The organism is Lysobacter sp. ESA13C (genome assembly GCF_019970005.1).
Taxonomy (GTDB): domain Bacteria; phylum Pseudomonadota; class Gammaproteobacteria; order Xanthomonadales; family Xanthomonadaceae; genus Lysobacter; species Lysobacter antibioticus_B.
Genome location: NZ_JAHXYK010000005.1, coordinates 286,162 through 400,426, shown reverse-complemented (window position 1 = coordinate 400,426; position 114,265 = coordinate 286,162). Strand labels below are relative to the sequence as shown.

Annotated in this window: 94 protein-coding genes (1 of these 94 cut by a window edge); 44 read left to right on the top strand and 50 right to left on the bottom strand. The window is 67.4% G+C overall.

Features of this window, described 5'->3' with window-relative positions:
• Window positions 1–341 precede the first annotated feature (341 nt).
• The 3 genes from LC490_RS13030 to LC490_RS13020 all read right to left on the bottom strand — a co-directional run bounded on the left by LC490_RS13030 (window position 342) and on the right by LC490_RS13020 (window position 5,176).
• Window positions 342–791 (bottom strand): TfoX/Sxy family protein, encoded by a 450-nt coding sequence (locus LC490_RS13030; protein WP_223620410.1) that lies wholly within the window; start codon window positions 789–791, stop codon window positions 342–344.
• A 31-nt stretch (window positions 792–822) separates the two neighbouring features.
• Complete coding sequence (locus LC490_RS13025) at window positions 823–3,267, bottom strand: TonB-dependent receptor (RefSeq protein WP_223620409.1); 2,445 nt, start codon at window positions 3,265–3,267, stop codon at window positions 823–825.
• Between the two features lie 490 nt (window positions 3,268–3,757).
• Complete coding sequence (locus LC490_RS13020) at window positions 3,758–5,176, bottom strand: M1 family metallopeptidase (protein ID WP_223620408.1); 1,419 nt, start codon at window positions 5,174–5,176, stop codon at window positions 3,758–3,760.
• Window positions 5,177–5,525: 349 nt separating this feature from the next.
• On the opposite strand from LC490_RS13020, the gene LC490_RS13015 reads away from it, so the two are divergent.
• Both LC490_RS13015 and LC490_RS13010 read left to right on the top strand, forming a co-directional pair.
• Window positions 5,526–6,725, top strand: a complete 1,200-nt coding sequence (locus LC490_RS13015) for a glycoside hydrolase family 64 protein (protein ID WP_223620407.1) — start codon at window positions 5,526–5,528, stop codon at window positions 6,723–6,725.
• A 147-nt stretch (window positions 6,726–6,872) separates the two neighbouring features.
• A complete protein-coding gene (locus LC490_RS13010) occupies window positions 6,873–7,268 on the top strand; it encodes a DoxX family protein (protein ID WP_031373435.1) in 396 nt (131 codons plus the stop codon).
• Window positions 7,269–7,434: 166 nt separating this feature from the next.
• Here LC490_RS13010 and dbpA read toward each other — a convergent pair whose 3' ends face one another.
• A complete protein-coding gene (dbpA, locus tag LC490_RS13005; RefSeq protein WP_223620406.1) occupies window positions 7,435–8,853 on the bottom strand; it encodes an ATP-dependent RNA helicase DbpA in 1,419 nt (472 codons plus the stop codon).
• A 159-nt stretch (window positions 8,854–9,012) separates the two neighbouring features.
• Here dbpA and LC490_RS13000 point away from each other — a divergent pair, with 159 nt between their 5' ends.
• The 4 genes from LC490_RS13000 to LC490_RS12985 all read left to right on the top strand — a co-directional run bounded on the left by LC490_RS13000 (window position 9,013) and on the right by LC490_RS12985 (window position 12,527).
• On the top strand, window positions 9,013–9,582 hold the full coding sequence (locus LC490_RS13000) for a hypothetical protein (protein WP_223620405.1): 570 nt from the start codon (window positions 9,013–9,015) through the stop codon (window positions 9,580–9,582).
• A gap of 102 nt (window positions 9,583–9,684) precedes the next feature.
• Entirely contained in the window at window positions 9,685–10,179 is a 495-nt protein-coding gene (locus LC490_RS12995; protein ID WP_031373432.1) for a GreA/GreB family elongation factor, read from the top strand.
• Window positions 10,180–10,470: 291 nt separating this feature from the next.
• A complete protein-coding gene (locus LC490_RS12990) occupies window positions 10,471–11,457 on the top strand; it encodes an acyl-CoA desaturase (RefSeq protein ID WP_223620404.1) in 987 nt (328 codons plus the stop codon).
• The gene (locus LC490_RS12985; protein ID WP_223620403.1) at window positions 11,454–12,527 is read left to right on the top strand and encodes an SRPBCC family protein; all 1,074 of its coding nucleotides are present in this window, start codon (window positions 11,454–11,456) and stop codon (window positions 12,525–12,527) included. Before LC490_RS12990 ends, LC490_RS12985 begins: the two co-directional genes overlap by 4 nt.
• A gap of 28 nt (window positions 12,528–12,555) precedes the next feature.
• Here the strand turns inward: LC490_RS12985 and LC490_RS12980 are convergent, their stop codons facing one another.
• Window positions 12,556–12,867 carry a metalloregulator ArsR/SmtB family transcription factor gene (locus LC490_RS12980; protein WP_031373429.1) on the bottom strand — a complete coding sequence of 104 codons (312 nt, stop codon included), beginning with the start codon at window positions 12,865–12,867 and terminating at the stop codon, window positions 12,556–12,558.
• Window positions 12,868–13,193: 326 nt separating this feature from the next.
• A complete protein-coding gene (locus tag LC490_RS12975) occupies window positions 13,194–14,228 on the bottom strand; it encodes a fatty acid desaturase (RefSeq protein WP_223620402.1) in 1,035 nt (344 codons plus the stop codon).
• A 152-nt stretch (window positions 14,229–14,380) separates the two neighbouring features.
• Between LC490_RS12975 and LC490_RS12970 the strand changes: the two genes are divergently transcribed.
• Window positions 14,381–14,650 (top strand): GIY-YIG nuclease family protein, encoded by a 270-nt coding sequence (locus LC490_RS12970; RefSeq protein ID WP_031373427.1) that lies wholly within the window; start codon window positions 14,381–14,383, stop codon window positions 14,648–14,650.
• A 2-nt stretch (window positions 14,651–14,652) separates the two neighbouring features.
• Here the strand turns inward: LC490_RS12970 and LC490_RS12965 are convergent, their stop codons facing one another.
• Both LC490_RS12965 and LC490_RS12960 read right to left on the bottom strand, forming a co-directional pair.
• Complete coding sequence (locus tag LC490_RS12965; protein WP_031373426.1) at window positions 14,653–15,042, bottom strand: MAPEG family protein; 390 nt, start codon at window positions 15,040–15,042, stop codon at window positions 14,653–14,655.
• A 13-nt stretch (window positions 15,043–15,055) separates the two neighbouring features.
• Window positions 15,056–16,048 carry a zinc-dependent alcohol dehydrogenase family protein gene (locus LC490_RS12960; protein WP_223620401.1) on the bottom strand — a complete coding sequence of 331 codons (993 nt, stop codon included), beginning with the start codon at window positions 16,046–16,048 and terminating at the stop codon, window positions 15,056–15,058.
• A gap of 172 nt (window positions 16,049–16,220) precedes the next feature.
• Here LC490_RS12960 and LC490_RS12955 point away from each other — a divergent pair, with 172 nt between their 5' ends.
• Window positions 16,221–16,448: an RNA-binding S4 domain-containing protein gene (locus LC490_RS12955; protein ID WP_031373424.1), complete on the top strand. Its 228-nt coding sequence runs from the start codon at window positions 16,221–16,223 to the stop codon at window positions 16,446–16,448.
• Window positions 16,449–16,529: 81 nt separating this feature from the next.
• On the opposite strand, the gene LC490_RS12950 is transcribed toward LC490_RS12955, so the two are convergent.
• Entirely contained in the window at window positions 16,530–17,522 is a 993-nt protein-coding gene (locus LC490_RS12950) for a hypothetical protein (protein WP_223620400.1), read from the bottom strand.
• A gap of 139 nt (window positions 17,523–17,661) precedes the next feature.
• Here LC490_RS12950 and LC490_RS12945 point away from each other — a divergent pair, with 139 nt between their 5' ends.
• The 4 genes from LC490_RS12945 (at window position 17,662) to LC490_RS12930 (ending at window position 22,508) form a co-directional block, all read left to right on the top strand.
• Window positions 17,662–18,717 carry a bifunctional nicotinamide-nucleotide adenylyltransferase/Nudix hydroxylase gene (locus LC490_RS12945; RefSeq protein ID WP_223620399.1) on the top strand — a complete coding sequence of 352 codons (1,056 nt, stop codon included), beginning with the start codon at window positions 17,662–17,664 and terminating at the stop codon, window positions 18,715–18,717.
• Between the two features lie 75 nt (window positions 18,718–18,792).
• Window positions 18,793–20,217 (top strand): nicotinate phosphoribosyltransferase, encoded by a 1,425-nt coding sequence (locus tag LC490_RS12940; protein ID WP_031373421.1) that lies wholly within the window; start codon window positions 18,793–18,795, stop codon window positions 20,215–20,217.
• 112 nt (window positions 20,218–20,329) lie between these two features.
• Window positions 20,330–21,463, top strand: a complete 1,134-nt coding sequence (locus LC490_RS12935) for a hypothetical protein (RefSeq protein WP_223620398.1) — start codon at window positions 20,330–20,332, stop codon at window positions 21,461–21,463.
• Window positions 21,450–22,508: a DNA methyltransferase gene (locus tag LC490_RS12930; protein WP_223620397.1), complete on the top strand. Its 1,059-nt coding sequence runs from the start codon at window positions 21,450–21,452 to the stop codon at window positions 22,506–22,508. The genes LC490_RS12935 and LC490_RS12930 overlap by 14 nt, the downstream gene beginning before the upstream one ends.
• Before the next feature lie 50 nt (window positions 22,509–22,558).
• Here LC490_RS12930 and LC490_RS12925 read toward each other — a convergent pair whose 3' ends face one another.
• The 3 genes from LC490_RS12925 to LC490_RS12915 form a co-directional block, all read right to left on the bottom strand.
• On the bottom strand, window positions 22,559–23,104 hold the full coding sequence (locus LC490_RS12925; protein WP_223620396.1) for a GNAT family N-acetyltransferase: 546 nt from the start codon (window positions 23,102–23,104) through the stop codon (window positions 22,559–22,561).
• Window positions 23,101–23,667, bottom strand: a complete 567-nt coding sequence (locus LC490_RS12920; RefSeq protein WP_223620395.1) for a GNAT family N-acetyltransferase — start codon at window positions 23,665–23,667, stop codon at window positions 23,101–23,103. The genes LC490_RS12925 and LC490_RS12920 overlap by 4 nt, the downstream gene beginning before the upstream one ends.
• A 162-nt stretch (window positions 23,668–23,829) precedes the next feature.
• The gene (locus tag LC490_RS12915) at window positions 23,830–24,846 is read right to left on the bottom strand and encodes an NAD(P)-dependent alcohol dehydrogenase (RefSeq protein ID WP_223620394.1); all 1,017 of its coding nucleotides are present in this window, start codon (window positions 24,844–24,846) and stop codon (window positions 23,830–23,832) included.
• Window positions 24,847–24,990: 144 nt separating this feature from the next.
• On the opposite strand from LC490_RS12915, the gene LC490_RS12910 reads away from it, so the two are divergent.
• Window positions 24,991–25,932, top strand: coding sequence for a LysR substrate-binding domain-containing protein (locus LC490_RS12910; RefSeq protein ID WP_223620393.1), 942 nt, complete (start codon window positions 24,991–24,993; stop codon window positions 25,930–25,932).
• Window positions 25,933–26,233: 301 nt separating this feature from the next.
• Here the strand turns inward: LC490_RS12910 and LC490_RS12905 are convergent, their stop codons facing one another.
• Complete coding sequence (locus LC490_RS12905) at window positions 26,234–27,394, bottom strand: AAA family ATPase (protein WP_223620392.1); 1,161 nt, start codon at window positions 27,392–27,394, stop codon at window positions 26,234–26,236.
• 305 nt (window positions 27,395–27,699) lie between these two features.
• On the opposite strand from LC490_RS12905, the gene LC490_RS12900 reads away from it, so the two are divergent.
• The 4 genes from LC490_RS12900 to LC490_RS12885 all read left to right on the top strand — a co-directional run bounded on the left by LC490_RS12900 (window position 27,700) and on the right by LC490_RS12885 (window position 30,521).
• Window positions 27,700–28,665 carry a CsgG/HfaB family protein gene (locus LC490_RS12900; RefSeq protein WP_031373413.1) on the top strand — a complete coding sequence of 322 codons (966 nt, stop codon included), beginning with the start codon at window positions 27,700–27,702 and terminating at the stop codon, window positions 28,663–28,665.
• Between the two features lie 251 nt (window positions 28,666–28,916).
• Window positions 28,917–29,795, top strand: a complete 879-nt coding sequence (locus LC490_RS12895) for an alpha/beta hydrolase (protein WP_051885274.1) — start codon at window positions 28,917–28,919, stop codon at window positions 29,793–29,795.
• A gap of 30 nt (window positions 29,796–29,825) precedes the next feature.
• On the top strand, window positions 29,826–30,176 hold the full coding sequence (locus LC490_RS12890) for a VOC family protein (protein ID WP_223620391.1): 351 nt from the start codon (window positions 29,826–29,828) through the stop codon (window positions 30,174–30,176).
• A gap of 108 nt (window positions 30,177–30,284) precedes the next feature.
• Window positions 30,285–30,521 carry a hypothetical protein gene (locus LC490_RS12885; RefSeq protein ID WP_031373410.1) on the top strand — a complete coding sequence of 79 codons (237 nt, stop codon included), beginning with the start codon at window positions 30,285–30,287 and terminating at the stop codon, window positions 30,519–30,521.
• Between the two features lie 50 nt (window positions 30,522–30,571).
• Here LC490_RS12885 and LC490_RS12880 read toward each other — a convergent pair whose 3' ends face one another.
• On the bottom strand, window positions 30,572–31,996 hold the full coding sequence (locus LC490_RS12880; protein WP_223620390.1) for an MATE family efflux transporter: 1,425 nt from the start codon (window positions 31,994–31,996) through the stop codon (window positions 30,572–30,574).
• Window positions 31,997–32,252: 256 nt separating this feature from the next.
• On the opposite strand from LC490_RS12880, the gene LC490_RS12875 reads away from it, so the two are divergent.
• Together LC490_RS12875 and LC490_RS12870 are read left to right on the top strand one after the other, a co-directional pair.
• Entirely contained in the window at window positions 32,253–32,696 is a 444-nt protein-coding gene (locus LC490_RS12875) for an SRPBCC family protein (protein WP_031373408.1), read from the top strand.
• Between the two features lie 241 nt (window positions 32,697–32,937).
• Complete coding sequence (locus LC490_RS12870; RefSeq protein WP_223620389.1) at window positions 32,938–33,366, top strand: hypothetical protein; 429 nt, start codon at window positions 32,938–32,940, stop codon at window positions 33,364–33,366.
• Window positions 33,367–33,447: 81 nt separating this feature from the next.
• Here LC490_RS12870 and hutU read toward each other — a convergent pair whose 3' ends face one another.
• Window positions 33,448–35,118: a urocanate hydratase gene (hutU, locus tag LC490_RS12865; RefSeq protein ID WP_223620388.1), complete on the bottom strand. Its 1,671-nt coding sequence runs from the start codon at window positions 35,116–35,118 to the stop codon at window positions 33,448–33,450.
• Window positions 35,119–35,261: 143 nt separating this feature from the next.
• Between hutU and LC490_RS12860 the strand changes: the two genes are divergently transcribed.
• A complete protein-coding gene (locus LC490_RS12860) occupies window positions 35,262–35,843 on the top strand; it encodes a TetR/AcrR family transcriptional regulator (protein WP_031373405.1) in 582 nt (193 codons plus the stop codon).
• Between the two features lie 137 nt (window positions 35,844–35,980).
• Here LC490_RS12860 and LC490_RS12855 read toward each other — a convergent pair whose 3' ends face one another.
• Window positions 35,981–36,319 (bottom strand): hypothetical protein, encoded by a 339-nt coding sequence (locus tag LC490_RS12855; protein ID WP_223620387.1) that lies wholly within the window; start codon window positions 36,317–36,319, stop codon window positions 35,981–35,983.
• Between the two features lie 118 nt (window positions 36,320–36,437).
• The gene (locus LC490_RS12850; protein ID WP_223620386.1) at window positions 36,438–36,998 is read right to left on the bottom strand and encodes a DUF4440 domain-containing protein; all 561 of its coding nucleotides are present in this window, start codon (window positions 36,996–36,998) and stop codon (window positions 36,438–36,440) included.
• Window positions 36,999–37,199: 201 nt separating this feature from the next.
• Between LC490_RS12850 and LC490_RS12845 the strand changes: the two genes are divergently transcribed.
• From LC490_RS12845 to LC490_RS12835, 3 genes are all read left to right on the top strand, one after another.
• Window positions 37,200–38,441, top strand: a complete 1,242-nt coding sequence (locus LC490_RS12845) for an ectonucleotide pyrophosphatase/phosphodiesterase (protein ID WP_223620385.1) — start codon at window positions 37,200–37,202, stop codon at window positions 38,439–38,441.
• Between the two features lie 1,146 nt (window positions 38,442–39,587).
• Window positions 39,588–41,162: a DNA-3-methyladenine glycosylase 2 gene (locus LC490_RS12840; RefSeq protein ID WP_223620384.1), complete on the top strand. Its 1,575-nt coding sequence runs from the start codon at window positions 39,588–39,590 to the stop codon at window positions 41,160–41,162.
• A complete protein-coding gene (locus tag LC490_RS12835; RefSeq protein WP_081931094.1) occupies window positions 41,159–41,674 on the top strand; it encodes a methylated-DNA--[protein]-cysteine S-methyltransferase in 516 nt (171 codons plus the stop codon). Before LC490_RS12840 ends, LC490_RS12835 begins: the two co-directional genes overlap by 4 nt.
• 70 nt (window positions 41,675–41,744) lie before the next feature.
• Here the strand turns inward: LC490_RS12835 and LC490_RS12830 are convergent, their stop codons facing one another.
• A complete protein-coding gene (locus LC490_RS12830; protein WP_223620383.1) occupies window positions 41,745–43,025 on the bottom strand; it encodes a formimidoylglutamate deiminase in 1,281 nt (426 codons plus the stop codon).
• Between the two features lie 159 nt (window positions 43,026–43,184).
• Between LC490_RS12830 and hutI the strand changes: the two genes are divergently transcribed.
• A complete protein-coding gene (gene hutI / locus LC490_RS12825; protein WP_223620382.1) occupies window positions 43,185–44,438 on the top strand; it encodes an imidazolonepropionase in 1,254 nt (417 codons plus the stop codon).
• Between the two features lie 229 nt (window positions 44,439–44,667).
• Window positions 44,668–45,870, top strand: coding sequence for a dipeptidase (locus LC490_RS12820; protein ID WP_031373012.1), 1,203 nt, complete (start codon window positions 44,668–44,670; stop codon window positions 45,868–45,870).
• A 186-nt stretch (window positions 45,871–46,056) separates the two neighbouring features.
• Here the strand turns inward: LC490_RS12820 and LC490_RS12815 are convergent, their stop codons facing one another.
• The 3 genes from LC490_RS12815 to LC490_RS12805 form a co-directional block, all read right to left on the bottom strand.
• The gene (locus tag LC490_RS12815; RefSeq protein WP_343223015.1) at window positions 46,057–46,791 is read right to left on the bottom strand and encodes a porin; all 735 of its coding nucleotides are present in this window, start codon (window positions 46,789–46,791) and stop codon (window positions 46,057–46,059) included.
• Window positions 46,792–46,921: 130 nt separating this feature from the next.
• Complete coding sequence (locus LC490_RS12810; protein ID WP_031373010.1) at window positions 46,922–47,110, bottom strand: 30S ribosomal protein THX; 189 nt, start codon at window positions 47,108–47,110, stop codon at window positions 46,922–46,924.
• 175 nt (window positions 47,111–47,285) lie between these two features.
• The gene (locus LC490_RS12805; protein ID WP_031373009.1) at window positions 47,286–47,693 is read right to left on the bottom strand and encodes a MerC domain-containing protein; all 408 of its coding nucleotides are present in this window, start codon (window positions 47,691–47,693) and stop codon (window positions 47,286–47,288) included.
• Window positions 47,694–47,785: 92 nt separating this feature from the next.
• Here LC490_RS12805 and LC490_RS12800 point away from each other — a divergent pair, with 92 nt between their 5' ends.
• From LC490_RS12800 to LC490_RS12790, 3 genes are all read left to right on the top strand, one after another.
• Entirely contained in the window at window positions 47,786–49,816 is a 2,031-nt protein-coding gene (locus LC490_RS12800) for a TonB-dependent receptor (protein WP_223620380.1), read from the top strand.
• Window positions 49,817–49,961: 145 nt separating this feature from the next.
• Complete coding sequence (locus LC490_RS12795) at window positions 49,962–50,417, top strand: MarR family winged helix-turn-helix transcriptional regulator (RefSeq protein ID WP_223620379.1); 456 nt, start codon at window positions 49,962–49,964, stop codon at window positions 50,415–50,417.
• A gap of 396 nt (window positions 50,418–50,813) precedes the next feature.
• A complete protein-coding gene (locus LC490_RS12790; RefSeq protein ID WP_223620378.1) occupies window positions 50,814–52,070 on the top strand; it encodes an MFS transporter in 1,257 nt (418 codons plus the stop codon).
• Window positions 52,071–52,476: 406 nt separating this feature from the next.
• Here the strand turns inward: LC490_RS12790 and LC490_RS12785 are convergent, their stop codons facing one another.
• Together LC490_RS12785 and gltX are read right to left on the bottom strand one after the other, a co-directional pair.
• A complete protein-coding gene (locus tag LC490_RS12785) occupies window positions 52,477–52,965 on the bottom strand; it encodes a transcriptional repressor (RefSeq protein WP_036149149.1) in 489 nt (162 codons plus the stop codon).
• A 31-nt stretch (window positions 52,966–52,996) separates the two neighbouring features.
• A complete protein-coding gene (gene gltX, locus LC490_RS12780) occupies window positions 52,997–54,397 on the bottom strand; it encodes a glutamate--tRNA ligase (protein ID WP_223620377.1) in 1,401 nt (466 codons plus the stop codon).
• A 281-nt stretch (window positions 54,398–54,678) separates the two neighbouring features.
• Here gltX and lpxH point away from each other — a divergent pair, with 281 nt between their 5' ends.
• The gene (gene lpxH / locus LC490_RS12775; RefSeq protein WP_223620376.1) at window positions 54,679–55,413 is read left to right on the top strand and encodes a UDP-2,3-diacylglucosamine diphosphatase; all 735 of its coding nucleotides are present in this window, start codon (window positions 54,679–54,681) and stop codon (window positions 55,411–55,413) included.
• A gap of 146 nt (window positions 55,414–55,559) precedes the next feature.
• Here the strand turns inward: lpxH and LC490_RS12770 are convergent, their stop codons facing one another.
• The 8 genes from LC490_RS12770 to LC490_RS12735 form a co-directional block, all read right to left on the bottom strand.
• Window positions 55,560–57,827 carry a TonB-dependent receptor gene (locus LC490_RS12770; protein ID WP_223620375.1) on the bottom strand — a complete coding sequence of 756 codons (2,268 nt, stop codon included), beginning with the start codon at window positions 57,825–57,827 and terminating at the stop codon, window positions 55,560–55,562.
• Between the two features lie 277 nt (window positions 57,828–58,104).
• Window positions 58,105–60,576 (bottom strand): DPP IV N-terminal domain-containing protein, encoded by a 2,472-nt coding sequence (locus LC490_RS12765; RefSeq protein ID WP_223620374.1) that lies wholly within the window; start codon window positions 60,574–60,576, stop codon window positions 58,105–58,107.
• 249 nt (window positions 60,577–60,825) lie between these two features.
• Window positions 60,826–61,632: a ferritin-like domain-containing protein gene (locus LC490_RS12760; RefSeq protein ID WP_223620373.1), complete on the bottom strand. Its 807-nt coding sequence runs from the start codon at window positions 61,630–61,632 to the stop codon at window positions 60,826–60,828.
• 16 nt (window positions 61,633–61,648) lie between these two features.
• Complete coding sequence (purF, locus tag LC490_RS12755) at window positions 61,649–63,118, bottom strand: amidophosphoribosyltransferase (protein ID WP_031372999.1); 1,470 nt, start codon at window positions 63,116–63,118, stop codon at window positions 61,649–61,651.
• Between the two features lie 33 nt (window positions 63,119–63,151).
• Window positions 63,152–63,991, bottom strand: a complete 840-nt coding sequence (locus LC490_RS12750; RefSeq protein ID WP_223620372.1) for a CvpA family protein — start codon at window positions 63,989–63,991, stop codon at window positions 63,152–63,154.
• Window positions 63,992–64,093: 102 nt separating this feature from the next.
• Window positions 64,094–65,188, bottom strand: coding sequence for an SPOR domain-containing protein (locus LC490_RS12745; RefSeq protein ID WP_223620371.1), 1,095 nt, complete (start codon window positions 65,186–65,188; stop codon window positions 64,094–64,096).
• A gap of 174 nt (window positions 65,189–65,362) precedes the next feature.
• Window positions 65,363–66,652, bottom strand: coding sequence for a bifunctional tetrahydrofolate synthase/dihydrofolate synthase (gene folC, locus LC490_RS12740; protein ID WP_031372996.1), 1,290 nt, complete (start codon window positions 66,650–66,652; stop codon window positions 65,363–65,365).
• Window positions 66,653–66,713: 61 nt separating this feature from the next.
• Window positions 66,714–67,643 carry an energy transducer TonB gene (locus tag LC490_RS12735; protein ID WP_223620370.1) on the bottom strand — a complete coding sequence of 310 codons (930 nt, stop codon included), beginning with the start codon at window positions 67,641–67,643 and terminating at the stop codon, window positions 66,714–66,716.
• Window positions 67,644–67,794: 151 nt separating this feature from the next.
• On the opposite strand from LC490_RS12735, the gene LC490_RS12730 reads away from it, so the two are divergent.
• The gene (locus LC490_RS12730; RefSeq protein ID WP_223620369.1) at window positions 67,795–68,151 is read left to right on the top strand and encodes a hypothetical protein; all 357 of its coding nucleotides are present in this window, start codon (window positions 67,795–67,797) and stop codon (window positions 68,149–68,151) included.
• A gap of 546 nt (window positions 68,152–68,697) precedes the next feature.
• Here the strand turns inward: LC490_RS12730 and LC490_RS12725 are convergent.
• The gene (locus LC490_RS12725; RefSeq protein ID WP_031374242.1) at window positions 68,698–69,342 is read right to left on the bottom strand and encodes a histidine phosphatase family protein; all 645 of its coding nucleotides are present in this window, start codon (window positions 69,340–69,342) and stop codon (window positions 68,698–68,700) included.
• 2 nt (window positions 69,343–69,344) lie between these two features.
• Window positions 69,345–70,907: a phosphoglycerate dehydrogenase gene (serA, locus tag LC490_RS12720; protein WP_223620368.1), complete on the bottom strand. Its 1,563-nt coding sequence runs from the start codon at window positions 70,905–70,907 to the stop codon at window positions 69,345–69,347.
• A gap of 415 nt (window positions 70,908–71,322) precedes the next feature.
• On the opposite strand from serA, the gene LC490_RS12715 reads away from it, so the two are divergent.
• A complete protein-coding gene (locus tag LC490_RS12715) occupies window positions 71,323–71,550 on the top strand; it encodes a DUF6289 family protein (RefSeq protein ID WP_031374244.1) in 228 nt (75 codons plus the stop codon).
• A 249-nt stretch (window positions 71,551–71,799) separates the two neighbouring features.
• A complete protein-coding gene (locus LC490_RS12710; protein WP_223620367.1) occupies window positions 71,800–72,027 on the top strand; it encodes a DUF6289 family protein in 228 nt (75 codons plus the stop codon).
• A 1,070-nt stretch (window positions 72,028–73,097) separates the two neighbouring features.
• Here the strand turns inward: LC490_RS12710 and LC490_RS12705 are convergent.
• The 3 genes from LC490_RS12705 to LC490_RS12695 all read right to left on the bottom strand — a co-directional run bounded on the left by LC490_RS12705 (window position 73,098) and on the right by LC490_RS12695 (window position 80,137).
• Window positions 73,098–75,275, bottom strand: coding sequence for a S46 family peptidase (locus tag LC490_RS12705; protein WP_223620366.1), 2,178 nt, complete (start codon window positions 75,273–75,275; stop codon window positions 73,098–73,100).
• A 375-nt stretch (window positions 75,276–75,650) separates the two neighbouring features.
• On the bottom strand, window positions 75,651–77,741 hold the full coding sequence (locus LC490_RS12700) for a S46 family peptidase (protein ID WP_223620498.1): 2,091 nt from the start codon (window positions 77,739–77,741) through the stop codon (window positions 75,651–75,653).
• Between the two features lie 242 nt (window positions 77,742–77,983).
• Entirely contained in the window at window positions 77,984–80,137 is a 2,154-nt protein-coding gene (locus tag LC490_RS12695) for a S46 family peptidase (protein ID WP_223620365.1), read from the bottom strand.
• A gap of 147 nt (window positions 80,138–80,284) precedes the next feature.
• Between LC490_RS12695 and tdh the strand changes: the two genes are divergently transcribed.
• The 4 genes from tdh to LC490_RS12675 all read left to right on the top strand — a co-directional run bounded on the left by tdh (window position 80,285) and on the right by LC490_RS12675 (window position 84,093).
• A complete protein-coding gene (gene tdh / locus LC490_RS12690) occupies window positions 80,285–81,319 on the top strand; it encodes an L-threonine 3-dehydrogenase (protein WP_031374186.1) in 1,035 nt (344 codons plus the stop codon).
• 779 nt (window positions 81,320–82,098) lie between these two features.
• The gene (locus LC490_RS12685) at window positions 82,099–82,407 is read left to right on the top strand and encodes a hypothetical protein (protein ID WP_223620364.1); all 309 of its coding nucleotides are present in this window, start codon (window positions 82,099–82,101) and stop codon (window positions 82,405–82,407) included.
• Window positions 82,408–82,454: 47 nt separating this feature from the next.
• Window positions 82,455–83,675 carry a glycine C-acetyltransferase gene (gene kbl / locus LC490_RS12680; protein ID WP_223620363.1) on the top strand — a complete coding sequence of 407 codons (1,221 nt, stop codon included), beginning with the start codon at window positions 82,455–82,457 and terminating at the stop codon, window positions 83,673–83,675.
• Between the two features lie 28 nt (window positions 83,676–83,703).
• Window positions 83,704–84,093: a hypothetical protein gene (locus LC490_RS12675; RefSeq protein ID WP_031374240.1), complete on the top strand. Its 390-nt coding sequence runs from the start codon at window positions 83,704–83,706 to the stop codon at window positions 84,091–84,093.
• On the opposite strand, the gene LC490_RS12670 is transcribed toward LC490_RS12675, so the two are convergent.
• From LC490_RS12670 to LC490_RS12650, 5 genes are all read right to left on the bottom strand, one after another.
• On the bottom strand, window positions 84,090–84,821 hold the full coding sequence (locus LC490_RS12670; protein ID WP_051885448.1) for a pseudouridine synthase: 732 nt from the start codon (window positions 84,819–84,821) through the stop codon (window positions 84,090–84,092). The two genes, LC490_RS12675 and LC490_RS12670, sit on opposite strands and share 4 nt — an antisense overlap.
• A 172-nt stretch (window positions 84,822–84,993) precedes the next feature.
• Window positions 84,994–85,521: a hypothetical protein gene (locus LC490_RS12665; protein WP_223620362.1), complete on the bottom strand. Its 528-nt coding sequence runs from the start codon at window positions 85,519–85,521 to the stop codon at window positions 84,994–84,996.
• A gap of 344 nt (window positions 85,522–85,865) precedes the next feature.
• Window positions 85,866–86,954 carry an OmpA family protein gene (locus LC490_RS12660; RefSeq protein WP_223620361.1) on the bottom strand — a complete coding sequence of 363 codons (1,089 nt, stop codon included), beginning with the start codon at window positions 86,952–86,954 and terminating at the stop codon, window positions 85,866–85,868.
• A 391-nt stretch (window positions 86,955–87,345) separates the two neighbouring features.
• Window positions 87,346–88,434 (bottom strand): OmpA family protein, encoded by a 1,089-nt coding sequence (locus LC490_RS12655; RefSeq protein WP_223620360.1) that lies wholly within the window; start codon window positions 88,432–88,434, stop codon window positions 87,346–87,348.
• A 230-nt stretch (window positions 88,435–88,664) separates the two neighbouring features.
• A complete protein-coding gene (locus tag LC490_RS12650; protein WP_031374247.1) occupies window positions 88,665–90,122 on the bottom strand; it encodes a bifunctional 2-methylcitrate dehydratase/aconitate hydratase in 1,458 nt (485 codons plus the stop codon).
• Between the two features lie 226 nt (window positions 90,123–90,348).
• On the opposite strand from LC490_RS12650, the gene LC490_RS12645 reads away from it, so the two are divergent.
• Complete coding sequence (locus LC490_RS12645) at window positions 90,349–91,140, top strand: class III extradiol ring-cleavage dioxygenase (protein WP_223620359.1); 792 nt, start codon at window positions 90,349–90,351, stop codon at window positions 91,138–91,140.
• Window positions 91,141–91,960: 820 nt separating this feature from the next.
• Here the strand turns inward: LC490_RS12645 and LC490_RS12640 are convergent.
• Window positions 91,961–92,875: a LysR family transcriptional regulator gene (locus LC490_RS12640; RefSeq protein ID WP_223620358.1), complete on the bottom strand. Its 915-nt coding sequence runs from the start codon at window positions 92,873–92,875 to the stop codon at window positions 91,961–91,963.
• 101 nt (window positions 92,876–92,976) lie between these two features.
• On the opposite strand from LC490_RS12640, the gene LC490_RS12635 reads away from it, so the two are divergent.
• Window positions 92,977–94,230, top strand: coding sequence for an MFS transporter (locus tag LC490_RS12635; RefSeq protein WP_152566318.1), 1,254 nt, complete (start codon window positions 92,977–92,979; stop codon window positions 94,228–94,230).
• A gap of 216 nt (window positions 94,231–94,446) precedes the next feature.
• Here the strand turns inward: LC490_RS12635 and LC490_RS12630 are convergent, their stop codons facing one another.
• On the bottom strand, window positions 94,447–95,352 hold the full coding sequence (locus LC490_RS12630) for a LysR family transcriptional regulator (protein WP_223620357.1): 906 nt from the start codon (window positions 95,350–95,352) through the stop codon (window positions 94,447–94,449).
• A gap of 134 nt (window positions 95,353–95,486) precedes the next feature.
• On the opposite strand from LC490_RS12630, the gene LC490_RS12625 reads away from it, so the two are divergent.
• From LC490_RS12625 to LC490_RS12615, 3 genes are read left to right on the top strand one after another with little or no spacing between them, the layout of a single operon-like run.
• Complete coding sequence (locus LC490_RS12625; RefSeq protein ID WP_223620356.1) at window positions 95,487–96,731, top strand: SGNH/GDSL hydrolase family protein; 1,245 nt, start codon at window positions 95,487–95,489, stop codon at window positions 96,729–96,731.
• Between the two features lie 26 nt (window positions 96,732–96,757).
• Window positions 96,758–97,789, top strand: coding sequence for an aldo/keto reductase (locus LC490_RS12620; protein WP_031373141.1), 1,032 nt, complete (start codon window positions 96,758–96,760; stop codon window positions 97,787–97,789).
• A gap of 55 nt (window positions 97,790–97,844) precedes the next feature.
• Window positions 97,845–98,861, top strand: coding sequence for a zinc-binding alcohol dehydrogenase family protein (locus tag LC490_RS12615; RefSeq protein WP_223620355.1), 1,017 nt, complete (start codon window positions 97,845–97,847; stop codon window positions 98,859–98,861).
• Window positions 98,862–98,952: 91 nt separating this feature from the next.
• On the opposite strand, the gene fusA is transcribed toward LC490_RS12615, so the two are convergent.
• From fusA to LC490_RS12595, 4 genes are all read right to left on the bottom strand, one after another.
• Window positions 98,953–101,016, bottom strand: coding sequence for an elongation factor G (fusA, locus tag LC490_RS12610; protein ID WP_223620354.1), 2,064 nt, complete (start codon window positions 101,014–101,016; stop codon window positions 98,953–98,955).
• 855 nt (window positions 101,017–101,871) lie between these two features.
• Window positions 101,872–104,673, bottom strand: a complete 2,802-nt coding sequence (locus LC490_RS12605; RefSeq protein WP_223620353.1) for an AAA family ATPase — start codon at window positions 104,671–104,673, stop codon at window positions 101,872–101,874.
• The gene (locus LC490_RS12600) at window positions 104,666–105,664 is read right to left on the bottom strand and encodes a hypothetical protein (protein WP_223620352.1); all 999 of its coding nucleotides are present in this window, start codon (window positions 105,662–105,664) and stop codon (window positions 104,666–104,668) included. The genes LC490_RS12605 and LC490_RS12600 overlap by 8 nt, the downstream gene beginning before the upstream one ends.
• Window positions 105,661–107,118 (bottom strand): hypothetical protein, encoded by a 1,458-nt coding sequence (locus LC490_RS12595; RefSeq protein ID WP_152566320.1) that lies wholly within the window; start codon window positions 107,116–107,118, stop codon window positions 105,661–105,663. The genes LC490_RS12600 and LC490_RS12595 overlap by 4 nt, the downstream gene beginning before the upstream one ends.
• 171 nt (window positions 107,119–107,289) lie before the next feature.
• On the opposite strand from LC490_RS12595, the gene LC490_RS12590 reads away from it, so the two are divergent.
• The 3 genes from LC490_RS12590 (at window position 107,290) to LC490_RS12580 (ending at window position 111,351) form a co-directional block, all read left to right on the top strand.
• Window positions 107,290–109,338, top strand: coding sequence for an NADPH-dependent 2,4-dienoyl-CoA reductase (locus tag LC490_RS12590; protein WP_223620351.1), 2,049 nt, complete (start codon window positions 107,290–107,292; stop codon window positions 109,336–109,338).
• Between the two features lie 703 nt (window positions 109,339–110,041).
• Complete coding sequence (locus LC490_RS12585) at window positions 110,042–110,539, top strand: cell wall hydrolase (protein WP_051885222.1); 498 nt, start codon at window positions 110,042–110,044, stop codon at window positions 110,537–110,539.
• A gap of 200 nt (window positions 110,540–110,739) precedes the next feature.
• Window positions 110,740–111,351 (top strand): glutathione S-transferase N-terminal domain-containing protein, encoded by a 612-nt coding sequence (locus LC490_RS12580; RefSeq protein WP_031373149.1) that lies wholly within the window; start codon window positions 110,740–110,742, stop codon window positions 111,349–111,351.
• A 394-nt stretch (window positions 111,352–111,745) separates the two neighbouring features.
• Here LC490_RS12580 and LC490_RS12575 read toward each other — a convergent pair whose 3' ends face one another.
• The 3 genes from LC490_RS12575 to prpB all read right to left on the bottom strand — a co-directional run.
• Complete coding sequence (locus LC490_RS12575; RefSeq protein ID WP_051885223.1) at window positions 111,746–112,261, bottom strand: hypothetical protein; 516 nt, start codon at window positions 112,259–112,261, stop codon at window positions 111,746–111,748.
• Window positions 112,262–112,553: 292 nt separating this feature from the next.
• Window positions 112,554–113,705, bottom strand: coding sequence for a 2-methylcitrate synthase (gene prpC / locus LC490_RS12570; protein WP_031373151.1), 1,152 nt, complete (start codon window positions 113,703–113,705; stop codon window positions 112,554–112,556).
• A gap of 331 nt (window positions 113,706–114,036) precedes the next feature.
• Window positions 114,037–114,265: the end of a methylisocitrate lyase gene (gene prpB, locus LC490_RS12565; protein ID WP_031373152.1), read on the bottom strand. Its footprint extends 659 nt past the window's final position; 229 of the gene's 888 nt are visible here — the last part of the coding sequence; the start codon falls outside the window, past its right edge; the stop codon is at window positions 114,037–114,039.

Sequence of the window (114,265 nt, the reverse complement as noted above, 5' to 3'; positions counted from 1 at the left end):
CCGTCCCCTGTCGCGACTCGCGTCGCTCCTACCCCTGGCTGCGCGGCTCCTGGGTAGGAGCGGCGCAAGCCGCGACCGCGAAGGCGCTGCGCAGCGAAAGCACGAAGCACTGGCGCGTTTGCCGCTTAGAGTAGTCGCACCGGATTCGAGGTTCGACCCGTCCCCTGTCGCGACTCGCGTCGCTCCTACCCCTTGCTGCGCGGCTCCTGGGTAGGAGCGGCGCGAGCCGCGACCGCGCAGGCGGGTGCTGCGAAAGTACGCGGGGCCGATTGGCTAATCGCTTCGATCAGCGGCATCAGGCTCGGTTTCTACCTGTCCCGCGGTCGCGAAAAGGATTGCGCTCAATCGTGCGCGGCGGGTTTGCGTCGTGATGCTTTCTTCACCGTGATTTTCTTCGCCGCGACTTTCTTCACCGCAGCCTTCTTCGCTACGACCCTCTTCGCCTTCGCCTTCTTCGGCGGCGCGGCATTGGCCTTGCGCAAGGCGGCCTGGTAGGCCAGGGTCAGCCACGGTTTCATGTCCTGCGGCGAATCCATCGCCGACTCGGGTACCGACCAGAAACTCAGCTCGATCGGTTTGCGCTGGCGCGTGTAGACGAAGGGCTCGCAGCCGGCCGCGCGGAAACGCGGCGCGGTCTGCGTGTCGACCTTGAGGTAGACCGCCTCGTCGGCGATCAAGGCGATCATCAGGCCATCGTGGTAGATGCCATGGCCGCCGAACATGCTGCGCGCCGACAAGGCGCCGAAGCCGGACGCCAGATCGCGCAGATGGGCGATGAAGGCCTCGCTCACGCGAGCGCCTTCATCGCCGTCTGCGCATCGATCAGAAGCGGTGCCACAGACGCACGTAATACGCCGCGCCGTTGAGACCGAACTGGACGCTGTCGAAGATATGGCCGTTGTCGGTTTCGTCGGCGTTCTGGCGGGTCGGCTTGACGTTGAAGATGTTGGCGCCGCCCACCGTCAGCTTCGTATTCTCGGAGAACGAATAGGTCGCGCTGAGGTCGGCCGAGGTCTTGGCCTTGTAACGCGCATTCGGCACGCCGCCCGCGGTGCCCGAGAACGTGCCCAGGGTCTGCGGGCCGAAGTGGATCACCTTGACGTTGCCGGCCCAGGGGCCGCGCGACAGGTCGAAGCCGAGCACGGCCTTCGACTTCGGCGCGCCCTGCTCGATGAACAAGCGCTCGCGCTCCGACAACAGCACGTCCTCGCGGCCGATCAGCGCCGGCGGCGCGTGGATGGCGTTGACCTTGGTGCGATTGAGGTTGAGCGCGAAGAAGGTGCCGAGCTTGACGTCTTCGCCGAGCTGGCGCTCGTTGTTGAAGGTGAAGTCCAGGCCTTCGGTGCGGGTGTCGACCGAGTTGACGAAGAACTGCGCCTGACCGACACCGAGGTCGTCGAGAATGCTGCCGATGGTCGGGTCGGTGGTGTCGAAGCGGCCGCTCAGCACGATGCGGTCGTCGATGTCGATGCGGTAGGCGTCGAGGGTCAGCGAGGTGTCGGCGGTCGGCGACCAGGTCAGGCCGAGGGTGTAGTTGCGCGACTCTTCCTTGGTCAACAGCGGCAGGCCGGCGGCATTGGCGATGGTGCCGCCGTTGGGCGCGATGACGACATCGACCGGTTCGCCGTTGACGAAGTCGGTGATGGTCGAGGAGAAGAACTTCTGCTGCAGCGACGGCGCGCGGAAACCGGTGCTGGCCGAGGCGCGCAGCATCAAGGTGTCGGTGGCGCGGAAGCCGGCGGCGAGCTTGCCGGTGGTGGTCTTGCCGAAGTCGCTGTAGTCCTCGTAACGCACCGCCACGCCGGCGGTGAAGCGGTCGGTGAAGTCGGCTTCGAGGTCGACGTAGGCGGCCCAGTTGTCGCGGCTGTGCGAGCCGGCGTCGGCCGGCTGGAAGCCCGGGAAGCCCTGGCTGCCGGCGTTGCCGCCCTCGCCCACTCCGTCGGCGTCGATGTAGGAACCCGGCTCGCCGGCGAAGATCTTGTAGCGCTCGTCGCGACGCTCCAGGCCGAAGGCGACGTTGAGGCCGTTGAAGACCTGGTCGTAGAAACGGCTGACGTCGAAATTGATGGTCTTCTGCTGGAACGAGAAGCCGCCGGCATCGAAGCTGTCGGCGCTGACGCCGCGGCCGCCGTTGAGCAGGTCGAGGTTGGCGATCGAGGCGTTGAGGGTGTTGTTGATGTCGTAGCGCAGCTCGTTGAAGCCGTAGGTGTAGGACAGGTCGGCATTCCACTCGCCCATGCTCCAGCGCAGGCCGAGAATGCCGTAGCGGTCCTTGAGTTCGCCGTCGATAAAGGGCACGAAACCGTCCGGATACATCGCCGCGGAGTTGCGCGAGGGGATATCTTCCGAGCCCAGGCCGTCGCGCGCGAACGCCGCCGAGGACGCATCGCGGTTCTGCACGCCGCCGGTGAAGTACAGGGTCAGGTTTTCGCCGAGGGGCTTTTCGCCGTTGACGAAGATGGTCTGGTTGCGGATCTTCGAGTCGCCGATGATGCGCGGGCTGCCGGCCGGCTCGGAGCGGTCGGAGCGGCCGCGATCCTGGTACTCGCCGGTGATGCCGATGGTGCCGTCGCTGCCGAGGCCGAAACCGCAGTAGGCGGTCGCCAGCCAGTTCTCGCCGTCGCCCTTGGAATACTGGCCGTAGCCGGCGACCGCTTCGCAACCCTTGCGCTTCTTCAGCGAGATGTTCATGACGCCGGCGATGGCGTCGGAACCGTACTGGGCCGCGGCGCCGTCGCGCAGGATCTCGACGCTGTCGATCGCCATCAGGGGGATGGTGTTGAGGTCGGTACCGGTGTTGCCGCGGTTGCGCGCGCCGAAAAGGTTGAGCAAGGCGGTGGTGTGGTGGCGCTTGCCGTTGACCAGGACCAGGGTCTGGTCCGAACCCAGGCCGCGCAGCGCCGCCGAGTCGACCAGGTCGGCGCCGTCGGCGCCGCTCTGGCGGGTCGAGTTGAACGAGGGCGCGGCGTATTGCAGCGACTGGGCGAGGTCGAACTGGGCGCCTTCCTCGGTGTTCTTGGCCATCGGCAGCACGTCGACCGGCGAGATCGAGGTGGTATCGGAGGAGCGCTGGCTGCGGCGCGAACCGAGCACCGACACCGTCTCCAGGGTCCGGGCCTCGCTTTCCTGAGCCGGTGCGGCCTCGGTCTCCTGGGCGGCGGCGCTGCCGGCGAAGAGGCCGCCGGCGACCCACAGCGCGCAATGAACGGCGCTGAACAGGCGGGCACGGCAGAGGGGACGGAGAGGACGGCGGCTGGCTTGCGTCATAGCGAGGATCCTTGGCGAGGCGGGCTGGGCATCCCCTTAGCCTAAAGCCAAGACGCCAGTTCGTGCACAGTCCGCGACTCGGAAATGCAAACAAACAGTGCCGGGGGCCGCGCAATGGATAGCGCGGCACAGGGGTTCGGGGACAGGCCGCGAGCCCTGGGACGCCGGTCCATCCCGCCCGAATGACGGCCCGGTTGGGCCGGCACGGCGCCGCGATCGGGCGGGTACGAGGTCGCGGCTTGTGACCGAAGGAAATCCAGTCGGACGCCGCTCCTACCCCTTGGTTACGCGGTTCCTGAGTAGGAGCGGCGCAAGCCGCGACCACGGAACTTCGATCCGCGACGAGGGCCCCATGGGCCCGAGAACAGATGGATGGGGCGGTTCGCACGAGAACAACGCCGGTTTTCTTTTATCCAACACCGGCTTCTGAGGCGGCGCGGTCGCGGCTTACGCCGCTCCTACATTGGGCTGCGTCGGTGCCATACCGCGCTCACTTCGCAGGCGCCGCCGGCTTCGCCGCGACTTCCGCCGATTCGACCCAGCGCGCGAAAAACTCGCGCAGGTCGCGGCCGCTCGCGCGTTCCATCGCCCGGCGGAAATCCGCGGTCACCACCGAATGGCCGTAGTGCGCGCGGGTATAGGCGCGGATGCCGCCCCAGAACGCGCGCTCGCCTAGTTCTTCGCGCAGCAGGTGCAGAACATAGGCGCCCTTCTGGTACACCACGGCGCGATCGTCGGCGCTCGGCTTGGTCCAGTGTTCGTAGATCAAGGCGTGGTCCTTGCCGCTCTCGCGCAGCTTGTCCAGGCGCCGCTTCCAGCCGTCGACCTGCTTGCGATAGGCCTCGTCGCCGAAACGGTGCTGCAGATAGGCCGCGGCCATGAAATTGGCGAAGCCCTCGTTGAGCCAGAAATGCCCCCAATCGCGGCAGGTGACGTAATTGCCCCACCACTGGTGCGCGGCTTCGTGGGCGATCAAGGCCTGCGCGCTCGGGTCGTCGAGCACTTCGCGGCCGTAGGCCTCCGACATCAGCGACAAGCCGGCGAGTTCCTGGCCGATGGTCTTGGCGACCAGCACCTGGCTGTAGGTACCGTTGTAACGGATGCCGGCGCGGCGGCCGAAGAAACGCATCATGTCGGGCGTGTCGGCGAATACACGCCGCAGTTGCGGCGCCTGCAGGTCGCTCGACAGATAACGCAGCGCGGCGTTTTCGCTGGTGCCGCCGGCTTCGTTGTAGCGGCCGGCGGCGAAACCGTAGACATAGCTCGGCATGGCCGCATCCTGGCGCCAGCGATAGGCCTCGCGGCGGCCGCCGAGCGCCGACTTCGACATCAAGCGGCCGTTGCCGACCGCTTTCAAGCCTTCCGGCAGGGTCACGGTGAGATCGAGGGTGGCCCGTTCCTGCGGCGCATCGATGCAGACCAGCCATTGGCTGGTCGAGAACACCGTATACAGCTCGCTGCGCTCGGGATGGAATTCCAGGCCGAAACGCGGCGCGCCGCGGTAAGCGATTTCGATCTCATGGCGCGAACCGGCCGCGGCCGGCGCCGCCAGGCGCACGCTCACGCGCTTGTCGAGCTTCTCGAAACTCAGCTGCTTCTTGTCTTCGCTGACCGCGACGATGTCGAGGTCGCCGGCGTCGAAATCGAAACGCTGCGCGCCCTGGGTGCGGACGATGAAACGGATCGCGACATGGCCGCGCAAGCTCTTGGCTGCCAGGTCCGGCTCGATGCGCGCGGTGTAATGCAATACGTCGATGTCGGCACCGGCGCGCGCGACTTCGCTCGAGGCCTTGGTCGCTGCGGCGAGGCTGGCGAAGGCCGCACAGGCGAGGACGCCGGCCGCGATCGTGCGCCGCAGCAAGCGGCTGCGCGCACGGGATTGGCCGACCTGGTTTACTGCATCGCGCATCGCTTGCTCCATCCCTTCCCCTGCCGATCGCGGTCCTGCGATTCGTGTCCGCTCGGGCCGACCCACCGGATCGGGCGTCGATCATCGCCGATGCGGACGCTGCGCTGAACCCATCGGCCGTTCATGGTTTGTCTGCGGTTAGGGATTGCGCCGGATCTGCGCCCCCGATCACTGACAGCGCTGTCATTTGCGGCCAAGGTGCGGATCGTGAGCGCAGGCGCGCGGGCGATCGCGTCGCGGGCGGTCACGCCCACCCACGCCAAGCACGCGCTTTCCCGCGGCACTGCGCCGCCTGGGCCCGCCTGGGCACGGGAAGCCGAAGGCTTGCCCCTGCTCAGGAGCCACCCAGATGGTCACTCGCCGTAGTTTCCTCAGCGCCTCCGCCGCCGCGATGGCGGCCGGCGTCGTCGCGCCCTTCGCCTCCCGCGAGGCCGTCGCGGCCGCACCGCAGCGCTTCACCCTCAACCTGGTCAATGCCTCGGGCCAGAACACCGCCTATACCTATGTGGTGGGCCTGTCGGGCGGACGCCCCTTGTTCGTGCGCGCCGACGGCGGCAGCTATTACCCGCCCTCGCCGTCGTCGCCGGTGACGCCGCTGGGCCAAGACTGCGCGATCCCGCTCGGCGGCCATGGCTCGTCGACGCGGGTCTCGATCCCGCGCATGTACGGCGCGCGTATCTACGTCGTCACCGGCAGCAAGCTCGATTTCTTCGTCAATCCGGGCCCGGCCATCGTCCACCCCAGCTTCCTCAATACCGGCGATCCGAACTTCCACAAGAACTGGACCTTCGCCGAATTCACCTTCAACGAATACGAGCTGTTCTCCAACATCAGCTACGTCGATTTCGTCGCCGCGCCCCTGGGTTTGTCGCTGCGCTCGCTGTCGGGCCGGGTCGAAACCATTCCCGGCCTGCCCGCCGGCGCGCTCGATCCGATCTGCTACGCGCTGCAACAACAGGCCAGCCGCGAGGGTTCGGCCTGGGATTCGCTGATCCAGCGCGGCAGCAACGGCCTCAACCTGCGCGCGATGAGCGCCCACTACCAGGCCGGCCGCTTCCAGAATTATCTGAGCGGCTACATCAATGCGGTCTGGAGCAAATACGCCTCTACCACCCTCACCGTCGACACCCAGTCCGGCTTCGGCCGCCTGACCGCGCGCGTCGGCGGCGACGGCCTGTTGCGTTTCAACAACGGCGAGAGCTTCGCCCGCCCGAGCACCGCCGACGTGCTGAGCTGCGACAGCGGCCCCTTCAGCCTCGCCGGCGCCAGCGAGGTGCGCAAGGCGATCATTCCGCGCCTGGCCGCGGCCTTGAACCGCACCACCCTGCTCGACAACGCCGACCAGCCCAACGGCGAAGTCGCCAGCCGCTTCTATCGCAACGCCCAGACCAACCACTACGCGCGCCTGGTGCACGAACGCCTGCCCGACAACCGCGGTTACGCCTTCCCGTACGACGACGTCTCGCCGAGCGGCGGCCAGGACTTCAGCGGCGCGGCGCGTTCGGGCGACCCGGACACGCTGACGGTGACCTTGCGCGCCCTGCGCTGACCGACCCGCTGCGACGCTCAGCGCGCCAGAGGCCGGCCGTGCCCCCAGCACGGCCAGCCTGGCCATACCGCAGCGCAGCAAGCGCCGCCCAGGCCTGGCCTATGATGCGGACGACCCGCCCTCGCGGCGGCCCGCATCGGAGACGCCATGAACGCCGACAAGCACCAGGATCTGGGCAAGCTGATTCTTCGTCTCGCGCTGGGCGTGCTGATCCTTTTGCACGGCATCGCCAAGCTGCGCGGCGGTACCGCCGGCATCGTCGGTCTGGTCGAATCGCAGGGCCTGCCGGGTTTCCTCGGCTACGGCGTATTGATCGGCGAGGTGCTTGCGCCGGTGTTGGTGATCGTCGGCTATCACGCCCGCATCGGTGCGGCCTTGATCGCGGCCAATATGCTGGTCGCGCTGGGCCTGGTGCACCTGGGCCAGATCGGCCAGCTCAACGAGCAAGGCGGTTGGGCGCTGGAACTGCAGGCGATGTTCCTGGCCGCGGCGGTCGCGCTGGCCTTGTTCGGCCCTGGCAAGTTCAGCCTCAACGGCAAGTAGCGAGTGCGGCGCTGCGGCCGGTCGGCTCGACCGGCTCGCTTGCGTTCGCCCATGCCGATCGGATCGCATCGCATCGCATCGATCCGATCGCGCAGCTCGGATCAACCCGATCGAATCAACCCGATCAGACCATCCTGATCAGGTCCCCCTGATCAGATCATCCTGACTAGATCCGGTTGACCCGGAATTTGCGGCCTTTGATCTTGCCCTCGCGCAGGCGCGCGAGCGCTGCGCCGGCCTGCGCGCGCGCCACCGCCACGTACGAGCGCGTCGCGTAGACGTTGATCTTGCCGATCGCATCGGCCTTGAGCCCGGCATCGCCGGTCAGGGCGCCGAGGATGTCGCCGGGCCGCAGCTTGTCGGTCTTGCCGGCATCGATGCGCAGGGTTTCCATCGGCGCGACCGGCGCGTTCTTGGCCTTGCCGGCCAGCGGCACGGCGCGGCGCCAGGCCAGCGGCGCGCCCTGGCGTTCCTGGATCTGATCGGCACGGCCGCTCTCGCGCGGCCCGCACAGGCTGAGGGCGATGCCGCCGCGCCCGGCGCGGCCGGTGCGGCCGATGCGGTGCACGTATACGTCCGGGTCGGTCGGCAGGTCGTAGTTCACCACCGCCGCGAGTTCCTCGACGTCGAGCCCGCGCGCGGCCACGTCGCTGGCGACCAGCACGTTGCAGCTGCGGTTGGCGAAGCGCACCAGCACCTCGTCGCGGTCGCGCTGTTCCATCTCGCCGTGCAGGGCCAGCGCGGTGAAGCCGTAATGGCTCAGCGAGCCCACGACTTCCTCGGTGTCCTTGCGCATATTGCAGAACACCACGCAGGAGTCCGGGCGGTACTCCAGCAGCAGCGCCGCCAGCAACGGGGTCTTCTTGGCCGCTTCGACTTCGTAGAAATACTGTTCGATCTGCAGCGCCGAGGCTTCGCCCTCGACCGTGACTTCGGCCGGCTCGCGCATCGCGCCGCGGGCGAGGTCGCGGATCGCGTCCGGGAAGGTCGCCGAGAACAGCAGGCTCTGGCGGGTCTTCGGGGTCTTGGCGACGATCTCGCGCATCGGCTCTTCGAAGCCCATGTCGAGCATGCGGTCGGCCTCGTCGAACACCAGGGTGCGCACGCCGTCGAGCTTCAATGCCTTCTTGCGCAGCAGCTCCTGCAAGCGACCGGGCGTGCCGACCACCACGTGCGGCGCGTGTTCCAGCGAGGCCAGTTGCGGCCCCAAGGCCATGCCGCCGCACAGCACCGACACTTTCAGGTTCGGGATCGCGAAGGCGAGTTTGCGCAGCTGCTGGCCGACCTGATCGGCGAGTTCGCGGGTCGGGCACAGCACCAGCGCCTGGGTCTTGATCGCGGCGGGGTCGAGCCGCTGCAGCAGGCCCAGGCCGAAGGCGGCGGTCTTGCCGCTGCCGGTCGGCGCCTGCGCGATCAGGTCGCGGCCGTCGAGGATTGCCGGCAGCGCGCGCGCCTGGATCGGCGTCATCGTGGTGTAGCCGAGCGCGGCCACGCCCTGCAGCAGGGCCGGCGAGAGGGAAAGGGAGTCGAAGGCCAAGGAGTCGGCAGTCGCCAAGGCCGCGGTGGGCGAGATCGGATCGTTCATGCGCCATGATCGCAGCTTCGGGCCGAGCTTGGGCTCGGCAGCACGGTTTTCCGCCGTCGCCGCACCGGATCGGGGCGGTCCGGCCTATGCTGCTGCGGTCGCCGGCGCCGCCAGACCGCCGTCGCGAGCCCCTTGCCCGAACCGGCCCGGAGACCCGCCATGGATCAGTTCCTGCATATCCGCGTCCTGCTCGGCATCGTCCTGGGCCTGGCCATCACCACCCTGCTCAAGGGCCTGGCCCGCTTCGTCCAGCACCCCGGCCGCGACCGCGTCTACGGCGTGCATATCGCCTGGGCGATCTCGATGTTCACCCTGCTCGCGCATTTCTGGTGGTGGGAGTTCCGCCTGGTCCACCACGTGCACTGGAGCTTCGTCGCCTACGCTTTCCTGATCCTGTACGTGGTGGTGCTGTATCTGTTGTGCACCTTGCTGTTTCCCGACGACATCGGCGACTACGGCAGTTGGCAGGAGTACTTCCAGTCGCGGCGCAAATGGTTCTTCGGGATCATGGCGGTGTCCTACCTGATCGATTTCGGCGACACCCTGATCAAGGGCCGCGCCTATTTCGACAGCTTCGGCATCGAGTACCCGCTGCGCAACCTGAGCTACGTGCTGCTGTGCCTGGTCGCCATCCGCACCCGCTCGGAAACCTTCCATCGCGCCTTCGTCGCCGCCAGCCTGATCTACCAGGTGTCCTGGATCTATCGCCTGTTCGACTTCGTCCAATAGGCGCGAGTGCCGCGCCATGCAGCGCACCCGCTGTCGCGCGCTCACCCGGCGGCAACGTAGCGCCGCCTATGCTGGCTGCATGATTCCGTCTTGCGTACACCCATGAGCCGAGCTTTCGTGAAAGAAGGCGACGGCGACGAAAACGCCGGCGATCTGCCCGAACTGCCGATCAGCGAGCATCCCAACTACGTCACGCCGCGCGGCATGGCCTTGCTGCGCACGCGCCTGGACGATGCCGGGCGGCGCCTGGGCGAGATCGACGCGAACGCGGTCGGGGCCCGGCTCGAAGCCGCCCACATCGAACGCGAACTGCGCTGGCTGCAGGCGCGCATCCTCGGCGCGATCACCATCGCGCCCGAGCGCCAGCCGTCCGAACTGATCGCCTTCGGCGCGCGGGTCGAGGCGGTCGACGACGACGGCCGCGAATACCGCTACCGCATCGTCGGCGAAGACGAAGCCGACCCGGAGCTCGGCCTGATCAGTTGGGTGTCGCCGCTCGCGCGCGCCCTGCACGGCGCGCGCGTCGGCGACAGCGTGGTCTGGAAGCGGCCGGCCGGCGATCTCGCGATCGAAGTGCTGGCGATCGATTACGGCTGAGCCGCGCCGCGGTATCCGCATCAGCAAGACAGCTCCGACGCAGGCCGTCGGCGACGCCTCGCCGGCATCGCGCGGCGACAAGAGCACGCGTCGCACGCCCGCTTACCCCTGCCGCCCTTCCCCGACCGCTCGTCGGCAAGCGCTTGACGCTGCCCGATGGCGGAAGAATCATTTAGCAAATTAGTTAATTGCTGAATACCTGCAGCGGTACGGGGCTCGGGCCGCAGCGGCTCACGCCTCGGCAGGCCTCGACTCGACACCACCGCACGACACGTTCACCAGGGAGAGGTCATGAACGCATTGCCCGACAGCCTGAGATCGCATCGCGTCCAGTCGCAGGCCGACCGACTCGCCTCGATCCGCAGCGTCAGCGACGGCCGCGTGGTCTGGGAGCCGGTGCGCTCGTTGTGGTTCACCACGATGGCGCTGGGCGCGGTGGTCGGCGGCATCGCCACCTTCAGCTGGCCGGCGTTCGCCTTGTTCGTGGTGTCGACCGCGGCCGTGCTCCTGCTGGGCCATTCGCTCGGCATGCACCGCAAGCTGATCCACGACAGTTTCGGCTGCCCGAAGTGGCTGGAATATCTGCTGGTGTACTGCGGCGTGCAGGTCGGCCTGGCCGGCCCGATCGGTCTGGTGCGCACCCACGACCTGCGCGACTACGCCCAGCGCCTGCCCGACTGTCACGACTACCTCGCCCATCGCCAGCCCTTCGCCATCGATGCCTGGTGGCAACTGCATTGCGAACTGCGCCTGAGCGCGCCGCCGCGCATCGAGATCGAGGCGCGCATCGCCGACGATCGCTACTACCGTTTTCTGCAACGCACCTGGATGTGGCAGCACCTGCCATGGGCGCTGGCCTTCTTCGCCATCGGCGGCTGGGGCTGGGTGTTCTGGGGCGTATGCGCCCGGGTCACCGCCGGCGTGTTCGGCCATTGGCTGGTCGGCTACTTCGCCCACAACCACGGCGGCATGCACCACGAGGTCCGCGGCGCTGCGGTGCAGGGCCGCAACGTGCGCTTCATGTCGCTGCTGACCATGGGCGAGTGCTGGCACAACAATCACCACGCCTTTCCGGGTTCGGCGCGGCTCGGCCTGTATGCCGGCGAATGGGACCCGGGCTGGTGGTTCCTGCGCGCCTGCGCACGCATCGGCCTGGTCTGGCGCCTGCGCCTGCCCGAAGACCTGCCGTCGCGCGAGGAACTGCATCGCCTGGAACCGACCTCCGCGGCGGCATTCGCCGATACCGCGCCCACTCGACTCACCCGGACCGTCCCATGAGCACCGAACCGCCCGAACTGCCGCCGTTGCCTGCCCCGCCACCGCTGTCCACAGCTGCGCCGTTGCCGCAACCTGCGACTGCACCGCCGGCGCGGCGCCTGAGTCCCGGCCTTGCCGTCTTGGCCGGCATCGCACCGGTATTGGGCGGCGCCCTGATCGGGCTGCTGCTGCGCTTGGCCTTCGATGGTGAACCCGGCAGCACCTTCGCGACCATGCTGTGGGTGTTCATCGTGCTTGCGCCGTTCGCGATCGGCGCGGTCACCGTGTATCTGGCCGAGCGGATCAAACCGCGCGGCATCGGGTATCACTTCTTCATGCCGGTGCTCAGCGTGTCGCTTTGCGTGCTCGGCAGCATGTTCATGATGCTGGAGGGGCTGATTTGCGTGCTGATGGCCCTGCCCCTGTTCGCGGTCATGGGCGGGCTGGGGGGCGTGGTGATGGGAGCGATCTGCCGCCTCAACAAACGCTCCACCACCCCGACGGTCTACAGCTTCGTCGCCCTGCCGGTGGTGCTGGCGGCGTTCGGCGTCGGCCACGAGACGCCGCAACGCTTCGAACACGTCGAACGCAGCGCGGTGATCCAGGCGACACCGGCCGAGGTCTGGAAGCACTTGCTCGATGCCGACCATATCCAGTCGGCCGAAGTCGATCGCGCCTGGATGTACCGCATCGGCGTGCCGACCCCGCTCGCCGGCGTCACCCATCGCACGCAGACCGGTCTGGTGCGTGACGTGCGCATGGGCAAGGGCATCCACTTCCGTCAGATGTCGAGCGACTGGCAGCCGCAACGCTACGTGCGCTGGCAGTACCTGTTCGAGGAAGACTCGGTGCCGGCCGGCGCGCTCGACGACCACGTGCGCATCGGCGGCGATTACTTCGACCTGCGCGACACCACCTACACCCTAACCCCGCGCGGCGACGCGACCGTGCTGACGATCCGCATGGACTATCGGGTCAGCACCGGCTTCAACTGGTATGCGGTGCCGCTGGCCGATTGGCTGATCGGCGATTTCAGCGAGGTCATCCTCGACTTCTACCGGCAGCGCGCGCAGGCACGGCCGGGGGCCTGAGCCACGAGTCAGGAACCAGCAACGAAACTCAGCCGGCCGCTTTCTTGGCGCGCCGGCTTTCGCGTTTGAGCGGCCCGCCGACCGGGCAGATCTCGAACGCGAACTGGGTCAGGGTGTTGACCAGATTGTCCGGCACCAGCTTGTAGACCACGAACTGGCCGCGGCGCTCGCTGCTGATCAGCCCGGCGTTGACCAGCACCGACAGATGCCGCGAGATCGCCGGCGCGCTCATCTCGAAGCGCGCGGCGATGTCGCCGGCGCTGAGTTCGCGCTCGGATAGAAAGGCCAGGATCTGCCGTCGCGGCGACGAGGCCAGGGCTTCGAAGATCTTGTCCTGCATGAGGCGGGAACCGCGGCCCCGGATATTTGTTTAATTAACTAAAATACTAATTCCGAGCCACTCGAAGTCAAGCGCCGCCGGTCGGGCCGGTGCCTGGCACGGCTATCGGGTCCGGAAGGCAAGCAGCACGCAGGCGGCCGCACAACGCGGCTCGCGAAGGCGAGCATCGCTGGCGACGCAGTGTCGCCAGGCTTCATAGGGGTGGTATCGGATCAGGCCGCTCGCGCCGCGGCATCGAGCCGGCGCTCACGCCCTGGCGACGCCTCGCGTCGCCGCGCAGCGGCCCAGACCGTGCAGCCTTGCGCTGCACGGCACCGCGGCCAGCCTCAGGCGCCGGCGGCCTGGACGCGTGCTCGCTTCGGGAAACCGACCATGCGCTTGAGCTCTTCGTCCCACAGCTTCAGTTGCGCGCACTTCAGGCTCGACCAGATGGTCAGGCGCGGTGCGGCCTGCAGCAGCGGGCTCGATTCGTACGCCTCGCGCAGGCGGTAGTTCGGGATGCGGCTGGAAAGGTGATGGATGTGGTGGTAACCGATGTTGCCGGTGAACCAATGCACGATATGCGGCAGGTCGTAGAACGAGCTGCCGGCGATGGCGGCTTCGTGCGAGTTCCAATCGTCCTTGCGGGTCCAGTAGGCGTCTTCGAAGGTGTGCTGGACGTAGAACAGCCACACGCCGACCGCGCCGGCGATCAACACCACCGGCAGATGCACCATCAGCACGGTGTGCCAGCCGATCGCAAAGCCCATCGACAGCAGGATCAGGCCCAACGCCAGGTTGTTGAACAGCACACTCGCCCACTCGCGCTTCCAGGTGAAGGGCAGGTCGAACGGGAAACGGTGCTTGATGACGAACTGGTACAGCGGGCCGACGCCCAGCAGCACCGGGGTGCTGCGATACAGGCGGTAGCACAGGCGCCCGAACCAGGAACGCGAGCGGTACTCGGCCACGGTCAGGGTTTCGATGTCGCCCATCTCGCGGCGGTCGAGGTTGCCCGAGGTGCCGTGGTGGATGGCGTGGGTCTTCTTCCAGTAGCCGTAAGGGAACAGGGTGACCACGCCGAGGCAGCGCCCGACCAGATCGTTGGCACGGCTGCTGGCGAAGAACGAACCGTGGCCGCAGTCGTGCTGGATGATGAAGGTGCGCACGTACAGGCCGGCCGCCGGGATCGCCATCAGCAAGGTCCAGCCGTAGCCCCACTTACCGACCACGCTCCAGGCCATCAGCGTCCACAGTGCGGCGAACGGCACCAGGGTGTTGATCAGTTGCCAGACGGCCCGTCCGAGGTGGGGCTTGGCGAAACGCGCGCAAAGCTGACGCAGGTTGGTGACGGTGGATTGCGGTTCGGCGTCGGCGTTCAAGCGGCAACTCCATGAAGGACGTTCCATTGTGGTGAGCGCTTCCTGACCTGGCAATGACGTTCGCAGGCGTATGGACGTGATCGCTATCGGGCTTCGGACTTTTGCCCTCCGGTTTCGGCCAGGTCACCCCGGCCCCGGCTAGGCTATGCGGCATGTCCGCCTGGTACGTCTATCTGATCGAATGCCGCGACGGCAGCCTGTACACGGGTATTGCCGTCGATGTGGAGCGCCGCTATGCCGAACACGTCGCCGGCAAGGGCGCGCGCTACACCCGTTCGCACCCGCCGTTGCGACTGCTCGCGCAGTTTCCGCACCCGGACCGTTCGTCGGCGCTGCGTGCGGAGTACGCGATCAAGCAGCTGTCGCCGACCGCGAAACGCGCACTTTGCGCGAACGCGGCGGCCGCAACCGTCCCGGCCTGAGCTCAGAACAGCGCCCAGACCAGCTTGATCAGGCCCCACAGCGACACCGCCCACACCGCCGAACGCAGGTAGGGAATGCCGGCCGCATACACCGGCACGTAGACCAGCCGCGCCCAGAAGTAGAGCTGCGCACCGAGCGCGGTGTCGTCGTTGCCGCGGCCAGCCAGCCCGACCGCGAGCACCGCCGCGGCGAACAAAGGGAAGGTTTCGAGGAAGTTGCGCCAGGCGCGGTCCACCCGCGCAGCCACGCCGGCCAGGGGCTCGGGAGTGCCGTCGCGGGCGCTGGCGTTCCAGCGCACCCCGCGTTGCTGGGTCATGAAGGTCGCCGCGACCAGCAAATGCACGATCGCAAGCACGATCGACCAGGCCAGCATCTGCAGTTCGATGCTCATGCGCGCGTCCTCATCAGACCGGGCCGTTGGGCAGGATCAGGATCTTGCCGTCGCGCTCGCCGGCGGCGGCCGCGGCGACTGCCTGTTTGATCTGGTCCAGGCCGTAGGTCGCCTGCACCCGTGCGGTCAGTTGCCCGCTCGCGACCAGGCGCCCGATCTCGCCGAACACCTCGGCGCGGCGCTGCGGCGTCGCCGCCTGGAACCAGCGCGACAGCCAGAAACCGCGCAGGGTCACGTCGCGGAACACGAACGAGGCCGGCGAGATCGAACAGGCCTCGCCGCTCATCGCGCCGTAGTTGACCAGCACCCCGCCTTCGCCGAGCGATTGGGCGATGTGCTGGGTCGCGATGCCGCCGACCGCATCGATGCCGAGCCGGATCGGCACTTTCTCGGTGACTTCGCGCGCGCGCTTGGCGAGGTCGTCGCCGTCGACCAACACCACCTCGGCGCCGGCCGCGCGCACCGCCTCGACCGCCGACTCGCGCCGCACCACGTTGATGGTGCGCAGGCCGCGCAGCTTCGCCAGTTGGATCAGATAGCTGCCGACCGCGGAATTGGCCGCGTTCTGGATCACCCAGTCGCCGGGCTGCAGGTCGACGAACTCGCTGAGCATCAGCAGGGCGGTCGGCGGATTGATGGTGATCATCGCCAATTGCTTGGGATCGGCGCCGTCGGGCAAAGGCACCAGGCCCTTGGCCGAGGCGACCAAGTGGGTGGCCCAGGTGCCGCCCTGGATCGGCAACAGCACGGTCTGCCCGACTTGCGGATGGGCGACCTCGGGCCCGACCGCGGCGATCCGGCCCACGCCCTCGTTGCCGCCGACCGCGGGCAGCGGCGGCAGCAGACCGTACTCGCCGGTCAATGTGAGTACGTCGGAGGGGTTGATCGGCGCGGCCAGCACCTCGATCAGCACCTGCCCGGCGCCCAGCGGCGGCGCCTCGAACTCGACCGCCTCGATGACGTCCTGCGGCACCGGGCCGCGCTGCGCGTACTGGGCTTTCTTCATAAAGATAGGTCCTTCGAGGCGGTGGGCAGGGCACTGCGGCGTGGCCGGAATCCAATCCACACCGGCTCCGGCGGCCAACTGCATACGCGAGAGTACGCCCGCGACAGTGCAAACGTCTTGCGCCCAAGTCTCAGCACTGCGACCCTGCCCCACCCGCTCAGACCCCGCCCGCATGCAACCGATCCGTTTCGAACTCGACGCCCAGCACGAGCACGTCGAACTCAACCAATTGCTCAAGCTGGTCGGCCTGTGCGACAGCGGCGGCGCCGGCAAGGCGATGGTCGCCAGCGGCGTAGTCCGCGTCGACGGCCAGGTCGAGCTGCGCAAGACCTGCAAGATCCGCGCCGGTCAGACGGTGGCCTGCGAGGGCGTGACGATCGAGGTCGTCGCCGGCGCCTGAGCACCGTTGATCAGGGCGGCCCATCGAAGGGCGGCCTATCGAAAGCGCCGCGCATCGAGCGCGGCCGCGCCGGTGATCGCTTCAAGCCAACGGCAAGGTCGTCGTCGCCCTGCACCAATCGTCGTGGGCGCGCTGCACGCCGCGCGTGGCGGTGACGTAGTCGCTGCTGCCGAGCGCCTCGACGAAACGGCAGGAGGCGTAGCCCTCGGCCTTGCGCTCGTAGTCGGCGACCCAGCGCTCGCGTTCGGGCAAGCGCTCGGCGGCGATCGGCCACACGCCGGGGCGCGGCCGCAGATAGGTGTGAATGCCGATGCGCCAGGGCTTCGGGCTGACCCGTGCGCGGAAACAATGCTGGCGCCGGCATAACAACGCGTAGTACGAATCGGCGCCGACCGCGTCGAAGAACTCGATCACCGCCGCTTCGTTCGGGTCGAACACGCGGTGCATGACCAGCAGCCGCAAGCCCTTCGGCGTGCGATACAAACGCAGATGCCAGTCCGGATGCGCGGCGACGAAGGCCTTGATGCGCGCCGTCGCGCGGCCTTCCGGTCCGCCGTCGGCGCGGTGCCTGCGCCGCGAGTGCAGGCTGGCGATCCAGGCGAACAACCACAGCATCGCGATCATCGTCAGCACGCCCAAGCCCCAGTGCGTCGCCACGCCGACGCCGATGGCGACCGCGAGCGAAGTCCAGAAATAGCCCTTGCGCCAGGCCGAGACCGGCTCGTCGAAATCGACGTCGGCGAACAAGACTTCGGGCGTGTTGAGGCAGCGCGCGCCGTAACTGTTGCGGGTGACGACGAGGTCGCCGTCGCGCTCGACGATCTGTTCGCGGATCGGCAGGCCCTCGGCGTCGTAGGGCACGCGCGGTTCGCGTTTGAGCAGCGATTCGCCGGCGAGGATGCGGTCGAAAGCTTCGCGCGCCCGCGCGTCGGCCATCGCCTGCGCCTCGCCGAGGCTCGCGTCGGACCACCCGAAGCGACGCACCGTCAGCGCACGCCGCCCGCTCGCATGGCCTTTATCGAAGGCCTCGTGAACCCGGGCTTCGGCCCAGTACTCCGGAACGATCATCGCCATCGCTGCCTCCATGCAAAGTCGGCCGATTGTATGCGCAGCCTGCGGGCGACGCCGGCACTTGACGGCGCGCACCATCGGCGTAGCATTTTCTCCACGCCCTCGGACAGACCGGCGGCGACTCAAACCGTGAGGGATTCTCATGGCAATCGAATTCGATTACCTCGTTTTCATCGGGCGCTTCGAGCCCTTCCATAACGGCCATGCCGCCGTCGCCCGCCACGCGCTGGGCAAGGCCCGCAAGATCATCTTCCTGGTCGGTTCCGCCGACACCCCCCGCACCATCAAGAACCCCTTCACCGTCGCCGAGCGCGCGGTGATGATCCAGGCCACTCTGTCCGACGCCGGCGACCGCCTGATCGTGCAGCCGCTGCGCGATCATCTCTACAACGAGAGCCTGTGGATCGCCAGCGTGCAGCGCACCGTCGCCGAGGCGGTCCGCCACGACGGCGGCGGCAGCGAATCGCGGGTCGGCCTGATCGGCATGGACAAGGACGCCTCCAGCTATTACCTGCGCGAGTTTCCGCAGTGGCCGCTGGTCGACGTCAGCCACACCGCGACCTTGTCGGCGACCGAGCTGCGCCGCTATCTGTTCGAAGCCAACCAGATCGACAGCCACGGCGGCCTGATGCTGATCCGCGCCAACGTGCCCGGCCCGGTGTTCGACATGCTCGAAGCCTTCCGCAAGAGCTCCCCGGCCTTCACCCAATTGGTCGCCGAGTACCAGTTCATCGAGCAATATCGCGCGGCCTGGGCCGATGCGCCCTACCCGCCGACCTTCGTCACCACCGACGCGGTCGTCGTGCATTCCGGCCACGTCCTGCTGGTGCGCCGCCGCGCCGAACCGGGCAAGGGCCTGTGGGCCTTGCCGGGCGGCTTCGTTGGCCAGGGCGAGAGCCTGCTCGATGCCTGCCTGCGCGAACTGCGCGAGGAAACCCGGCTCAAGCTGCCGCTGCCGGTGTTGAAGGGTTCGCTGAAGAGCGAGCGCGTCTTCGATCACCCCGAGCGCAGTTCGCGCGGCCGCACCATCACCCACGCCTACCACTTCGATTTCCCGAGCGGCGAGCTGCCGCCGGTGCGCGGCGGCGACGACGCCGACAAGGCGCGCTGGATCGCGGTGGCCGAAGCGCTGGAGATGGGCCCCCAGCTCTACGAAGACCATCTGCACATCCTCGAATACTTTCTCGGCCGCGGCTGATCCACCCGGACCGCCCGGCTTTCGACGCCGGTGGACAGACCGCCGGCCACACTCGACGCGAAGGAGCTTCCCGTCATGCAATGCCTCGACAACCTGCTGCTCAACACCGACAGCTACAAGGCCAGCCACTGGCTGCAATACCCGCCCGGCACCGACGCCACCTTCTTCTATGTGGAATCGCGTGGCGGCGTGCACGACCGCACCGTGTTCTTCGGCCTGCAGGCGATCCTCAAGGAGTACCTGGCCAAGCCGGTCACCCACGCCGACGTCGACGAGGCGCGCGACCTGTTCGCCGCCCACGGCGAGCCCTTCAACGAAGCCGGCTGGCGTTACATCGTCGACACCCACGGCGGCCTGCTGCCGATCCGCATCCGCGCCGTGCCCGAGGGCACGGTGGTGCCGACCCACCAGGCCTTGGTGACGATCGAGTCGACCGACCCGCAGGCCTACTGGGTGCCGTCGTATCTGGAAACCCTGCTGCTGCGGCTGTGGTACCCGGTAACCGTGGCGACGATCAGCTGGCACGCCAAGCAGACCATCCGCCAGTTCCTCGAACGCACCAGCGACGACCCGGAAGGCCAGTTGCCGTTCAAGCTGCACGACTTCGGCGCGCGCGGCGTATCGAGCACCGAATCGGCGGCGTTCGGCGGCGCCGCGCACCTGGTCAACTTCCTCGGCACCGACACCGTCTCCGGCCTGCTGTTGGCGCGCCGCTACTACCACGAGCCGATGGCGGGCTATTCGATTCCGGCGGCCGAGCACAGCACCATCACCAGTTGGGGCCGCGAGCACGAGGTCGACGCCTATCGCAACATGCTGACCCAGTTCGGCAAGCCCGGCGCGATCGTGGCCGTGGTCTCCGACAGCTACGACATCTTCCACGCGATCCGCGAGCATTGGGGCAAGACCCTGCGCGATGAAGTCATCGCCTCCGGCGCGACCCTGGTGGTGCGGCCGGACTCGGGCGACCCGGTCGACGTCGTCCACCAATGCGTGAGCATGCTCGACGAAGCCTTCGGCCACACCGTCAACGGCAAGGGCTACAAGGTGCTCAACCACGTGCGGGTGATCCAGGGCGACGGCATCAACCCGACCAGCATCCGCGCGATCCTCGAACGCATCACCAGCTACGGCTACGCCACCGACAACCTCGCCTTCGGCATGGGCGGCGCGCTGCTGCAACGCCTGGACCGCGACACGCAGAAGTTCGCGCTCAAGTGTTCGGCCGCGCGCATCGACGGCGAATGGATCGACGTCTACAAGGACCCGGTCACCGACAAGGGCAAGTCGAGCAAGCGCGGCCGCATGACCCTGGTGCGGCATCGCGAGTACGGCCACTTCAAGACCGTGCCGGTGCCGCCGGAAGCGGCTTCGCTGGAAGAAGCGGTCAAGCCCATGGGCTTCGACGATGCCATGGTGACGGTGTGGGAGGACGGCCGCATCGTCAACGACTGGACCTTCGCCCAGGTGCGCGCGCTGGCCAACGCGGCGCGGCTTTGAGGTGAGGCTTGGTTGAGTTGCTGCCGGGTGCGTCATTACAAGACGCACGCCGTAGCCGCATCCTCCTCGCTCTCGACCACCCGACCACGCACGCCCCAAACAGGACCCGCCCATGCCAGCCCCTCTCGAAGGGCTTGCCGCCGCCGATCCGGCCAGCCTGCCCCTCAGCGCCGCTTCGCCCTTGTTCGAACGCCTGCGCGCGGCCACCCCGCAGCTCGCCCGCCGCGCGCCCGGCGACGACCACACTCGCTGGTATCCGCATCGCTTTAACGGCCGCGACTACCGCTTCGCCCAACCGATCACTTTCACTCCTTATGCTTCGGCGCGCGCCTGCTCGGCGCGGTGCCGGTTCTGTTCGGAAACCCTGCGCCCGCTCGACGGCGGCACGCTCGCACAAACTCTGCGGCCCGGCGCCGACTACTTCGCGAGCTTGTCGCAGGCGCTGGTGCAGCTGCGCGGCGTACCGCTGTCGTGGTCGCTGTCGGGGCTGGAGGCCAGCGACGACGAGACCTGGTTCCTGCAATTGCTGAACACGCTCGCCGTGGCCGAACGCGATGGCGTCGTCGTCGAGGAACGCGTGCTCTACAGCAACGGCGCCGGCTTCGCCCGCGGACGCGGCGCCGAACTGATCGCCGCGCTGCAAGCCTTCGGGCTGTCCTGGGTGGAGCTGTCGCGCCACCATCCCGACCCCTTGCGCAACCAGGCCATCATGCGTTTCCGCGAGCACGAGGCCATCGCCGATGCCGCTGTGTTCGAGCGTGTCGCGCGCGGTATCGCCGACGCGCTGCCGCTGCGTCAGGTCTGCATCCTCCAAAACGGCGGCGTCGACGATGCCGCCGGTATCGACGCCTATCTGGACTGGGCGCAGCGCTGCGGCGCGAGCACGGTGATCTTCCGCGAGTTCTCGCGCCTCGGCCCGGACTATCGCGACAACGCCAGCCGCCGCTACATCGAACGCGAGCGCGTCGCCATCGAAGCGGTGCTGGCCGATTGCATGACCGCACCGTGGTGGTCGCGGATGACCCCGCAACGGATCACCGAGGGCTATTACTTCTGGAACCTGCGACTGCGCGACGAGCGTCGCGGCCTGGAGGTGGTGTTCGAATCCTCCGACTACACCGCGATGCACCGTCGCCATGCCAGCGGCGATCTCTACAAACTCGTCTTCCACGCCAACGGCCGCCTGTGCGCGGGTTGGCAGCCCGACCGCGACATTCTCTGGGAGCCCGCACATGGACAGCCGTAGTTGGTGGGTGCTGACGCCCGATCCGCCCGAGCATCGCCTGCCCGAGGATCTGCGCGAGCGCGACGGCCTGGCCGGGCGCGACTGCGGCTGGGTCAACCAGATGCGGCCGTTCGTGCGGCATTTCTCTCAACCCGGGCAATGCGTATTCGATCCGTTCTGCGGCTTCGGCACGACCTTGCTCGCCGCCGCGCTCGAAGGCCGCAGCGGCTGCGGCACCGAAATCGACGCCGGCCGCGCCGCGCTCGCCCGCGAGCGCCTCGCGCGCCACGGCGTCGAAGCGCCGATCGCGGTCGGCGGCCTGCCGCAGGTCGAGATCCCGCGCCCGATCGACCTGTGCCTGACCAGCGTGCCCTACTTCGGCTGTCGCTGGCCGCAGGCCGGCGCAAACGCAGGCCAGCTCTACGACGAACGCGACTACGCCGCTTACCTGCAGCGTCTGCGCGACATCTTCCACGCCGTGCGCAAGGCCTTGCCCGATGGCGGCTTGTGCATCGCGATGGCCGAGAACGTGGTCGTGGAAGGCCGCATGTTGCCGCTGGCCTGGGACTTGGGCCGCGTGCTCGGCGAACTGTTCGTGGCGCGCGAAGAACGGCTGCTGTGCTACGAGCGCGACGTCGAACCGCTGCCCGCTGCCTCCACCCGCAGCAACCGCAGCCACGAGTACGCGCTGGTCTTCCAGAAAGTCGCCGAGACGGTCTGCCTCGACAGCACCCGCAGCGAACTCGAAGCGATGCGCGCGGCCGGTTTCGAGTACACGCTGTACGGCAGCTTCGCGCGTTGGCTCGAACAGGGGCCGCAGGCTTTGCCGCGTCCGCCCGCCGATGCCGACCTGTGCCTGCCCGACGATGCGGCCGAGCTCGATCGTCTGCTGTATTGGCTGCACGAACGCCACTACGAGCTCACGCTGTGGGGCGAACCGGTACGGCCGCCGCTGCGGCTCGAACGGCTCGCGCAGCATTGGTATCTGCGTGCGCAACGCCGCGACCGCCTCGGCCGCCTGGTGCGCCTGGATCTGGGTCTGGCGAGCCAACACTCCGGCGATTGAGTCCGTTGCGGCCGCCTCTCAAGCCGGCCATGCGACTCGCTCGCTCACACCTACGAGGCGAGATCGAGATACCAGAACAAAGCGGTCTCGTGCCTCACCTGCGCATCGTGGCGGTAATGGAATCGGTCGAAGCCGCCGAGGACGAAGCCGTGGCGTTCGTAGAAACGGCAGGCGGCGACGTTATGGTCCTGGGTTTCCAGCATCAGGCCCGGGTGCCCGCGCTCGCGCGCCCAGGCGATGGCGCGATCGAGCAAGGCCGCACCCGCGCCGCTGCGCCGGCGGCCCGCGTCGACGGCGATGTCGTCGATCAAGGCATACCCGTTCCAGTTCGTCGACACCAGCACCCGGCCGACGACTTCGCCGTGCTCGATCGCGACGAAGGCGATGCGATCCTCGGCGACGAGATAATCGTGCAGGTCGTCATCGTCGGCCTCGTCGCCGTAACGCTTGCGGTACGGCGCCAGCGGCACCGCTTCGTAAGCGATGACGCCGTCGCGCGCGTGCAGACTCAGCCGCGAATCGACCAGGAAACTGCCGTCCAGGCTCAACGCGGCCTCGATGCGCCCGGCGCTGAGGCGCTCGACGAGGACGCTCATCGGCGCAGATCCAGCGCCAGGATGGCGTCGCCGTAGGTATTGCCGCCGACCTGGAAGCGGCGCTCGCCGACGTGCTCGAAACCGTTACGGGCATAGAACGCCAAAGCCCGTGCGTTGCCGGCATAGACGCCGAGCAGCAAGCGCCGCGCACCGCGTACGCGCGCCTCGGCGACCGCCTGCTCCATTAACTCGCGGCCGACGCCCCCGCCATGGAAACGCGAGAGCAGGTAGATGCGCTTGAGTTCGAGGTCGCCCCCACTCAGATCGTGCAGCGGCAATTTGGGCGGCGTGATCACCGCATAGCCGACCGGGGCCGCGCCTTCGGCCGTTTCGGCCAGCCACAGCGCCGCGCCGGCATCGTCCAGCCAATCCGCATAGACCTCCTGCGCATGTTGCTTGCGGCAGTGCTCGACGATGTCGCGCCCGTGCAGGATGCCGGCGTAGGTTTCCAGGAAGGTGGCCGCACCGGCCAGCGCGAGCGCGCCGGCATCGTCGGCGCCGGCGCGGCGGATCCGCACGGCATCGCCGGTCGCGGGCGATGTGGAAGTGGAGGCGGTACTCATGCGCGTTCGAGGGCTGACGGCGATGCGCTCAAGATCGCACACCGCCCGCGCCCCGCACATCGGCGAAAAGTCGCAGTCGCGCGACAGCCGCGGCGCCGCGCGCGCGAACGGCGGCCGCGGAACGTTCCGCGGCCGCCGCAGGTATTCCCGAGCGGACGAGGCTTAGCCGGCGACCTGGATCACCACCTTGCCGAAATGAGCGCCGCCGTCGAGATAGTCGTAGGCCTGGCGCGCTTGGTCGAAACCGAACACGCGATCGACCACCGGGACGATGCGGTTGACGCCGACGAAGCGCGACAAGTCCTCGGCCATGCCGCGGCTGCCGACGTAGATGCCCGACAGGCGCTTGGCGCCGGTGATCAGCGCGAACGGATCGAACTCGCCGGCGAAGCCGCTGACGCCGCCGATGACGGCGATGGTGCCGCCCATCGCGGCGGCATCGATCGAACGCTGCAAGGTGCCCTTGCCGCCGACTTCGAGCACCGCGTCGACGCCGCGGCCGCCGGTCAGCGCGCGCACTTCGTTCTGCCATTCCGGGTGGCTGCGGTAATTGACCGTCGCATCGGCGCCGAGCGCCTTGGCGCGGACCAGCTTCTCGTCGCTCGAGGACGTGACGATCGCCTGCAGGCCGGCGGCCTTGGCCAGTTGCAGACCCCAGATCGAGACGCCGCCGGTGCCGAGCAGCAGCACGCTGGCGCCGGGCTGCAGCTTCGCCTCGACGAACATCGCGTTCCAGGCGGTGACGCCGGCGCAGGTCAGGGTCGCGGCCTGGGCGTCGTCGAGATGCGCGGGCACGGCGAACACGGACTGCTCGGAAACCACGATCTCTTCGGCCAGCACGCCGTCGACGACCGCGCCGAAGGCGTCGCGTGTGGCGTACGGCGTCGGCGCGCCCTGCAGCCAGTGCGGGAAGAAGCTGGTGGCGACGCGATCGCCGACTTTCCACAGCGAACTCGCCGCGCCGACTTCGACGATTTCGCCGACCGCATCGGAGGCCGGCACGAACGGAGCCACCGGGCCGCTCAGGTAGGTGCCCTTGGCGATCATCAGGTCGCGGAAGTTCAGCGACACCGCGCGCACCCGCACCCGGACCTGGCCGGCGCCCAGCGGCGCGGACGCGCGCTCGAACTGTTGCAACGCGCCGATGCCGGCGCCACTGTCGATGCGATAAGCCTTCATGTCTGTCTCTGTGTGTGTGAGGGGAGACGATCGCCGGCGGTCGGGAACAGGTGCCGGAACGATCGAGTGGCGCTACGATATCGCTTCCGATACATCCGCAGTGCCTCTTCTTAATCCACATTCTGTAGCGCATCAGGAACCAATATGGCCGTCAACGATCGATTGCTCGGCATCGTCGCCTTCGTCCAAGCCGCCGAGGCCGGCAGTTTCGCGGTCTCGGCCGAGCGCCTGGGCGTGACCCGTTCGGCGATCGGCAAACGCATCGCCCGGCTCGAACAGCAGCTCGGCGCGCGCCTGTTCAACCGCAGCACGCGCCGGCAGAGCCTGACCGACGACGGCCAAGCCTATTACGAACGTTGCGTCAAAGCCCTGGCCGAACTCGACGCCGCCGAGGCCGCGCTGGACAGCGGCCGGCGCGAACCGAGCGGGCGCCTGCGGGTCAGCGCATCGGTCCAGTTCGGCCGCCGTTGCGTGGCGCCGGTGATGCTGGAGCTGGCGCAGCGCCATCCGCGCCTGGACATCGATCTGTCCTTCAGCGACCGCGTCGTCGACCTAGTCGAGGACGGCTACGACCTGGCGATCCGTATCGGCCGTTTGCCCGACAGCGCGACCTTGGCGGCGCGTCAGTTGACCGAAGAGCGGCTGGGCATCTGCGCTTCGCCCGAGTACCTGGCGCGGTGCGGACGGCCGCGCAACGTCGACGAATTCGAGGGCCATCAGGCCGTCGTGTACGGGCGCAACGGCCACACCGTGGCGTGGCGCTTGCGCGACGACGACGGCGAAGTGCGCGAACCGCGGGTCCAGGCGCGCTTGCGCTTCGACGACCTGGAAGCCATCGCCGACGCCGCGGTCGCCGGCGCCGGCCTGGCCCTGCTGCCCTGCTGGATGCTGTCGCGTTACGTACGCAACGGCGAGCTGCAGATGGTGATGTACGCCGACCGCGTCATCGGCAGCCGCATCAACGCGGTCTGGCCGCATACGCATTACCTGCCGCTGCGCACGCGCGCGGCGATCGACTTGCTGGTGGAGCGTATTCCGCAGTTGGTGGCGTGGGACCCGGCCAACCCGGCGGTGGTTTGCGGTTAGGGGTAAGCGTTGTTGGAATACGCGGATGGGGGATCGTCTGTTCCGTTTTGAGCGGAACAACAAAGGCAAATCCCCCCTGCCCCCCCTTTTTCAAAGGGGGGAACAGCAAAGCCGTCTGAGCCGGCCACTCAACCGGCCACTCAAGCAGTCGTCGGATCCCACCGCCAACAGCCCAAGCGCTCCCCCCTTTGAAAAAAGGGGGCCAGGGGGGATTTGCTGTTGCTGTTGCTGTTGCTGTTGCTGTTGCTGTTGCTTTGCTGTTGCCGTCGGCGCCGTTGCCAAGCCAGCGCACCTCGTTCGCCTACCGCTCCGGCCAATACCACGCCGGCGCATCCAGCATGCCCTGCCCCACCACTCCGGTCTGGCTGAACTGCTTTTCCAATTGAATGGTGTTGCACGCCGCTTCGGCTTCCAACGCCGCGATCAGGCGCGAGGCATGCGAGACCACCCAGACCTGGGTGCGGGTGGCAGCGCGCGCGATCAGCCGCGCCAAGGCCGGCAACAGGTCCGGATGCAGGCTGGTCTCGGGCTCGTTGAGCACCATTAATGGCGGCGGCCGCGGCGTGTGCAAGGCGGCGATCCACAGCAGATAACGCAAGGTGCCGTCGGACAGTTCCGCCGCCGACAAGGGCCGCAACAGGCCGTGTTGGGAGAACTCCAACAGGAAACGCGCGCCGTCGCCGAGCACGCTCACGCGCGCGCCCGGAAACGCATCGCTCACCGCTGCGTCGAGCGCCTGCGGGTCGCCGATCTCGAGAATGGTCTGCCAGGCCGCGGCCAGGTCGCGGCCGTCGTGGCTCAGCACCGGCGTGCGCGTGCCCAGCTGCGGCTGCCGCGCCGGCGCTTGCGCGTCGCTGCGGAAATGATCGTAGAAACGCCACCCGCGGACGGTCTCGCGCAGGCTCAGCACCTCCGGCGCGGTCTGCGGGTCGGCGATCTGGCCGAACAAACTCTCGAACGGGCTCAGGTGTTCGGCTGCGACGCGCCAACCGCGACCGTCGCGCACCCGCGCCATCGCCCCGCGCCGGTCGACCAGCACGCTGGCCGGACGCAGGAACGGCCCGCTCCAGATCACCTCGCGCTTGATCTCCGGATCGTGGGCGAACAAGGAACGGCTCGGTACCGGCAGCCCGAGGTCGATCGCATAACCGTATTCGTCGCCGGCGAAACCGAGCCGCAGCGACACCGGTTCGGTGCGCGCCACACCCTGCACCGGCACCTCGCCGCGCTTCATCCGCGGCGAGATCGTTTCCGGGCCGGCCCACAGGGTCGAGCCGAGCCCGCCCTCGCGCGCCAGCGCCGGCACCACCCCGCCCTGGGCGGTTTCGGCCAACAGGCGTAAGGCGCGATAGAGATTGGACTTGCCGCTGCCATTGGCGCCGGTGACCAGGTTCAAGCGTCCCATCGGCAGCGCGAGCTGGCGCAGGGACCGGTAATTGGCGACGGCCAGGGTGCTCAACATGGTGGGACGTGGACTCTATGGGGAACAGTGCTGCGCAGGGCGCCCACCCTTGTAGGCCAGCCCCGTCTCGCCGGCCGCGACCGCCTGTCAGAGTGGACAGGTGGGGTGACCTGAATAGAACGGCGATCACGTTATCATTGGCGGGCGAGTCTCCACTTGGGCGCGATACGTCGCGGCCGACTTCGTCTGGGGCCCCGGCGACCTCCCGCTGCACGCGCAGCGCAAGCCGGGCGACGAACGGACTCCGTCAGGCGTCGCGATCATCGTGTCGCGGCAAACAGGAAAGCAGTATTAAGGAAGAAACGATGAAGACGGCAAGCAGGGGAATTCAAGCGGTGGCATGCGTGATCGGGTTGGGTATGGCGCTGAGCGCCGCACCGACCTGGGCGCAGAGAAAGAGCGCGCAGGATCTGCGTGCGGAAAAAATGAACCAGATTCCGACCTGCTCGAAGAACCTGGGCGCGATCTCGGTGATCGAGCCGGAAGACACGGTCAACTGGTGGAGCGGCCAGCAGCTGCCGGCGCCGAGCAAGCTGATCAAGGTGTTCGTGCAGAAGTCGCGTTGCTTCACCCTGGTCGACCGCGGCGCCGGCATGGACATGGCGATGCGCGAACGCGAGCTCGCCTCCAGCGGCCAGCTGCGCAACAAGTCCAACATCGGCAAGGGCCAGGTCCGCGCCGCCGACTACGTGCTGGTGCCCGACCTGATCTCCAAGAACAGCAACGCCGGCGGCAACGCGATCGGCGGCCTGCTCGGCGGCCTGATCGGCGGCAAGGCCGGCGCGGTGGCGAGCAACCTCAACTTCAGCAAGAAGACCGCCGACGTGGTCCTGACCGTGACCGACGTGCGCTCGTCCGAGCAGGTCGCGATGGCCGAAGGCAGCGCCAAGAAGACCGACATCGGCTTCGGCGCCAGCGGCGCGCTGTTCGGCAGCAGCGGTCTCGGCGGCGCCGGCGTGTCCGGCTATGCCAACACCGAAGTCGGTCAGGTCATCACCATGGCCTACCTGCAGGCTTACACCAACCTGGTCACCGAGCTCGGCGGTCTGTCGGACAACCCCTCGGCGTCGAACTCGCAGCAGGCCGTCACCGTGGTCAAGGCCGCGCGCCTGTTCGCCAACGCCTCCGGCACCGGCAAGGTCGTGCGTCCGCTCGACCCGGGCATGATGCTCTACCCCACCGGCACCAAGCAGGGTGCGATGTGGGAAGTCGAAGACGAACTCGGCAACAAGGGCTGGGTCTCTTCGCTGGCGCTGGAACTGTCGAAGTAAGCTGCGATTCGTTCGCGTGCGCGAAGGCCGCCGGGAAACCGGCGGCCTTTTTCGTTGGCGCGACGCGTCTGCACGGACTCGACACGGCCGATGTCGACACGGCCGATACCGGGGCAGCCGGTTCGCCGCAACATCGCCGTGTCGAATCGGCCCGCTTTGTTTCGCTCACGCAAGCCGCGATACATGACAATCTTGCCAACGGCATCATCTGCGGCTTGCCGGCAAGGCACCATCAACTCAAGGAGGATCCGATGCAGTTCGTCCGTCGTCTGTGTTCTTTGTGGCTCGTCGTCGGCCTGTCCGCCTGCACCTGGCACGTGCGCGAGGACAACATCGTGATCCCGCGCGCGGCGCCCTCGGCCGATCTGGCCGCGTTGCGCACCCAGCTTCCGGCTTACCGCATCGAGGAAACCCGCATCGCCGCCGCCGACGGAGCGCAGCTGTATTCGCTGCGTTTCCTGCGCAGCGACGCGGTCGCCACGGTGCTGTATTTCGGCGGCAACGGCTACACCGTGGCCAAGCATGCCGCGACCAGCGCAAAGGCCTATGCCGAAGCGCCGGTCAACTTCGTCCTGGTCGATCACCGCGGCTATGGCGCCAGCACCGGCACGGCCTCGCTGGAGGCCTTGCTGACCGACGCGACCACCGTCTACGACAGCCTGCGCGCGGAGCCCGAGCTGGGCGCCGTGCCGCTGATCGTGCACGGCCATTCGCTGGGCAGTTTCATGGCCGGCCAGGTCGCCGCGGCGCGCCAGTTGGACGGCTTGATCCTGGAAAGCTCGGTGACCAACTTCGAGGACTGGGGCGCGTACATGCGCTCTCGGCAGAAGCTGTGGGCGCGGATCCTGGTGCGGCGCGTCGCACCGGCGGGCGCCTTGGCCGGCCAGGGCAACCAACAAGTCGTAGCCGCCCTGGACGAGCCCGTGCTGTTCGTTGCCGGCGAGAACGACACCGCCACGCCGCCGCGCTTCGCCGAAGCCTTGTACCAGGCGACGCCGCAGCCCGAGGGCCGCAAGCAGTTGCTGATCGTTCCCGCGCGCGACCATACGAACGCCGCGGACTCGGCGGAATTCCGCCGCGCGCTGAGCGGATTCCTCACCGAACAAGTCCGTCCGCGCCCGGCCGGCTGATTCGCCATTCCCCTCCCGACAGGAACCGCCATGACCGCTTCCGACCGCAACCTGCGCCTGGACTACATCGAATTCACCGTCGCCGACATCGCCGCGTCCAAGGCCTTCTACGGCGCGGCGTTCGGCTGGAGCTTCACCGACTACGGCCCGGACTACTGCGAGTTCGACGACGGCCGCATGAAGGGCGGCTTCAGCACCCACGGCGCGCCGCGCCCGGGCGGCGCCTTGATCGTGCTGTACGCCGACGACCTCGCGCAGGCGCAAGGCCGCGTCGAAGCCGCCGGCGCGAAGGTCGTGGCCAGCCACGAATTCCCCGGCGGCCGCCGCTTCCACTTCATCGACCCGGACGGCTACGAACTGGCGGTGTGGTCGGACCGCTGATCCCGGCCGGCCCTGACCGCAGAGCCGGAGCGCTTCAGCCGGCGCTCATTCCGCCGCCCCGACCCGCCTCTATGCTCGGCGCTTGGACAACCACGGAGGGAGCCGTGCATGGCCTTGGATTTCCTGGGGGAATTCGCCCTGCGCAGCGTGTTCGAGGCCGGTCTCGAGCTGGCGTGGAAAGCGATGCGGACGCTGTCTTACTGGACCGGCTGGTTGCTGTTGTTTCCGCTGCTGCGCACACGGGCACCGAATCACCCCTTGTTCGCTTGGGCCGGAGGCCTCGCCTGGCTCGCCTTCATCGCCGCCTGCGCGGCGGCGTATTGGTATCTGCATTCCGGCGCGTGATCGCGCAGGCATCGGCCTGCGCGATCCATCGCGGATGACGGCGCCCGCCGCTACACCTGCGCCGTTTTCCAACGCCCGCGGGTGAACAGCCACAGCGTGAACACGCCGACCGAGGTTTCGGAGACGAACACGCCCCAGAACACGCCCGAGTGCTGCCAGTCCAGGGTGATCGCCAGCACGTAAGACAGCGGAATCTGGATCAACCAGAAAAACACCACGTTGATCTTGGTCGGCGTCATCGTGTCGCCGGCACCGTTGAAGGCCTGCACCGTCACCATCCACCAGCCGTAGATGAAGAACGAGTAGGACAGGATGCGCAGCCATTCGGCCCCGATCGTCACCACCTGCGGGTCGTCGGTGAAGAACGCGACCAACTGCGTCGGAAAGAGGAAGAACAGCACCGACACCACGACCAGGTAGGCCATGTTGTACCAGCCGATATGCCACACCGAGGCTTCGGCGCGCTCCGGCTGGCCGGCGCCGAGGTTCTGGCCGACCAGGGTCGCGGCGGCGTTGGACATGCCCCAGGCCGGCATCATCGTGAACATCATGATGCGGATGGCGATGGTCGCTCCGGCCACGGCCTCGCTGCCGATGCTGGCCAGGATGCGCATCAGGAATATCCACGAGGTCATCGCCACGATCATCTGGCCGACGCCGCCGAGCGAGGTGCGCACGATGTTCCACAGCATCGCGCCGCGCCAGACGAACTGCGCCAGCGTCACCCGGATGTGCTTGCCGCCGCGGAACAGCACCCACACCTGAAACAGCACGCCGATGCCGCGGCCGATGTTGGTGGCGATGGCCGCGCCCTCGATGCCGAGCGCCGGCACCGGCCCGAGGCCGAAGATCAGCAGCGGGCACAGCAGGATATTGAGGCCGTTCGACAACCACAGCACGCGCATCGCGATGGCCGCGTCGCCGGCGCCGCGGAAGATCGCGTTGATGACGAACAGCAGCATGATCACCGCGTTGCCGCCGAGCATCCATTGGGTGTAGCGATAGCCGTGCTCGATGCTCCAGGCGTCCGCGCCCATCAGCCGCAACAGGTCCTGGGCGTAGAAGATGCCGGCCAGCGCCGGCAGCAACGACACCAGCACGGCGATGAAGATCGCCTGCACCGCGGTGATCGCCGCGTCCTCGCGTTTGCCCTCGCCGATGCGACGCGCCACCACCGCGGTCACCGCCATCGCCAGGCCCATGGCCAGCGCATACAGCAGGAACAGATAACTCTCGGTCAGGCCCACCGTCGCCACCGCCGATGGCCCCAGCTTGGCGACGAAGAAGATGTCGACCACGGCGAAGGTCGACTCCAGCACCAGCTCCAGCACCATCGGCACCGCGAGCAGGAACACCGCGCGCCGCAAGGGGATCTTGGTGTAGTCCGCATCGGTGCCGCGGACGGCGTCGCGCAGGTCGCTCCAAAGCGTGTGCGGCACCGGCTCGGCCAGGGCGGCTGTGGGTTCTTGACTCATCGCGTGCTCCTGTTGGGTCGCACCGACGGATGATAGGGCGACCTGCCCGATACGCCAGTGACAACAGTACGACGAACCGCAGGACTACAGATCGACACAGCGCAGGCTTTCCTCTTCCCTGCCCTGTGCGCTACAACCTGAACCCGCGCGCCGCCGCCTCGCGGCCGTCCGCGAGGCGATCCGATGCGAATGTCGATCCAGGCCCCTCGCGTTCGTCGGACACAGTGAGGGCTTCACCTCGTTACGGAGATTACCCATGACCGGCACCGTCCGTTTGCATCGCGTTTTCACCGCCCCGCCCGAGCGCATCTACCGCGCCTTCCTCGATGCCGCCGCCTTGGCGAAATGGCTGCCGCCGGACGGCTTCACCTGCACCGTGCACGAGCTGGATGCGCGGGTCGGCGGCAAGTACCGCATGGCCTTCACCAATTTCTCGAGCGGCGGCAGCCACGCTTTCGGCGGCACCTATCTGGAGCTGGTAGCGAACGAACGCATCGTCCACGACGACCGCTTCGACGACCCCAACCTGCCCGGCACCATGGTGACCACGATCACATTGCGCGCGGTGTCCTGCGGCACCGATGTGCAGATCGTGCAGGAAGGCATCCCCGACGTGATCCCGGCCGAGCAGTGCCACCTCGGCTGGCAGGAGTCGCTGACCCTGTTGGAGCGGTTGGTCGAGCCGACGATCCCGGGCTGAACAGCGCAGCCCGGCGCCGCCATCGCGAATCCGACTGCGAATCACGAACGGCCCGGGGAACCGGGCCGCTCGCGCGTCGTGCGCTGCGGCGATCGCAAAGGCTGCAAGCGGCGAGTTCTGGTCTGGCCGCATAGCGCGCCGCTGCGGGTTCATCGCATCGGATCCGCCTCGTATCATGGCCTCAATGGCGAAGACCGACGACGCACCGGCCTTCGCTCGACTCCTCCGACACGGCGACGACATGGCCTACGAACGCGTGCACATGATCTGGGAGTATTGGGAAGGGCCGCGCAGCGGCATCGCCGATTGCGGCGGCCGCCCCTTCCACTTCAGCTGCGTCTACGACGAGCACGAATACGCCTACACCGATAGCTTCGTGCTGACTCCGTTCGACGAGGGCACCTTCGCCCTGGCCCAGGAAGAGTGGGCGATCTGGCGGCGCTGGGAAGCGGATTTCCACGCCGGCCGCGTGCTCCGGGAATCGCACCCGTCCTATGGTCACTACGATCCGCGCTACAACGAACTCCGGCAGCTGTTGAATGGCGAGATCGAGCGTCGCTCGGCGCAGGCCCTGAAGATGCGCGGCGAATTTCGCCCGGCCGTGTCCGAGCAGGAGGCCTTTCCGGGCCAGCGGCATCTGTTCGAAGTCGAGTGGCTACAGCCGGACTGAGTCCGCGCGGCCGCAACGAAAACGGCCCGGAATCCGGGCCGTTTTCCGTCCTGCCCGATCGGCTGGGCCGATCGATGGCGATCAGAGCATCGGCAGCTTCAGCCCGCGCTCCTTGGCGCACTGCTGGGCGATCTCGTAGCCGGCATCGGCATGGCGCATGACGCCGGTGCCGGGGTCGTTCCACAGCACGCGGGCGATACGCTGGTCGGCTTCTTTGCTGCCGTCGCAGACGATGACCACGCCGGAGTGCTGCGAATACCCCATGCCCACGCCGCCGCCGTGGTGCAGCGAGACCCAGGTCGCGCCACCGGCGACGTTGAGCATGGCGTTGAGCAGGGGCCAGTCGCTGACCGCGTCGCTGCCGTCCTTCATCGCTTCGGTCTCGCGGTTCGGCGAGGCCACCGAGCCGCTGTCGAGATGGTCGCGGCCGATCACCACCGGCGCCTTCAACTCGCCGTTGCGCACCATCTCGTTGAAGGCCAGGCCGAGCTTGTCGCGCAGGCCCAGGCCGACCCAGCAGATGCGTGCGGGCAAGCCCTGGAAGCTGATGCGCTCGCGCGCCATGTCGAGCCAGCGGTGCAGGTGCTCGTCGTCGGGAATCAGTTCCTTGACCTTGGCGTCGGTCTTGTAGATGTCCTCGGGATCGCCGCTCAGCGCGACCCAGCGGAACGGGCCGACGCCGCGGCAGAACAGCGGCCGCACGTAGGCCGGCACGAAGCCGGGGAAATCGAAGGCGTTGCTGCAGCCTTCGTCCTGCGCCATCTGGCGGATGTTGTTGCCGTAGTCGAAGGTCGGAATGCCCTGTTGCTGGAACGCCAGCATCGCCTCGACGTGCACGCGCATCGACTTCTTGGCGGCGTCGCGCACGCCTTCGGGGTTGTTCTTCTGTTCGCTCAGCCACTTATCGACCGTCCAGCCGATCGGCAGGTAGCCGTGGACCGGATCGTGGGCGCTGGTCTGGTCGGTAACCGCGTCCGGACGCACGCCGCGGCGCACCAGCTCGGGCAGCACTTGCGCGGCATTGCCGAGCAAGGCGATCGACTTGGCTTCGCCGGCGGCGGTGTACTTGGCGATGCGCGCGAGCGCGTCGTCGAGGTCGGTGGCCTGCTCGTCGACGTAACGCGTACGCAGGCGCATGTCGATGCTGCTCTGCTTGCATTCGATGTTGAGCGAGCACGCGCCGGCCAACGAGGCTGCCAACGGCTGCGCGCCGCCCATGCCGCCCAGGCCCGCGGTCAGGATCCACTTGCCGACCAGGCTGCCGCCGTAATGCTGGCGGCCCATCTCGACGAAGGTTTCATAAGTGCCCTGGACGATGCCTTGCGAGCCGATGTAGATCCAACTGCCGGCGGTCATCTGGCCATACATCATCAAGCCCTTCTTATCGAGCTCGTTGAAGTGCTCCCAGGTCGCCCAGTGCGGCACCAGGTTGGAATTGGCCAACAGCACGCGCGGCGCGTCGGCATGGGTGCGGAAAATGCCGACCGGCTTGCCCGACTGGATCAGCAGGGTTTCGCTGTCGTCGAGCTCGCACAGCGACTTGAGGATCGCATCGAAGGATTCCCAATCGCGCGCGGCGCGGCCGATGCCGCCGTAGACCACCAACTCGGCCGGGTTCTCGGCCACGTCCGGGTCGAGGTTGTTCTGGATCATGCGGAACGCGGCTTCGCTGAGCCAGGACTTGCAGCTCTTTTCGCTGCCGCGCGGGGCGCGGACGACGCGGCTGGGATCGTTGCGGGTGGCGGCGGACATGGCGATTCCGATCTGCTTGAGAGATAAGAATTATCCCGCCGCGATCGGCGCCCTAGCCAGCACCGCGACCGCCGCCAGCCGCCGGCAAGCGCATATTCCGCCCCGATTTGCCGCATCGGCAGGAAAATGTATACGCTGTATACATGAGCGCGCCCGCCACCGCCGAACGCATCCTGCGCGCCGCCCGCGCCCTGTTCGAGCGCGGCGGCGTCGACGCGGTGACCATGCGCGCCATCGCCAAGGCGGTCGGCATCACGCCGATGGCGATCTATCGCCACTTCCCGAACCGCGAAGCCCTGCTGCAACGCATCAGCGACGACAGCTTCCACGAGATCGCCCGCCACTGGAGCGCGCGCAACGACGGCAGCGACGTGATTGCGCGCCTGCTCGCAGTGCAACGCATCTACCTCGACTACGCCCTGGCCCATCCGCATCTGTTCGACCATGCGTTCTCGATGCGGCGCGAACAGGCGCGCAGGTTCCCGGAGGATTTCCGCGCGCGCCGTTCGCCGACCTTGAACGTGGTCGCCGATGTGGTGATCGAAGCGCAGCAGGCCGGCCGCCTGCGTGCGGGCGATGCCTGGGACATCGCGATGAGCTTGTGGGCGCACACCCACGGTTTGATCGCGTTGTATCGCGCCGGCCGCTTCAGTTACGACGAACGCGAGTTCCGCCGCTTCTACGAGGCCTCGTTGCAGCGCCTGCTCGACGGCATCGGCACCTGACAGGCGCGCACAAAAAAGCCCGGAACGAGGCCGGGCATCGTGCATACAAAAAAGCCCGGCACGAGGCCGGGCTTCAGGACGGCCCGGACTCTCGTCCGGACCGGAACCGTTGCGCCATCCGCGCTGCGCTCGGGCGCTCAGTACAGGCGCGGATCGAGCTTGCGCAGCGCTTCGCCTACGTCGACTTCGCCGGTGCGGTCGAGGTCGTCGCGGCTGTAACTGCGGCCGGCGCCGCCGATGCACCCGTCCTTGCCGCGCGGCTGCAGGCGCGAGCCGGTGTGGCGCAGGCAATTCGGGTCGTGTTTGCGCTGCTCGGTCTTCGCCACGAGGCGGGTGTCGGCCCGGGCATCGATTTCAGCGACGGCGGGCACGGAAGCCTTCGCCTCGACCTGGGCATCGAGCTGCGCGGCGGTGGTTTGCGCGGTCGCTGCGAACGCGAAAGCGCTCAGCAGCGCAGCGAACATCAGACGTTTCATGGGCAGCTCCTGTGAACGGGCACGGGCTTCGATACGAGTTTCGACTAGTGTGCCAAGCCACGATACGCCTCCGCCGCGGCGCGGGAACCTGCCCGGGCGCCGGCCGTTTAGGCGCGTGTCAGCCTCGCGGACAAGCCTCGCGGCGGCCGTTCTGAAAGGCCATGGCCTCGGCCTCGGTGGCCGGCCGCGGAACCAGGCCGTCGTCGAACAACACCCGCCAGACCCCGTCCTGGCCGCGGTGCCAGACCGACTGATAAGCACCGATCAAATAACGCGGCTCGGCCCCGGGTTCGAGCTTCTGGTACAGCGCCGGCCCGGTCGACCAGGCGACATCGCGCGCGCCGCCGATCGTGACCCGGGTCGGGTACCAGCGCAGGCGCAGAGTCTTGCCCTCGATCAGGCCGGCCCAACGCTGGGCGATCTCGTCGCGGCCGCGGGTCGGTTGCGGGCTGCCCGAACCGAACGCCGCCTGCTCGTGCAGATGCGCGGCGAAGGCCTTGGCATCGTGCTCGGCGATCGAGGCGGCGAAACTGAGTTCGCGCGCCCACACCGCGCATTCGTCGTCGCTGAGCGGCGCCACCGGCAGCGGCTTCGGCGGCGTCTGCGCCGCGGCCGCTACCGCGATCAACGCGAACGACAACGGCAGGGACAAGCGGGCGGCGCGGACGACAGGGCGCATGGCGGCGACTCGGTGGCGGGCGGGCCCCACTATCGACCCGCCCCGTCCGGCCCGCCAGCGACGGAAGTCATGCCGAGGGTGATACCCAACATCGTGCCCAAAGCCATGCCCAAGCCATGCCGACTGTGGCCGCTCGCCGCACGGCCGCCCTCGCCGCCGGCCTGACATCGGTCGGCAACCGGCTGCCGCTATCATGTCGCGATGCGTTCGATTCTTTCCGCGGCTGCGTCCGCCCTGCTCGTTCTCGTCCTCGCCGCCTGCGCTCCGCCGACCCGCGTGGCGCCGCCGGCCGATACCCCGCTGCTGCTGATCTCGATCGACGGTTTCCGCGCGAGCTATTTCGAGCTCGGCCTGACCCCGCATATCGAACGCTTCGCCGGCGAAGGCGTGCGCGCGCAGTGGATGACCCCGTCGTACCCATCGCTGACCTTCCCGAACCACTACACCCTGGTCACCGGTCTGCGTCCCGACCACCACGGCGTCGTCCACAACAGCATGAGCGACGAACAACTGGGGCGCTTCAAGATTTCCGACCGCGACGCCGTCGGCGAAACGCGCTGGTGGAACGGCGGCGAGCCGATCTGGATCGGCGCACAAAAAGCCGGCCTGCGCAGCGCGACCCTGTTCTGGCCCGGCAGCGAAGCGCCGATCCACGGCCTGCGCCCGAACCGCTGGCGCCCGTTCGACGCCGCCATCGACGAGAACGCCCGCGTCGACGAAGTGCTGGCCTGGCTCGGCGAACCCGCCTCGACGCGCCCGCACGTGGCGACCCTGTACTTCGACGCCCTCGACCACGAAGGCCACGACCACGGCCCGAACTCCCCGCAAGTGCGCGAGGCCCTGGCCCGCATCGACGCCGCCATCGGCCGCCTGCTCGACGGCCTGGCCGCACGCAAGCAACTCGACCAGGTCAACATCGTCCTGGTATCCGATCACGGCATGGCCGAAGTCGCCTCGGGCCAGCGCATCGCGGTCGAAGACATGGTCACCCCGGAACAAGCGGTGGTGACTTCGCTCGGCCAGTCGATCGGCATCAGCCCCAACCGCGGCCACGAAGCCGAAGTCGAACAACGCCTGCTCGGCCCTCATGTGACCTACGACTGCTGGCGCAAGGCCGAACTGCCCGAGCATTGGCATTACGGCAGTCACCCGCGGGTCCCGCCGATCGTCTGCCAGATGCACGAAGGCTGGGATGCGATCGAACGCGAGAAACTGCCCAAGGACGGCCTCGGGCAAACGCGAGGCTCGCACGGCTTCGACCCCGCCCTGCCGTCGATGCGCGCGATCTTCGTCGCCCGCGGCCCCGCCTTCAAACGTGGCGCGACGATTCCGGCGATCGACAACGTCGATGTGTACCCGTTGCTGGCGCGCCTGATCGGCATCCCTGCCGCGCACAACGACGGCGATATCGCCCCGCTGCTGCCGGCGTTGCGGGAACCCTGAGCGCGAGCGCGGCACGGACCGAGCGGGAGCCGCAGCACGCCGAGCCGACAGCGCCTCTGCGGGGTCGCGGCTTATGACCGAAGGAAATCCAGTAGGGCGCGGCTTCTACAATAGCGACAGACGGCAGCGCCGCGAGATCGAAGCCTCTCGGTCGCGGCTCGCGCCGCTCCTACCCTAAAACCAAGCCCCGGCAATCGCGCTTGCCGTTGCCGTTGCCGAGATTTTGATCTGCTTTGCCGCTTTGCCGCTTTGCCGGTTAAGTGGAGACCCGGAGGGCGGCGCACAGGACGTGCGCCGTTTTTCGATAAGACAGGGACGTCTTATCGAAAAATCCCGGCGCTAGCATCGCACTCGTGGCCTGTGCCCTTGCAGGGAAAGCCCTTTTCTTTGGTTACTTTTCTTTTGGGCTTAGCAAAAGAAAGTAACCCGGCCGCGTAGCGGGCGGAAGCTCTGCTCTTGCTTGAAGAAGAAAGCGTCGCGAATCCTTCCCCTGTAGGAGCGACGTAAGTCGCGACCGCGTCGCATCAGTTTCGCATCGATGCCGGCCGCAGCCCACCAGGGTAGGAGCGACGCAAGTCGCGACCACGCTGTGGCGGCCTTGCGGCGCCTCACTCAAGCAAGATCAATATCTAAATCAAACGCCAAAAGCTTCCGCCACTAAAGCGGCGGGTTACTTTCTTTTGTCTAAAGCAACAAAAGAAAGGTAACCAAAGAAAAATGCTTTTCTTTGAATCAAGGGCCCGCACGAGCGGTGCATGCGCGGGGCTTTTTCATACGGGACATCCCTGTCCCGATGAAAAACGGCGCGCATCCATGCGCGCCGCCCTCCGGGTCTTCTTTAGCCTTCGCGAATACGTGGCGACGCACAGCAACAGCAACAACAACAACAGCAACAGCAACAGCAACAGCTAGGACTAGGATTAGGGCTAGAACCAGAACCAGAACCAGAGCTAGTACGACAGCATCCGGCAACCGGACCGCCTCAGCTTGAAGCCCGCAGCCGCGGCTCACGCCCCCCTCCCCCTCAAGCCAAAGCCAGCGACCGACCAACCCCGTATATCGACCCCACAAGACAAGAACACCCCTTCCAGTATTGATGTCCGAATCCGGCGAGTCCCGCCCCCTCGCCGGTGCTAGCCTTGCTTCATGGACGCCCCCATCACCCCCGCACCGACCGCCTCGCTGCCGCATTGGCGCGTCTGCGAACAGGCACGTTTCAGCCGCGATCCGCGCTTCGACGGCCTGTTCTTCACCGCCGTCACCAGCACCGGCATCTATTGCCGGCCGGTCTGCCCGGCGCCCGCGGCCAAGCGCGAGAACGTGGTCTATTACGGCCATGCCGCGGCCGCGGAAGCCGCCGGTTTCCGGCCCTGTCTGCGCTGTCGTCCGGAGTTATCGCCGGGCGAAGGCGCATGGCGACGCGGCGACGCCGCGGTGGCGCGTGCGCTCAAGCTGATCGACGAAGGCTTGCTGGCCGATCAGCCGCTGGCCGCCTTGGCCGAACGCGTCGGCGTCGGCGAACGCCAGTTGCGGCGCTTGTTCGTCGAACGCCTCGGCGCGCCTCCGATCGGCGTGCACGGCACGCGGCGGTTGTTGTTCGCCAAGCAACTGCTGACCGAAACCCGTCTGCCGATCACGGAGGTCGCGATGGCCGCCGGCTTCGGCAGCCTGCGCCGTTTCAACACCACCTTCCGCGAGGCCTACCGGATGGCACCGCGCGACCTGCGCCGGCGCCCGAACGAAAGCCCCGACGGCGACGGCAATACCCTGACTCTGCGCCTGGGCTATCGCCCGCCCTACGACTTCGCGGCGATGCTCGACTTCCTGCGCGGCCGCGCCCTGCCCGGCGTCGAAGTGGTCGACGCGCACAGTTACAGCCGGGTAATCGGGCCGATCGAAGCGCCCGGCTGGCTGCGCGTCAGCGCCTGGCGCGGCGGCGAGCACGCACTGAAGCTCGAACTGCACGGGCCGAAGCCGGCGCGTCTGCTCGAAATCACCAATCGCCTGCGCCGCATGTTCGATCTCGACGCCGATCCGAACGCGATCGCCGCGGCGCTCTCGGTCGATCCGCGCCTCAAGCCCTTGCTGGCGAAACGCCCGGGCCTGCGCCTGCCGAGCGGCTGGGACGGTTTCGAGATCTCGGTGCGCGCGATTCTCGGCCAACAGGTCAGCGTCGCCGCCGCGCGCACCCTGGCGACGCGGCTCGCACAGCAATTCGGCCAGGCCCTGCCCAAGCCCTTCGCCGCCGGCCTCGAACATCTGTTCCCGACGCCGGAAGCCTTGGCCGATGCCGATCTCACCCAGATCGGGCTGACCCGCGCCCGCGCCGATACCGTGCGCACGGTGGCGCGCGCCTTGCTCGAAGGCCGGGTCGATTTCCGCGCCGAACGCACCCTCGACGATTTCGTCGCTCGCTGGGTCGCCCTGCCCGGCATCGGCCCGTGGACCGCGCACTACGTCGCGATGCGCGCGCTCGGCCACCCCGATGCGTTCCCGGCCGACGACCTCGTGCTGCAGAAAGCGGTGCCCGAAGACGGCGTGCGGATGAGCGCGAAGGCGCTCAACGCGCGCGCCGAAGCCTGGCGTCCGTGGCGGGCCTATGCGGTGATCCACGTCTGGCGCGACAGCATGCCGGTGCCGATCAGTCAGGCTCTCGGCGGCACTGCTCAACCGGTCGCGGCACCCGCACGCGCCACGAAGAAACCCCGGAAAGCCGCATGATCACGTTCCAGCACATCGACAGCCCGGTCGGCCAATTGCTGCTCGCCAGCGCCGACGACGGCCTGCGTGTGATCGAGTTCGAAGCGCCCTGGCATCCGGTCAAGCGCGGCGCCGATTGGCACGAGGGCGATAACGGCGTGCTGCTCGAAACACGCAAGCAACTCGGCGAATACTTCGCCGGCACGCGCCAGGAATTCGATCTGCCGCTGGCGCCGCACGGGACGCCGTTCCAATTGCAGGTGTGGCGCACGCTGATGCAGATCCGCTGGGGCGAGACCTGGAGCTATGCGCAGATGGCCCGCCATATCGGCCAACCGACCGCGACGCGTGCGGTCGGCGCGGCCAATGGCCGCAATCCGCTGCCGATCGTGCTGCCCTGCCATCGCGTGATCGGCTCCGACGGCAGCCTGACCGGTTTCGGCGGTGGCTTGCCGACCAAGGAGTTCCTGTTGACCCTCGAAGGCGTGCTGCCTCGACGGGTGCCGATCGACGATCTGTTCGCACCGGCCTGAGCGCACATCGCGGCCGCGCCCGATCGCACAGGCACGGGCACGGGCACGGGCACATCGATCAGAACATCGCTCAATCCGCGAGCAAAGCCCGCAAGGTCCGTCCGTAACGCGCGGCGACCGCGTCGCGATCGCGATGACGGCCTTCGGCGACGACCTGGCGGCCGCCGACATGGACCTCGCGCACCAGATTGCGGTTGCCGCTGAACAACCAGCGGTCGATGTAATCCTCATCGGTCGCGCCGGCGAAGGCCGGGGCGTCGCGGTCGAGGGTGAGGAAATCGCCGGCCAGGCTGATCGCATCGAAGCCCGTCGAGCGCTCGGCGCTGGCGACCACGCCGCGCAACAAGGTCTCGCCGACGCTGGTCGAATGCGTGCCGACGGCGATGTTGCGGCGGCGCGTGATCAGGCGCTGGCCGTATTCGAGCCAACGCAGTTCCTCGACCGGCGATACCGAGATATGCGAATCCGAACCCACGCCCCAGGCGCCGCCGGCGTCGAGGTAATCGCGCAGCGGGAACAGACCGTCGCCGAGATTGGCCTCGGTGGTGGTGCAGATCGCCACGGTCGCGCCGCTGTCGGCGATTCCCTGCACTTCACCGGCATCGAGATGGGTCGCGTGCACCAGGGTCCAGCGTTCGTCGACGTCGGCATGATCCAGCAACCAGCGCACCGGCCGCGCCTTGCGGATCGCCAGGCAGTCCTCGACTTCGGCGACCTGTTCGGCGATGTGCACGTGCACGCGGCTGTCGTCCGGCAACGCCGTCAGCACCTCGCGCATCGGCGACGGCGGCACCGCGCGCAGGCTGTGCAGGCAGCAACCGACCTTCAGCAGTTCATCGGACTCGCTGCGCAAGGTGTCGAGCAAACGCAGATAAGCATCGACTTCATGGCCGAAACGGCGCTGGCGCTCGCCGAGCGGGCGTTCGTCGAAACCGCCGGTCATGTACAGCACCGGCAGCAAGGTCATGCGGATGCCGGTTTCGCGCGCGGCCTGGATCAGGGCGCGCGACATCGCCGCCGGGTCGGCATAAGGACGGCCGTCCGGGGCGTGGTGCAGATAGTGGAATTCGCAGACCGTGGTGTAGCCGGCTTCGAGCATCTCGACATACAGCTGGCTGGCGACCGCATGCAGCGACTCCGGTGTGAAGCGCCCGGCGAAGCGGTACATGGTCTCGCGCCAGGTCCAGAAACTGTCCCTGGGGTCGCTCTGGCGCTCGGCCATGCCGGCCATCGCGCGCTGGAAGGCATGCGAATGTAGGTTGGCAATACCCGGCACGATGCGTTCGATGATGGTGTCGTCGCGGCGCCAGCCGGCGGGCGTCCAGAGAGCGGCTTGGTCTGAGGTGGTCATGCGCGCATTCTCGCCTGCGCGGGCGCGCGATGCGACCGTCGCGACGCGGCGCGGCGCGGCGGCCAGGATCGGTTGGCTAAGGTCGGCTGGCTAGGATCGGCTGGCTATGGTCGGCTGGCTGAAATCGGCCGGGCAGAATCGCCCATGTAGAATCGGCCCATGAGCACCGCATCCCATCCTGCCGGCGGCGGCCGCTACGACGGCCTCATCGTCGGCGCCTCGCTGGCCACCCTCGACGCCGCGCAAGGCTACGGCGAGATCGCCGACGCCGCCCTGGCCTGGCGCGACGGCCGCATCGCCCACATCGGCCCGCGCAGCGCGCTCGGCGCCGACCCGGCGAGCCTGGCCGAAAGCGTGATCGAAGCCGACGGCTGGATCACCCCGGGCTTGGTCGACTGCCACACCCACCTGGTCTTCGCCGGCGACCGCGCGCGCGAGTTCGAGCAGCGCCTGCAGGGCGCGAGTTACGAAGAAATCGCCCGCGCCGGCGGCGGCATCGTGTCCAGCGTGCGCGCGACCCGCGCCGCCGACGAAGCCGAATTGCTGCGCCAGTCGCTGCCGCGCGCCCGCGCCCTGCTCGCCGACGGCGCCACCACCCTGGAAATCAAGTCCGGCTACGGCCTGGACTACGACAACGAGCGCAAGATGCTGCGGGTCGCTCGTGCGGTCGGCGATGCCCTCGGCGTCGAGGTGCGCGCGACCTATCTGGCCGCGCATGCCCTGCCGCCCGAGTACGCCGGGCGCGCCGACGATTACATCGACGCGGTCTGCGCGTGGATGCCGCGCCTGCACGCCGAAGGCCTGATCGACGCGGTCGATGCGTTCTGCGAGGGCATCGGCTTCAGCCCCGGGCAGACCCGCCGCGTGTTCGAGGCCGCGCGCTCGCTCAGCCTGCCGGTCAAGCTGCACGCCGACCAGCTCAGCGATCTCGGCGGCGCCGCCCTGGCCGCAAGTTTCGACGGCCTGTCGGCCGATCATGTCGAACACACCTCGCTCGACAGCGTGCGTGCGATGGCCGCGCACGGCACGGTCGCGGTGCTGCTGCCGGGCGCGTTCCATGTCTTGCGCGAGACCAAGCTGCCACCGCTCGACGCCTTCCGCGAACACGGCGTGGCGATGGCGGTGGCGACCGACTGCAACCCCGGCACCTCGCCCTTGTTGTCGATGCGCCAGGCCATGCAGCTGTCGTGCACGCATTTCCGCCTGACCCCGGAAGAAGCCCTGCGCGGCGCGACCGTGCATGCGGCGCGCGCCCTCGGCCTGGCCGATCGCGGCGTGCTGCGGGTCGGCGCGCGTGCCGATTTCGTGCAGTGGCGCATCGGCCATCCCTCGGAGCTGTGTTACTGGCTCGGCGGCGGTCTGGCGCAGCGCGTGTTCGCGGGTGGGCGGCGGTTGGTTGATACGATCGGCTAGAGCCGATGCTGATCGCTTTCGCCCGAACCCTTCGACGCAACGATCGGACTGTGGACGGTCGCGGCTCGCGCCGCTCCTACCCTTGCAAGCAGCGCAACCGCGTAGCCACGAGCTGGCATCGATGATTCTGCGTATACGCTGCGCCGCCGCAAGGCAGCCGCGGCGCGCTGTTGTAGGCTGGCTGCCCGATGCGGCATTACGCCGTCTTCGCTGCCTACCCGGAGGTACCGTGCGGACCGTTCTCGCTCTTGCCCTGCTCCTGTCGCCGCCTTTCGCGCTCGCCGACCAGCCTCTGAGCGCGGGCCAGCGCTTCGCCCAGGACGCGATCATCGTCGACACCCATATCGACGCGCCGAGCGGACTGCTGCGGCACTGGAACGACCTCGGCGTCGACACGCCCAAGGTCGAGTTCGACTATCCGCGCGCGCGCCAGGGCGGGCTCGACGTCGCCTTCATGTCGATCTACACCTCGCCCGGCGAAGACGCCGCCGGCACCGCGCAGCAGACCGCGCACACCCAGATCGACGCGGTCGAGGCGATGATCGGCCGCCATCCGGACAAGTTCGCCCTGCTGCGTTCGCCGGCCGACCTTGAACGCCTGCACGAACGCGGCCAACGGGTGCTGCTCGCGCTCGGCATGGAGAACGGCGCGCCGATCGGCGACGACCTCGCCCAGCTCGCGCGCTTCCACGGCCGCGGCGTGCGCTACATCACGCTCGCCCATGGCCAGGACAACCGCATCAGCGATTCGTCCTACGACAAGCACCGCAAGTGGAAAGGCCTGAGCCCGTTCGGCGAACAGGTCGTCGACGAAATGAACAGGCTGGGCATCATGGTCGACGTCTCGCATCTGTCCGACGACGCCGTTCTCGACGTGCTCGCGCGCAGCAAGGCGCCGGTGATCGCCAGCCATTCCGGCCTGCGCCATTTCACCCCGGGCTTCGAGCGCAACCTCAGCGACGAGCTCGCCAAGGCGGTCGCGGCGAAGGGCGGCGTGGTCCAGATCGTGTTCGGCAACGCCTTCGTCGACCCGGCCTCGGCGGCCGATACTCAGGGTTATTTCGACGCCAACGCCAAGTTCGAAAAGGAACAGGCCGCCGCCCGCGCACGCGGCGAAACCGTGCAGTCTCAGGAATCCTTCGACCAGGCCTGGGAGAAATCGCACCCGCCGCGCGCGGTCAAAATCGATGCGGTGCTGAACCAGATCGACTACGGCATCAAGCTGCTGGGCGCCGATCATGTCGGCATCGGCTCGGATTTCGACGGCGTCAGCGGCGCCCTGCCGGAAGGCCTGAAGTCGGTCGCCGATTATCCGAATCTGATCGAGGGCCTGAAGGCGCGCGGCCACTCCGACGAAACCATCCGCAAGGTGCTCGGCGGCAATCTGCTGCGGGTGTGGAGTGCGGTCGAGAAGCTGGCGCAGAAGTCGTAAGGCCGGCCGCGAACGCGGGACGTTCGCGGCATCGGCATTCGCGGCGGTTGCATTCGCATCAGTTACATCCGCGCCAGTTACATCTGTGCCAATTACATCTGCGGCATCGCCACTGCGATGGCAAGACCGCTGAAACGCAGAAGCCCGGCTTGCGCCGGGCTTCCGCTATCGCACGTACGAGCCCGCTTAGAAGCTGGCGCGCACGCCCAGGTTGAACTGGCTGTTCTTGTCGCCGAATTCGGCTTCGCCGACGATGCCCCAGGTCTCGTTGAACTTGACCAGTGCGCCGATCGTGCCGCTGAATTCGCCGTCGTAGACGTCGCCGTCGGTGTAGTTGGCCTTGATCCAGCCTTCGAAGTTCGCCGCCAGGTCGCCGCGCAGGCCGAGCGAAGCGCGGTAGTCGTCGCCTTCGACGGCTTCTTCGTCTTCGACGTCGATTTCGGTGCGCAGGTAGCTCAGCTCACCGGTCCAGTCGACGCGGTCGGACAGCGTGTGGTGGTAGCCCAGGCCGATCTGGTACTGGGTGGAGTCGATGTCGACTTCGCCGAGGTAGCTGCCGGCGTAGCTGACTTCGATATCGTCGCTGCCCTGGCGGTAGCCGCCGAACAGGTGCATGGCATCGTTCAACGCGACCGAACCGGCTATGTAACCGCCAGCGGCCTTCGGGTCCTCGATATCGAGGTCTTCGTCGACGGTGACCAGTTCGATCTTCTGCACCGAGTAGCCGGCTTCGACATGGGTGTAGCTCAGGCCGTCGGCAGCGGCGGCCGCAGACGAGGCCATGGCCAGCGCAAGCGCCAGCGCGAGTTGCTTCTTCATAAATCCCCTTGATCCTTCGAAATGTGATGACCGTTCCCTTCCTCGGGAACGCGCGCATCTTAATGAAAAAATTACATCTTGTCTGTGTGTGTCCGTTGGCATAGGCGCGGCGCGGAAAACCCGTTGCGATGGGCTTGCGCCGCCCCGTCGCCCGGGCCTTCGTCGGCAAAGAAAGGACAAAAAAAGCCCCGCGATGCGGGGCTTTCTCGAACAGCGTCGGCGCCGGGCCGGCTTATTCCTTGGCAGCGGTCTTCTTGGCCACGACCTTCTTGGCCGGTGCCTTGGTCGCGCTCTTGACGGCGGTCTTCTTCGCTGCCGGCGCGGCGGCGGTGCCGGTCGCCTTGCTCACGGCCTTGCGGGCGTTGCCGTAGCTGGAGTTGTAGCGCTTGCCCTTGGCGGTCTTGCGGTCGCCTTTACCCATGGTCGTGCTCCTAATTAAGACGTTCTACAGTTGAATCGAATGGTGGTCCGCGCAGGCTGCAGGCGATTTCGCCGGGGGCCGAGGCCGGGTGTCCGGCGCTGCGCGGCCGCGCGCGAGGCTGCGAAGCCTAGCACAAGCGTCGATCCGAGGCGTCCGCAGCCGCTCCGGCGGGCGCTCAGTGGGCGCAGCTGGCGTCGTGGACGTGGCTGTGGTTCAGGCGCAGGTTGGCCAGGTGGGCCAGGCCGACCAGGGTGCCGCCGAAGGTCATGGCGATGGCGTGCGGCAACAGCGAGCCGTGCAGCGGCGGGTACAACACGCCGATCCACAGCACGCTCAGGCCCGGAACCAGCAGCGACAGCGCGCGCACGGCGTGGTGGCGGCGATAGCCGGAGATCAGGCTGGCCGTGCCGAGCATGGTGGCGAAGATGACGAAGGCCAGTTCGAAGCCGTCGTCGAACCAACCGGCGAAGCCCAACGAGGGCAGCACCGCGATCAGCAGCGGCAGCGCTGCGCAATGAATGGCGCAGGCCAGCGAGCCGAAGGCGCCGATCCGGTCGATTAAGCCGCGTAGCAATGAAGACATGGGGGGATGACTTCTGGGATGGTTGTCAATCGGTAAACGTTACTTTATAACATTTCACCATCCCCCGCCAGTTCATCGTCAGCCGGTTCATCATGCCCAAGCCCATCCGTTCATTCCTCGGCGCACGTCGCAGCGCGCTCACCATCGCCCTTACCCTGGCCCTGCCGGCCGCGCTGGCCACCGCCCAGGCCAATGCCCAGGAGCCGCCTGGGGGCACCGCCAGCGACACCCGCCACGACAAGGCTACCAGCCTCGACGCCGTTGTCGTCACAGCCACCCCGCTGCAGTCCAGCGCCGAGGAACTGGCCCAGCCGGTCGAGGTGCTGGCCGGCGAGAAGCTCGACGAAGCGCGCGGCACCACCCTCGGCGAGACCATCGGCAAGCTGCCCGGCGTGCAGAGCTCCAACTTCGGCGCCGGCGTCGGCCGCCCGATCATCCGCGGCCTGGAAGGCCCACGCGTCGGCGTGCTGACCGGCGGCCTGGCCAGCCAGGACGTGTCCACCGTCAGCCAGGATCACAACGTCACCGTCGAGCCCTTCCTCGCCGACCAGATCGAAGTGCTCAAGGGCCCGGCCACCCTGCTCTACGGCAGCGGCGCGATCGGCGGCGTGGTCAACGTGGTCGACGGCCGCATCGCCGAGCGCCCGCTCGACGAAACCGTGTCCGGCCGCGCCGAGATCCGCCACGACACCGTCAACGACGGCGTCACCGGCATGGCCCGCGTCGATGCGATGGGCGCCGACGGCGCCCTGGTGCTGCATGCCGACGGCGTGTACCGCAACAACAAGGATTACGAAACCCCGCTCGGCCGTCAGCGCAACAGCTTCGTCGACACCAAGACCGGCGCACTCGGCGCCTCGTTGGTCGGCGACCTGGGCTTCCTCGGCTTCTCCGCAGCGCGCTACGAAGACCGTTACGGCAACCCCGGCGAACCCGGCGATGCGCTCGAAGGCGAAGCGCCGGTGCACATCGACATGAAGCAGAACCGCTTCGAGCTGAAAGGCGGCATCAACCAGGCCTTCGGCATTTTCAGCGGGCTGCGCGCGAGTGTGGCCAACACCGAATACGAGCACATCGAATTCGAAGGCGACGAAGTCGGCACGCGCTTTCTCAGCGACGCCACCGAAGGCCGCCTGGAACTGACCCACAAGCCGTTCGGCGGCTGGATCGGCGCGGTCGGCGTGCAGGGCTACGAGCGCAAGTTCCAGGCGATCGGCGAAGAGGCCTTCGTGCCCAAGACCAAGACCCGCGCCGCCGGCTTGTTCGTCACCGAACAACGCACCTGGGACCCGCTGCAGCTCGAACTCGGCGCGCGCGTCGACAAGATCGAAAGCTCGCCGTTCGGCGCGGCCAAGCGCGACTTCACACCGGTCAGCCTGTCGGCCGGCGCACTGTGGAAATTCAACGACGCCTGGCGCCTGAGCCTCAACCTCGACCGCGCCGAACGCGCGCCGGCCGAAGAGGAATTGTTCGCCCACGGCCTGCACGCGGCGACCGCCTCGTTCGAGATCGGCGACGCCGATCTGCGCAAGGAGCGCGCCAACCAGGTCGAACTGGGCGTGCATTACCACGGCGCGAAATTCGAGGCCAAGCTCGCCGCCTACCAGACCCGCTTCGACGGCTTCATCTACCTGCTCGACACCGGCGAGATCGAAGACGACAGCCCGGTGCGCCAGTGGAGCCAGGCCGACGCCAAGTTCACCGGTTTCGAAGGCGAAGCGATCGCGCACCTGTTCGACGGCGACGCCGGCAAGTTCGACGTGCGCGTGTTCGGCGACAGCGTGCGCGCCAAGCTCGACAACGGCGGCAACCTGCCGCGCATCGCCCCCGGCCGCGTCGGCGGCGAATTGCGCTGGGACGCCGACTCCTGGCGCGCATCGCTCGGCGCGACCCGCTACATGAAGCAGGACAAGGTCGCGGCCAACGAAACCCCGACCGACGGCTACACCCTCGTCGACGCCCACCTGGCCTACCACTGGGACGCGGGCAACCTGGGTTACGAGGTCTTCCTCAACGGCAGCAACCTGACCGACCAGGAAGCGCGGGTGCACACCTCCTTCCTCAAGGACAGCGTGGTGTTGCCCGGCCGCGGCGTCGATTTCGGCGTGCGGGTGTTCTTCTGACGGCGCTTTCCTGCATCGGCGCCACCTGACTTCGGGGTTCTCAACGATCTCTCTCCCAGTCGTGTCGTGACCTATCCCCGTGGCCCAGACGCCGACCTCGTGTCGGCGTTTGCGGTGGCGGCGCAAATAGGTGTATATACACCCAATGAGCGCCCGAACCGAGCCCGCCGCCGCCCCGACCCAGAGCGTCTGCACCTGCTTTCGCATGCGCAAGCTGGCGCGGCTGATGAGCCAGCGCTACGACCAGGCCCTGGCGCCGGCCGGGATCAACCTCAACCAGTATTCGATCTTGCGCCGCACCGGCGGCCAGGGCCGTCCGCTCGGCGAAATCGCCCGCGAGCTCGGCATGGACCGCAGCACCCTGAGCCGCGACCTCAAGCCGCTGGTCGAATCGAACTGGATCGAGAGCGTGCCCGGCCTGGATGCACGCCAGCGCCGCCTGCGCATCACCGACGAAGGCCGGCGGGTGATCGAACGCGCGCAACCGCTATGGCGACAGGCGCAGGACCGGATCGATCAAGGCCTGGGCGCCGAAGGCGTCGCCGCTTTGCATGCGCAGTTGGACCGCGCGATCGCGCAGTTGCAGGACGACGCGCCGTGAACGGGCCGATACGAACGATCCGGCCTGGGTTGTTTGTGTCGTTCCGGCGAGAGCGCACTGCGTTCTGCCCGGGCGGAACCGGATGTTCGAAACCTATCGTGCGAGAACGCTTGCGGTCTCTGGATTCCCGCCTTCGCGGGAATGACGAGAACAACACACGAGCGTCGGCCTGCAACGACGCGCATGCAAGCTGCGCGGCATCGCCACAGGCTGAGGCGATGCCGCGAACTGGCGGTCGCCACTGCGCGAGAGCGGACTCGGCTTTACTTCGCCCTGCACCGGAGTCATTGCGAACAGTCCAGCGACTGCATTCGCCTGCAACGCCCTGAAGTCTGCCGCACTCGAAACCACGCTCGCCCCCTCCCTCCCCGCAGTTCCTCTGCCGCCGAGAACCCCATGAGCACGACTTCCTCTCCGCCCACGATCAAGACCGCGTCCTATTGGCCGTTGCTGCTCGCCGCCACCGCGATGCTGATGATCACCATGGGCATCCGCCAGTCGCAGGGCTTGTTCGTCAAACCGATCGGCCAAAGCACCGGGCTCGGCATCGCCGAGATCAGTTTCGCCCTGGCAATCGGTCAGTTCGTCTGGGGCGCGGTGCAACCGGTGTTCGGCGCGCTGGCCGATCAACGCGGGCCGGGGCGCGTGCTCGTATTCGGCGGCGTGCTGTTGATCGCCGGCATGGGGCTGACGCCGTTCGTGTCGTCGCAATGGGGCTTGATGGTGACGCTCGGCCTGCTCGGCGCCGCCGGAGCCGGCGCCGGCAGTTTTTCGATCCTGATCGGCGCCACCGCGCAGCGTTTGCCGGCGGAAAAGCGCTCGATGGCGGCCGGCTTCATCAACGCCGGCGGCTCGCTCGGCCAGTTCGTGTTCGCGCCGCTGGTGCAGGCGGTGATCGCCGCCTCGGGCTGGATGATGGCGATGTGGACGCTCGCCGTCGCGGCCGTCGCGACCCTGCCGTTGGCTTGGCCGTTGCGGCGCCGTACCGCACCCGCCGCTGCACCCGGAAGCATCGCCGCCGCGCCCGCGGCCGAGATCGGCCTGCGCGCGCAACTGCGCGTCGCTTTGCGCGACCCGAGTTATTGGATGCTGCACGTGGGCTTTTTCACCTGCGGCTTCCATATCGCCTTCCTGGTCACCCATCTGCCCGGCGAAATCGCCCTGTGCGGTTTGTCCGACAACGTCTCGGCGGTGTCGTTGGCGCTGATCGGTTTGTTCAACATCGCCGGCAGCCTGGCCGCCGGCTGGCTCGGCCAGCGCTACCGCATGAAACACCTGCTCGCGCTGATGTACGCCAGCCGCGCGGCGATGATCGCGATCTATCTGATCTCGCCGCCGACGCCGTTGACCTTCTACCTGTTCGCGGCTGGCCTGGGCCTGACCTGGCTGGCGACGGTGCCGCCGACCGCGGGCCTGGTCGGCAAACTGTTCGGGCCGCGTTACCTGGGCACCTTGTTCGGCCTGACCTTGTTCTCGCACCAGATCGGCGGCTTCTTCGGCGCCTGGTTCGGCGGCATCGCGATGGCGAAGTTCGGCGACTACACCTGGATGTGGTACGCCGACATCGTGCTCGCCTTGCTGGCGGCGGTGGCGAACCTGCCGATCCGCGAAGCGAAACCGATCATGACGGGACTAGCGCCGGCGAAGGCTTGAGTTGTCCCCTTATTGGAAAAGGGGTTAGGAAGATTTGCTTTCGCTTCGTCGGTCGCCGCGACCTGAAGCTAAATCCCCCGCGCCAGCGAATCTCACCCGACCTCAAACGACATCGGACGCCGCCCCCTTTTCCAAAGGGGGCGAACTTTCGAACGGGCGAATCGTCGGAGGCATAGCGTCCCCCCTTTGAAAAAGGGGGGTGAGGGGGGATTTGCTCTCGAGCCAACCGCAACGATGAAGCTGCCCAGCAAGAGCAAATCCCCCGAGCCAATCACCGCTAACCTGACTTCCTGCTCAGACAGGGCGCAGCCCCCTTTGCAAAGGGGGCGATCTTCATAAGCGGTTGTCGCAGGCGCTGGACCTGCGGAATCACGCGGTCACGGAATCACGCGGTCACGCAACGAAATCAAGCCTTCGCCTGCACGCAATCGGCGCACATGCCGTGCACTTCTAGGGTTTGCGCCTGCGGCACGAAGCCGAGCGCGCGGGCGCGGCCTTCGAGCAGGTCGACGATACGCTCGTCTTCCAGCTCGGTCGCCGACTGGCAGCTGTCGCAGATCAGGAACGGCACCGCGTGCTGGGCGCCGCCCGGGTGATGGCAGCCGACGTAGGCGTTGATCGAGGCGAGCTTATGAATAAAGCCGTGCTCGAGCAGGAAATCCAGGGCGCGGTAGATCGTCGGCGGCGCGGCGGCGTCGTGGGTGGCCTTCATCTGGTCGAGCAGATCGTAGGCCTTCATCGGCTTGCCGGCGTCGGCGATCAGGCGCAGGGCATGGGCGCGGATGGGAGTCAGCCGCAAGCCGCGCTGTTCGCAGGCCCGCTCCACCTCCTGCACGAAGGCGTTGCCGTCGTGGACGTGGTGCTGGGGGTCGGTACAGGCGTGGCTGGTGCTCATGGCGGACTCCATTATCGCGGCGCGATGCTTCCTACGCAGGGAGTTTAGTGAGGGCGGCGTCGATGCGTTGCAAGGCCTGGGCCTGGCCGGCCAGGTACACCGTATGCGAAATGTCCGGGCTGACCTGGGTGCCGGTGATCGCCACCCGCAGCGGCTGAGCGACCTTGCCCATGCCGATGGCCAGGGCTTCGGCGGTCTCGTGCAGGGCCGCCGACACGGTCTCGGCGGTCCAGGCGCTGAGCTGGCCCAGGCGGGTGCGGGCTTCGGCCAACGGCGCGCGTGCATTCGCGGTCAGATGCTTGGCGACCGCCGCATCGTCGTACTCGGTCAGCGGCCGGTACCAGACCGATGCTCGCTCGGCCATGTCCTTGAGGGTCTGCACGCGGTCGCGCAGGGCGATCACCACGTCGGCCGGGGCCGGGCCGCTGGCCAGGTCGTAGCCGTTGTCGAGCAGATGCCATTCCAGGTGCTTGCCGACCGCCACCGGGTCGTCGCTCTTGAGGTACTGCTGGTTGAGCCAGCCCAGCTTGGCCGAGTCCAGGCGCGAGGCCTTGGAATTGACGTCCTTGAGCTCGAACAAACGGGTCATCTCCTCGATCGAGAAGATCTCCTGGTCGCCGTGCGACCAGCCCAGGCGGACCAGATAATTCAGCAGCGCGTGCGGCAGATAACCGGCGTCGCGGTACTGCATGACGTCGGCCGCGCCGGTGCGCTTGGAGAGCTTGTTGCCCTCCTCGTCGAGGATCATCGGCAGGTGCGAGAAATGCGGCACCGGCGCGCCCAGCGCCCGATAGATGTTGATCTGGCGCGGGGTGTTGTTGACGTGGTCGTCGCCGCGCACGACATCGCTGATGCGCATGTCGAGGTCGTCGACGACGACGGCGAAGTTGTAGGTCGGGTAGCCGTCGGCGCGGAAGATCACCAGGTCGTCGAGTTCGTTGTTGGCGATCTCGATGCGGCCCTTGACCTTGTCCTCGAACACGACGGTGCCGTCGAGCGGGTTCTTGAAGCGGATCACCCGGTTCGGGTCGTCGCGGAAGGGTTCGTTGCGGTCGCGGTAGGCGCCGCTGTAGCGCGGCTTTTCCTTCGCCGCCATCGCCGCGTCGCGCGCCGCGGCCAACTCTTCCTTGGTCTCGTAGGCGTAATAAGCCGTGCCGGCCGCGACCATCTGTTCGGCGACCTCGCGATAACGCTCCAGGCGATGGGTCTGGTAGATCGGGCCTTCGTCGTAGTCCAGGCCCAGCCAGTCCATCGCCTCCAGGATCGCGTCGATCGCGGCCTGGGTGCTGCGCTCCTGGTCGGTGTCCTCGATGCGCAGGATGAACTGACCGCCCGCGCGGCGCGCCTCCAGCCAGCAGTACAGCGCGGTGCGCGCGCCGCCGATGTGCAGATAACCGGTGGGACTGGGGGCGAAACGGGTGCGGCAGGTCATGCGGGGGCTCGGTGAATCCTGGGAGACCGGGGATTTTAGCGGAGCCGGGGCGCAGGCGTCGGGAAAAGCCGCGGGCGAACGCCACGACAGGGGTTTTGGGCCCGGCTTGCGGCAAGGAGCCGAGTCGGGTTCGCGCACCTGCCGCCCCCTCCTCCCAGTCCCGCGATTGCGGCGAAACCAGGCCCCGCATCGATCCGGTTCCCGCCCTGCACTCGCTCGTCCATCGCCCGGCCAGTTCCCCCACAGCGCGCCCCGGCAACGACCCTGGCTAAACTAAGCCCATGACGACCCTCTTCATCTCCGACCTCCATCTCGACGCCGAGCGTCCGCAGATCACCGAACTGTTCGGCCGCTTCGTCCGCGACGAAGCCCGCGGCGCCGACGCGCTGTACATCCTCGGCGACCTGTTCGAAGCCTGGGTCGGCGACGACGACCCGTCCGAGACCGGCGCCTTCGTCGCGCACAAACTCAAGGCCCTCGCCGACAGCGGCGTGCCGGTGTATTTCATCCGCGGCAATCGCGATTTCCTGCTCGGCCAGGACTACGCCCGCCGCGCCGGCATGAGCGTATTGCCCGACCCCGCGGTGGTGTCGTTGTACGGCCACCCGACCTTGATCGGCCATGGCGACCTGCTCTGCACCGACGATGTCGCCTATCAGCAGTTCCGCGCCCAGACCCGGCACCCGGCCTGGCAGGCGCAGTTCCTGTCGCAACCGCTGGCGGCGCGTCTGGCCTTCGCGCAACAGGCGCGCGCGGCGAGCAAGGCGCATCAGGCCGGCCTGCGCGACGACGGCCGCATGGAAACCATCACCGACGTATCGCCGGCCACCGTCGCCGAGACCTTCGCGCGTTACGGCATCGACCGCATGATCCATGGCCACACCCACCGCCCCGCCGTGCACGAGCTGGACGTCGCTGGACGCGCCTGCCGGCGCATCGTGCTCGGCGATTGGTACGAGCAAGGCTCGGTGCTGCGCGTCGATCGCGACGGCGCACGCCTGCAGACGCTGGACTGAGCGCATCGCTTACGGCTCCGCCGCAGAAACGAAAACGCCCGGACGCGAAGTCCGGGCGCTCGCATAGGCGCTTGGATCGAACCCGACCCAAGCGCCCCGCCGCATCGGAACCGATGCGGCTTGGAAGCTACTTCTCGGGAAGCTGCTTAGAAGCGCACCTCGGCGGTCAGGAAGGCCTGGCGCGGCGCGCCCGATTGCACGGTGTAGTTCAGGCCGCGCGGATCGGAAGCGACGAAACCGTTGGTGCCGAGGCTGCCGAAGTACTGCTTGTCGAAGGCATTGGTCAGGTTCAACTGCAGCTTGAACGCATCGGCCCAGGACAGCTCCTTCCACTCGTACGACGCCGAGGCATCGACCACCCAGAAGCCCGAGACCGAGGAATCGTTGAGGTAGGTCAGATAACGCTTGTCGGTGTACTTGGCGCCGAGCTGCAGCGACAGGCCATCGCGTTCCCAGCGCACTTCGGTGGCGTACAGGCGCTTCGGCGCATCGACCACCTGCTTGCCCTTGGTGCGGACCAGGGTGGTGCCGTCGAGATAATCCGACTCGTACTGCGAATCGTTGAAGGCCAGCGAGTGGTACCAGCTGAAGCCGGCGAACGGCTTCCACACCACGGTCACTTCGGCACCGCGGCTCTCGACGTCGCCGACGTTGGCGAAGCTCGACGCGCAGCCGACGATGCCGGCGCAACGCGCGATGGCGAGCAGACGGTTCTCGAAGTTGACCCGGTACACCGCCACCGAAGCCTCGATCTGCTCGCGGCTGGTACGCAGGCCCGCTTCCAGGGTCTTGGAGCTTTCCGGTTCCAGCGAAGCGACGGCAGCATTGAACGCGGCCTGCGAGGTCGAATGCGGGCCGTTGACGCCGGTGCGGAAGGCCGACAGGTTTTCGCTGTAGGAACCGAAGACCTCCTCGTGCTCGCTCAGCTGCCAGCGCGCGCCGAGCTGCGGCAGGAAGTTGTCTTCCGAAACCAGCTTGCCGCTGGCGCGGCTGGCGCCGCCGATCAGGGTCTTGCCGTCGGTCTCCACGCGCAGGCCCTTGAAGCCGGCATCGATCGCCAGGCGGCCGCCGATGAACTCCATGTGGTCGAGCACGTAGTACTGACGCGTGTCGGTATCGAAGCGCTGGCGGAACACGCGCGCGCTGGGATTGCGGTAGAAGAAGATCTCGTTCGGCGGCTCGTTGCGCTGCAGGTCGTAGAAGTTGCGCTGCACGCCGTGGGCGTTCTTCTCCAGCCACAAGCCGGCCTGCAGGCGGTGGTCGCCGATCTGCCAGGTCAGGCTCGGCATGATGCCGGTGCGCTCGATGTCGTACTCGGTGGTGCGCATGCGCAGCGGCACGGTCGGCGAGACCGAGTACGGCGTCGCCCAGTGACCCTGGCCCTTGTTGTTGTGGTAGTACGCGGTCGCCGCCAGCACCAGGTCGTCGCTGACGTTCCAGTCGGCGCTGAGGTAGGCCAGGTCGTCGTCGCGCACGCCGCGGGCGATGTAATACGCGTCGTCGAGGCTGGTGACGCCGCCACTGAACTTGCCGTTGGCGGCGTCGATCGCGCGCTGCCAGTCGTTGGCATAGTTGTCCCAATCCATGCCGAGGCGGCGCGCGGATTCGAGCGAAAGATCGGCGTAGTCGGTCTCGCGGCGGCGCGAGGTCGCGGCGAAGCCGGTCACTTTGACGTCGTCGTTGGCGTAGACGAACTTACCGTTGAACTGGCCGTTGCGCTGCGGGCCGTCGCCCTTCCACTTGTCGGTGGTGTGGAACACGCCGCTGAGGTAAGCGCTGAAGCCGTTATGGTCGCCAGTGTCGATGCGCGCATAGGTGCGGCTGGTGGCGTCGCTGCCGACGGTCTGGGCCAGGCGCAGGCCGTACTCGGCCATCGGGTCGGCGCTGAAGAAGCGCAAGGTGCCGCCGAGGTTGCCCGAGGAGGCCGTGTCGATCGCGCCGCTGCCCTGCGAGAGTTCCGCACCGGACAGGTTTTCGGCGGCGATCGCGCGGCTGATGTGCAGGCCGTTGTGGTTGCCGTAGCTCATGTCGCCGAGCGGCACGCCGTCGAGGGTGAAACCGAGCTGCTGCTGCGAGAAGCCGCGGATGCTGAGCTTGCTCGACCACTCGTAATTGCCCCAGGGATCGGAGCTCTGGAAGTGCACGCCGGGCAGCTTGGCCATGACCTTGAGCGGGCTGGTGCCCGCGGCCACTCGCTGCAGATCCTGCTTGCCCAGCGATTGCACCTGGCGGGTCTGGCCGGTGCCGACCACGGAGACCGCATCGAGGGTGGTGGCATCGTCGACCGCGCCCGCACCGACCGCGGCGGTGGCCGGATCGACAGCGGCAGTGGTGGCGGTTTCTGCGGCGAGGCTGTTGCCGGCGTACAGGCAGAACAGAATCGAGGCGGCGAGGAGCGTCGTCTTCGTCGTCATTTCAGGGGAACTTCCAAATCAGAGTGGCCGCCGCGCGTAATGCGCAGTCCGCTCTTGGGCGGCGTCAGAGCGAAGCCCGGAAGTCTGTCGACTCGGTGTGAACGGGATATTGCAGAACGGCGTCAGTTGATGGATTCGGCGCTCATGCTGTGCGCCGATTGCTCTCGAAGAGGTGCCGGCAACCAAGCTTTCTTCGCAGCGGAACCGTCATCGTGCCGACACGGCTATGACGCAAAGGCGCGGCGACTCGGTAACGAATCGCCGCATCCCCGCCGCCTTAGAACCCGGACTCGCCCGGCTTGGCCGGCGCTTGCAGCCTGTAATCTTTCGGCGGCTTCGCGCCCATCAAGTGTTCGACGAAGTAGTCCCACATGCGCCGGGTGTAATACGCATCGTTGCGGAACAGTTCGTGGTTCTGGTTGGGCAGGTACAGCAGGTCGAAGTCCTTGTTGGCCTTGATCAGGGCCGAGGTCAGTTGGATGGTCACCGCAGGCAAGGCGTTCTCGTCGAGGTCGCCGTAGACCAGCATCAGCTTACCCCGCAGGTTCGCCGCCAGTACGGCGTTGTCGTTGGCGAGGTAATTGGCCGGCACCGCATCGGGCGACGGCCGCAGCACGCCGCTGGCGCCGTAGTTCGGCGCGCCGGCGAGTATCCGTTCCAGGCCGTTGATGCCGCCGCCGTACATGCCCTGTTGGTTGTGGTTGCCGGCCGAGGACACCGCCACTTTGTAGAAGTCCGGGCGCCGCAGGATCGCGCGCGCCGAGGCGTGCCCGCCGGCGGAGTGACCGTAGACGCCGACCCGGTCGAGGTTGAGGCCGGGGTAGCGTGCCGCGAGTTCGCGGATGGCGGCGACGTGGTCGTCGACCTGGACGTCGGCGAAGCCGCCGTGATAGCTGGCATCGTGAAAGGCCTGCGAACGCCCGGGCGTGCCGCGCGCGTCGATGGTGATCACCACGAATCCCAACGCGGCCAGACTCGATCGCGAGATCGGGTTGATCGCCGCGGCCGCTTCGACGAAACCGACCGAGGCATTGGTGACCTGCGGGCCGCCGTAGAAGGCATCGACGATCGGGTACTGCCCAGGCTTCGCGCGCTCTTTCGAATACCCCGGCGGCAAGAACACCGTCGCGTACAGATCGGTGCGGCCGTCGGCCGCCTTCAGCCTGATCCGCTGTGGCGCCTGCCAGCCGGCTTCGAGCACGGCCGAGGCGTCGGCACGTTCGAGTTCCAGCAGTACTTCGCCATCTCGCGTCGAGCGCAGCAGCGTGCGCGGCGGCGCGTCTAGGGTGGAGTAATTGTCGATCACCGCCTCGCCGGTCGGCGACAGCAAGTCGAGCGCCTTACCGCCGAGGATCACGCTGACGCCGCTGTCGAGGTCGTGGTCGGCAGCTTCCGGGGTCAGCAAGCGCGGCTCGCCGCCGTCCAGTCCTACGCGGTACAAACGGCGTTGGTAGGGGTCGCCCGGTTCGCGGCCGCCGGCGGTGAAATACAACTGCCGCTTGCCTTCGTCGACGCCGATGATGTCGCGCACCAGCCAATCGCCCGCGGTCAGGCGCCGGATCATGCGGCCGTCGCGCAGGTCGTACAGGTACAAATGGCCCCAACCGTCGCGCTCGGAAAACCACACGACTTCGTTGCTCGCGGCGAGCACGCGCACCGCCGGGCGGCTGTAGATGAAATCGTTGAGCTGCACGCGCGTGTCCGAGCGTTCCTCGATCACATCGCGCAAGCTGCCGTCGTCCAGATCGATCTCGACCAGGCGCATCCGCGCGGGATGGTCGTAGCGCGCGATCACCGCGTAGGCGCGGCGATTGTCCGGCGACCAACCCAATACGTCGGCCTCGATCGCGCCGTTCCAGCCCTGCGGCAAACGAATGCTGCGCGTCGCTCCGCTCTCCACGTCGACGCTGTACCACTCGTCGCGCGCCGCCTCGCGGTCGCCGAGCAGGCCGAGGCGAATGTAGTGGACCTGCGGCCGGAAACCGCGCTCCGGCGCCATCGCCACCATCGGATAGGGTTCGACCTTGCGCTCGTCGTAACGCGTGCCGAGCAGACGCTTGCCGTCCGGCGACCAGGTCACCGCGAACGGCGGCACCTTCCACAGTCCCAGTTGGGTCGGCACCGCATGCAGCGCGAAGTCGGGCAATTCGCCGTAGCCGAAGTGGGCCTCGCCGTCGCGGGTCAGGGCGCGCTCGGCGCCACTGTGCAGATCGCGCAGCCACAGATTGTGCTCGCGCACGAACACGGCGCTGCGACCGTCGGGCGATGCCAGCCAGTAATGGTCCGGCGTCGTCGCCGGCACGCTGTCGCAGCGATACGCGGCCAGATCGCAGGACAGTTCGTGCTTCCGGTCACCGGCCAGACGCGCATGCAGGGCGCCGTTTTCGAGGCGCACCGAGATCGGCGTCGGCACCGCCTCGATTTTCGCCGCCGGCAAGGCCGCGCTCATCGCCGCATGCAGACGCGCCGCATCGAACAAGGCGCCGCGGCTGCGTGCGGCCGGATCCACCAGCAGGAACTCCGCACCATGCTCGCCATCGCGGCGGTACCAAAAGCGACCGTCGGGCAACCAATGCGGTTCGACCTGGGCGTTCTTGATCCGGCCCCTCAGGTTGTAGTCGAGAACTTTCTCGGCGCGCGCGTAATCGGCGGCGCTGAGCTTCGCCGGCTGCGCGCCGGCCGTTGCCATCGCCGCGAGGCCGAACACCAACGCCATGGCCATCGCCACGCCTATCCCTTGCTTGCTCATGCCATCCCTCCCATGGATCGGAAGGCCGACGATGGCACGGCGCCCCGGCCGCGACTTTACGCGGCGTGGCGTCACGGACGAACGGTAGGCGCGCCCGTGGCGTAGCGCGAACGCGGTCTCATTCGGGAAGACCCGGCCTGTGCGGCGACGGAGCGATGCCTTGGCGCCTGCGGCGCTGCCCTCGCCCTAGCCTTCCCGTCAGTGCCAAGCGGAGATGGGTTCCTGCAGAGTTCGACGGCCGACGGCGGCTCAGCGCGCGGCGAAGGCTTCCAGCATGCGCAGTTCTTCGTCGTCGAAGCCGGCGGCGCTGCGCGCATCGAAATTGAACGGCCCGTACAGCACGGCGCGCGCGTATTCGGCCAGCAATTCGCGGAAACGCGGCAGCGGGTCGATGCCGGCGCGTTCGCAGTACCAACGGTACCAATGCGAGCCGGCGGCGACATGGGCGACCTCTTCGCGCAGGATGGTTTCGAGGATCGCCACCGTGGCCTCGTCGCCGAGCGAGCGCAGCTTGACGATCATGCCAGGGGTCACGTCGAGCCCTCGCGCTTCCAGCACGCGCGGCACCAGGGCCATGCGCGCCAGGCCGTCGTGGGCGGTCTTCTCGGCCATTTCCCACAGGCCGTTATGGGCATCGAAATCGCCGTAGTCGTAGCCGAGTTCGCGCAGGCGCTCGCGCAGCAGGCTGAAATGCCGCGCCTCGTCGTTGGCCACGCCGACCCAGTCGGCATAGAACTGCGCGGGCAGGCCGCGGAAGCGATAGACCGCGTCCCAGCCCAGGTCGATGGCGTTGAATTCGATGTGGGCGATGGCGTGCACGAACGCGGCGCGGCCGTCGGCCGTGCCGAAGCCGCGCTTGGGCAACTCGCGCGGATGCACCAGCGCCGGCTTGGCCGGCCGGCCCGGCATGCGGATCGGCTCGGGCGGCGGCGCATCGCCGGGCACGGCGAGTTCGCCGCGGGCGAAAGCCTGCGCGGCAGCGAAGGTCATCTCGACCTTCGCCTCGGGGGTGGCGGCATCCAGGCAGGCGCGCGCGGCGTCGAACAGCGAAGTCACCGCGCGCACCCCGGGCTCAGGACGCTCGACGCGTCTTCTTGGCCTCGTCCGAACGCAATTGCTGGATGCGCTCGAAATATCCGGGCTCCACGCCGGTGACGTATTCACCGTTGAAGCAGGACGAGTCGAAGTGGTCGATGCGATGCTTCGGCCCGGACACCGCCTGCTCCAGGGCGTCGAGGTCCTGGTAGATCAGCCAGTCGCAACCGAGCAGGGTCTGCACTTCCTCGTCGGTGCGGCCGTGCGCGACCAGCTCGTCGGTCGAGGGCATGTCGATGCCGTAGATGTTCGGGAACCGCACCGGCGGCGCGGCCGAGGCCAGGTAGACCTTGCGCGCTCCGGCGTCGCGCGCCATCTGCACGATCTGCCGCGAGGTGGTGCCGCGCACGATCGAATCGTCGACCAGCAGCACGACCCGGTTGCGGAACTCCAGCGGAATCGGGTTGAGCTTGCGCCGCACCGACTTCGCCCGCTCGCCCTGGCCCGGCATGATGAAGGTGCGGCCGACATAGCGGTTCTTGATGAAGCCTTCGCGGTACTTCACCCCGAGCGTGTTGGCGATTTCCAGCGCCGAGTCGCGCGAGGTGTCGGGAATCGGGATGACCACGTCGATGTCGTGGTCCGGACGCAGGCGCTGGATCTTCTCGCCGAGGGTCTGGCCCATGCGCATGCGCGCCTTGTGCACCGAGACGTCGTCCATCATCGAGTCGGGACGGGCGAAATAGACGTACTCGAAGATGCACGGCGCGTGCTGGCGCGGTTCGGCGCAGATGCGGCTGAACAATTCGCCGCGCGGCGTGATCACGATGCCTTCGCCCGGGCGCACGTCGCGCATGCGCTCGAAGCCGAGCAGGTCGAGGGCGACCGATTCCGACGCCACCGCGTATTCGTCCTGGCCGCCGGTGTTGCGCTTGCCGAGCACCAGCGGGCGGATGCCGTGCGGGTCGCGGAACGCGACCAGGCCCAGGCCGAGCACGGTGGCGACCACCGCGTAGCCGCCGACGCAACGGCGGTGCACGCCTTCGATCGCGGCGAACGCGGACTCGGCGGTCAGCGCGCGGTGACGGTCGAGCTCGTGGGCGAAGACGTTGAGCAACACTTCCGAGTCGGACTCGGTGTTGACGTTGCGGCGGTCCTGCTCGAACACCTCGCGCCGCAGCATGTCGGTGTTGATCAGGTTGCCGTTGTGGGCCAGCGCGATGCCGAACGGCGAGTTGACGTAGAACGGCTGGGCCTCGTCGGAGCCTTCGCTGCCGGCGGTGGGGTAACGGCAATGGCCGATGCCGACGCGGCCTTCGAGCAGGCGCATCGCCGTCTCGTTGAAGACGTCGCTGACCAGGCCGTTGCCCTTGTGCACGCGCAGGCGCGCGCCGTCGGCGGTGGCGATGCCGGCCGCATCCTGGCCGCGGTGCTGCAGCACCGTAAGTCCGTCGTAAAGCTGAGCGGCGACATCCGTGTTGCCGACGATACCGAGAATGCCGCACATAGCGCTTGATCCTGCTGAGAGTCGTTGTTGTTGCTAATGAACGCGTTTTTCGTCTTTGCTGCGGTCGGCGCCGACCTTGGCCGGGTCGCCCTTGATCTGCGTCGCCGTGGCGCCTTGCTGGCCCTTCTGCGGCAGCATGTCGCGCACCGCCTCGGGCAGCGCGTCGGGCAAACCGTTGACCAGGCCATCGGGCAAGGCCCCGGCTATACCGCCGGACGAGCCCTCAGGCACGGCCTGCGGCAGCGAATCCAGGCCGCCGCCGCTCGGCATCATGTCCGACAGTCCACCCGGCAACCCGCCCGGCAATCCACCGGACAATTTCGGCAGCTTGTCCTCCAGATTCTTGGCCTGGGCCTGGACCGTCGCTTGCAACGAAGTGCCGCGCCCTTCCAGGTCGACCTTGCGCGCCATGCCGTCCGGCAATGCGGCGCGCATCAGTTCCGCGCCCGGCATCAGCATCGCGGCGACGATCGAACCGCGCCATGCGGGTTCGCGCGGCAAGGTCGTCATGCCCAGCACCACCAGCAAGGCGCAGGCGAAGAACACGCCGCGCACCGCGCCCAGGCCCAGGCCCATCAAACGATCCATCTCCGACAAGCCGGCCGAGTGCGCGATCCGCCGCACCACCATGCCGAACAGGCCGACGCCGATCCACACCGCCACGAAAATCAGCGCATAGCCGCCGAGGTACGACAGCCAGCCCATCTCGCCGTCGCCGAGGCTGCGCCCGACGTCGCCGCCGAACACGTAGGCGGCGATGCCGGCCAGCAGCCACGCCGCCAGCGACACCGCCACGCCGATCAGACCACGCAGCATGCCGAGCAGCGCCGACAAGCCGACGATCAACAACAAACCCCAATCCAGTGCTGTCATAGCGTGACGCTCCCTCTCGTCGCTGGCGCACGCTCGAGCGGCGCGCCCTGCATCGGCGCGCCTTGCACCGATGTATTCAACTGCAGGTCACGCCGCGAACCGTCACGGGTGCGGCTTGACCAGTGCGTCGCCGACGCCGAGCTTGCCGGCGACCTGCGCCTTCAACTTGTCAGCGTCGGCACGATTGACCACCGGGCCCAGGCGCACGCGGTTGAGCGTGCCCTTGTCGGTCCGGACTTGTTCGACGAAGGCGCTGAAGCCGGCGGCCCGGGCGCGATCGCGCAGCTTGTTGGCTTCGTCGACGTTGCCGAACGCGCCCAACTGGACCGCGAAACCGGTGCCGGCGGCGGCCGGCTTCGGTGCCGGCTTGGCCGGTTCGGCAGGCTTCGCCGCGACCGGCTTGGTTTCGGCCGGCTTGGTCGTCGCCACCGGCTTGGTTTCGACAGGCTTGGTCGCGACGGGTTTGGTTTCGGCAGGCTTGGTCGCGGCCGGCTTGAGTGGTTCCGGCTTCGACGGCGGTAGCGCCGCCGGCTTGACCGGTGCGCTTTCGGCCAGCGGCTTCGGCGCGCTCACCGACGGCGCCGATGCGGCCGGCGCGGTGGTGGCGACGGCCGGGTCGGCGGCCTCGGCCGCGTCGGCGTTGAGCAACACGACCTTGGCGTTGACGTCCTTGCGGACCTTGGTCGAACCCAGGCGCGCCGCCTCGGCGTCGGCCTGGGTCGCGAACGGCCCGATCCGGACCCGATACAAGGTGCGGCCGCCGGCGCCGGCGGCGGTTTCCTGATAACCCGGCAGGCGTGCGGCGTGCAGCGCCGCGATCACCCGGTCGGCGTCGCTGGCGCTGGCATAGCTGCCGAAGCTGACCGCGTAGTCGCCACCGGCGGTGGACGCCGGCTGCATGGTCTTGGCGCCGGCCGCGGTGTCCACGGTCGGCAAGGTGTCGCTGCCGGTCGAAGCCGGCTGGCTGATGTCGGCCGGCTCCATGCCCACCACGCCGCCTTGCGGCGCATCGCCCGGCGTCACCAGCGGCAGTTCGCGGGTCTCGGTTTCGCCCGCAGGCGCGTCCGGCAAGGTCAAGGGAACATCGGAGGCGCCGCTTTCGGGCGCGGGCCCTTTGATCAGCATGGGCAGGAAAATCACCGCCAGTGCGACCAGGACCATCGCACCGATCAATCGCTGTTTCAGGGCAGGTTCCATCGCTACTCGATCACTCGCAGGGCCGGTTACCGGCGCGAATTATACCCCCGCGGCGGCCATGGACCGGTGTGCATGCCTGGCCCGGAGCGTTGTATTCAGAATCGCCGACGGTGAAAGGCCGGTACCGCAAGGCCTCCGGTGCCGTCACGAAAGCACGGCGCGTAACGGCCCGGCTCAATTCGCCGCCAGCCAGGCCAGTGCCGCCGCCGCAGTGTGGAAGGAACCGAACACCAGGATGCGATCGCCGGCGCTGGCCTGTGCCCGCACCGCGGCCAGCGCGGCGGCGACGTCGGCATGGCGGCTGCCCTCGCCGGCCGCGGTGTCGCGCAGCCGTTCGGCGAAAGCCTCCACCGCGATCCCGCGCGGACCGCTGTCGGCCAGCCCGGCCAAATGCCAGGCGTCGACGCCTGCGTGCAAGGCCGCGACCACGCCGGCCACATCCTTGTCGCCGAGCGCGGCGAACACGGCGTGGGTCCGGCCCGGGGCCGGCGCGGCCGCCAGCCAGGCCGCCAGTTCGCGCGCCGCCTGCGGGTTATGGCCGACATCGACCACGATCTCGACGCCATCGCGCACGAAACGCTGCAGGCGCCCGGGCACGTGCGCGGCCGCCACGCCCTCGGCGAACTGCTGGCGCGTGGGCGACTTGCCCAAGGCCCGCAACGCCGCCACCGCGACCGCGGCATTGCGCATCTGCGCCGGCGCGGCCAGCGCCGGCATCGGCAGCTCGACGCGGTAGCCGACCTCGCGCCAACGCCAGCGCGGCCCCTCGTCGGGCTTGTCGGCGTCCGGCGGCAGGGCCTCGAAGAAGAAATCGCAGCCCGCGCGCACCGCCGAGGCGCCGATCGCGTAGGCATGGCGCAGCACGCTCGACGGCGGGTCGTCGTCGCCGAGGATCAACGGCTTCCAGCCGCGGGCGATGCCGGCCTTCTCGAAACCGATGCTCTCGCGGTCCGGGCCCAGGTAATCCTGGTGATCGATGTCGACGGTGGTGATCACCGCCACGTCCGGGTCGACCAGGTTGGTCGCGTCCAGGCGCCCGCCGAGCCCGACCTCGAGGATCGCCAGATCGAGCTTGGCGCGCTCGAACAGCCACAGCGCCGCCAGGGTGCCGTACTCGAAATAGGTCAGCACCACCTCGCCGCGTGCGGCTTCGATGGCCTCGAAGGCCTCGACCAGGGCGGCGTCCCCGGCATCGGCGCCGCCGATGCGGATGCGTTCGTTATAGGCCAGCAGGTGCGGCGAGGTGTAGGCGCCGACGCACCAGCCCGCGGCGCGCGCGATCGCCTCGATGAAGGCGACCGTCGAGCCCTTGCCGTTGGTGCCGCCGACGGTGATCACCTTCCGCGCCGGGCGCTTCAGGCCCAGGCGCTGGGAGACGATGCGGATGCGCTCCAGCCCCATGTCGATGGACTTGGGGTGGATGCGTTCGATGTGGGAGAGCCAGTCGGCGAGCGAGCGTTGCATGGCGCGAATTCTCGCAGATACGCCGGCCGGGTTGATCGGCCGGCGCTGGCGGTTCGACGCCTCAGCCGCGCTGCCACGCCGGCCGCGCCGCCGGGTCGGTGGGGGCTTTCGGATCCTCCGGGGCCAGTCGCGAAGGCCCTAACGGACGTTGCGTCGGGGTCTGCTTCGGCGGCAACGGCGGCTCGGCCGACAATTGCTGCGGCAAGGGCAGGCCCGGACGCTGTCGCGGCCAGGCGCGCACGCTACGCTCCAGCTTCGCGCAGGCCGAAGCCTTGGGCGCGCCGCACAGCACGCGGCTGACATAGAAAGATTTCTTGCCGTCGCTGACCAGGCGCTGGCGGACCAGCGATGGCGCCGCCGGATGGCTGTCTTCGATCAACAGCCACTGAAACGCGCCGCGGTCGTCGGCGATGCGCAGCGCCGGCCAGCCCAGCTTGCCGCCCGGCACCTCGCCGCCGAACACCTCGCGGCCTTCGCGTCGCGCCGTGGCGATCAGCTCAAGCACATTGCCCTCCTCCATCGGCAAGGCATCGGGAAGGAAACCATCGAGGCTGCCGTCGCGCGCGGCGGCGACTTCGGGCACCTGGGCCAGGGGCCAGACCTGGTCCCACTTGGCCTGGGCGCGGGCCACATGCACGGCGATCTGCTCGGGCGTCGGCGCCTGGAAGTCGACCGGCACCCGCACCCGCGACGCCACCGCGACACCGTCGCGATACTCGGGACTCAAGCGCCATTTCTTCGCCGTCTCCACCGCGGCGCGGTCCAGCGCTTCATAACCCGAATCGGTCTCGATCCAGACCTGATCGACCTGACCGCAGCGGTCGAGGTCCAACACCAGCGTCACCGTGCCGGCGGCACCGAAGATCTCGGTCGGATACTTCGGCGGCGGCAACGACTGCCCGCCGCTGGGGCAGCCGGCCGGCATCGACGCCCCCGCGCCCGCATCGATCGATTGCGCCGCGGCCGGCGCGGCGAACAATACGGCCAACATGGCCGCGGTCCTGCATGCGAATTTCGACACCGCTCTTCCTTGTTTTCGCGCCGCGTCCTGCGGCGGGGTGTATTGCAACACAGGCGTCGGGGTGATGGGTCGATGCGGACATGGACGGTACCGGCGTGGTCGAAGTCGCCCATGGCGCTGTTTGCAACAGACCGGCGGCGCTTTTGCCGTCGCTTTTGCTTTTGCCGTCGCCGTCGCCGTCGCGGTTGCTATTGCTATTGCTATTGCTATTGCTATTGCTATTGCTATTGCTATTGACGTGATTTTGATTGGCTTTGACGCTGTGCCGGTCAACAGTAGACCCGGAGGGCGGCGCACAGGACGTGCGCCGTTTTCCGATAAGACAAGGATGTCTTATCGGAAAATCCCGGCGCGAGCATCGAACTCGTGGCCTGTGCCCTTGCAAGGAAAGCCCTTTTCTTTGGTTACCTTTCTTTTGGGCTTAGCAAAAGAAAGTAACCCGGCCGCGTCAGCGGACGGAAGCTTTGCTCTTGCTTGACGAAGGGAAAGTCGCGAATCCTTCCCCTGTAGGAGCGGCGTGAGCCGCGACCACGTCGTTTCGGTCTCGCGGCGAATGAACCAAGCAAGATCAGGATCAAACGCTAAGAGCTTCCGCCACTAAAGCGGCGGGTTACTTTCTTTTGTCATAAGCAACAAAAGAAAGGTAACCAAAGAAAAGTGCTTTTCTTTGAATCAAGGGCCCGCACGATCGATGCATTCGCAGGGATTTTTCATACGGGACATCCCTGTCCCGATGAAAAACGGCCTGCATCCATGCAGGCCGCCCTCCGGGTCTTCAATTGCCTTCGCAAGACTTAGACGACGCACAGCAACAGCAAAGGCCAAGCCGAGACCAAATGCCTAAATGCAGAGACAAAGGCAGAGGCAGAGGCCAGGCAGGTGCAACTTCAGGCTTCGATCCGATGCAACCGCAACTTCAAGATGGATCACGGCTTCTGTGAAGGTCGCATCGCGAACACTCGCACAACCCCAAATAAAAACGGGCGCCTCCAAAGAAGCGCCCGCTTCGGTCAACCCGAATCGATCACAAGGCCCGATGCACCGCCTCGCCGAACAAGGCGGTGTGGTGGCTGCAGTCGTTCAAGCGCACCACGTCCAACGTGTCCACGCTGTCGCCTTCGAGCAGGTTCAGCGTGGTCGGCGCCTGGCGGAAGGTCCACAGCTTCGACAAGGGGATGCCGAGCACCTTGCACAACAGCACGCGGTTGACGGCGTCGTGGGCGACCACCAGCAAGGTGTCGTCGGCACGCAGGCCTTCGCAGGCGCGCGCGAACGCGGGCCAGGCGCGGTCGAGTACGTGCACGATCGATTCGCCGCCGGGCATCAACACTTCATGCGGGGTGTCGCGCCAAGCGCGCAGGCGGTCGCCGTCGCGTTCGCGGATTTCGCTGGCGAGCAGGCCTTCCCAGGTGCCGTGGGCGATTTCCATCAAGCCAGGGTCGAACTGCAACAGGCTCGCGCGTTCGCTGCCGAGGGCGAGCTCGGCGGTACGGCGCGCGCGCGACAGCGGCGAGGCGACGGCGCGAGTGATCGAGACGTCGCGAAGGCGTGCGCCCAGCGCGTTGGCCTGGGCTTCGCCGACCGGCGACAGGGCAATGTCCTCCTGGCCCTGATAGCGGCCTTCGGCATTCCACGGGGTTTCTCCATGACGGGCAAGCAAGATCCGCATGATCAGACCTGCGCCAGCGAGAGGATGCCGGGGGTCGCGCGCAGCAGCGCGAGCTGCTGTTCGTTGACCGGGCGGTCGACGGTGATCGCCGCGCGCGCCTGGCCGTCGCCGGCCGCGCCCAGGGCGAAGTTGACGATGTTGACGCCGGCTGCGCCGAGCTGCGAGCCGACCGCGCCGATCATGCCGGGACGGTCTTCGTTGCGCAGCAACAGCACGTGCGCCTGCGGATCGAATTCGATCTCGACGCCATCCAGACGCACCACGCGCGGGCCGCGGTGCAGGGTCGCCTCGATCTCGCGGGTGCGCTTCTCGCCGACCACGCGCAGCTTCAGCAAACGGTCGAAACCGTCGCCGTCGCCGCCGAGGGTCTCGGCCACGGTCAGGCCGCGCGCGGCCGCTTCCTGCAAGGCGTTGACCGGGGTCACGCGGCCCGAAGCGGTGCCGAGCAAGGCCGCCACCAGCAGGCGCGTCAGCGGACGCGTGTCGAGCGCATCGGTGCGGCCGGCATAGGTGATTTCCAGACGCGTCGGCGCCGGCACCAGGCGCGCGGCGAGGCGGCCCAGCGAGGACATCAGCGGCATCCACGGGCCGGATTCGCGCGCGGCTTCGGCGGTCAGCGGCGGCAGGTTGACGCAGCCGGCGACCGCGCCGGTGGCGACGAAATCGATGATCTGGCGGGCCAGGATCGTGCTCACCGCCTGCTGCGCTTCGCTGGTCGAGGCGCCCAGGTGCGGGGTCAGGATCAGCTTCTGATTCGCGCGCAGCGCCGAGTCGGCCGGCAGCGGTTCGGTGACGAAGGTGTCGAGCGCGGCGCCGGCGATGTGGCCTTCTTCGATCAGCTGCAGCAAGGCGGACTCATCGACCAGCCCGCCGCGCGCGGCGTTGATCAGGTAGGCGCCCTTCTTCATCCCGCGCATGCTCGTTTCCGAGAGCAGGTTGGTGGTTTCCTTGGTGCGCGGGATGTGCAGGGTGACGACGTCGGCCCAGGCCAGCAATTCTTCCAGCGACTTCAGCGGCACGCTGCCCTTGCCGGCGGCGGACGCGGGCAGGAAGGGGTCGTGCGCGGCGACTTCCATGCCGATGCCCTGCGCCTTGCGTGCGACGGTGCCGCCGATGCGGCCCAGGCCGATCACGCCGAGCTTCTTGCCTTCGAGTTCGAAGCCGGTCAGGCCCGCCTTCGGCCACTCGCCGGCCTTCATGCCGGCGTCGGCGCGCGGGATGTGCCGGGCCAACGCGAACAACAGCGAGATCGCGTGCTCGGCCGCAGCCAGGGTGTTGCCGTCGGGCGCGTTCATGACTGCGATGCCGCGCTGGGTGGCGGCATCGACGTCGATGGTATCGACGCCGGCGCCGGCGCGGCCGATCACGCGCAACTGGCTGGCGTCGGCGATCGCCTCGGCCGGCACCTTGGTCGCCGAACGCACCAGCACGGCGTCGACGCCGACCAGGGCCTGAGCCAGGGCAGCGGTGTCTTTGATCGGATCGGATACGACGACTTCCCAGCCCGCATCGCGGAACAGGGCCAGACCGTCTTCGTGAATGCCATCGCAGGCCAGTACTTTCATCGCAAGCTCCAGGTCGTAGGGGACAGACCACGGAGCACGAGCGAGCCGGCACTACGGTTGGATCTCGCGCCCTCAGGCTGAAGCTGGGGCCACGATGCCGCTGGGTAGCGGCGCCGCATGAGGCGGCATCTGACACGGGTCGGGAGACGGGGCCGGCTGGCATGGGAATCCGCGACTGCCCGCGCAGCCTAAGGCAGCGGACCGCCGCTTGGCAAGCGCGACCACGTTCATGAGTTCGACCGCCGCCCTCGCCCGGGCGCAACGCGTTTTGTGCAGGAATTAGCAATTTACGATTGCGCTTCGGAACCGCGTCACAAAGATACGAATCGAGTCGCGATGGCACATTGAGAAATCGCGACCCGGGTCCTAGCGTCGTGGCGCCGGCGTCCTGCCGGCATCCGAAGAGAGAACACCAATGCGCAAGAAACTCGCTCTGACGCTCGGCTTCGCGGCGCTCGCCGCGGTCGGCGCCGCAGTCGCTGCAATCGGCCCCACCGGTCCCGGCCAGTTCTACACCTACTACGACGACAACGGCACCGTGGTCGGCTACTCGGCCATTCGCTGCGACAACACCCGCGAATCCTGGGGCAAGTTCACCAAGAACTACAGCGACGGTTATTTCATCTGCGACCCTGAAATCTGATCGATCCGGCGATCGCCGCCTTCGGTTTCGCCGCGGCACGATCCATGTCGCGCATCCGCACGGTAACGACCGCCTCGTTCGTCCCGCACCACCGATCTGAGCGATCGGCGCACCGGCACGACACCGTCGAGCGTGAGCGACGCTTGGCGCACAGCGCGCCCGCACCATCGAAGATCACGCCACTGTCCGGCCCCGTGTCCGTCACCGCGCCGGGTATCCAATCTGCCTTTGCAAAGATGGGAGTTCGTCATGCGTAAATCTTTCGCCCTCGGTCTCGGCCTCGTCGCCGCCCTCGTCGCCACCGTCGCCCTCGCCCGCCCGCCGGGTCCGGACGAAATCGGCGAGTTCTATGTGTATTTCGACGCCGCCGGCAAGGTCGTCGGCCAGGCGCAGCTCAGCTGCGAGGGCGTCTACAGCGAGTCGGGCGTACGCACCGCCAGCTACAGCGTCGGCCACCTGGTCTGCAATCCGCGCTGATCGTCGTTTCGCATTGGGGAGAGAGGAGGCCGGCGTATGCCGGCCTCTTTTTTGGGCGCATCGGTGTGGTCGCGGGCGCGTGAGTTGCGATTCGCGCCGGGCAGCCACTTTGTTGCTCTTGCTCTTGCTCTTGCTCTTGCTCTTGCCGTTGCCGTTGCCGTTGCCGTTGCCGCGATGAGCTTGGCGCAGTATCAAACTCGCGAGAACGCCTGGAGACCCGGAGGGCGCCGCACAGGACGTGCGGCGTTTTTCGATAGGACAAGGATGTCCTATCGAAAAATCCCGGCGCGAGCATCGCACTCGTCGCCTGTGCCCTTGCAAGGAGAGCCCTTTTCTTTGGTTACCTTTGACCGAAGGGAATCCAGACGGACTTTTGGGCTTAGCAAAAGAAAGTAACCCGGCCGCGTAGCGGGCGGAAGCTCTGCTCTTGCTTGAATGGGTTCGCCAGAGGCCGCCTGACGTGGTCGCGACTCACGTCGCTCCTACAGTGGAGGGATCCCCGCCCGTGCCTAGGCAACGTAGTACAGCGATTCCACCCCTGTAGGAGCGACGTAAGTCGCGACCGCAACGCCTCAATCTCGCGCCGCTGCCGGCTAGAGCCCCGGGTAGGAGCGGCGCGAGCCGCGACCGCGCTGTCGCGGGTTTGCGGCGTATCGCTCAGGCAAGATCTAGATCAAACGCCTAAAGCTTCCGCCACTAAAGCGGCGGGTTACTTTCTTTTGTCATAAGCAACAAAAGAAAGGTAACCAAAGAAAAATGCTTTTCTTTGAATCAAGGGCCCGCACGAGCGATGCACACGCGGAGATTTTTCATACGGGACATCCCTGTCCCGATGAAAAACGGCCCGCATCCCTGCGGGCCGCCCTTCGGGTCTTCTATGGCCTTCGCAAGGCTTAGGCGGCGCACAGCAACAGCAACAGCAACCGCAACCGCAACCGCAACGGCAACGGCAACGGCAACGGCAAAAGCAACGGCAAAAGCAACGGCAAAAGCAACGGCTAGTTCAACCGAAACTGCAGCGGCGACAAAATTTGCGTCAACAACAACCACTCCAGCGACAGCGGGCCAACCTACTTCCCAGTCGCCGGAACCCCCATCTCCGCCAACAACCTTGGCGCCGGGAACACGTCCTGCAGCACCCAGCGCAAATAGCGCTGGTCGACCGAGATGGTCCGCGTCAACGCCGGGTCGAACAGCCAGCTCGCGCTCACCGATTCCCAGTTGCTGTCGAAGGCGATGCCCGCCAGCTTGCCCTGCCCGTCCAGCACCGGCGAGCCGGAGTTGCCGCCGCTGATGTCGAGGTCGGCGAGGAAATTCACCGGCACTGAACCCAAACGCTTGTCGACGAGGTTGGCGCTGAACCGCTTCGCCGCGATCGCATCGAGCAAGGCCGGCGGGGCGTCGAACGGCGGCTTGCCGCTGTTGCGCGCGGCGATTTCCTCGAGCCGGGTGAACGGCAGTTGCTTGGCGCCGTTGTCCTTCGTGTAGGGCGACACCGTGCCGTAGCTGATACGCAGGGAGCCATTGGCGTCGGGATAGGCCGGCTGGCCGAGGCCCTTGCGGTAGTCGGCCAGCGCTTTCAGGTACACCGGCCGCACGCTCAAGGTCTCGCCCGCGCGGCTGCGGATTTCCCGCTCCATTTCCAGCATCGTCGGCATCACCGCGACCGCGAACTGGATCGCGCCGTCCTTGCCGGCATCCTTGCTCTTCTCGAAGGTGGCGCGGTCGGCCTTGAGCCAGCTCGCACGTTGTTCGGGGTTGGCCAGGCGCGATTTTCCGATGCGATCGAGGGCGCGCTTGATCGCTTTTTCGTCGTCGCCTTCCAGCCATTGGTCGAGCGCCGCGACGCGCTGTTCTTTCGGCAGCTTGACGTACTCGTGCAGCCAGTAGTTCTGCAACTGCCGGTCCATGCGCACATCAAAGCGGCGGTCGGCCTGCTTGAGCCGGTTCTCGAACGCGCCCAGGTCGCGTTGGCGGTAGCCGTTCTCGCGTTGCGCATCGGGTTTGTCGCGCTCGATCGCCAGCCGGTACAGCTGGGTCGCGGCACTGAGGGTGCCGGTCGCGTACAACTGGCCGAGCACCAGGTCGCGGTCGCGTTCGGCGCGCGCCTGCTGGCCGAGTTCGACCAGACGTGCGTGCGCGGCCAAGGCCGCCTCGCCTCCCGCGCCCTGCTTACGCAGCCACTCCAGCAAACCGGTTTCTTCGCTGCGCTTGGCCTGGGCCGCGTTGGTGCGGCGGAAGCTTTCGATCTGGCTTTCGTAACTCTTGGCCGCGCCCAGCCAACCGCGCAGGGTCCCGACATACTTGCTCGCGACCTCGGGGCTCTTGCGGCCTTCGGCTTCGATCAAGGCGGCGAGACGGCGGTAATGCGCGGCGACGGTCGGATAGGTCCAGTCGGCGTTGGCCTCGAAATCGTCGGCCATGGCGTAGCGGTTGGTCATGCCCGGAAAGCCGGCGAGCATGACGAAATCGCCCGCGCCCAGCGGCTTGTCGGCGATCTTGAGCCAACGCTTGGGTTGGTAGGGCACGTTGTCGATCGCGAACGGCGCCGGCTTGCCGTCCTTGCCGACGTAGGCGCGGTAGAAGGCGAAATCGCCGGTGTGGCGCGGCCACGACCAGTTGTCGGTCTCGCCGCCGAAGTTGCCGATGCTTTCCGGCGGCGCATAGACCAGGCGCAGGTCGCGGATCTCGATGCTGCGCTGCAGTTGATAGCGGTTGCCGCCGGAGAAACTGTAGAGACGGCAACCGTAATCGGCCTGGGTCTCGCACTCGGCGACCAGTTGCTTCTCCAGCGCGTCGAGCGCGGCGATGCGCGCGAGCGGGTCGGCCGCCGCGGTCAGCGCCGCCTGCACCCGCGCGGTGACGTCCTGGACCGAATCGAGCACGAAGATGCGCGCGTTGGCACCGGCCGAAACTTCCTCGTTGTTGGTGCCGGTCTTGAACCCGTCGCGCAGCCGGCTTTTCTGCGGCGTCGAATTGAGCTGCAGCGCGGCGAGCGCGCAATGGTGGTTGGTCAGCAGCAGGCCCTTGGGCGAGACGAAGCTCGCGGTGCAGCCGCCGAACGGCACCACCGCGCCGAGCGGGTCGCCTTTCGGGTCGCTCAGTTGCGCGAGCTGCTTGGGCGTGGCCCGCAGCCCGGCCTGTTTGAGCTTGCTCGCGAGTTCGGGGAATTGCTGCGGCGTCCATACGCCCTCGACCGCCCGGGCGGCCCCATGCCAGGCCAGCGTGCACGACAACGTCCCTGCCATGGCCAGTGATCGGGCCAGCACCGTGTATTGCATCAAAGCGTCCCTTGGAAGGCGGGAGGTCGAGTCTAGCCCGGCTGTTTCTGCGAAGGCCATTCCGGATCCGTCGAAGCGCGGCTCGGCGGCGCTACGGTTCGTCGCGCTTCAGCGTGTTTGTGGCTGCTGCCCGTGCCCGGCCCTCGGCAATCTAAAAATTTCGTTAGTTCAAGCAAGTCGCGCCGCATGGCTTCACGCTGTCGGGGTAGGAGCGGCGCGAGCCGCGACCGCGCGGTCGCGGCTCGCGGCGCTCCTACCCCCTTTGGATCGTCGCACCCGCACAAACGCAAACGCCGGTCGGCGAACCGACCGGCGTTTGCGCTTGCGGGTGGCTGCGGCGGCTTACTTCTTCGCCGGCACGCCGAGCTCGGTCAGCAGCTGCGGCGCCGGATAGACCTCCTGCATGATCCAGCGCATGTAGCGCTGGTCGACCGAGATCATCCGGGTCATCACCGGGTCGAACAGCCAGTTCGAGCTCACCGACTCCCAGTTGCCGTCGAAGGCCAGGCCGACCAGCTTGCCTTCGCCGTCCAGCACCGGCGAACCGGAGTTGCCGCCGGTGATGTCGAGGTCGGACAGGAAGTTCACCGGCACCGTCTTCAGGCGCTTGTCGCTCAGGCCGGCATAGCGCTTGGCCGAGATCGCGTCGAGCAGGTTCTGCGGCGCGTTGAACGGCTCCTGGCCGGTGGCTTTGGCGGCGACCTCTTCGAGCTTGGTGAACGAGGCCTGCTTGCTGCCGTCGAGCTTGGTGTAGGCCTTGACGTTGCCGAAGGTGATGCGCAGGGTCGAGTTGGCGTCCGGGTAGACCGCCTGCTTCTTGCTCTTGCGATAGTCGATCACGCCCTGCAGGTAGGCCGGGCGCGCGATCAGGGTTTCGCCGTCGCGGGCCTTGCCTTCCTGCTCCAGGCGCAGCGCCGCCGGGAACAGCGCCTTGGCCATCTGGATCGCCGGATCGCGGCTCTTGTCCATGGCGGCGCGGTCGTCGTCGATCAGGGCCAGACGCTCCTTGGTGCTGCCGAGCTTGGTCTTGGCCAGCTTGTCGAGCGCGCGCTTGATCGCCTTCTCGTCGGAACCGCCGAGCCAACGGTCGAGTTCGGCGATGCGTTCGCCGGCGGGCAGCTTGACGTACTCGCGCAGCCAGTAAGCCTGCAGCTCGCGGTCCATGCGCGGGTCGTAGCGACGCTCCATCTGCTCCAGCGCGGCCTTGATCGAGGGCAGATCGCGCTGCTGGTAACCGGGCTCGCGCTCGGCGTCGGGCTTGGCGCGTTCGACCGCGAGGCGATACAGGGTGCCGGACGCGGCGATCACGCCGAAACGGCGCAGCTGCGAGAACACGGTGTCGCGCTCGCGGTGCGCGTTGGCGGCCTCGATCTGCTCGATCATCTTGGCGTGGCCGGCCAACGCCGGCGCGCCGGCCTTACCGCGCTTGCCGAGCCAGGCCAGCACGGCCTCTTCGTCGGCGTGCTTCTTCTTCGCCGCGCCGATGCGCTCGAAACCTTCGAGCTGGCCGTCGTAGTTCTTCAGCGTGTTCTGCCAACCGCGCACGGTGCTGGCGTACTTCACGCCGATTTCGGGATCCTGCTTCGCGGTCTGCCCGACCAGAGCGACCAGATTCTTGTAGTGCTGCGACAGGGTCGGATACATCCAGTCCGCGGTGGCGTCGAACTCGGCCGCGAGCGCGTAGCGGTTGGTGCGCCCCGGGTAGCCGGCGACCATGACGAAGTCGCCCTCGCCGAGCGGCTTGTCGGCGATCTTCAGGTAGTGCTTGGGCTGGTAGGGCACGTTGTCCTTCGCGTACGCGGCCGGCTTGCCGTCCTTGCCGACATAGGCGCGATAGAAGGAGAAGTCGCCGGTGTGGCGCGGCCACATCCAGTTGTCGACTTCGCCGCCGTAGTTGCCGACGCTGCCGGGCGGCGCGTAGACCAGGCGCACGTCCTTGATTTCGATGCGCCGGAACAGACGGTAGGTGCTGCCGCCGAAAAAGCTGTAGACCTCGCAGGCGTAGCCGGGCTCGGCCTCGCACTGGGCGATCAGTTGCTTCTCTACCGTCTCCAACGCGTGGGTGCGGTCGATCGGTTCGACCGCCTCGGCGATCGCGCTTTTGATCTGCGCGGTCACGTCCTGGATCGAGTCGAGCACGTAGATGCGCGAAGCAGGGCCGGCCGAGACTTCATCGCCCGGGGCCGCGGCGTTGAAGCCGTCGCGCATCAGGTTCCTCTGCGCGGTCGAATTGAGCTGGATCGCGCCGTAAGCGCAGTGATGATTGGTCACCACCAGGCCGCGCGGCGAGACGAAGCTGGCGGTGCAGCCGCCGAGCGAAACCACCGCGCCCATCGGGTCGCCGGTGAGGTCGGCCAACTGCTTGGCGTTGAGCTTGAGCCCGGCCTGCTTCAGCGGCGCGGAGATCTCGGGCAACTGCTGCGGCACCCACATGCCTTCGACGGCCTGGGCCGTCGTAGCGAGGCCGCCCAGCGTGCCGGCCATGACCATGGCCGTAGCCAGTTTCGTGTAACGCATGCGTATACCCCTGATTCAAATAAGAAAATGGCTTCCGATTCTAGCTTGGACGGCACCGGGTCGCCATGTCGAGGCAGAAGCGAGTGCAGAGGAGTGAGGAGTGAGCAAGAAGCGGCGCCGCCGCTCGTTTCTCGCTCCTCTGCGCTCACTCCTCGCTTTTATTCCGCCGGCAACTGCATCTCGCCGAGCAGGTGCGGGGCCGGATAGACCTTGGCCAGCAGCCAGCGCATATAGCGCATGTCGACGTGGATCGCGCGCTTGTAGCGCGGGTCGAACATCCAGCTGGCGCTGACCGCCTCCCAGTTGCTGTCGAAGTTCAGGCCGATCAAGCGACCGTGGGCATCGAGCACGGGCGAGCCGGAATTGCCGCCGGTGGTGTCGAGGTTGGTCAGGAAATCGACGGTCTGGGTCTTCAGTTCGGGATCGACGGTGCTGCCGTAATCGCCCTTGGCGATCGCATCGCGCAAGGCTTGCGGCGCATCGAAGGGTTTGACGCCGGTGTGCTTCTCGACGATGCCCTGCACCGTCGTCAGCGGCCGATAACGCACGCCGTCGCGCGGGTCCATGGTGCTGACCGCACCGTAGCTCACGCGCAAGGTCGAGTTGGCGTCCGGATACACCGCGCGCCCCTGCGATTTACGGAAGCCGATCAAGGCGCGCATATAGGCCGGGCGCAGGCGCAACAGCTCGCCGTCGCGACTCTTGGTTTGTTCTTCCAGCGCCAGGATCGCCGGGGTCAGCGCCGCCGCGGCGCGCAACAGGCTGTCGTCGGACCCGGCCAAGGTCTTGGCGTCGGCCTTCATCGCCTGCAGGCGCACCGCCTCGTCGCCGAGCCGGGTGCCTGCATACAGCGCGGCGAGGCTGCGCTTAAGGGTGGCGGCGTCTTCGCCGGCGAAGACACGGTCGAACTCCGGTACGCGCGAGGTTTTCGGCAACGCCTTGTATTGAGTCAGCAGGTCGAGCAGCAGCGCCTTCTCGACTTCAGGCGCATAACGGCGCTGCACTTGCTTGAGCCGGCCGGCGATCAGGGTTTCGTCGCGCTGCTGGTAACCGGTCTCGCGCTCGCCGTCGGGCTTGGCGTGTTCGAGCGCCAGGCGCTGCAGGGTCAGGGCCGCGTTCAACAGCTGCGCCTGGGTGCGGATCGCGGTCAGCAATTGATCGCGGTCGCGGGTCGATGCCGCGTCGTCGAGCACTTTCTGCGCCGCGTCGATGTCGGTACGGATCGCCTTGGCATCGGCCTGCTTGCTCAGCCAGGCCAGCATCGCGGTCTCGTCGTCGCGGCGTACGCGCACCGCATCGCTGCGGCGCAGGCCGTCGAGTTCGCCCTGGGCGCGCTTGAGCGTGTTCTTGAAGCCGGCCACTTGCGCGGCATAGCGCACCTTGGCTTCGGCGTCGGAGACAGCGGCCTGTTCGACCGTCTTGATCATGCCGGCGTACAGGGCCACGCGCGACGGCAGCTGCCATTCGATCTGCTGGGCGAACTCGGCCGCCATGCGATGGCGGAAGGTCACACCGGGGTAACCGGCAAGCATGGCGTAATCGCCTTCGCGCACCGGCTCGGTGGCGATCTGCAGGTGCCCCGGCGGCGCGTAGGGCACGTTGTCGGGCGAGTAATCGGCGGGCTTGCCGTCCTTGCCGACGTAGGCGCGCAACAGGGTGAAATCGCCGCTGTGGCGCGGCCAGACGAAGTTGTCGACCTCGTCGCCGTAGTTGCCGATGGCGTCCGGCGGCGCATACACCAGGCGGATATCGCGCAGTTCCAGTTGGCGGATCAGATAGAAATCGGTGCCGTAGTACATGTTGGCGACGCTGCAGCGATAACCGGCTTCGCGCTCGCACTCGGCGACGACCGCCTTGGTCGCCGCATCGACGGCTTCGTAATAAGCGCGGCCGCGCTTGCCGCGCGCATCGGCGAGGATGCGCTCGGTGACCTTGTCGAAACCGGTGGTGACCAGCACGCGGAAATCCGGGTTGGCCGGCAGCTCGGCGGCGCGGTCGGCGGCGACGAAGCCGTTGCCGATGAGGTCGCGCTCAGGCTTGGAGTTGTACTGGATGACGCCGAAGGCCACGTGGTGATTGGTCAGCACCAGCCCCTCGCCGGAGACGAAGGCGCCGGTGGCGCCGCCGACCTTGACCACAGCGTTCATCGGCGCGCGGGTCAACTCGGCCAGATCGGCCGGATCGCCCTTGAAACCGGCGGCGCGCAGCTGGCGCGCGATCTCGGGCAGTTGCGAGGGCATCCACATGCCTTCGTCGGCCTGGGCGGCGGTGGCGCACAGCGCCAGGGACAGGGCTAACACACGGGGGCGCATGGTCATTCCGGAACATTACGAAGCCGCGACGATAGGCCAAGCCGGCCGGCGCGGGCAAACCCCCGCCCGGCCCGGGCGACATCGCCGGCGTATAATTCGCGCCTGTCTCCCGCGCGGCACGGCCGCAGCTCTCAGGTATCGATTCCCATGACGCAAACGATGAAGGCTCTGGTCAAGCGCGAAGCCGGTAAGGGCATCTGGATGGAAGAAGTGCCGGTGCCGGTGCCCGGCCCGAACGAGGTGTTGATCAAGCTCGAAAAGACCGCGATCTGCGGCACGGACCTGCACATCTACCTGTGGGACGAGTGGAGCCAGCGCACCATCAAGCCCGGCCTGGTGATCGGCCACGAATTCGTCGGCCGCGTGGTCGATCTCGGCCCCGGCGTGGTCGGCTACCGTCCCGGCCAGCGCGTCTCGGCCGAAGGCCATATCGTCTGCGGCCACTGTCGCAACTGCCGCGGCGGTCGCCAGCACCTGTGCCCGAACACCGTCGGCATCGGCGTCAACCGCAATGGCGCCTTCGCCGAGTACATCGTCATGCCGGCCAGCAACCTGTGGCCGATCCCCGACCAGATCCCGAGCGAGCTGGCCGCGTTCTTCGACCCCTACGGCAACGCCGCGCATTGCGCGCTGGAGTTCGACGTGGTCGGCGAGGACGTGCTGATCACCGGCGCCGGCCCGATCGGCATCATCGCCGCGGGCATTTGCAAGCACATCGGCGCGCGCAACGTGGTCGTCACCGACGTCAACGATTTCCGCCTCAAGTTGGCCGCCGACATGGGCGCCACCCGCGTGGTCAACGTCGCCAACCAGTCGCTCAAGGACGTGATGGCCGACCTGCACATGGAAGGCTTCGACGTCGGCCTGGAAATGAGCGGCAACCCGCGCGCCTTCAACGACATGCTCGACTGCATGTACCACGGCGGCAAGATCGCCATGCTCGGCATCATGCCCAAGGGCGCCGGCGCCGACTGGGACAAGATCATCTTCAAGGGCCTGACCCTGCACGGCATGTACGGCCGCAAGATGTACGAGACCTGGTACAAGATGACCCAGCTCGTGCTGTCGGGTTTCCCGCTCGGCAAGGTGCTCACCCACCAGCTGCCCATCGACGATTTCCAGAAGGGTTTCGACCTGATGGAAGCGGGCAAGGCGGGCAAGGTCGTGTTGAGCTGGAACTGATCGCGAGGTATCGCCCAGCGACACGATAGGCGACACGAAACCGGTCACGACGAGGGCGCCTTTGGGCGCCTTCGTCGCATCTGCGGGTAGCGCAGCGTGTCTGCACGCGCTGGTTGCCGTTGCCGAGATTTTGATCTGCTTTGCCGCTTTGCCGGTCAAGTGGAGACCCGGAGGGCGGCGCACAGGACGTGCGCCGTTTTTCGATAGGACAAGGATGTCCTATCGAAAAATCCCGGCGACAGCATCGCACTCGTGGCCTGTGCCCTTGCAAGGAGAGCCCTTTTCTTTGGTTACTTTTCTTTTGGGCTTAGCAAAAGAAAGTAACCCGGCCGCGTAGCGGGCGGAAGCTTTGCTCTTGATGTTGCTTCGCTATCCCCGGCCGGAGACACCGGCGCACGACAGGACGCGGTCGCGGCTCGCGCCGCTCCTACCCTCGCGAGGGCACGGCGTTTCTGTGAATAGTATCGGCGGCGCCCTTACTGCACGTCCCTTGGTCGCGACTTACGTCGCTCCTACAGTGGTGGCAGCTTTGCACTTGCTTGTGGCTTCTAACGAAGCAAGATCAAACGATAAAAGCTTCCGCCACTAAAGCGGCGGGTAACTTTCTTTTGTCTAAAGCAACAAAAGAAAGTAACCAAAGAAAAGTGCTTTCGTTTTGAATCACAGGCCCGCACGATCGTTGCCGGCGCAGGGCTTTTTCATACGGGACATCCCTGTCCCGATGAAAAACGGCCCGCATCCATGCGGACCGCCCTCCGGGCCTTCCACTGCCTTCGCAAGTGCGAATCGGCGCACAGCAACAGCAAAATCCCCACAACAACAGCAACAGCTACAGCTACAGCTACAGCTACAGCTACAGCTACAGCCACGATCACGGCCACAGCCCAGCTGCGACACCGCCCCCCCCCTACGCGTTCGACTGGCTAGCGCAATCCCTGGCCGCCGGCGGCGATTTCAAGAACCGGCCGGCGCAACATCCCGCCAAGTACGGATTGGTCGCCCACCCGCCCGCGCTGCAGAAGCAATCGGCCGCTTGGGCACGCAAGGGCCAGGCCAACGGCATGAACGCAGCCGACGGGCCTGGGTAAAGGGTCTGGAATAGAATGGCGGCTTTCCTCCCCATCGGAAGCCGCCCGTGTCCGACGCATCGAGCCTGACCAAGCCCGCTCTCACGCAACACTACGCCGACACCCTCGACGAGATCCGCGCCCAGGGTCTGTTCAAGGCCGAACGCATCATCACCAGCCCGCAGTCGGCCGAGATCGTTCTCGAAGACGGCCGCACGGTGCTGAACTTCTGCGCCAACAATTATCTCGGCCTGGCCGATCACCCCGAGGTGATCCAGGCGGCGAAGGACGCGCTCGACACGCACGGCTTCGGCATGGCCTCGGTGCGCTTCATCTGCGGCACCCAGGACCTGCACAAGCAGCTCGAGAAGACCATCTCGGACTTCTTCGGCACGCAGGACACCATCCTCTACGCCGCCTGCTTCGACGCCAACGGCGGCCTGTTCGAGCCGCTGCTCGGCGAGAACGACGCGATCATCTCCGACGCACTCAACCACGCCTCGATCATCGACGGCGTGCGCCTGTGCAAGGCCAAGCGCTTCCGCTACGCCAACTGCGACATGGCCGACCTGGAAAAGCAGTTGCAGGCCGCCGATGCCGCCGGTTGCAAGACCAAGCTGATCACCAGCGACGGCGTGTTCTCGATGGACGGCTTCATCGCCCCACTCGACGAAATCACCGCGCTCGCGAAAAAGTACGACGCGCTGGTGCATATCGACGAATGCCATGCCACCGGCTTCCTCGGCGGCAGCGGCCGCGGCTCGGCCGAGGTCAAGGGCGTGATGGACAAGATCGACATCTTCACCGGCACCCTCGGCAAGGCCATGGGCGGCGCGCTCGGCGGTTTCACCACCGCCAGGAAGGAAGTGGTCGAATTGCTGCGCCAGCGCTCGCGTCCCTACCTGTTCTCGAACTCGCTGCCGCCGCACGTGGTCGCCGCCGGCATCAAGGCTTTCGAGATGCTCTCGGCGGCCGGCGATCTGCGCGAGCAGTTGGTCGAGAACACGCGCTATTTCCGCGAGCGGATGACCGCGGCCGGTTTCGACATCAAGCCGGGCGTGCATCCGATCAGCCCGGTAATGCTGTACGACGCGCCGCTGGCGCAGAAGTTCGCTGCGCGCCTGCTCGAAGAAGGCATCTATGCGATCGGTTTCTTCTTCCCGGTCGTGCCGCAGGGCCAGGCGCGCATCCGCACCCAGATGTCGGCCGCGCACACGCGCGAGCACCTCGATCGCGCCATCGCCGCCTTCATCAAGATCGGTCGCGAGCTCGGCGTGATCAAGGCCTGAACCCCTAGCCTGATCGGCCACTGAGCGCATGCGCGTCGTCCTGCGCCGCCGCCTGTTGCAGGCCGTGCGCACCGACGCGCTGGCGCGCCTGGACGACGGCGTCTGGCGCACGCGCTGCCTGCACTGCCGGTGTGCGCTCGCCCTGAGCGAGGACGGTGCCGCGATCGGCTCGGCCTCGCTCGAACACGTCGTGCCGAGCGCCTGGTTCGGCCGCCGCGCCGCGGCGGCCCTGACCGCTAGGGTCGGCGAGGATGCCGACGACCCGCGCAACCTCGCCCTCGCCTGCACGCGTTGCAACCACGGCAAGGGCGCCAGCCACGACGCACGCGGCCCGGGCGACGCGCGCGCCTTCGAGGTGGTAGCGAACTTGCTCGACGCCCGCCTCGCGCGATGGCGCGACGACGACGCGCCTCCCTAGTCCGACCCGACCAGCGCCGCCGCCTCGGCGGCGCTGAGCTCGCGCCATTCGCGCTTGCCGAGATCGCCGAGCAGCAGCGGGCCGATCGCGACCCGGACCAGACGCAGCACTTCGATATCGAAGGCGGCGAGCAGGCGCCGAATCTGCCGGTTGCGGCCCTCGTCGAGCACGATCTCCAGCCAGGCATTCTTCTCGCCGGCGCGCAGCAAGGTCGCCGACTTGGCGCGCAGGCGCTCGCCCTCCTCGATCACGCCTTCGTGCAGCGCCGCCAGCAAGGCCGGCGCGGGCAGCGTGTCGATCTGGACGTGATAGGTCTTGTCCGGCCCGAGGTCGGGATCGGTGATGCGCGCCGCCCATTGCGGGTCGTTGCAGAACAGCAGCAGGCCTTCGCTGGCCTTGTCCAGGCGCCCGACCGGCGCGAGCCACGGCAGGCCGGCGCCGTCGAAGCAGCGGTAGACGGTATCGCGGCCGCGTTCGTCCTGGGCGGTCGTGACCAACCCACGCGGTTTGTTGAGCATCAGGTAGATGCGCGGTGCGGCATCGATGGCGTTGCCGTCGACGGCAACGCGATGGCGGCCCTGCACGATCGGAAACTCGGGATCGCGGACGATGCGGCCGTCGACCGCGACGCGGCCGGCGGCGATCCATTTCGCCGCTTCGCTGCGCGAGCACAGGCCTTGCTTGGACAGCACGCGGGCCAGACCGTGTCGGGGCGGAATCTTGTTCAAGGCGAGAGCTTGTTCAAGGCAGAATCTTGTTCAAGGCGCTAAGCGGCTTTGGATGGCGGGAACGCAAGGCGATGCGGCTTCGATGCGGGCGCCACGCCAAATCCGGATCGTAAAAGCGAAACGGCCGCGAGCAATGCCCGCGGCCGTAAGCAGCGCGTCGCAGTGGCGAGGCTTACTTCTTTTTCTTCTTGTCTTCGACCGGCGCCGGGGCCGGCTCGACCACCGGGGCCGCGGCCGGAGCGGCGGCGGCCGCAGTGCCGTTGCCCTTGGCCACGCGCACGCCCTTGGCCTTCATCCAGGCGCTGAACTCATCGGCGGTCATGCGCTTGCCGCCCTGGCTCATATCGAAGCGCCACGGCGTGTTGTCGAACTGGGTCTTGGGCTTATAGGCGGCCGGGTCATTGACCGAGGGCATGCCGGTCGATGCCGGCGTGGCCTTGGCGACGTTGCAACCATCGAGACGGATGCGCAGCAGCACCTGGTCGGCCGAGAGCGCTTCGTCGAGCGCCTGCGAGAGCACGCCGGTCGGCGCGCCGAGCTGATGCGAGGGAGCGACCAGTTCCGGCGAGATCGGTGCGATCAGGGTCGGCTGCACCGGCTGCGCGCGGGCGGCGGTCAAGGCCGCGCAGTTGCTGGCGCCTTGCGCCTGCGCCGCTCCGGCGATGAGGAACAACGTCAATCCGGCGATGGCGTGGCGCATGACTCTCTCCCGTAGTTCTGCCCGGGCGCGAATACCCGGACGTCGTGCAAAGGCTATACGCCAGTGTAGGCGCGGGGGGCGGATCGAACAACCGGCGCGAACGCCGGCGCGCGTACGAGCGCCGGCCGCATTCGCCACGCATTCGTCACGCATACGGGCGCTTTGCCCGGGCCGTCGCGCGCTCGTCGCTCGATCGCCGCGCGCTCGCGCTGGTCGATGACGTTGCCTTCGCCGTCGCCGCTCTGGCAGCCGTGCGCCATGCGGGGGTCGAAAAAAACGAAGCCCGGCACAAGGCCGGGCTTCGGGTGTTGCGGTGCGGGTTCCGAAGAACCCGCGGGTGTCGCTTAGTTCTGGACGTTCAGCTCGGTGCGACGGTTCTTCGCACGGCCTTCCGGATTGTCCGAACCGTCTTCGTTGGTGTTCGGAGCGATCGGACGGCTCTCGCCGTAACCCACCGGACCCACCAGACGGCCAGCGTCCACGCCATTGCTGGTCAGGTAGTCGTACGCAGCCTTCGCGCGACGCTCCGACAGCTTCTGGTTGTACGCATCGGTGCCCTTCGAGTCGGTGTGACCGGCCACCTCGACCTTCAGGTCGGGGTAACGCTTCAGGATCTCAGCGGCTTCGTTCAGGATCGCAACCGCGTCAGGACGCAGCGTGGCCTTGTCGAAGTCGAAGTTGACGCCCTTCAGGTCGATCGTCACCGGCACCGGGCAGCCGTCCGGACCGATGGTCTGGCCAGCCTGCGAACCCGGGCACTTGTCGTCGCAGTTGTTCACGCCGTCGCCGTCGTCGTCCTTGTCGGCGCAGCCCGGCTCAACCACCGGAGCCGGACCGACCGGAGCGGTGGGTTCCGGACCCAGCGGCACCACGATGCCGACCGAAGCCAGCACGTCGCCGAACCAGTCTTCCGACGGAGCGTTGACGCTGCTGTCGTCGAAATCGGCGCGGTATGCCAGTTCGGTACGGATACCGACGCGGCCCAGGTCGCCCTGGATACCGACGCCGACCTTGGCGGCGAAGTTGCCGTCCTTGCGGTCAGCCGGCGACAGCGGCGACGGGATGAAATATTCCTCTTCCGAACGCTGGTAGCCCAGGCCGGCCAGCAGGTACGGGTTCCAGTTGCGGCCGTCGGTGACGAAATGGCGACGCAGGTCCAGCGAGATGCCGTACTGGCTCCAGTTGGCGTCCTGGTTGGCGTCGAACTTCGGGTTCTGGTAGTTCAGCTCACCGTCGAGCGACCAGTTCTTGCTCAGGAACTTGCCCAGGCCGATCGCGCCGAACGGAGCGTTGCGGGTGCCGCGGTCGTTGTCCTGGATGTTCATGCCGGCAGCGCCGGTCAGGTACCAGCGGTCGTCGAAATCTTGCGCACTGGCCGCCTGCGAAAAGGCCAAGCCCGCCAGCAGTGCGGTGCTCAACATACGGATCTTCATATCTAACTCCTTCAGATCGATCGGAACGGGGGGTGATCGGGACTGTTTGATCGGGACAGTCTTATGCGGCGCTGACTCCTGTGACAGAGACACGCTCAGCACTGGCAGGGCCGGCGCCGCGGTCACTGGCGGGGGCGATCATACACTGTCAACGCGTTTGTTAATACCACTTAACGTAGTTCAGCCCAGTGAAGCCAGGTTCGTTAATTAACGTTTTCGGCAGCGGGTATGCCCGCCCTCGCGCGGATGCGCCGACGAACGGTCGAGTTTTAGAAACAAACTGGGCCGCCGGTCGGATTTTCCAAAGCGGCCGAACATAAAAAACGAAGCCCGGCACGAGGCCGGGCTTCGGGTGTTGCGGTGCGGGTTCCGAAGAACCCGCGGGTGTCGCTTAGTTCTGGACGTTCAGCTCGGTGCGACGGTTCTTCGCACGGCCTTCCGGATTGTCCGAACCGTCTTCATTGGTGTTCGGAGCGATCGGACGGCTCTCGCCGTAACCCACCGGACCCACCAGACGGCCAGCGTCCACGCCATTGCTGGTCAGGTAGTCGTACGCAGCCTTCGCGCGACGCTCCGACAGCTTCTGGTTGTACGCATCGGTGCCCTTCGAGTCGGTGTGACCGGCCACCTCGACCTTCAGGTCGGGGTAACGCTTCAGGATCTCAGCGGCTTCGTTCAGGATCGCAACCGCGTCAGGACGCAGCGTGGCCTTGTCGAAGTCGAAGTTGACGCCCTTCAGGTCGATCGTCACCGGCACCGGGCAGCCGTCCGGACCGATGGTCTGGCCAGCCTGCGAACCCGGGCACTTGTCGTCGCAGTTGTTCACGCCGTCGCCGTCGTCGTCCTTGTCGGCGCAGCCCGGCTCAACCACCGGAGCCGGACCGACCGGAGCGGTGGGCTCCGGACCCAGCGGCACCACGATGCCGACCGAAGCCAGCACGTCGCCGAACCAGTCTTCCTGCGGAGCGTTGACGCTGCTGTCGTCGAAGTCGGCGCGGTAAGCCAGTTCGGTACGGATACCGACGCGGCCCAGGTCGCCCTGGATACCGACGCCGACCTTGGCGGCGAAGTTGCCGTCCTTGCGGTCAGCCGGCGACAGCGGCGACGGGATGAAATATTCCTCTTCCGAACGCTGGTAGCCCAGGCCCATCAGCAGGTAGGGGTTCCAGTTGCGGCCGTCGGTGACGAAGTGGCGGCGCAGGTCCAACGAGATGCCGTACTGGCTCCAGTTGGCGTCCTGGTTGGCGTCGAACTTCGGGTTCTGATAGTTCAGCTCGCCGTCGAGCGACCAGTTCTTGTTGAGGAACTTGCCGAGGCCGATCGCACCGAACGGAGCATTGCGGGTACCGCGGTCGTTGTCCTGGATGTTCATGCCGGCAGCGCCGGTCAGGTACCAACGATCGTCGAAGTCCTGCGCGCTGGCGACCTGGGCAAGGCTCAGGCCACCCAGCAGGGCGGCGCAGAGGAGTTTCTTATTCATCTTGTAGCTCCTTGGTTCAAAAATATGGAAACCGCGTCTGCGAGGTTTCTACCGTTCAGGACGGCCGCCTGATGACGCCATCCCGCGCAGAGTAGGTTTGCCAACGTGAAAGCGGTGTTAACAACCGTCTAACATTCGACCAAGTTCCATGAATTATGGAACCTGGTCGCGGTCCATTCAGTTTGGGCGTACCGAATCCAAACGATGGTTGTGCACATCCGGGGTGTTGATTAACGGGCCGGCTGCGCGAACAGGCTCATGAACTCGGTCACCGGCAGCGCTTCCAGCTCGGCCGGGTTGTTGGCCAGGGCCAGCAGGCGGTCGGCCTGGGCGGCCGGCAGCTTGGCGCGCACGGCGGCCTCGAACTTGGCCATCAGCACCGGGATGCCTTCGGCGCGGCGCTTGCGGTGACCGATCGGGTAGTCGATCGAGACCTTGTCGGTCGAGCTGCCGTCCTTGAAGAACACCTGCACCGAGTTGCCGATGTAGCGCTTGTCGGGGTCGAAGTAGTCCTTGGTGAACTGCTCGTTCTCCTTGACCGTCATCTTGTCGCGCAGGGCGTCGATGCGCGGGTCGGCGGCGATGGCGTCGACATAGTCGTCGGCGGTCAGGCGGCCGAAGATCAGCGGCACGGCGACCATGTACTGCAGGCAGTGGTCGCGGTCGGCGTAGTTCGCCAGCGGGCCGGTCTTGTCGATGATGCGCACGCCGGCTTCCTGGGTCTCCAGCTCGATACGCTCGATCTGGTCCAGCTTGTCCTTGACCTGCTCGTGCAGCTTCATCGCGCACTCGACCGCGGTCTGGGCGTGGAACTCGGCCGGGAAGCTGATCTTGAACAGCACGTTCTCCATCACGTAGCTGCCGAACGGACGCTCGAACTCGAACTGCTTGCCCTTGAAGGCGATGTCGTAGAAGCCCCAGGTCTTGACCGACAGCGCGCTCGGGTAGCCGACCACGCCCTTGACGGCGTTAAGGGCGTGAGTGACGGCGCGGCGGCAGGCGTCGCCGGCGGCCCAGCTCTTGCGCGGGCCGGTGTTCGGGGCGTGGCGGTAGGTGCGCAGCACTCCGTTGTCGATCCACGAATGCGAGACCGCGGTGACGATCGCGTCCTTGTCGCCGCCGAGCATCTGGGTGGTGACGGCGGTCGAAGCCAGGCGGACCAGGATCACGTGGTCGAGGCCGACGCGGTTGAACGAGTTCTTGAGCGCGTAGCCGCCCTGGATCTCGTGGGCCTTGATGGCGTGGCCGAGCACGTCGCGCACGGTCATCGCCTGGCCACCTTCGGCCTCGGCCTTGCGGCCCAGGTAATCGGCGACGCCGAGGATGGCGCCGAGGTTGTCGGAGGGGTGGCCCCATTCGGCGGCGAGCCAGGTGTCGTTGAAGTCGAGCCAGCGGATCTGCACGCCGATGTTGTAGGCGGCCTGGACCGGGTCGAGCTCGAAGCCGGTGTAGGGGACGCGCGCGCCGCCCTTCATCTCGGCGCCCGGCACCAGCGGGCCGAGGTGCTTCAGGCATTCCTTGTGGTCCATCGCCAGCGCGGCGCAGGCCAGCGAGTCAAGCAGCATGTAGCGGGCGGTGTCGTAAGCCTCTTTCGAATCGATCTTGTAATCGGCGACGTAGTCGGCGATGTCCACCATCGGCTTGTCGGGGTCGGGACGGACGGTCGAACGGATATCGAAGTGGCTCATGTGCAAGGGGCCTGCGGGTGAGTGAGCCCGCTATTTTGCCAGACCCGGACGACGCGGCGGGGTCGGCCGCTCGCCTGTCCCACTTGCGGTTCTGTGGCGGACGTCCTTGCCTCGCCCGAGCGCGCTCAACAATGCAGTCTCATTCCGGGCATTGAGCACAGCCGCAGAACGATCAAGCGCAGTGGCCCAACTTGGAAAACAGCGCAAGCGGGATCACCCTGGGATCATGGACATCCCGACTCGCCTGCCGACGCTGTTCCTTTCCCACGGTTCGCCGATGCTGGCGATCGAGGACACGCCCGCCGGGCGTTTTCTCGACGACCTCGGCCAGCAACTGCCGTGGCCGCGCGCGATCGTGATCGCCTCGGCGCATTTCATGACCGACCGGACTATGGTCGGCGGCCACGTCCGCCCGCACACCGTGCACGACTTCGGCGGCTTCCCCGAGCCGCTGTACCAGATCCACTACCCCGCCGCCGGCTCGCCGGACCTGGCCGAGGAAGTGTTCGATCGCCTGGTCGTGGCCGGCCTGCCGGCCAAACTGCGCGATCACCACGGCCTCGACCATGGCGTGTGGGTGCCGCTGCGGCGCATGTACCCGCAGGCCGACATCCCGGTAGTGCCGCTGTCGGTGATGCCGCACGGCACCGCCGCCGAGCACTACGCCGTCGGCCGCGCCTTGTCGCTGTTGCGCGACGAAGGCGTGCTGGTGATCGGCTCGGGCGGTTTCGTGCACAACCTGGGCGACCTGGACTGGCGCCACCGCGACGCACCGATGCCGCCGTGGGCGGCCGAGTTCAGCGCCTGGATGCACGACAAACTCGCCGCCGGCGACCACGCGGCCCTGCTCGACTGGCAGGAACAGGCCCCGCACGCGCGTCATGCGCATCCGACCGTCGAACACCTGATGCCGCTGTTCGTGGCGATGGGCGCGGCCGGCGACGAACCGAGGGTGCGCACGATCCATCGTTCGCACGAGATGGGGTCGTTGGCGCTGGATGCGTTCGCGTTCGATTGAGGATGGGTTGAAGGTTTAGCAGGGCGCATGCGTTTCGTCGCGCATGCAGTTGCGCGGTCGCGGCTCGCGCCGCTCCTACCCAAGAGCAGCGACGGCCGTTGCCGTTGCCGTTGCCGTTGCCGTTGCCGTTGCCGTTGCCGTTGCCGTGATTTTGATCTGCCGTGGCTCTTGCCGCTTTACCGGTCAACCGTAGACCCGTAGGGCGGCGCACAGGACGTGCGCCGTTTTTCGATAAGACAGGGACGTCTTATCGAAAAATCCCGGCGCTAGCATCGCACTCGTGGCCTGTGCCCTTGCAAGGAGAGCCCTTTTCTTTGGTTAGCTTTCTTTTGGGCTTAGCAAAAGAAAGTAACCCGGCCGCGTTAGCGGACGGAAGCTCTGCACTTGCTTATGACTTTCATACAAGCAAGATCAAACGATAAAAGCTTCCGCCACTAAAGCGGCGGGTTACTTTCTTTTGTCTAAAGCAACAAAAGAAAGGTAACCAAAGAAGTTGCTTTCCTTTGAATCACAGGCCCGCACGCTCGGTGCATACGCGGGGATTTTTCATACGGGACATCCCTGTCCCGATGAAAAACGGCGCGCATCCTTGCGCGCCGCCCTCCGGGTCTTCGATTGCCTCCGCGAGTGCGAGACGGCGCACAGCAACGGCAACGGCCGCCGCTGCTCTTGGGTAGGAGCGGCGCAAGCCGCGACCGCGCCACAGCAGACTCGCGACGAAATCAGATGGCACCGGTTTTCACCGGAACGACGGAATACACGGGCAAAAGATAAGATCCGACAATCCCAAGAGGCCGCGATAGCGCCCCCTTCGCTCCCCTCACCCACCCCGCTCCCACGGCGGCACCTCGCCGAACCACTCGGCGAGAAAATCCACGAACACGCGCACCCGCGTCGGTACGAAACGGCGTTGCGGCATCACCGCGCTGATCGCGGTGTCGGGCAAGGTGTAATCGGGCAACACGCGCACCAATCGCCCGCTGCGCAGATCCTCATGCACGTGCCAGACCGAGAAGTGGGCGATGCCGAGGCCGGCGATCGCGGCGTCGCGCAGGACTTCGCCGAAGTTGCTCTCGAGGTGGCCGTTGACGCGCAGGCTGGAGGCATGGCCGTCGCGGTCGAGCAGGCTCCAATACTCCATGCGCCCCTGCGCGCCGACCAGGAGCAGGCATTCGTGGTCGGCCAGGTCCTGCGGTATGCGCGGGGCGACGCGACGCCGCAGGTAGTCGGGCGAACAAGCCAGCACGCGGCGGTTGTCGGCGAGCTTGCGCGCGACCAGGCTGGAATCGTCGAGCGGGCCGATCCGGATGGCGAGGTCCATGCCGGAACCGATCAGGTCCAGGCGCTCGTCGTTGAGGTTGACGCTGAGCCGCACCGCCGGATAGCGGCGCTGGAACTCCGGCAGCAGGGGCGAGATGTACATGCGCCCGAACGAGGCCGAGGTGGTCACGCGCAGGATGCCGCTCGGCTCGCTGCCGGCCTGGCGCAGGTCGGCGGTCAGGGCTTCGAGCTCTTCAATCACCGCGCGGCCGCGTTCGGCCAGGGCCGTGCCTTCGGCGGTGGCATGCAGTTGCCGGGTGGTCCGGTGCAACAGGCGCACGCCCAGGTCGCGTTCGAGCCGCTTCAGGCGTTGGCTGGCGACCGCGACCGACAGGTCGAGGCTGCGGGCGGCGGCGCTGATCGAGCCGAGGTCGAGCACGCGCAGGAACAGGCTGAGGTCGGCGATGCGGTCCATGACATTCTCAACGAATCGTTGATAGTGATTCGTCATCTTGGGCGTTTTTCCACAAGATGCAACGGCCTAGGCTGCCGCATCGTTTCCGCGGACACGCCGTCATGCATGCCTCCTCCCCCGCTACGCCTGCCGCCCGCCGCGGCCTGCCGGTCGCGCTGTACGCGCTGACCGTCGGCGCCTTCGGTATCGGCACCACCGAATTCGTGATCATGGGCCTGCTGCTGCAGGTCGCCGCCGACCTGCAGGTCGGCCTGGCCGCGGCCGGACTGTTGATCTCCGGCTACGCCCTGGGCGTGTTCGTCGGCGCGCCGGTGCTGACCATCGCCACCGGGCGCATGCCGCGCAAGGCGGTGCTGGTGGCGCTGATGGTGATCTTCACCATCGGCAACATCGTCTGTGCGATCGCGCCGAACTACACCGTGCTGATGATCGCGCGGGTGATCACCTCGCTCGCCCACGGCACCTTCTTCGGCGTCGGCGCGGTGGTCGCGACCGGCCTGGTGCCGGCCGACAAGAAAGCCTCGGCGATCTCGATCATGTTCACCGGCCTGACCGTCGCCACCCTGCTCGGCGTGCCGGCCGGCGCCTGGCTCGGCCTGCACCACGGTTGGCGTTCGACGTTCTGGGCCGTGGCCGTGATCGGCCTGATCGCCACTGTCGTCATCGCGACCCTGGTGCCGAAAGAAAAGAAGGCGCCCGAGCCCGTCGCGCTGCGCAAGGAAGTGAAAGCGGTCGTGCATCCGCAGGTGCTGCTCGGCCTGGCGATGACGGTGCTCGGCTTCGCCGGCGTGTTCACGGTCTACACCTTCATCCAGCCGATCCTGACCCGCATCAGCGGGTTCGGCGAGGCGGCGGTGTCGCCGATCCTGTTGGTGTTCGGCGTCGGCATGATCCTCGGCAACATCCTCGGCGGGCGCCTGGCCGACAAACGCCTCGCCCCGGCCTTGATCTCGACCCTGATCGCGCTGGCCGTCGTACTCGGGCTGATGACCTTCGCCCTGCACAACCAGATCGCCGCGATCGCCTTCGTCGGCCTGCTCGGCGTCGCCGCGTTCGCGACGGTGTCGCCGCTGCAGCTGTGGGTGCTGCAGAAGACCGATCCGGCTGGGCAGAACCTGGCATCCAGCCTCAACATCGGCGCCTTCAACCTCGGCAACGCGCTCGGCGCCTGGCTCGGCGGCGCGGTGATCGAATACGGCCCCGGCCTCGGTGCGGTGACCTGGGTCGCGGCCTTGGTGACGCTGTCGGGCCTGGTGTTGGCGGTGTGGGCGGCGCGCTTGGATGCGCCCGGGCGGACGGCGATGGCCGTGGGCAAGGAAAGCGACGACGCGGTTGCCGCGTGCGCGGCGGGTTGAGTGTTGCCCGTCGTGCGCGTGCCGTTACACGTGCGTGCTTTTGCTCGTCATCCCCGCGTAGGCCGGGGTGAAGGGATGCGCTTGCGAGCCACTGGCTCGCGCATCAGTGAACGCCAGGGCGCTGTGCGCCCTGGCCGGGCCGCAGAGACTTCAGAGCCATGTCGCGGTAAAGCCCTGGATTCCCGCCTACGCGGGAATGACGGTAATCCCGACTCATCACTCCACCGCGAAAAACCCCGGCGACTGCGTCAGCCGCTCGCCGAGGAACTGCAGGAACACGCGGGTGCGCAGCGGCTGATAGCGGCGCGACGGATACAACAGGAAGGCCTCGTGCGGCGAGGCCTTCCATTGCGGCAACACCCAGGCCAACTCGCCGCTGTCGATCAGATCCTGCACCAGCCAGGCCGGCGCCAATCCCAGGCCGCTGCCGATCAGGAAACTTTCGCGAATGCCGAGCGAATTGTTGATGCGGTAGCGGCCGTTGGCGCTGAGCTTGACCGTCTCGCCATCGGGGCCGTGCAGTTCGTAGTGCTCGCTGGCCCAGGCGAAGCGCAGGTAGTTGTGCGCGAGCACGTCCTGCGGCCGTTCGATCCTGGGATGGCTGCGCAGATAGCCGACCGACGCGACCAGGCCGCGCGGCGACACCGCGACGCGACGCGCGACCACGTTCGGCGGCAAGGTCGCGCCGAGCCGCAAGGCGATGTCCATGCCCTCTTCGACCAGATCGACGAAACGGTCGTTGAGGATCAGCTCGATCTCGATCTGCGGGTACAGCGCGAGGAACTCCTGCACCAGGCGGTTCATGCGCAGCACGCCGACGCTGACCGGCGCGCTGACCCGCAACAGGCCGGCCGGGGTTTCGGTGGAGCCGCGCGCGTCGGCGACGGCCTCGCCGTATTCCTCCAACACCCGCCGCGCGCGTTCGTAGAACCGCCGGCCTTGTTCGGTCGGGGCGAGGTGGGTGGTGCTCCGTTGCAGCAGGCGCACGCCGAGGTCCTGTTCGAGTGCGGCGACGATCTTGCTGATCGTCGGCTGGGTCGTGTGCTGTTCGCGCGCGACCGCCGACAGGCTGCCGAGTTCGACCGCGCGCACGAAGGTCTGCATGGAGCGGAGGGTGTCCACGGCGGCCTCGCTGTCGTTTCGGCAAGTCATTCCAATATGGAATGGGCTATATGCAATTTTGCCTTCTACCGGCCAGATTCGGAAGAACCTAACTTGAACCCCGTCGAATCCGCGACGCCTGCCGAACCCAAGCCATGAAGACTTCCCTGCTCAAGCCCCTGACCGCCGCACTGCTGGCCGTCGCTTTCATCGCCCCCGCCCAGGCCGCCGACGCCGCCCACTGGGTCGGCACCTGGAGCGCCAGCCCGCAGCCGACCTTGGCCCCCGATTTCGTCCTGCCCAACGGCGCCCCCGCCGAGCTGCGCGACCAGACCCTGCGCCAGGTCGCGCGGGTCAGCGTCGGCGGCTCGCGGGTCCGCATCGAGCTGTCGAACGCCTACGGCGACCGCCCGGTGACCATCGGCGCGGCGCATATCGCCCGCAGCGCCGGCGCTGCCGGCATCGAGACCGGCAGCGACCGCGCCCTGAGCTTCGGCGGCCAGCCGTCGGTGACGATCCAGCCCGGCGCGCCGGTGCTCAGCGATCCGGTCGAACTGGAGGTCGCCGCGCTCGGCGAGGTCGCGGTGAGCCTGTACCTGCCGCAGGCCACGCCGCTCCAGAGCTTCCATTGGGAAGGCCGCCAGGACGCTTACCTCGTCGCCGGCAATCGCGTCGCCGACGCCGTCTTGGCGAAGGGACAGGTGCTGCAGACGCGTCCCTGGCTCAGCGGCGTCATCGTCGACGCGCCGCGCCCGACCCGCAGCGTGATCGCGCTCGGCGATTCGATCACCGACGGCGCCGGTTCTACGCCGAACCGCAACCAGCGTTGGCCCGACGCACTTGCCGCACGCTTGGCGCAACGCGACATCGCCGTGCTCAACGCCGGCATCTCCGGCGGCCAGGTGCTCAACGACGGCATGGGCGTCAGCGCCCTCGCCCGCTTCGAGCGCGACGTGCTCGGGCGCAAGGCCGATGCCGCGATCGTCTTGCTGGGCATCAACGACATCGCCTGGCCCGGCAGCAGCTTCGAACCCAAGCGCGAGGCCATAAGCGCCGAGCGCCTGATCGCCGGCTACCGACAACTGATCGCCCGCGCCCGCACCCAGTCGGTGCGGATCGTCGGCGCCACCTTGACCCCGTTCGAAGGCGCGCTCGAAGGTTCGCCGGTCCACGGCTATTACGACCTCGACAAAGACCGTGTGCGCCAGACGGTGAACGAATGGATCCGCAGCAGCGGCGAGTTCGATGCGGTGGTCGATTTCGATGCGGTCGTCCGCGACCCGCAGCACCCCGCGCGTTTCCTGCCGGCCTACGACTCCGGCGACCACCTGCACCCCGGCGACGCCGGCTACCGCGCGATGGCCGCAGCCATCGACGAAGCCCTGCTGTTCGGCCGCTGATTCCCCTTTCCCACGAGGACACCACCATGGATTACCGCACACTCGGCCGCTCCGGCTTCAAGGTTTCCGCACTCGGCTTCGGCGCCGGCACCTTCGGCGGCAAAGGCCCGCTGTTCAGCGCCTGGGGCAATACCGACACCGACCAGGCACGCCGCCTGGTCGACCTGAGCCTCGACGCCGGGGTCAACTTCTTCGACACCGCCGACGTCTATTCCGACGGCGCCTCCGAATCGATCCTCGGCGCGGCGATCAAGGGCCGTCGCGACGAGGTCGTGTTGTCGACCAAGCTGACCCTGCGCGCCGGCGACGGCCCCAACGATGTCGGCGCCTCGCGTCACCATTTGCTGCGCGCCACCGACAAGGCGCTCAAGCGCCTCGATACCGACTACATCGACCTGCTGCAGCTTCATCACTTCGATGCGATGACGCCGGTCGAGGAGGTGATGTCGACGCTCGACGACCTGGTCCGCGCCGGCAAGGTGCGCTACATCGGCGCGTCGAACTTTTCCGGCTGGCAGTTGATGAAATCGCAAGCCGCCGCCGACCGTTACGGTTACTCGCGCTTCGTCGCCAACCAGACCTATTACTCGCTGATCGGCCGCGACTACGAATGGGAGCTGATGCCGCTCGGCCAGGACCAGGGCGTCGGCGCAGTGGTGTGGAGCCCGCTCGGCTGGGGCCGGCTGACCGGCAAGATCCGCCGCGGCCAGCCGCTGCCCGAAGGCAGCCGCCTGCACGACACCGAAGGCTTCGCCCCGCCGGTCGACCCGGAGCGTTTGTACCGCGTGGTCGATGCGCTCGACGAGATCGCCGCCGAGACCGGCAAGAGCGTGCCGCAGATCGCCTTGAACTGGCTGCTGCAACGGCCGACCGTGTCGACCGTGCTGATCGGCGCGCGCAACGAGGAGCAATTGCGGCAGAACCTCGGCGCGATCGGCTGGAACCTCGATGCGGCGCAGATCGCGAAACTCGACGCAGCCAGCGCCGTCACACCGCCCTACCCTTACTACCCGTACTGGAACGGACAATTCGCCGAACGCAATCCGGCACCGGTCTGATCCCCACTCGCCCTCACCCCCTCATCGCCACATCTCGTCCCGTCCCGGAGTCCTCATGAAAGCCGTCGCCCTGACCCGTTACCTGCCCATCGACGATCCGCAGTCGCTGCTCGACGTCGAGCTGCCCGCGCCGAACGCGAGCGGCCACGACCTGCTGGTGCGGGTCGAGGCCATCTCGGTCAACCCGGTCGACACCAAGGTACGCTCGCCCAAGCCGCAGGTCGAAGCGCAGCCGCGCGTGCTCGGCTACGACGCCGCCGGCGTGGTCGAGGCCGTCGGCGAAGCGGTCGCCCGCTTCAAGGTCGGCGACCGCGTCTACTACGCCGGCGACATCACCCGTCCCGGCACGAACAGCGAGTTGCATCTGGTCGACGAACGCATCGTCGGCGCGGCGCCGAAGTCGCTGAGCGCAGCCGAAGCCGCGGCGCTGCCGCTGACCGCGATCACCGCCTGGGAGCTGTTGTTCCAGCGCATGCCCTACGACAGCGAACACGGCGGCCGCGGCAAGACCTTACTGATCATCGCCGGTGCCGGCGGAGTCGGCTCGATCGCTATCCAGATCGCCAAGCGCGCCGGCTTCCGCGTCGTCGCCACGGCCTCGCGTGCGGAAACGGTCGAATGGTGCCGGCGCATGGGCGCCGATGAAGTGGTCGATCATCGCCAGCCGCTGGCGCCGCAGTTGCAGGCGCTCGGCATCGAACAGGTCGATGCCGCGCTCAATCTGGCCGATACCGATCGTTACTGGGAGGTGCTCGGCGAACTGCTCGCGCCGCAAGGCCACGTGGGCCTGATCGTCGAACCGAGCGGCGCTTTGAAGATCGGCGACCCCTACAAGGCCAAGTGCATCGGCATCCACTGGGAAATGATGTTCGCGCGCCCGCGCTTCCACACCGCCGACATGATCGAACAAGGCCGCTTGCTCGACCGCGTCGCCGAACTGATCGACGCCGGCGAACTCAAGGGCACGCACACGCAGACCCTCGGCAAGATCGATGCGCAGACTTTGCGAGAGGCGCATCGCCGCCTGGAGTCGGGGACTACGATCGGGAAGGTGGTGTTGGCGGGTTGGTGAGGGGTACGCCCCTTAGTCACCGAGGCATGACGCTGAAGTCTCTTGGGGCCGGCATGCCGGCCCCTTCCCATTCCTCTTTACCGACTCGGCTTCATGCCGCTTTCGGCGCCGAGCGCGCTTCTTCGTAGCTGTCGAACACCATCGAGGCCGAGGCCCGGCCCTGCGTCAACGAACGCAGGGTGGTCGTATAGCCCGACAACTGCGCCAACGGCGCACGCGCGGTGACGTCGGTCCGGTTGCCCTTGTCCTCGATCGACAGCACGCGTCCGGAACGCCGCTGCAGGTCGCCGACCACATCGCCGACGTTGCCGGCGGGCGTGTCGACGACCAACGCCATGACCGGTTCGAGCAAGATCGTGCCGGCCAAGGCCAACGCCGCCTTCAGCGCGTCCGACGCGGCACGCTGGAACGCCAGTTCCGACGAATCCACCGCGTGCGTCTCGCCGTCGACCAGGCTGACGCTGAGGCCGACCACCGGGTAGCCGCGCGGGCCTTCCGCCAGCGCCGCACGCAGGCCCTTCTCGGTCGCGGCGACGAAGTTTCTCGGCACCACGCCGCCGCTGGTGCGGTCGACGAACTCGAACTGACCGTCGCTGCGCGGCGTCACATCGATCACCACGCGCGCGAATTGGCCGGAACCGCCGTTCTGCTTCGACAGCTTGCCTTCCACGCCCGACACCGGTTTGCTCGGTGTTTCCTGATACGCCACGCGCGGCGAACCGGTGCGCACCTCGACGTTCCACTCCTGGCGCAGGCGCTCGACCATGACGTCGAGATGCAGCTCGCCCATGCCCCATACCAGCGTCTCGCCGGTCTCGGCATCCGTGCCGACGCGGAACGACGGGTCCTCCTGGGCCAGGCTCGCCAGGCCCTGTCCGAGACGGATCAGGTCGCTGGCCTTGCCGGCCGTCAGACGCCACGACAGCACCGCCGGCTGGGCCAGGATCGAATCCAGCACCAGCTTGCGCCCGACGCCGCTGAGGCTTTCGCCGCTGACCGCGTCCTTCCATCCTGCCACCGCGACGATCTCGCCGGCATAGGCCACCTCGACGTCCTGGCCGCGGTTGGCCTGCACCACCTGCAAGCGACCGACGCGTTGCGCGCGCCCGCGTCCCGAAGCCCACACCGTGTCGCCGACCCGCAAGGTGCCGGAGTACAGCCGGATGAACGACAGCGCGCCGTGCTCCTGGTGCACGATCTTGAACAACAGACCGCTCAGCGGGCCGGTCGCGTCGGCCGCGAGGGACACCTCGCCGGCTTCGCTTTCGGCCTGCACCGCAGGACGGTCCAGAGGCGACGGCAGGTAATCGACGATCGCGTCCAACAGCGTTTCCACGCCCTTGTTCTTGAACGCCGAGCCGGCCAGCACCGGCGTGCCCGCGCCTTTCAAGGTGGCGCGTCGCAGCGCCGCCTTGAGCAGCGCGGCATCGATGGCGCGCGCGTCGAGGAAGGCCTCGGCGAGCTCGTCGTCGTGGTCGGCGACCTGTTCGATCAGGCGGTTACGCAGCGGCGCGTACTCGGCGGCCTCTGCGTCGCTCCAGGCGCGCCGCAGGCTCGCGCCGGCGTCGTCCCACAGCACCACGCTGCGATCGACCAGATCGACCCAACCGCGCAACTCGCTTTCCGCGCCGAGCGGCCGACCGATCGGCCACGGCGTCGCATCGAGCTTGTCGCGCATCTGCGCGAGCACGAGATCGAACGAGGCGCCGACGCGGTCCATCTTGTTGACGAACGCGATCGAGGGCACGCCGTGGCGACGCGCCTGGCGCCACACGGTTTCCGATTGCGGCTGCACGCCGTCGACCGCACTGAACACGGCGACGGCACCGTCGAGCACGCGCAGGGAACGTTCCACTTCGATCGCGAAATCGATATGTCCCGGGGTGTCGATGATCGTCAGCCGGTGTTCGGCCTGGTCCTGCGGCGTCCAGAAGGTCTGCACCGCGGCCGCGCCGATGGTGATGCCGCGACGCTGTTCGATCTCGGTGTAGTCGGTGGTCGCGGCGCCGTCGTGGACTTCGCCGACGCGATGGATGGCGCCGGTTTTCCACAACAGGCGTTCGGTCAGCGTGGTCTTGCCGGCGTCGACGTGGGCGATGATGCCGAGGTTGCGCCAGCGGGAGGGGGTGGAAACGTTACGAAGCGTGGTGTTCATGAGAATGCTTGCCTTGTTGCCAACATGGGAGGCCGCGCGTCCCTGTTGGCTACGGGGCGCGCGGCTAGGTTTGGGTTTCGGCCGTGGAATTCATGGCACGTTCTCCTTGGTTTTCCGGGCATTGCAGTGAAGGGAATCCGACGCGGGAACCTGTTCGGTCCGGGCCGGCGAAAAACAGCGGGCAATAAAAAAGCACCCTTGCGGGTGCTCTGTTCTGGTGTGGCTTCGATCGGTCGATTACATCGACCCGAAACCGAAGATCACAGGAGGCAGGCGCACCCGGCCCGCGCTCTCGCGCTGGGCTTGCAGCGATATCAGTAGCGGGAACGACTTCATGGATACGGTGCGACTGCGGTTTTGGGTGTGCATAGAGTAAGGCCGGCGCGTCAGGAGTCAATCGGATTGGGGCCAGGACTGGTGGGATTTATCGTTCCACCCGATGCACAAAGCACGGGCCGCATCGTCTGCCTTCGAAGGTACGTAGCGGGCGCGGACCATTGCCCCCTTTGAGAAGGGGGCGAGCGCTCGACGCGGGCTTCGCTGCGGAGTGAGATTCGGAGCGCGGGGGATTTGCTTTGGCTTTGGCTGTAGGAAAAGCAAAAGCAAATCCCCCCTACCCCCCTTTTCCAAAGGGGGGAATAGCAGGAGCGGAGCCCGCGTTTACGCCAACCATTGCCCCCTTTGCAAAAGGGGGCGAGCGCCCGTCGTGGGCCTCGCTGCGGAGTGAGATTCGGGGCGCGGGGGATTTGCTTTGGCTTTGAGAGGGCCAAAGAAAATCCCCCCTTTTTCGAAAGGGGGGAACAGCAGAAGTTGAGGGGCGGGTAGCGAAACCGAGGCGGCACCGCCGCCTCGCGATTACGCCGCCTTGTCTTCGACCTTGCGCTTCAGCACGGCCACCGCTTCCGCCCAAGGGTTGCCGCCTCGGCGCTTGCTGGTCGCCAAGACCAGGTCCGAAGGCTCGAACACGTTGAGGTTGTGGGTGATCGGCGTGGTCAGGATGTACTGCGCATCGGTGGCGCGCAGGAAGCGGCCGACTTTCTCGATGTTGAACACGTCCAGATGGGCGAAGGGTTCGTCGATGAAGACGAAGCCGCCCGGCTGGTCTTCGTCGCGCAACAGGGCCACCAGCAGCAACAGGGACTTCATGACCTGCTGTCCGCCCGAGGCTTCGCCGTCGTCGAGGCCGATCCAGCCCTTGCGATCGAAATCGAAGCGCACCGACAGGCCGGCCTGGGCCAGGGCGACATCGTCGTTGGCCAGTTCGGGCATGTCGGCGTCGACGCCGATGCCGGCGAGTTCGCCGAGCGCGGCAAGGTTCTTCTTGTAGCGGCGCACGGTGGCGCGCAACACGTTGATGTAGGCGCCACGCGCTTCCTGGGTGAGGCGCTTGGCGCGTTCCAGATGCGATTCGCGACGGCCGATGGAGTTCTCCAGTTCGCCATGATCGGCCGCGATCTTGTCGCGCAACGGGATGCAGGACTCGTCGTCGACGAAACCGCCGCGGGAAAGACGGTCGTCCATGCGCTCGATCTCGCGGCGCACCGCCGAGGCGCTTTCGTACTCTTCGCGTGCGGCGGCGAGCGCGACGGCGCTGCGCCAGGCCTCCGGCATCATCGCCCGCTTGCGGCGGTAGTCGAGGATGCGTTGGATCAGGCTCTGGCGTTCGCCGTTGATCTGCTGTGCGCGTTCGCGCAGCTCGCGGGCGAGCGCGTCGATCTGGCCCTGACGCTTGGCCGCGGCGATGCCTTCGGCCTTGTCCTGCTCGGCGGCCTCGTCGATCTTGGCGCGTGCCTGGGCCAGCGCCGCGGCGGCTTCGGCGGCAGCCTCGGCGAGACCGGGCAGCCGCGCCTGGGCATCGGCGAATTCGGCCGCGCGGGTAACCAGTTCCTGCGCGGCATCGAGCCCCATCAGGCGCGATTGCTCGGCGTCGACGCGCTGGCTCAGTTCCTGCAGCTCGGCCTCGCGCGCCTGGCTGCGCTGGGCGATCGCGGCGAGTTCGGCGCGTAACTCGGCCAGGTGCGATTGACGCGCACCGGTGCCGAAGTGGTGCTGAGTGCCGCCGATATGGCGGCCGCCTCGGCTTTCGCGCAGATAGCCCTTCTGGGTGATCCAGTCCTGCCCGGCCGGCAAGCGCGAGCCGTGTTCGATGTCGGTGACGCGGCGGATGCGGTCGAGCTGGCGCGGCAACCACGCCGGCGGGTCGGCCGAGAAACGCACGACTTCGAGCAAGGTGCCGGCGCCGGCCTTCGGCACCGGCGCGCGTTCGGCGACGATGAAGTGGCGGTACTGCTGACTCTCGCCGAGCTTCCAGGCGACGCGCGCGTCCTTGGGGTTCTCCAGCACCAGCAGATGCCGGTACGGCGCCAGCACGGCCTCGATCGCGACCGACCATTGCGGATCGGTGATCTCGACCAGTTCGGTCAGTACGTGGTGCTTGATGCCGGCCTGGTCGAGGCCGGCGCGGAAATCGCGCTCGAACGGCTCGATGATGCGGCCGCCGCCGCTGAGGGCGGCGATCTGCGCGGAAATCTCGCCGCTGCGCTTGCGGTCGCGCTCGGCTTCGAGCTTGAGCTCGGCCTGGCGGCGACGGCCGTTCTCGACGCTGGCGCTGAGCGCCTCGACGTCGATGGCGCCGCGCTGCGCCTGCAGCTTGGCCAGCTCGTCGCGGCGCTTGACCAGCATCTCGGCGTCGCGCGCGGCGTCGCGGGCCTGGGTGAAGGCCTGTTCGCTGGCCGTCACCTGGCGGCGCGCTTCGCGCATCGCTTCCTGCAGCACGTCGCGGCCGGTCGCGGCGATGGCGTCCTGCGCGCGCATCTCTTCCAGCACCCGCTCGCGTTCGCGCAAAGCGCGGCGCAAACCGGTCAAACGCGGCTTCGCGCCGTCGATCACCGCACGCTGATCGGCCAGTTCGACCTTCGGCGCGATTTCGCTTTCCAGGCGCTGGCGCTGATTGCGCAGGGCATTGCCTTCCTCGAACGAACGCACGTCGGCCTTGGCCGATTCCAGGCGCAGATGCAGGCCGGCCAGGTCCTGGCCGAGCTGCTGCAGTTCCTTCTCGACGTCGAACTGCTCGGTGCGGGCGCGCTGGTAATCGTCGAGCACGGCCTTGTCTTCGAACACGTCGAAGATCAGCTGCAGCAATTCGCGCGGCGAGTACTGGCAGAGCTTGTCGGTCGCGCCCTGCTCCAGGGTCAACACGCGGCAGATCGCGCGGGTCAGGCCGGCACCGGCCAGGCGCACACGGTAGTCGCGCACCCCCAACCATTCGCCGCCCTGCTCCAGGGTTTCCACCGGCGTGTCGCCGGCGACGATCTGGTAGTCGCGGCTCCAGTCGCCGCCGCGCTTGCGGATGCGGCAGGCCAGGGTGACCACGTCGTCCTTGATCGGAAAGAACGGGCGGCCGCCGCGCCGGTCGGGGCGGTTGCTGACCACCGCGCGCAACCAGGCATACGGCTTGCCGTTATGGCGCAGATAAGTCTTGTAGTCGCGCGCGGTGTCGCGATCCTCGATCGCGAGCAGGGTGCGCAACGCATCGAGCAAGGTGGTCTTGCCCGAGCCGTTGGGCCCGACCACGGTGACGATGGACGCATCCAGCGGCAGTTGGAAGCGCTGCCAGTAGTCCCAGTGCACGACTTCGAGCGAGCGGAATTCAAACATCGGCCGCGGCCTCCTCGTCGTGTTTCAGTTCGGTGGACGCAATCGCTTCGTCGTCGCTGTCGGCGTCGGCCGCGTCGTCGCTTGCGGCGGTCTGTGCGTCTGCGTCTGCATCGACTTCCACTTCGATATCGGCTTCGACTCCGTCGCCATCGGCCGCACCGGCTTCATCCGTGGCGAGCTCCGGCAACGGCTCCGCCGCGTCGGCGTCGAGCGCCATCGCGGATTCGTATTCGGCGTTCGCCTCGGCATAGGTGTCGAGGTCGGAATAGATGCCGGCCTCGATGTCGGCCAGCAGCGCCGCGTCGGCTTCGGCTTCGGCCGCGCTCTCGCCTTCGGGTTCGGCGTTTTCGGCGCTGTAGTGGCGCGCTTCGGCGACGACGAAGGACAGCGCGCCGTTCATGATCCGGCCGGCGATGCGTTCGTAATCCAGGGCCAAATCCAACAACGGCCCCTCATGGATGCGTTCCTTGCGGCGGACGATGAAGCCCTGCCGCGCCAGCGAACCCAGGTTGAACTGGATACGGGTCTTGCCGCCGAGCTTTTCGCCGAAGTCGGCGAGCAAGGTGCGCTCGTTGATCGGCTCCACCACTTCGGCGCCGACCGGAATCGGCTTGAGCTCGGCGAACATCTGCTCCTGGTCCTGGTCGCGGTCGGCCTGTTGGCGCGCGATCTGGCGCTGGCGCTTGGGCAGCACCAACAGCGCCCACAGCACCACCAACAGCGCGACGGCGTCGCGGTCGAGTTGCAGGTTGGTCGAGGACCAGGCCTTGGCGCTGCCGAACACCGCCGATTCCTGCGGGCGGGCGATGCCGACGGCGATGTTGGCGGCGTAAGGATGTTCGAGCAGGCGCATGCCGGCCGCGGCGAGGCGGCGGTCGAGGTCGTTGCGCTGTTCGGCGTCGGTCAGCAGTTCGCGGACCGCTGCGTCGTCGCGCGGCAGCCAACGCTCGGCGATGAGGCGCGCGATCAAAGAGGCGATGGGATCGTTCATCGGGTGTCTGCGGTGTCCTTGGTCGCTTTGGCGCGCTTGCCCGAAGGCGCGGCGCCGCGCCCGGAGGCGGTCTTCTTGGGTTTGGCCGCGGCCTTGCGTTCGTCGGTGGACGCGTCGCCGCCGTCGGGGGTTTCGTGCTTCGCCGCGCGTTTGCGCGGTGCGCGCGCGGCCAGTCGCATTTCCTCGCTGATCGCTTCGAGGCGGCCGCGGCTCATATAGGCCACGCCGGCGCGATCGACGATCTCGAATTCGGGCTCGACCCTCCACGACAACGGCAGACGCGCCATCGAGGCGCTGACGCCGTTGCGGTTCTCGGCGCCGGGATCGCCGATCAGGCCGAGCAAGGACAAGCGATAAGCGCTGATCGAGAAGCTGTCCTGCGGCACCACGTCGATCAATTCGGAAGCGTCGCCGGTCAATGCAGTCAGCTCGTCCAACCAGCGTTCGGCGAACTGGAAGTCGGTAGCCGCGGCCGGCGAGGCGTCGGTATCCGGTGCGGCCTGCGCCGGCGGCAGCGACTGGTCTTCGCGCGCTTCGCGCTCGCGTTCGACCAGTTCGTACTCGGCCACGTCGAGCGCGATCGGCGCCAGCATGAAAGCCGGGATCGCCGAACGCGCGAGCACGTCGTCGGCATGCGCGGCGAGCGCCTCGATGTCGAGCCCGCGCAAATAGCGGTTGACGTCCGAGGACGACAGTCCGCTCGCGCCGAGGTGCACGCGATGACGGTCGAGCTGGCTCAGCGCGCGCTGGAACACCGAGGCCTGGCGCAGCATCGCGCTCTGGGCGCGGCCGATCTGCTGGGCGACGCGGTGGGTGTGGCTGTCGAGTTCGACGTCCGAGGAAATCTCCTCGACGATCTCGGTGCCCTTCTCGATCCAGCGCCAGGCCGACTGCAAGGTGCCGGCGGCGCGCTGGATGCGGTGTTCGGAACCGCTGAGCACCGCCTGGTCGAAGTCCTCGCGCAACTCGTTGAGGCGCGACAGCAGGTGTTGCAGATCGTCCGAACGCACCCGGCCGACCGCCTGGCCGGCGGCGATCTGCGCGGTGACGTAGGCCAGTTCGTCGCCTTCGCGGTTGAACTGCAGTAGCAGGCCGATCGACGCCAGCGCCTGGCGCCCGACCGGGCTGATGCGGTAACGCTGGGTTTCGCCGTCCCACAGCAACAGGTCGTTCTCGCGCAGGCGGCCGATCACGGTGTCGAACTTGACCGGGTCGAGGTAGCCGAAGTGCTCGCGCAGTTCCTGCGGTGTCCAGTCCGGGGCCTGGCCGCGCTCGCCGATGGCGCGCAGCACCAGCAGCCGCACCATCACCGATTCTTCGCCGCCGTGGAACAGGGTCGAGAACGCGCGCAGCAGATCGCGCGCGCCCAGCAGCGGCTGCAGGTCGGGCAGGTCGGCGGCGACGATGTCGGCGCGCAGGTAATCCTGGAGGCTGTGGTCTGGGGCGGCGTCCATGAACTCGGGACTACGGAGGGTCGGGCATGTTCGGCGATGGGTCCGGTCCGTGACAACCGTTGCAATCCGCCGCGTTCGGTGCCTGTCCTCGCGCCGCTTTGACGGGGACCTTGAATTAGCACGGCTTTCCCGGCATCGTGCACAATCCATACGCCAGCGTATCCAGCCAGCATGTCCACGGCCGCCAGCAACTCCGCCCCGCATCCGCTCTATCCGCAGCTATTCGCACCGCTGGACCTGGGCTTCTGCACCCTGCCCAACCGCGTGCTGATGGGCTCGATGCACACCGGTCTGGAAGACAAGGCCGCCGACTTCCCCAAGCTGGCGGCCTATTTCGGCGAGCGCGCGGCCGGCGGGGTCGGCCTGATCGTCACCGGCGGCTTCGCCCCGAACATCGTCGGCTGGCTCAAGCCCTTCGGCGGCAAGCTCAGCTGGCCCTGGGAAACCGCCAAGCACCGCCAGGTGACGAAGGCCGTGCACCAGCACGGCGGGCGCATCTGCATGCAGATCCTGCACGCCGGGCGCTACGGCTATCACCCCTTGCAGGTGGCGCCGAGCAAGCTCAAGGCGCCGATCAACCCGTTCACCCCGCGCGCGCTGTCGGCCGGCGGGGTCGAGCGCCAGATCAAGGCCTTCGTGCGCACCGCCCGGCTCGCCCGCGAAGCCGGCTACGACGGCGTCGAGGTGATGGGTTCGGAAGGCTATCTGCTCAACCAGTTCACCGTGCCGCGCACCAACAAGCGCAAGGACGCCTGGGGCGGCGACACCGCCCAGCGCATCCGCTTCTGCGTCGAGATCGTGCGCCGCATCCGCGAGGCCTGCGGGCCGGACTTCATCATCATCTACCGCCTGTCGATGATCGATCTGGTCGACGAAGGCTCGAGCTGGGCCGACGTGGTCGTGCAGGCCAAGGCCATCGAAGCCGCCGGCGCGACCCTGATCAACACCGGCATCGGCTGGCACGAAGCGCGGGTGCCGACCATCGCCACCTCGGTGCCGCGCGGCGCCTTCACCGGCATCACCGCGCGCCTCAAGCCCGAGGTCGGCCTGCCGCTGATCACCACCAACCGCATCAACATGCCCGACGTGGCCGAGCGCATCCTGGCCGCGGGCGAGGCCGACATGGTGTCGATGGCGCGGCCGCTGCTGGCCGATTCGCATTGGGTGGCGAAGGCCCGCGCGCAACGCAGCGCCGACATCAACACCTGCATCGGCTGCAACCAGGCCTGCCTGGACCACGTGTTCCAGAACAAGCACGCGAGCTGCCTGGTCAACCCGCGCGCCTGCGCCGAGACCGAGCTGAACTACCTGCCGACCCGCGCGCCCAAGCGCATCGCCGTGGTCGGCGCCGGCCCGGCCGGGTTGGCCTGCGCCACGGTCGCGGCCGAACGCGGCCACCGCGTGACCTTGTTCGATGCCGCCGACGAGATCGGCGGCCAGTTCAACCTGGCCAAGAAGATCCCCGGCAAGGAAGAGTTCCACGAAACCCTGCGTTACTTCGGCGGCAAGATCGAGCAGACCGGGGTCGAGCTGCGCCTGGGCACGCGCGCCGACGCGGCCGCGCTGGCCGGTTTCGACGAGGTCGTGCTGGCGACCGGCATCGCCCCGCGCCAGGTGAATTTCCCCGGCGCCGACCACGCCAAGGTCTGTTCCTATCTCGACGTGCTCAAGGGGCACGTGGTGCCGGGCAAGCGCGTGGCGATCATCGGCGCCGGCGGCATCGGCTTCGACGTCGCCGAGTACCTGGTCCACGAAGGTCATTCGGTCAGCCTGGACCCGGCGCGCTGGCGCGCCGAATGGGGCGTCGACCTGGGCTACGGCGACAACCGCGGCGGCCTGGTCGAAGCGCGGCCGGAACCGCCGGCGCGCGAGGTCTGGCTGCTGCAGCGCAGCCCTGGCAAGCCCGGCGCGAAGCTCGGCAAGACCACCGGCTGGATCCACCGCGCCACCCTCAAGGCCAAGCAGGTGCGCATGATCGGCGGGGTCGAATACGTCGGCGTCGACGACGACGGCTTCCGCATCCGCGTCGACGGCAGCGAGCAATTGCTGCCGGTCGATCAGGTCGTGATCTGCGCCGGCCAGGAGCCGTTCAAGCCGCTCGCCGCGGCGCTCGCCGACAGCGGCAAGCCGGTGCACGTGATCGGCGGCGCCGACGTCGCCGCCGAACTCGACGCCAAGCGCGCAATCGACCAAGGCAGCCGCCTCGCAGCTGCCTTGTAGAGATACGCAGCAGCAGCCGGCTTGCGGCTGCCTTGTAATACGACACGCAGCAGCCGGCTTGCGGCTGCGTCGTAGCTGGACATCGAAGCGCCGAGTCGCCGCTCTCCTGCGGCGATACATATATATGTCTGCGGCGTCGCAATCAGCGGCCGCAGCCGGCCCCATAGACCAGGAACGCTCGCCTGGATCGCAGCGCCGGCACCCCACGGGTCGTGGTCGCGGCTTACGCCACTCCTACCCCTGGGGTTCGAAGCGGCCGAACAGGCCCGAATCCAGCCGATGGCCGAGTCCACCCAGGCCCGGAGACGCCAAATCGACGCTGCGGATCGCCTCCACCAGCCCGGCTCATGAATGACTGAGACGACCCGGGCACGGTTCGTGCCGGGCTGAAGCCCAATGAAACCAAGGGTCTAGGCCCTATTCAGAATAAAAACTCCAACTAATTTAGAAACTTAGAAATTGTCATTCAGGGTTTGTTTGGCAAGCCGTCGCTACCTTGCGCCAACTTTTCCGCCACCCCTGCAGAGGTGGCATCCCACACCGCCCGCGTCGGACAAGACACGGTTCCCGGTGACGGGGCAAAGCGCGCCGTAGAGCCGCCGCCCTCCCCAGTACGCCATGCGGCCTCACCGCTGTCGCCATCTCCCGATTCATGGAGATGGAAGACGGAGTGCGGCCAGCGCAACGGAGCAAGGAGTCAACGATGAAACTGGCCTGGATCCTGTGGTTGGCCTCGGTATTGCCGCCACAAACCGCCGATTCGCTGTGTTTGAGTACCACCGTGTACCTGGAAGCCCGCGATCAGTCCCTGCGCGGCCAGCAAGCCGTCGCCGAGGTCGCCCTGCGCCGTCGCGACAGCGGCCTGTGGGGCACGACGGTCTGCCAGGTGGTCACGGCCAACAAGCAGTTCGCCCCGAGCTTGGTCTCGCCGGGCACCCGTCTGAACAACAGCGAGGCCTGGACCGAGTCGGTCAACGTCGCCTTGGCCGCCGAACGCAACTGGGCCCTGCCGGCCGGTCAGCGCAAGGAAATCGTGCCGGGCGCGAGCCATTTCGCCGCCCTCGCGATCGCCAGCCCGTCCTGGCGCAACGCCTACCAGGTCGCGACCATCGGCGACCACACCTTCTACAAGGTGCAGAAACTCAAGCCGCGCCGCGTCGTCGCCGAGGCCGAGTTGCCCAAGGGCGTCAGCAAAGGCTGATGCCTACATAAAGGCTGAAGCATCAGCAAAAGCTGATGCCTTCATAAAGGCTGAAGCGTCAGCAAAGGCTGATGCCGCGTTCATGGCATCCGCATAGCGCCGGTGCCGTAACGCTCCGTTGCAGTCTCCTCCTTGAGGATACGAAGCAGGTCGGTGATAGTCGCCGACCTGTTTTTTTTCTTTCCATGGAGGCGTTAAGCATGAAGCTCTACAGCAAGCCCGGTGCGTGTTCGACGGCCGACCATATCGCCCTGCAATGGACCGGCGGTGCGTTCGAAGTCGAAGTGATGGACAAGGACTCGATCAAGGCGCCCGCCTTCCTCGCCATCAATCCGGCCGGTGCCGTGCCGGCGGTGGTCGACGGCGATTTCGTGTTGACCCAGAACGCTGCGATCATGGGCTACATCGCCGACACCTTTCCGCAGGCGCAGTTGACCGGCGACGGCAGCGCGCAGCAGCACGCCGAAGCCGCGCGTTGGCTGGCCTTCGTCAACTCCGACGTGCACCCGGCGTTCCTGCCGATCTTCGCGCCGGGCAAGTTCCATCCCGATCCGGCCCAGGCCGATACGATGCGCCAGCACGCACGCGAGCGTCTGCGCGGCTTGTTTGCGAGCGCCGACCAGCGCCTGGCCGATCGCGAATGGATCGCCGGCTTCCGCAGCTACGCCGATCCCTATCTCTACATCACCCTGCGCTGGGCCGACTCGGTCAAGGTCGACCTGTCCGGCTACGAGCACTTGGCCGCGTTCAAGCGCCGCATGGAAGCCGACGCCGGCGTGCAGGCCGCCTTGAAGGCCGAAGGACTGCTCTAAGGGCTCGATGCATGCATTGCAGAGCGGCGCATCGATGGATGCGTCGCTCTCGTGCAAACGCAACGGCAGCGGCCGTAGCGACTTTTGTAGGAGCGGCGCAAGCCGCGACGAACGAAGCGGTGCCGACGCACGCCGATGGGTATTGCGAGATCCCAGTCGCGGCTTACACCGCTCCTACAAAAGCCGCATCGCCGCTGGGGCGGGAGCGGCGTCCTGCTGGATTTCCTTCGGTCACGAGCCGCGATCGGCGAAGCGGCGGCATGCACGCGCCTGCGCAGCCGCATGATCTACCTCAGCGCACAGGCGGGTTGTCGGCAAAGTAAGCTGCGACGTCGGTGACGGATCACGGTCGCGACTCGCGTCGCTCCTACCCTTTGCATCCGACCCAGGCTGGTCAAGCCCCGGCCGCGAAGCGGTCTTCGATCTCGGCGGCGATGTTGTCCTTGCGCACCTTGGCCAAGGCGGCGCTGAGGTCGGGCAGCAATTCGGCGAGCTCTTCGCTGTTGCCGCAGCGCTCGATCTTGAGCTGCAGGAAATAACCGCGCAGCCCCAGGTGCTCGCGTACGGTCTCGGTCATCAGGTTGTACAAGGTCTGGTAACGCTGCGCGGCATCGGCGGCCGACACCGGCGGCGGCACGACGGCGGCGAAGGCGATGCCGGGCGTCGGCGCATGCGCGGTCATCGTCGCGGCCACGGCCGCCGACGAAGCGATCAAGCCCATCGTTTCCAATTGCTCCAACGCATCGGTCGGGCCGTGCAGGCTGCCGATCAGATCGCGCAGGTGGCGCACGCTGCGATCGCCGTCGACGATCAGCAGGATCGAACGCAAGACCGGCGGCAATTTGCGCGAGCGGTTCTGGATTTCGTCTCGACCGTCGTTGGTCTTAACCGGCATATCGCTGTCGCGCATGGTGTTCCCCGTGTTGAATCCCGTCGCACGACGGATGTCCGAGGCCGGAGGCGCGGCGTCTGCTCCCCAAGCCGTGCGCTTGGGCGCGCGGCCGCGCCGTTGTCCTCCCGGCTGGTCCGGGACTATGCCATGTCGCACCATGACGTTTCTGTGTCGTATTCGACGTTAGTCGTATGCGGCAATCGCTACGCTGGGCGCCGCGAGCGCAAACGCAAAAGGCCAGGCACGAAGCCTGGCCTTTTGCGTGGCCGTCCTGCGTTTATGCCGCCGGCGCGAAGCCGGCGGCGCGCGCTCAGCGCTGCTCGATCGGCACGTAGGCGCGGTCTTCCGGGCCGGTGTAGTTCGCGCTGGGACGGATGATCTTGCCGTCCTCGCGCTGCTCGATCACATGCGCGCTCCAACCGGTGGTGCGCGCGATCACGAACAACGGGGTGAACATCGGCGTCGGGATGCCCATCATGTGATAGGCCGAGGCCGAGTACCAATCCAGGTTCGGGAACATCTTCTTCAGGTCCCACATCAGGTTCTCGATGCGCTCGCTGACGTCGAACAGGGTCTGGTTGCCGCCGTCCTTGCACAGGCTGCGCGAGAGCTCCTTGATGATCGGATTGCGCGGATCGCCGACCGTATAGACCGGATGGCCGAAGCCGATCACGATTTCCTTGCGCTCGACGCGGGCGCGGATGTCGGCCTCGGCCGCATCGGCGTCGCCGTAGCGCGAGATGATGTCCATCGCGACTTCGTTGGCGCCGCCATGCTTCGGCCCGCGCAGCGCGCCGATCGCACCGGTGATGCACGAATGCAGGTCCGAACCGGTGCCGGCGATGACGCGCGCGGTGAAGGTCGAGGCGTTGAACTCGTGCTCGGCGTACAGGATCAGCGACTTGTCCAGCGCATCGGCATGCAGCGCGCTCGGCGGCTCGCCGTGCAGCAGGTGCAGGAAGTGCGCGGCGACGCTGTCGTCGTCGGTCTCGCAGTCGATGCGGCGGCCGTTGCGGGTGAAGTGCCACCAGTACAGCAGCATCGAGCCGAAGCTGGCGATCAGGCGGTCGGCGATATCGCGCGCCTCGGAGGCGACGTGGCCTTCGCGCTCGGGCAGTACGGTGCCGAGCACCGAACAACCGGTGCGCAGCACGTCCATCGGGTGCGCATTGGCCGGCACCAGTTCCAGCGCGTCGGTGACGATCGCCGGCAGCCCGCGCAGGCGCTTGAGCTTGAGCTTGTAGGCCTTGAGCTGCGAGGCCGTCGGCAGCGCGCCGTGCACCAGCAGGTGCGAGACTTCCTCGAAGGTCGACTTGGTCGCCAGGTCGTGGATGTCGTAGCCGCGATAGTGCAGGTCGTTGCCGCTGCGGCCGACGGTGCACAGCTCGGTATTGCCCGCGGCGGTGCCGCTGAGGGCGACGGATTTCTTGGGCTTGGGCAGGGTCTGTTGCGTATCGCTCATGGTCCTTCCTCTAGATAGATTGTCTACTCGTCCCTATCCCCTCTCCCGTTTACCGGAGAGGGCAAGGGTGAGGGCGCGCGACGTCCGGCTGCATCGTGGCTGGAAGTTTCGCTGGCCCTCATCCGGCCTGTCGCCCCCCCCTTCTCCCGCTTGCGGGAGAAGGAAAATCAAGCACTCCTCCCGCTTGCGGGAGAAGGAAAATCAAGTACTCCCCCCCGCTTACGGGAGAAGGAAAATCAGGCACTCCTCCCGCTTGCGGGAGAAGGAAAATCAGGCACTCCCCCCGCTTGCGGGAGAAGGAAAATCAGGCGCTTGTTCTCTGTGGAAAGCCTCAACCGTTCTTCTTTGCGAACAGCGCGTCGAGCTTGCCTTCGAAGGCGTGGTAGCCGATGCGGTCGTACAGCTCTTCGCGGGTCTGCATCGTGTCGACCACGTTCTTCTGGTGGCCGTCGCGGCGGATCGCCTGGTAGACATTCTCGGCGGCCTTGTTCATGGCCCGGAACGCCGACAGCGGATACAGCTGGATGGCGACGCCGGCCGAGGCCAGTTCGTCGCGAGTG

Excerpts from the sequence above, each read along its gene's own strand:
- LC490_RS13025 (WP_223620409.1), bottom strand. The coding sequence starts at position 3,267 with ATGACGCAAGCCAGCCGCCGTCCTCTCCGTCCCCTCTGCCGTGCCCGC.
- LC490_RS13020 (WP_223620408.1), bottom strand. The coding sequence starts at position 5,176 with ATGCGCGATGCAGTAAACCAGGTCGGCCAATCCCGTGCGCGCAGCCGC.
- LC490_RS13015 (WP_223620407.1), top strand. The coding sequence starts at position 5,526 with ATGGTCACTCGCCGTAGTTTCCTCAGCGCCTCCGCCGCCGCGATGGCG.
- LC490_RS13010 (WP_031373435.1), top strand. The coding sequence starts at position 6,873 with ATGAACGCCGACAAGCACCAGGATCTGGGCAAGCTGATTCTTCGTCTC.
- dbpA (WP_223620406.1), bottom strand. The coding sequence starts at position 8,853 with ATGAACGATCCGATCTCGCCCACCGCGGCCTTGGCGACTGCCGACTCC.
- LC490_RS13000 (WP_223620405.1), top strand. The coding sequence starts at position 9,013 with ATGGATCAGTTCCTGCATATCCGCGTCCTGCTCGGCATCGTCCTGGGC.
- LC490_RS12995 (WP_031373432.1), top strand. The coding sequence starts at position 9,685 with ATGAGCCGAGCTTTCGTGAAAGAAGGCGACGGCGACGAAAACGCCGGC.
- LC490_RS12990 (WP_223620404.1), top strand. The coding sequence starts at position 10,471 with ATGAACGCATTGCCCGACAGCCTGAGATCGCATCGCGTCCAGTCGCAG.
- LC490_RS12985 (WP_223620403.1), top strand. The coding sequence starts at position 11,454 with ATGAGCACCGAACCGCCCGAACTGCCGCCGTTGCCTGCCCCGCCACCG.
- LC490_RS12980 (WP_031373429.1), bottom strand. The coding sequence starts at position 12,867 with ATGCAGGACAAGATCTTCGAAGCCCTGGCCTCGTCGCCGCGACGGCAG.
- LC490_RS12970 (WP_031373427.1), top strand. The coding sequence starts at position 14,381 with ATGTCCGCCTGGTACGTCTATCTGATCGAATGCCGCGACGGCAGCCTG.
- LC490_RS12965 (WP_031373426.1), bottom strand. The coding sequence starts at position 15,042 with ATGAGCATCGAACTGCAGATGCTGGCCTGGTCGATCGTGCTTGCGATC.
- LC490_RS12960 (WP_223620401.1), bottom strand. The coding sequence starts at position 16,048 with ATGAAGAAAGCCCAGTACGCGCAGCGCGGCCCGGTGCCGCAGGACGTC.
- LC490_RS12955 (WP_031373424.1), top strand. The coding sequence starts at position 16,221 with ATGCAACCGATCCGTTTCGAACTCGACGCCCAGCACGAGCACGTCGAA.
- LC490_RS12950 (WP_223620400.1), bottom strand. The coding sequence starts at position 17,522 with ATGGCGATGATCGTTCCGGAGTACTGGGCCGAAGCCCGGGTTCACGAG.
- LC490_RS12945 (WP_223620399.1), top strand. The coding sequence starts at position 17,662 with ATGGCAATCGAATTCGATTACCTCGTTTTCATCGGGCGCTTCGAGCCC.
- LC490_RS12940 (WP_031373421.1), top strand. The coding sequence starts at position 18,793 with ATGCAATGCCTCGACAACCTGCTGCTCAACACCGACAGCTACAAGGCC.
- LC490_RS12935 (WP_223620398.1), top strand. The coding sequence starts at position 20,330 with ATGCCAGCCCCTCTCGAAGGGCTTGCCGCCGCCGATCCGGCCAGCCTG.
- LC490_RS12930 (WP_223620397.1), top strand. The coding sequence starts at position 21,450 with ATGGACAGCCGTAGTTGGTGGGTGCTGACGCCCGATCCGCCCGAGCAT.
- LC490_RS12925 (WP_223620396.1), bottom strand. The coding sequence starts at position 23,104 with ATGAGCGTCCTCGTCGAGCGCCTCAGCGCCGGGCGCATCGAGGCCGCG.
- LC490_RS12920 (WP_223620395.1), bottom strand. The coding sequence starts at position 23,667 with ATGAGTACCGCCTCCACTTCCACATCGCCCGCGACCGGCGATGCCGTG.
- LC490_RS12915 (WP_223620394.1), bottom strand. The coding sequence starts at position 24,846 with ATGAAGGCTTATCGCATCGACAGTGGCGCCGGCATCGGCGCGTTGCAA.
- LC490_RS12910 (WP_223620393.1), top strand. The coding sequence starts at position 24,991 with ATGGCCGTCAACGATCGATTGCTCGGCATCGTCGCCTTCGTCCAAGCC.
- LC490_RS12905 (WP_223620392.1), bottom strand. The coding sequence starts at position 27,394 with ATGTTGAGCACCCTGGCCGTCGCCAATTACCGGTCCCTGCGCCAGCTC.
- LC490_RS12900 (WP_031373413.1), top strand. The coding sequence starts at position 27,700 with ATGAAGACGGCAAGCAGGGGAATTCAAGCGGTGGCATGCGTGATCGGG.
- LC490_RS12895 (WP_051885274.1), top strand. The coding sequence starts at position 28,917 with ATGCAGTTCGTCCGTCGTCTGTGTTCTTTGTGGCTCGTCGTCGGCCTG.
- LC490_RS12890 (WP_223620391.1), top strand. The coding sequence starts at position 29,826 with ATGACCGCTTCCGACCGCAACCTGCGCCTGGACTACATCGAATTCACC.
- LC490_RS12885 (WP_031373410.1), top strand. The coding sequence starts at position 30,285 with ATGGCCTTGGATTTCCTGGGGGAATTCGCCCTGCGCAGCGTGTTCGAG.
- LC490_RS12880 (WP_223620390.1), bottom strand. The coding sequence starts at position 31,996 with ATGAGTCAAGAACCCACAGCCGCCCTGGCCGAGCCGGTGCCGCACACG.
- LC490_RS12875 (WP_031373408.1), top strand. The coding sequence starts at position 32,253 with ATGACCGGCACCGTCCGTTTGCATCGCGTTTTCACCGCCCCGCCCGAG.
- LC490_RS12870 (WP_223620389.1), top strand. The coding sequence starts at position 32,938 with ATGGCCTACGAACGCGTGCACATGATCTGGGAGTATTGGGAAGGGCCG.
- hutU (WP_223620388.1), bottom strand. The coding sequence starts at position 35,118 with ATGTCCGCCGCCACCCGCAACGATCCCAGCCGCGTCGTCCGCGCCCCG.
- LC490_RS12860 (WP_031373405.1), top strand. The coding sequence starts at position 35,262 with ATGAGCGCGCCCGCCACCGCCGAACGCATCCTGCGCGCCGCCCGCGCC.
- LC490_RS12855 (WP_223620387.1), bottom strand. The coding sequence starts at position 36,319 with ATGAAACGTCTGATGTTCGCTGCGCTGCTGAGCGCTTTCGCGTTCGCA.
- LC490_RS12850 (WP_223620386.1), bottom strand. The coding sequence starts at position 36,998 with ATGCGCCCTGTCGTCCGCGCCGCCCGCTTGTCCCTGCCGTTGTCGTTC.
- LC490_RS12845 (WP_223620385.1), top strand. The coding sequence starts at position 37,200 with ATGCGTTCGATTCTTTCCGCGGCTGCGTCCGCCCTGCTCGTTCTCGTC.
- LC490_RS12840 (WP_223620384.1), top strand. The coding sequence starts at position 39,588 with ATGGACGCCCCCATCACCCCCGCACCGACCGCCTCGCTGCCGCATTGG.
- LC490_RS12835 (WP_081931094.1), top strand. The coding sequence starts at position 41,159 with ATGATCACGTTCCAGCACATCGACAGCCCGGTCGGCCAATTGCTGCTC.
- LC490_RS12830 (WP_223620383.1), bottom strand. The coding sequence starts at position 43,025 with ATGACCACCTCAGACCAAGCCGCTCTCTGGACGCCCGCCGGCTGGCGC.
- hutI (WP_223620382.1), top strand. The coding sequence starts at position 43,185 with ATGAGCACCGCATCCCATCCTGCCGGCGGCGGCCGCTACGACGGCCTC.
- LC490_RS12815 (WP_343223015.1), bottom strand. The coding sequence starts at position 46,791 with ATGCCAACGGACACACACAGACAAGATGTAATTTTTTCATTAAGATGC.
- LC490_RS12810 (WP_031373010.1), bottom strand. The coding sequence starts at position 47,110 with ATGGGTAAAGGCGACCGCAAGACCGCCAAGGGCAAGCGCTACAACTCC.
- LC490_RS12805 (WP_031373009.1), bottom strand. The coding sequence starts at position 47,693 with ATGTCTTCATTGCTACGCGGCTTAATCGACCGGATCGGCGCCTTCGGC.
- LC490_RS12800 (WP_223620380.1), top strand. The coding sequence starts at position 47,786 with ATGCCCAAGCCCATCCGTTCATTCCTCGGCGCACGTCGCAGCGCGCTC.
- LC490_RS12795 (WP_223620379.1), top strand. The coding sequence starts at position 49,962 with ATGAGCGCCCGAACCGAGCCCGCCGCCGCCCCGACCCAGAGCGTCTGC.
- LC490_RS12790 (WP_223620378.1), top strand. The coding sequence starts at position 50,814 with ATGAGCACGACTTCCTCTCCGCCCACGATCAAGACCGCGTCCTATTGG.
- LC490_RS12785 (WP_036149149.1), bottom strand. The coding sequence starts at position 52,965 with ATGAGCACCAGCCACGCCTGTACCGACCCCCAGCACCACGTCCACGAC.
- gltX (WP_223620377.1), bottom strand. The coding sequence starts at position 54,397 with ATGACCTGCCGCACCCGTTTCGCCCCCAGTCCCACCGGTTATCTGCAC.
- lpxH (WP_223620376.1), top strand. The coding sequence starts at position 54,679 with ATGACGACCCTCTTCATCTCCGACCTCCATCTCGACGCCGAGCGTCCG.
- LC490_RS12770 (WP_223620375.1), bottom strand. The coding sequence starts at position 57,827 with ATGACGACGAAGACGACGCTCCTCGCCGCCTCGATTCTGTTCTGCCTG.
- LC490_RS12765 (WP_223620374.1), bottom strand. The coding sequence starts at position 60,576 with ATGAGCAAGCAAGGGATAGGCGTGGCGATGGCCATGGCGTTGGTGTTC.
- purF (WP_031372999.1), bottom strand. The coding sequence starts at position 63,118 with ATGTGCGGCATTCTCGGTATCGTCGGCAACACGGATGTCGCCGCTCAG.
- LC490_RS12750 (WP_223620372.1), bottom strand. The coding sequence starts at position 63,991 with ATGACAGCACTGGATTGGGGTTTGTTGTTGATCGTCGGCTTGTCGGCG.
- LC490_RS12745 (WP_223620371.1), bottom strand. The coding sequence starts at position 65,188 with ATGGAACCTGCCCTGAAACAGCGATTGATCGGTGCGATGGTCCTGGTC.
- folC (WP_031372996.1), bottom strand. The coding sequence starts at position 66,652 with ATGCAACGCTCGCTCGCCGACTGGCTCTCCCACATCGAACGCATCCAC.
- LC490_RS12735 (WP_223620370.1), bottom strand. The coding sequence starts at position 67,643 with ATGTTGGCCGTATTGTTCGCCGCGCCGGCCGCGGCGCAATCGATCGAT.
- LC490_RS12725 (WP_031374242.1), bottom strand. The coding sequence starts at position 69,342 with ATGCGGATCTTGCTTGCCCGTCATGGAGAAACCCCGTGGAATGCCGAA.
- serA (WP_223620368.1), bottom strand. The coding sequence starts at position 70,907 with ATGAAAGTACTGGCCTGCGATGGCATTCACGAAGACGGTCTGGCCCTG.
- LC490_RS12715 (WP_031374244.1), top strand. The coding sequence starts at position 71,323 with ATGCGCAAGAAACTCGCTCTGACGCTCGGCTTCGCGGCGCTCGCCGCG.
- LC490_RS12710 (WP_223620367.1), top strand. The coding sequence starts at position 71,800 with ATGCGTAAATCTTTCGCCCTCGGTCTCGGCCTCGTCGCCGCCCTCGTC.
- LC490_RS12705 (WP_223620366.1), bottom strand. The coding sequence starts at position 75,275 with ATGGCAGGGACGTTGTCGTGCACGCTGGCCTGGCATGGGGCCGCCCGG.
- LC490_RS12700 (WP_223620498.1), bottom strand. The coding sequence starts at position 77,741 with ATGTGGGTGCCGCAGCAGTTGCCCGAGATCTCCGCGCCGCTGAAGCAG.
- LC490_RS12695 (WP_223620365.1), bottom strand. The coding sequence starts at position 80,137 with ATGCGCCCCCGTGTGTTAGCCCTGTCCCTGGCGCTGTGCGCCACCGCC.
- tdh (WP_031374186.1), top strand. The coding sequence starts at position 80,285 with ATGACGCAAACGATGAAGGCTCTGGTCAAGCGCGAAGCCGGTAAGGGC.
- LC490_RS12675 (WP_031374240.1), top strand. The coding sequence starts at position 83,704 with ATGCGCGTCGTCCTGCGCCGCCGCCTGTTGCAGGCCGTGCGCACCGAC.
- LC490_RS12665 (WP_223620362.1), bottom strand. The coding sequence starts at position 85,521 with ATGCGCCACGCCATCGCCGGATTGACGTTGTTCCTCATCGCCGGAGCG.
- LC490_RS12660 (WP_223620361.1), bottom strand. The coding sequence starts at position 86,954 with ATGAAGATCCGTATGTTGAGCACCGCACTGCTGGCGGGCTTGGCCTTT.
- LC490_RS12655 (WP_223620360.1), bottom strand. The coding sequence starts at position 88,434 with ATGAATAAGAAACTCCTCTGCGCCGCCCTGCTGGGTGGCCTGAGCCTT.
- LC490_RS12650 (WP_031374247.1), bottom strand. The coding sequence starts at position 90,122 with ATGAGCCACTTCGATATCCGTTCGACCGTCCGTCCCGACCCCGACAAG.
- LC490_RS12645 (WP_223620359.1), top strand. The coding sequence starts at position 90,349 with ATGGACATCCCGACTCGCCTGCCGACGCTGTTCCTTTCCCACGGTTCG.
- LC490_RS12640 (WP_223620358.1), bottom strand. The coding sequence starts at position 92,875 with ATGGACCGCATCGCCGACCTCAGCCTGTTCCTGCGCGTGCTCGACCTC.
- LC490_RS12635 (WP_152566318.1), top strand. The coding sequence starts at position 92,977 with ATGCATGCCTCCTCCCCCGCTACGCCTGCCGCCCGCCGCGGCCTGCCG.
- LC490_RS12625 (WP_223620356.1), top strand. The coding sequence starts at position 95,487 with ATGAAGACTTCCCTGCTCAAGCCCCTGACCGCCGCACTGCTGGCCGTC.
- LC490_RS12620 (WP_031373141.1), top strand. The coding sequence starts at position 96,758 with ATGGATTACCGCACACTCGGCCGCTCCGGCTTCAAGGTTTCCGCACTC.
- LC490_RS12615 (WP_223620355.1), top strand. The coding sequence starts at position 97,845 with ATGAAAGCCGTCGCCCTGACCCGTTACCTGCCCATCGACGATCCGCAG.
- fusA (WP_223620354.1), bottom strand. The coding sequence starts at position 101,016 with ATGAACACCACGCTTCGTAACGTTTCCACCCCCTCCCGCTGGCGCAAC.
- LC490_RS12605 (WP_223620353.1), bottom strand. The coding sequence starts at position 104,673 with ATGTTTGAATTCCGCTCGCTCGAAGTCGTGCACTGGGACTACTGGCAG.
- LC490_RS12600 (WP_223620352.1), bottom strand. The coding sequence starts at position 105,664 with ATGAACGATCCCATCGCCTCTTTGATCGCGCGCCTCATCGCCGAGCGT.
- LC490_RS12595 (WP_152566320.1), bottom strand. The coding sequence starts at position 107,118 with ATGGACGCCGCCCCAGACCACAGCCTCCAGGATTACCTGCGCGCCGAC.
- LC490_RS12590 (WP_223620351.1), top strand. The coding sequence starts at position 107,290 with ATGTCCACGGCCGCCAGCAACTCCGCCCCGCATCCGCTCTATCCGCAG.
- LC490_RS12585 (WP_051885222.1), top strand. The coding sequence starts at position 110,042 with ATGAAACTGGCCTGGATCCTGTGGTTGGCCTCGGTATTGCCGCCACAA.
- LC490_RS12580 (WP_031373149.1), top strand. The coding sequence starts at position 110,740 with ATGAAGCTCTACAGCAAGCCCGGTGCGTGTTCGACGGCCGACCATATC.
- LC490_RS12575 (WP_051885223.1), bottom strand. The coding sequence starts at position 112,261 with ATGCGCGACAGCGATATGCCGGTTAAGACCAACGACGGTCGAGACGAA.
- prpC (WP_031373151.1), bottom strand. The coding sequence starts at position 113,705 with ATGAGCGATACGCAACAGACCCTGCCCAAGCCCAAGAAATCCGTCGCC.